The organism is Agathobaculum sp. Marseille-P7918 (genome assembly GCF_900625105.1).
Classification (GTDB): Bacteria; Bacillota; Clostridia; order Oscillospirales; family Butyricicoccaceae; genus Agathobaculum.
Genome location: NZ_UYYD01000002.1, coordinates 455,054 through 570,396, shown reverse-complemented (window position 1 = coordinate 570,396; position 115,343 = coordinate 455,054). Strand labels below are relative to the sequence as shown.

General features: G+C 53.7%; 108 protein-coding genes and 1 pseudogene (2 of these 109 running past the window's edge). 62 read left to right on the top strand and 47 right to left on the bottom strand.

The window, feature by feature from the left end:
• The 5 genes in view from EJL02_RS06225 to EJL02_RS06205 are tightly spaced (at most 33 nt apart) and all read left to right on the top strand, a layout consistent with a single transcriptional unit that may run on beyond the window.
• Positions 1 to 1,596, top strand: the 3' portion of a protein-coding gene (locus EJL02_RS06225; RefSeq protein ID WP_125115538.1) for a dynamin family protein. Its footprint begins 708 nt before the window's first position; only the last 1,596 of its 2,304 coding nucleotides appear in the window; the start codon falls outside the window, past its left edge; the stop codon is at positions 1,594 to 1,596.
• 33 nt (positions 1,597 to 1,629) lie between these two features.
• Positions 1,630 to 2,142: a hypothetical protein gene (locus EJL02_RS06220; RefSeq protein ID WP_125115537.1), complete on the top strand. Its 513-nt coding sequence runs from the start codon at positions 1,630 to 1,632 to the stop codon at positions 2,140 to 2,142.
• Positions 2,143 to 2,157: 15 nt separating this feature from the next.
• Positions 2,158 to 5,478, top strand: coding sequence for an ATP-binding protein (locus EJL02_RS14430; RefSeq protein WP_125115536.1), 3,321 nt, complete (start codon positions 2,158 to 2,160; stop codon positions 5,476 to 5,478).
• Complete coding sequence (locus EJL02_RS06210; RefSeq protein ID WP_125115535.1) at positions 5,475 to 6,194, top strand: HNH endonuclease; 720 nt, start codon at positions 5,475 to 5,477, stop codon at positions 6,192 to 6,194. Before EJL02_RS14430 ends, EJL02_RS06210 begins: the two co-directional genes overlap by 4 nt.
• Positions 6,194 to 6,598, top strand: coding sequence for an SMI1/KNR4 family protein (locus tag EJL02_RS06205; protein ID WP_125115534.1), 405 nt, complete (start codon positions 6,194 to 6,196; stop codon positions 6,596 to 6,598). Before EJL02_RS06210 ends, EJL02_RS06205 begins: the two co-directional genes overlap by 1 nt.
• Before the next feature lie 983 nt (positions 6,599 to 7,581).
• Here EJL02_RS06205 and EJL02_RS06200 read toward each other — a convergent pair.
• The 3 genes from EJL02_RS06200 to EJL02_RS06190 all read right to left on the bottom strand — a co-directional run bounded on the left by EJL02_RS06200 (position 7,582) and on the right by EJL02_RS06190 (position 9,241).
• Positions 7,582 to 8,139, bottom strand: coding sequence for an ATP-binding protein (locus EJL02_RS06200; protein ID WP_125115533.1), 558 nt, complete (start codon positions 8,137 to 8,139; stop codon positions 7,582 to 7,584).
• A gap of 189 nt (positions 8,140 to 8,328) precedes the next feature.
• Positions 8,329 to 8,763, bottom strand: coding sequence for a hypothetical protein (locus tag EJL02_RS14620; RefSeq protein WP_164510313.1), 435 nt, complete (start codon positions 8,761 to 8,763; stop codon positions 8,329 to 8,331).
• Positions 8,764 to 8,974: 211 nt separating this feature from the next.
• On the bottom strand, positions 8,975 to 9,241 hold the full coding sequence (locus tag EJL02_RS06190) for a hypothetical protein (RefSeq protein ID WP_125115532.1): 267 nt from the start codon (positions 9,239 to 9,241) through the stop codon (positions 8,975 to 8,977).
• 408 nt (positions 9,242 to 9,649) lie between these two features.
• Here EJL02_RS06190 and EJL02_RS06185 point away from each other — a divergent pair, with 408 nt between their 5' ends.
• Both EJL02_RS06185 and EJL02_RS06180 read left to right on the top strand, forming a co-directional pair.
• Positions 9,650 to 9,910, top strand: coding sequence for a hypothetical protein (locus EJL02_RS06185; protein WP_125115531.1), 261 nt, complete (start codon positions 9,650 to 9,652; stop codon positions 9,908 to 9,910).
• Positions 9,911 to 10,187: 277 nt separating this feature from the next.
• Positions 10,188 to 10,771: pseudogene (locus EJL02_RS06180) on the top strand (DNA/RNA non-specific endonuclease); the annotation flags it as partial.
• A gap of 8 nt (positions 10,772 to 10,779) precedes the next feature.
• Here EJL02_RS06180 and EJL02_RS06175 read toward each other — a convergent pair.
• Entirely contained in the window at positions 10,780 to 11,040 is a 261-nt protein-coding gene (locus EJL02_RS06175) for a type II toxin-antitoxin system RelB/DinJ family antitoxin (protein ID WP_125115530.1), read from the bottom strand.
• A gap of 168 nt (positions 11,041 to 11,208) precedes the next feature.
• On the opposite strand from EJL02_RS06175, the gene EJL02_RS06170 reads away from it, so the two are divergent.
• On the top strand, positions 11,209 to 13,383 hold the full coding sequence (locus EJL02_RS06170) for an AAA family ATPase (RefSeq protein ID WP_125115529.1): 2,175 nt from the start codon (positions 11,209 to 11,211) through the stop codon (positions 13,381 to 13,383).
• Complete coding sequence (gene mcrC, locus EJL02_RS06165; RefSeq protein ID WP_125115528.1) at positions 13,380 to 14,444, top strand: 5-methylcytosine-specific restriction endonuclease system specificity protein McrC; 1,065 nt, start codon at positions 13,380 to 13,382, stop codon at positions 14,442 to 14,444. The genes EJL02_RS06170 and mcrC overlap by 4 nt, the downstream gene beginning before the upstream one ends.
• 187 nt (positions 14,445 to 14,631) lie before the next feature.
• Here the strand turns inward: mcrC and EJL02_RS14650 are convergent, their stop codons facing one another.
• A complete protein-coding gene (locus EJL02_RS14650) occupies positions 14,632 to 14,856 on the bottom strand; it encodes a hypothetical protein (RefSeq protein WP_442858001.1) in 225 nt (74 codons plus the stop codon).
• Between EJL02_RS14650 and EJL02_RS06160 the strand changes: the two genes are divergently transcribed.
• On the top strand, positions 14,758 to 15,999 hold the full coding sequence (locus EJL02_RS06160; protein WP_442858002.1) for a type I restriction endonuclease subunit R, EcoR124 family: 1,242 nt from the start codon (positions 14,758 to 14,760) through the stop codon (positions 15,997 to 15,999). The genes EJL02_RS14650 and EJL02_RS06160 overlap by 99 nt on opposite strands.
• A 277-nt stretch (positions 16,000 to 16,276) precedes the next feature.
• On the opposite strand, the gene EJL02_RS06155 is transcribed toward EJL02_RS06160, so the two are convergent.
• From EJL02_RS06155 to EJL02_RS06140, 4 genes are all read right to left on the bottom strand, one after another.
• Entirely contained in the window at positions 16,277 to 17,131 is an 855-nt protein-coding gene (locus EJL02_RS06155) for a hypothetical protein (protein WP_125115527.1), read from the bottom strand.
• A 1-nt stretch (position 17,132) separates the two neighbouring features.
• Positions 17,133 to 18,212 (bottom strand): hypothetical protein, encoded by a 1,080-nt coding sequence (locus EJL02_RS06150; RefSeq protein WP_125115526.1) that lies wholly within the window; start codon positions 18,210 to 18,212, stop codon positions 17,133 to 17,135.
• Between the two features lie 50 nt (positions 18,213 to 18,262).
• The gene (locus EJL02_RS06145; RefSeq protein WP_125115525.1) at positions 18,263 to 19,318 is read right to left on the bottom strand and encodes a DUF4367 domain-containing protein; all 1,056 of its coding nucleotides are present in this window, start codon (positions 19,316 to 19,318) and stop codon (positions 18,263 to 18,265) included.
• Positions 19,319 to 19,391: 73 nt separating this feature from the next.
• A complete protein-coding gene (locus EJL02_RS06140; protein WP_125115524.1) occupies positions 19,392 to 19,871 on the bottom strand; it encodes an RNA polymerase sigma factor in 480 nt (159 codons plus the stop codon).
• A gap of 277 nt (positions 19,872 to 20,148) precedes the next feature.
• Between EJL02_RS06140 and EJL02_RS06135 the strand changes: the two genes are divergently transcribed.
• Positions 20,149 to 21,171 (top strand): copper amine oxidase N-terminal domain-containing protein, encoded by a 1,023-nt coding sequence (locus EJL02_RS06135; protein ID WP_125115523.1) that lies wholly within the window; start codon positions 20,149 to 20,151, stop codon positions 21,169 to 21,171.
• 179 nt (positions 21,172 to 21,350) lie between these two features.
• Here EJL02_RS06135 and EJL02_RS06130 read toward each other — a convergent pair whose 3' ends face one another.
• The 4 genes from EJL02_RS06130 to EJL02_RS06115 are packed head-to-tail and all read right to left on the bottom strand — an operon-like array spanning position 21,351 to position 26,012.
• On the bottom strand, positions 21,351 to 22,139 hold the full coding sequence (locus EJL02_RS06130; protein ID WP_125115522.1) for an HpcH/HpaI aldolase family protein: 789 nt from the start codon (positions 22,137 to 22,139) through the stop codon (positions 21,351 to 21,353).
• Between the two features lie 28 nt (positions 22,140 to 22,167).
• Complete coding sequence (locus tag EJL02_RS06125) at positions 22,168 to 23,799, bottom strand: N-acyl-D-amino-acid deacylase family protein (protein WP_125115521.1); 1,632 nt, start codon at positions 23,797 to 23,799, stop codon at positions 22,168 to 22,170.
• Positions 23,800 to 24,450 carry a helix-turn-helix transcriptional regulator gene (locus EJL02_RS06120; RefSeq protein ID WP_243114410.1) on the bottom strand — a complete coding sequence of 217 codons (651 nt, stop codon included), beginning with the start codon at positions 24,448 to 24,450 and terminating at the stop codon, positions 23,800 to 23,802.
• Between the two features lie 59 nt (positions 24,451 to 24,509).
• Positions 24,510 to 26,012 carry a sodium:solute symporter family protein gene (locus EJL02_RS06115; protein WP_125115520.1) on the bottom strand — a complete coding sequence of 501 codons (1,503 nt, stop codon included), beginning with the start codon at positions 26,010 to 26,012 and terminating at the stop codon, positions 24,510 to 24,512.
• 301 nt (positions 26,013 to 26,313) lie between these two features.
• Here EJL02_RS06115 and EJL02_RS06110 point away from each other — a divergent pair, with 301 nt between their 5' ends.
• Together EJL02_RS06110 and EJL02_RS06105 are read left to right on the top strand one after the other, a co-directional pair.
• Positions 26,314 to 27,459: a D-TA family PLP-dependent enzyme gene (locus tag EJL02_RS06110; protein WP_125115519.1), complete on the top strand. Its 1,146-nt coding sequence runs from the start codon at positions 26,314 to 26,316 to the stop codon at positions 27,457 to 27,459.
• A gap of 82 nt (positions 27,460 to 27,541) precedes the next feature.
• Positions 27,542 to 28,012 carry a RidA family protein gene (locus tag EJL02_RS06105; RefSeq protein WP_125115518.1) on the top strand — a complete coding sequence of 157 codons (471 nt, stop codon included), beginning with the start codon at positions 27,542 to 27,544 and terminating at the stop codon, positions 28,010 to 28,012.
• 346 nt (positions 28,013 to 28,358) lie between these two features.
• Here EJL02_RS06105 and EJL02_RS06100 read toward each other — a convergent pair whose 3' ends face one another.
• The gene (locus EJL02_RS06100; protein ID WP_125115517.1) at positions 28,359 to 29,042 is read right to left on the bottom strand and encodes a DUF6198 family protein; all 684 of its coding nucleotides are present in this window, start codon (positions 29,040 to 29,042) and stop codon (positions 28,359 to 28,361) included.
• Positions 29,043 to 29,250: 208 nt separating this feature from the next.
• Here EJL02_RS06100 and EJL02_RS06095 point away from each other — a divergent pair, with 208 nt between their 5' ends.
• From EJL02_RS06095 to EJL02_RS06085, 3 genes are all read left to right on the top strand, one after another.
• Entirely contained in the window at positions 29,251 to 29,691 is a 441-nt protein-coding gene (locus tag EJL02_RS06095) for a MarR family winged helix-turn-helix transcriptional regulator (RefSeq protein WP_125115516.1), read from the top strand.
• A 118-nt stretch (positions 29,692 to 29,809) separates the two neighbouring features.
• Positions 29,810 to 31,192, top strand: coding sequence for an MATE family efflux transporter (locus EJL02_RS06090; RefSeq protein ID WP_125115515.1), 1,383 nt, complete (start codon positions 29,810 to 29,812; stop codon positions 31,190 to 31,192).
• A 46-nt stretch (positions 31,193 to 31,238) separates the two neighbouring features.
• Positions 31,239 to 31,817, top strand: coding sequence for a cytidylate kinase-like family protein (locus EJL02_RS06085; RefSeq protein WP_125115514.1), 579 nt, complete (start codon positions 31,239 to 31,241; stop codon positions 31,815 to 31,817).
• Here the strand turns inward: EJL02_RS06085 and EJL02_RS06080 are convergent.
• Positions 31,811 to 32,989, bottom strand: coding sequence for an MFS transporter (locus EJL02_RS06080; RefSeq protein WP_125115513.1), 1,179 nt, complete (start codon positions 32,987 to 32,989; stop codon positions 31,811 to 31,813). The genes EJL02_RS06085 and EJL02_RS06080 overlap by 7 nt on opposite strands.
• 152 nt (positions 32,990 to 33,141) lie before the next feature.
• Here EJL02_RS06080 and EJL02_RS06075 point away from each other — a divergent pair, with 152 nt between their 5' ends.
• Positions 33,142 to 33,576, top strand: coding sequence for a MarR family winged helix-turn-helix transcriptional regulator (locus EJL02_RS06075; protein ID WP_125115512.1), 435 nt, complete (start codon positions 33,142 to 33,144; stop codon positions 33,574 to 33,576).
• Positions 33,577 to 33,636: 60 nt separating this feature from the next.
• Here EJL02_RS06075 and EJL02_RS06070 read toward each other — a convergent pair whose 3' ends face one another.
• From EJL02_RS06070 to EJL02_RS06035, 8 genes are all read right to left on the bottom strand, one after another.
• Positions 33,637 to 34,998 (bottom strand): hypothetical protein, encoded by a 1,362-nt coding sequence (locus EJL02_RS06070; protein WP_125115511.1) that lies wholly within the window; start codon positions 34,996 to 34,998, stop codon positions 33,637 to 33,639.
• 187 nt (positions 34,999 to 35,185) lie between these two features.
• Positions 35,186 to 35,599 (bottom strand): TRASH domain-containing protein, encoded by a 414-nt coding sequence (locus EJL02_RS06065; protein ID WP_125115510.1) that lies wholly within the window; start codon positions 35,597 to 35,599, stop codon positions 35,186 to 35,188.
• Between the two features lie 41 nt (positions 35,600 to 35,640).
• On the bottom strand, positions 35,641 to 36,285 hold the full coding sequence (locus EJL02_RS06060) for an L-fuculose-phosphate aldolase (protein ID WP_125115509.1): 645 nt from the start codon (positions 36,283 to 36,285) through the stop codon (positions 35,641 to 35,643).
• A gap of 30 nt (positions 36,286 to 36,315) precedes the next feature.
• On the bottom strand, positions 36,316 to 37,395 hold the full coding sequence (locus tag EJL02_RS06055) for a 2-hydroxyacid dehydrogenase (protein WP_125115508.1): 1,080 nt from the start codon (positions 37,393 to 37,395) through the stop codon (positions 36,316 to 36,318).
• 107 nt (positions 37,396 to 37,502) lie between these two features.
• The gene (locus EJL02_RS06050) at positions 37,503 to 38,915 is read right to left on the bottom strand and encodes a PTS galactitol transporter subunit IIC (protein WP_125115507.1); all 1,413 of its coding nucleotides are present in this window, start codon (positions 38,913 to 38,915) and stop codon (positions 37,503 to 37,505) included.
• 88 nt (positions 38,916 to 39,003) lie between these two features.
• The gene (locus tag EJL02_RS06045) at positions 39,004 to 39,300 is read right to left on the bottom strand and encodes a PTS fructose transporter subunit IIB (RefSeq protein WP_125115506.1); all 297 of its coding nucleotides are present in this window, start codon (positions 39,298 to 39,300) and stop codon (positions 39,004 to 39,006) included.
• A 44-nt stretch (positions 39,301 to 39,344) separates the two neighbouring features.
• Entirely contained in the window at positions 39,345 to 39,803 is a 459-nt protein-coding gene (locus tag EJL02_RS06040; RefSeq protein WP_125115505.1) for a PTS sugar transporter subunit IIA, read from the bottom strand.
• Between the two features lie 19 nt (positions 39,804 to 39,822).
• On the bottom strand, positions 39,823 to 40,083 hold the full coding sequence (locus tag EJL02_RS06035) for an HPr family phosphocarrier protein (protein ID WP_125115504.1): 261 nt from the start codon (positions 40,081 to 40,083) through the stop codon (positions 39,823 to 39,825).
• Between the two features lie 163 nt (positions 40,084 to 40,246).
• On the opposite strand from EJL02_RS06035, the gene EJL02_RS06030 reads away from it, so the two are divergent.
• Positions 40,247 to 41,203 carry a sugar-binding transcriptional regulator gene (locus tag EJL02_RS06030; protein ID WP_164510312.1) on the top strand — a complete coding sequence of 319 codons (957 nt, stop codon included), beginning with the start codon at positions 40,247 to 40,249 and terminating at the stop codon, positions 41,201 to 41,203.
• A gap of 52 nt (positions 41,204 to 41,255) precedes the next feature.
• On the opposite strand, the gene EJL02_RS06025 is transcribed toward EJL02_RS06030, so the two are convergent.
• Complete coding sequence (locus EJL02_RS06025; protein ID WP_125115502.1) at positions 41,256 to 42,302, bottom strand: zinc-binding dehydrogenase; 1,047 nt, start codon at positions 42,300 to 42,302, stop codon at positions 41,256 to 41,258.
• Positions 42,303 to 42,628: 326 nt separating this feature from the next.
• Here EJL02_RS06025 and EJL02_RS06020 point away from each other — a divergent pair, with 326 nt between their 5' ends.
• The 7 genes from EJL02_RS06020 to EJL02_RS05990 all read left to right on the top strand — a co-directional run bounded on the left by EJL02_RS06020 (position 42,629) and on the right by EJL02_RS05990 (position 49,019).
• A complete protein-coding gene (locus tag EJL02_RS06020) occupies positions 42,629 to 43,531 on the top strand; it encodes a 1-deoxy-D-xylulose-5-phosphate synthase N-terminal domain-containing protein (RefSeq protein ID WP_125115501.1) in 903 nt (300 codons plus the stop codon).
• Positions 43,532 to 43,546: 15 nt separating this feature from the next.
• Entirely contained in the window at positions 43,547 to 44,533 is a 987-nt protein-coding gene (locus EJL02_RS06015; RefSeq protein ID WP_125115500.1) for a transketolase family protein, read from the top strand.
• Between the two features lies 1 nt (position 44,534).
• Entirely contained in the window at positions 44,535 to 45,200 is a 666-nt protein-coding gene (locus EJL02_RS06010) for an HAD family hydrolase (protein WP_164510311.1), read from the top strand.
• A 5-nt stretch (positions 45,201 to 45,205) separates the two neighbouring features.
• Positions 45,206 to 45,898 carry a class II aldolase/adducin family protein gene (locus tag EJL02_RS06005; RefSeq protein WP_125115498.1) on the top strand — a complete coding sequence of 231 codons (693 nt, stop codon included), beginning with the start codon at positions 45,206 to 45,208 and terminating at the stop codon, positions 45,896 to 45,898.
• A gap of 171 nt (positions 45,899 to 46,069) precedes the next feature.
• Positions 46,070 to 46,744, top strand: a complete 675-nt coding sequence (locus EJL02_RS06000) for a response regulator transcription factor (protein WP_125115497.1) — start codon at positions 46,070 to 46,072, stop codon at positions 46,742 to 46,744.
• A complete protein-coding gene (locus tag EJL02_RS05995; protein WP_125115496.1) occupies positions 46,741 to 48,117 on the top strand; it encodes a sensor histidine kinase in 1,377 nt (458 codons plus the stop codon). The genes EJL02_RS06000 and EJL02_RS05995 overlap by 4 nt, the downstream gene beginning before the upstream one ends.
• 92 nt (positions 48,118 to 48,209) lie before the next feature.
• Positions 48,210 to 49,019, top strand: coding sequence for a PepSY domain-containing protein (locus EJL02_RS05990; RefSeq protein WP_125115495.1), 810 nt, complete (start codon positions 48,210 to 48,212; stop codon positions 49,017 to 49,019).
• Positions 49,020 to 49,070: 51 nt separating this feature from the next.
• Here EJL02_RS05990 and EJL02_RS05985 read toward each other — a convergent pair whose 3' ends face one another.
• Together EJL02_RS05985 and serC are read right to left on the bottom strand one after the other, a co-directional pair.
• The gene (locus EJL02_RS05985; protein WP_125115494.1) at positions 49,071 to 50,222 is read right to left on the bottom strand and encodes a 3-phosphoglycerate dehydrogenase family protein; all 1,152 of its coding nucleotides are present in this window, start codon (positions 50,220 to 50,222) and stop codon (positions 49,071 to 49,073) included.
• 78 nt (positions 50,223 to 50,300) lie between these two features.
• A complete protein-coding gene (gene serC / locus EJL02_RS05980; protein ID WP_125115493.1) occupies positions 50,301 to 51,392 on the bottom strand; it encodes a 3-phosphoserine/phosphohydroxythreonine transaminase in 1,092 nt (363 codons plus the stop codon).
• Positions 51,393 to 51,691: 299 nt separating this feature from the next.
• On the opposite strand from serC, the gene EJL02_RS05975 reads away from it, so the two are divergent.
• The 6 genes from EJL02_RS05975 to EJL02_RS05950 all read left to right on the top strand — a co-directional run bounded on the left by EJL02_RS05975 (position 51,692) and on the right by EJL02_RS05950 (position 60,698).
• Entirely contained in the window at positions 51,692 to 53,131 is a 1,440-nt protein-coding gene (locus tag EJL02_RS05975) for an aminotransferase class I/II-fold pyridoxal phosphate-dependent enzyme (protein ID WP_164510310.1), read from the top strand.
• Positions 53,132 to 53,157: 26 nt separating this feature from the next.
• Positions 53,158 to 53,481: a cyclic-di-AMP receptor gene (locus EJL02_RS05970; protein WP_125115491.1), complete on the top strand. Its 324-nt coding sequence runs from the start codon at positions 53,158 to 53,160 to the stop codon at positions 53,479 to 53,481.
• Positions 53,478 to 54,359, top strand: a complete 882-nt coding sequence (locus EJL02_RS05965; protein ID WP_125115490.1) for a DNA polymerase III subunit — start codon at positions 53,478 to 53,480, stop codon at positions 54,357 to 54,359. The genes EJL02_RS05970 and EJL02_RS05965 overlap by 4 nt, the downstream gene beginning before the upstream one ends.
• 17 nt (positions 54,360 to 54,376) lie before the next feature.
• Positions 54,377 to 55,468 (top strand): PSP1 domain-containing protein, encoded by a 1,092-nt coding sequence (locus EJL02_RS14565; protein ID WP_125115489.1) that lies wholly within the window; start codon positions 54,377 to 54,379, stop codon positions 55,466 to 55,468.
• A gap of 175 nt (positions 55,469 to 55,643) precedes the next feature.
• Positions 55,644 to 57,911, top strand: a complete 2,268-nt coding sequence (locus tag EJL02_RS05955; protein WP_125115488.1) for an S-layer homology domain-containing protein — start codon at positions 55,644 to 55,646, stop codon at positions 57,909 to 57,911.
• Between the two features lie 207 nt (positions 57,912 to 58,118).
• Positions 58,119 to 60,698, top strand: coding sequence for a X2-like carbohydrate binding domain-containing protein (locus EJL02_RS05950; protein WP_125115487.1), 2,580 nt, complete (start codon positions 58,119 to 58,121; stop codon positions 60,696 to 60,698).
• Positions 60,699 to 60,758: 60 nt separating this feature from the next.
• Here the strand turns inward: EJL02_RS05950 and EJL02_RS05945 are convergent, their stop codons facing one another.
• The 4 genes from EJL02_RS05945 to EJL02_RS05930 form a co-directional block, all read right to left on the bottom strand.
• Positions 60,759 to 61,160: a CBS domain-containing protein gene (locus EJL02_RS05945; protein ID WP_125115486.1), complete on the bottom strand. Its 402-nt coding sequence runs from the start codon at positions 61,158 to 61,160 to the stop codon at positions 60,759 to 60,761.
• A 177-nt stretch (positions 61,161 to 61,337) separates the two neighbouring features.
• A complete protein-coding gene (locus EJL02_RS05940) occupies positions 61,338 to 61,901 on the bottom strand; it encodes a manganese efflux pump MntP (RefSeq protein ID WP_125115485.1) in 564 nt (187 codons plus the stop codon).
• Positions 61,902 to 62,281: 380 nt separating this feature from the next.
• A complete protein-coding gene (locus EJL02_RS05935; RefSeq protein ID WP_125115484.1) occupies positions 62,282 to 63,019 on the bottom strand; it encodes a type 1 glutamine amidotransferase in 738 nt (245 codons plus the stop codon).
• Positions 63,020 to 63,034: 15 nt separating this feature from the next.
• Positions 63,035 to 64,405: a MurT ligase domain-containing protein gene (locus EJL02_RS05930; protein WP_125115483.1), complete on the bottom strand. Its 1,371-nt coding sequence runs from the start codon at positions 64,403 to 64,405 to the stop codon at positions 63,035 to 63,037.
• Between the two features lie 303 nt (positions 64,406 to 64,708).
• On the opposite strand from EJL02_RS05930, the gene EJL02_RS05925 reads away from it, so the two are divergent.
• Positions 64,709 to 66,436: a phospho-sugar mutase gene (locus EJL02_RS05925; protein ID WP_125115482.1), complete on the top strand. Its 1,728-nt coding sequence runs from the start codon at positions 64,709 to 64,711 to the stop codon at positions 66,434 to 66,436.
• Between the two features lie 89 nt (positions 66,437 to 66,525).
• The gene (locus EJL02_RS05920) at positions 66,526 to 67,419 is read left to right on the top strand and encodes a hypothetical protein (RefSeq protein ID WP_125115481.1); all 894 of its coding nucleotides are present in this window, start codon (positions 66,526 to 66,528) and stop codon (positions 67,417 to 67,419) included.
• 42 nt (positions 67,420 to 67,461) lie between these two features.
• Here the strand turns inward: EJL02_RS05920 and EJL02_RS05915 are convergent, their stop codons facing one another.
• Both EJL02_RS05915 and trkA read right to left on the bottom strand, forming a co-directional pair.
• Complete coding sequence (locus EJL02_RS05915; protein ID WP_125115480.1) at positions 67,462 to 68,907, bottom strand: TrkH family potassium uptake protein; 1,446 nt, start codon at positions 68,905 to 68,907, stop codon at positions 67,462 to 67,464.
• Positions 68,904 to 70,280, bottom strand: coding sequence for a Trk system potassium transporter TrkA (trkA, locus tag EJL02_RS05910; RefSeq protein WP_125115479.1), 1,377 nt, complete (start codon positions 70,278 to 70,280; stop codon positions 68,904 to 68,906). The genes EJL02_RS05915 and trkA overlap by 4 nt, the downstream gene beginning before the upstream one ends.
• Before the next feature lie 253 nt (positions 70,281 to 70,533).
• Here trkA and licT point away from each other — a divergent pair, with 253 nt between their 5' ends.
• The gene (gene licT, locus EJL02_RS05905) at positions 70,534 to 71,364 is read left to right on the top strand and encodes a BglG family transcription antiterminator LicT (protein ID WP_125115478.1); all 831 of its coding nucleotides are present in this window, start codon (positions 70,534 to 70,536) and stop codon (positions 71,362 to 71,364) included.
• Positions 71,365 to 71,398: 34 nt separating this feature from the next.
• Here licT and EJL02_RS05900 read toward each other — a convergent pair whose 3' ends face one another.
• Positions 71,399 to 71,761: an LPS biosynthesis protein gene (locus EJL02_RS05900; RefSeq protein ID WP_125115477.1), complete on the bottom strand. Its 363-nt coding sequence runs from the start codon at positions 71,759 to 71,761 to the stop codon at positions 71,399 to 71,401.
• Positions 71,762 to 72,245: 484 nt separating this feature from the next.
• On the opposite strand from EJL02_RS05900, the gene EJL02_RS05895 reads away from it, so the two are divergent.
• The 6 genes from EJL02_RS05895 to EJL02_RS05870 all read left to right on the top strand — a co-directional run bounded on the left by EJL02_RS05895 (position 72,246) and on the right by EJL02_RS05870 (position 76,910).
• Positions 72,246 to 72,503 carry an HPr family phosphocarrier protein gene (locus tag EJL02_RS05895; RefSeq protein ID WP_125115476.1) on the top strand — a complete coding sequence of 86 codons (258 nt, stop codon included), beginning with the start codon at positions 72,246 to 72,248 and terminating at the stop codon, positions 72,501 to 72,503.
• A 12-nt stretch (positions 72,504 to 72,515) separates the two neighbouring features.
• The gene (locus EJL02_RS05890) at positions 72,516 to 72,767 is read left to right on the top strand and encodes a PTS transporter subunit EIIB (protein ID WP_243114408.1); all 252 of its coding nucleotides are present in this window, start codon (positions 72,516 to 72,518) and stop codon (positions 72,765 to 72,767) included.
• Positions 72,768 to 72,883: 116 nt separating this feature from the next.
• A complete protein-coding gene (gene nagB, locus EJL02_RS05885) occupies positions 72,884 to 73,621 on the top strand; it encodes a glucosamine-6-phosphate deaminase (protein ID WP_125115475.1) in 738 nt (245 codons plus the stop codon).
• Between the two features lie 15 nt (positions 73,622 to 73,636).
• Entirely contained in the window at positions 73,637 to 74,749 is a 1,113-nt protein-coding gene (gene nagA / locus EJL02_RS05880; RefSeq protein WP_125115474.1) for an N-acetylglucosamine-6-phosphate deacetylase, read from the top strand.
• 111 nt (positions 74,750 to 74,860) lie between these two features.
• Entirely contained in the window at positions 74,861 to 75,712 is an 852-nt protein-coding gene (locus EJL02_RS05875) for a helix-turn-helix transcriptional regulator (RefSeq protein WP_125115473.1), read from the top strand.
• 178 nt (positions 75,713 to 75,890) lie between these two features.
• Positions 75,891 to 76,910: a Gfo/Idh/MocA family oxidoreductase gene (locus EJL02_RS05870; RefSeq protein WP_125115472.1), complete on the top strand. Its 1,020-nt coding sequence runs from the start codon at positions 75,891 to 75,893 to the stop codon at positions 76,908 to 76,910.
• Positions 76,911 to 76,967: 57 nt separating this feature from the next.
• On the opposite strand, the gene EJL02_RS05865 is transcribed toward EJL02_RS05870, so the two are convergent.
• Both EJL02_RS05865 and EJL02_RS05860 read right to left on the bottom strand, forming a co-directional pair.
• A complete protein-coding gene (locus EJL02_RS05865) occupies positions 76,968 to 78,368 on the bottom strand; it encodes a sodium-dependent transporter (protein ID WP_125115471.1) in 1,401 nt (466 codons plus the stop codon).
• 67 nt (positions 78,369 to 78,435) lie between these two features.
• Entirely contained in the window at positions 78,436 to 79,329 is an 894-nt protein-coding gene (locus EJL02_RS05860) for an FUSC family protein (RefSeq protein WP_164510309.1), read from the bottom strand.
• Between the two features lie 136 nt (positions 79,330 to 79,465).
• Between EJL02_RS05860 and proC the strand changes: the two genes are divergently transcribed.
• The 6 genes from proC to EJL02_RS05830 all read left to right on the top strand — a co-directional run bounded on the left by proC (position 79,466) and on the right by EJL02_RS05830 (position 83,590).
• On the top strand, positions 79,466 to 80,275 hold the full coding sequence (gene proC, locus EJL02_RS05855; protein ID WP_164510308.1) for a pyrroline-5-carboxylate reductase: 810 nt from the start codon (positions 79,466 to 79,468) through the stop codon (positions 80,273 to 80,275).
• A gap of 83 nt (positions 80,276 to 80,358) precedes the next feature.
• Positions 80,359 to 80,682, top strand: coding sequence for a hypothetical protein (locus EJL02_RS05850; protein WP_125115468.1), 324 nt, complete (start codon positions 80,359 to 80,361; stop codon positions 80,680 to 80,682).
• A gap of 68 nt (positions 80,683 to 80,750) precedes the next feature.
• Positions 80,751 to 81,623 carry a B12-binding domain-containing radical SAM protein gene (locus tag EJL02_RS05845; protein WP_125115467.1) on the top strand — a complete coding sequence of 291 codons (873 nt, stop codon included), beginning with the start codon at positions 80,751 to 80,753 and terminating at the stop codon, positions 81,621 to 81,623.
• A 195-nt stretch (positions 81,624 to 81,818) separates the two neighbouring features.
• Positions 81,819 to 82,418 carry a zinc dependent phospholipase C family protein gene (locus EJL02_RS05840; protein ID WP_164510307.1) on the top strand — a complete coding sequence of 200 codons (600 nt, stop codon included), beginning with the start codon at positions 81,819 to 81,821 and terminating at the stop codon, positions 82,416 to 82,418.
• 67 nt (positions 82,419 to 82,485) lie between these two features.
• Complete coding sequence (gene rnhA / locus EJL02_RS05835; RefSeq protein ID WP_125115465.1) at positions 82,486 to 82,923, top strand: ribonuclease HI; 438 nt, start codon at positions 82,486 to 82,488, stop codon at positions 82,921 to 82,923.
• Between the two features lie 10 nt (positions 82,924 to 82,933).
• Positions 82,934 to 83,590: a hypothetical protein gene (locus EJL02_RS05830; RefSeq protein WP_125115464.1), complete on the top strand. Its 657-nt coding sequence runs from the start codon at positions 82,934 to 82,936 to the stop codon at positions 83,588 to 83,590.
• A gap of 91 nt (positions 83,591 to 83,681) precedes the next feature.
• Here the strand turns inward: EJL02_RS05830 and EJL02_RS14560 are convergent, their stop codons facing one another.
• The 4 genes from EJL02_RS14560 to EJL02_RS05815 form a co-directional block, all read right to left on the bottom strand.
• Positions 83,682 to 83,810: a hypothetical protein gene (locus tag EJL02_RS14560; RefSeq protein ID WP_279221194.1), complete on the bottom strand. Its 129-nt coding sequence runs from the start codon at positions 83,808 to 83,810 to the stop codon at positions 83,682 to 83,684.
• Between the two features lie 169 nt (positions 83,811 to 83,979).
• Positions 83,980 to 84,885, bottom strand: coding sequence for an asparaginase (locus tag EJL02_RS05825; RefSeq protein ID WP_164510306.1), 906 nt, complete (start codon positions 84,883 to 84,885; stop codon positions 83,980 to 83,982).
• Positions 84,886 to 85,100: 215 nt separating this feature from the next.
• On the bottom strand, positions 85,101 to 86,258 hold the full coding sequence (locus EJL02_RS05820) for an iron-containing alcohol dehydrogenase (protein ID WP_442858000.1): 1,158 nt from the start codon (positions 86,256 to 86,258) through the stop codon (positions 85,101 to 85,103).
• 1,298 nt (positions 86,259 to 87,556) lie between these two features.
• The gene (locus EJL02_RS05815) at positions 87,557 to 88,240 is read right to left on the bottom strand and encodes a ClpP family protease (RefSeq protein ID WP_125115462.1); all 684 of its coding nucleotides are present in this window, start codon (positions 88,238 to 88,240) and stop codon (positions 87,557 to 87,559) included.
• Between the two features lie 349 nt (positions 88,241 to 88,589).
• On the opposite strand from EJL02_RS05815, the gene EJL02_RS05810 reads away from it, so the two are divergent.
• The 9 genes from EJL02_RS05810 (at position 88,590) to EJL02_RS05770 (ending at position 97,256) form a co-directional block, all read left to right on the top strand.
• Complete coding sequence (locus tag EJL02_RS05810; protein WP_125115461.1) at positions 88,590 to 89,108, top strand: peptidylprolyl isomerase; 519 nt, start codon at positions 88,590 to 88,592, stop codon at positions 89,106 to 89,108.
• Positions 89,109 to 89,129: 21 nt separating this feature from the next.
• The gene (locus tag EJL02_RS05805; RefSeq protein WP_125115460.1) at positions 89,130 to 89,867 is read left to right on the top strand and encodes a hypothetical protein; all 738 of its coding nucleotides are present in this window, start codon (positions 89,130 to 89,132) and stop codon (positions 89,865 to 89,867) included.
• A 294-nt stretch (positions 89,868 to 90,161) separates the two neighbouring features.
• Positions 90,162 to 92,090, top strand: a complete 1,929-nt coding sequence (abc-f, locus tag EJL02_RS05800) for a ribosomal protection-like ABC-F family protein (RefSeq protein ID WP_125115459.1) — start codon at positions 90,162 to 90,164, stop codon at positions 92,088 to 92,090.
• The gene (locus EJL02_RS05795; protein ID WP_125115458.1) at positions 92,087 to 92,869 is read left to right on the top strand and encodes a YdcF family protein; all 783 of its coding nucleotides are present in this window, start codon (positions 92,087 to 92,089) and stop codon (positions 92,867 to 92,869) included. Before abc-f ends, EJL02_RS05795 begins: the two co-directional genes overlap by 4 nt.
• A gap of 16 nt (positions 92,870 to 92,885) precedes the next feature.
• Positions 92,886 to 93,950, top strand: a complete 1,065-nt coding sequence (gene prfA, locus EJL02_RS05790) for a peptide chain release factor 1 (RefSeq protein ID WP_125115457.1) — start codon at positions 92,886 to 92,888, stop codon at positions 93,948 to 93,950.
• 18 nt (positions 93,951 to 93,968) lie between these two features.
• Positions 93,969 to 94,181: a hypothetical protein gene (locus EJL02_RS05785; RefSeq protein ID WP_125115456.1), complete on the top strand. Its 213-nt coding sequence runs from the start codon at positions 93,969 to 93,971 to the stop codon at positions 94,179 to 94,181.
• Positions 94,182 to 94,208: 27 nt separating this feature from the next.
• Entirely contained in the window at positions 94,209 to 95,237 is a 1,029-nt protein-coding gene (locus EJL02_RS05780) for an L-threonylcarbamoyladenylate synthase (RefSeq protein WP_125115455.1), read from the top strand.
• Positions 95,238 to 95,266: 29 nt separating this feature from the next.
• Positions 95,267 to 95,860: a dephospho-CoA kinase gene (gene coaE / locus EJL02_RS05775; protein ID WP_125115454.1), complete on the top strand. Its 594-nt coding sequence runs from the start codon at positions 95,267 to 95,269 to the stop codon at positions 95,858 to 95,860.
• A 1-nt stretch (position 95,861) separates the two neighbouring features.
• A complete protein-coding gene (locus EJL02_RS05770; protein ID WP_125115453.1) occupies positions 95,862 to 97,256 on the top strand; it encodes an aminopeptidase in 1,395 nt (464 codons plus the stop codon).
• Positions 97,257 to 97,299: 43 nt separating this feature from the next.
• On the opposite strand, the gene EJL02_RS05765 is transcribed toward EJL02_RS05770, so the two are convergent.
• The gene (locus tag EJL02_RS05765; RefSeq protein WP_164510305.1) at positions 97,300 to 98,382 is read right to left on the bottom strand and encodes a sensor histidine kinase; all 1,083 of its coding nucleotides are present in this window, start codon (positions 98,380 to 98,382) and stop codon (positions 97,300 to 97,302) included.
• Positions 98,383 to 98,632: 250 nt separating this feature from the next.
• On the opposite strand from EJL02_RS05765, the gene gap reads away from it, so the two are divergent.
• From gap to EJL02_RS05750, 3 genes are all read left to right on the top strand, one after another.
• Positions 98,633 to 99,661, top strand: a complete 1,029-nt coding sequence (gap, locus tag EJL02_RS05760) for a type I glyceraldehyde-3-phosphate dehydrogenase (RefSeq protein WP_125115451.1) — start codon at positions 98,633 to 98,635, stop codon at positions 99,659 to 99,661.
• A gap of 224 nt (positions 99,662 to 99,885) precedes the next feature.
• Positions 99,886 to 100,788, top strand: coding sequence for a tyrosine-type recombinase/integrase (locus tag EJL02_RS05755; protein WP_125115450.1), 903 nt, complete (start codon positions 99,886 to 99,888; stop codon positions 100,786 to 100,788).
• 263 nt (positions 100,789 to 101,051) lie between these two features.
• A complete protein-coding gene (locus EJL02_RS05750) occupies positions 101,052 to 101,609 on the top strand; it encodes an HNH endonuclease (protein ID WP_243114407.1) in 558 nt (185 codons plus the stop codon).
• A gap of 271 nt (positions 101,610 to 101,880) precedes the next feature.
• Here the strand turns inward: EJL02_RS05750 and EJL02_RS05745 are convergent, their stop codons facing one another.
• Complete coding sequence (locus EJL02_RS05745; RefSeq protein ID WP_125115449.1) at positions 101,881 to 104,748, bottom strand: hypothetical protein; 2,868 nt, start codon at positions 104,746 to 104,748, stop codon at positions 101,881 to 101,883.
• A gap of 495 nt (positions 104,749 to 105,243) precedes the next feature.
• The gene (locus EJL02_RS05740) at positions 105,244 to 105,441 is read right to left on the bottom strand and encodes a hypothetical protein (RefSeq protein ID WP_125115448.1); all 198 of its coding nucleotides are present in this window, start codon (positions 105,439 to 105,441) and stop codon (positions 105,244 to 105,246) included.
• A 157-nt stretch (positions 105,442 to 105,598) separates the two neighbouring features.
• Between EJL02_RS05740 and EJL02_RS05735 the strand changes: the two genes are divergently transcribed.
• Both EJL02_RS05735 and EJL02_RS05730 read left to right on the top strand, forming a co-directional pair.
• Complete coding sequence (locus EJL02_RS05735) at positions 105,599 to 105,883, top strand: hypothetical protein (protein WP_125115447.1); 285 nt, start codon at positions 105,599 to 105,601, stop codon at positions 105,881 to 105,883.
• Positions 105,884 to 105,908: 25 nt separating this feature from the next.
• Positions 105,909 to 107,174, top strand: a complete 1,266-nt coding sequence (locus EJL02_RS05730; RefSeq protein WP_125115446.1) for a hypothetical protein — start codon at positions 105,909 to 105,911, stop codon at positions 107,172 to 107,174.
• Positions 107,175 to 107,455: 281 nt separating this feature from the next.
• On the opposite strand, the gene EJL02_RS05725 is transcribed toward EJL02_RS05730, so the two are convergent.
• Positions 107,456 to 108,094, bottom strand: a complete 639-nt coding sequence (locus EJL02_RS05725) for a recombinase family protein (RefSeq protein WP_125115445.1) — start codon at positions 108,092 to 108,094, stop codon at positions 107,456 to 107,458.
• Between the two features lie 285 nt (positions 108,095 to 108,379).
• Positions 108,380 to 109,342, bottom strand: a complete 963-nt coding sequence (locus EJL02_RS05720; protein WP_125115444.1) for a hypothetical protein — start codon at positions 109,340 to 109,342, stop codon at positions 108,380 to 108,382.
• A gap of 438 nt (positions 109,343 to 109,780) precedes the next feature.
• On the opposite strand from EJL02_RS05720, the gene EJL02_RS05715 reads away from it, so the two are divergent.
• Both EJL02_RS05715 and EJL02_RS05710 read left to right on the top strand, forming a co-directional pair.
• Complete coding sequence (locus EJL02_RS05715; RefSeq protein ID WP_125115443.1) at positions 109,781 to 111,103, top strand: AAA family ATPase; 1,323 nt, start codon at positions 109,781 to 109,783, stop codon at positions 111,101 to 111,103.
• A gap of 380 nt (positions 111,104 to 111,483) precedes the next feature.
• On the top strand, positions 111,484 to 111,705 hold the full coding sequence (locus tag EJL02_RS05710) for a DUF5808 domain-containing protein (RefSeq protein ID WP_125115442.1): 222 nt from the start codon (positions 111,484 to 111,486) through the stop codon (positions 111,703 to 111,705).
• A gap of 52 nt (positions 111,706 to 111,757) precedes the next feature.
• On the opposite strand, the gene uraA is transcribed toward EJL02_RS05710, so the two are convergent.
• The 3 genes in view from uraA to rnr are tightly spaced (at most 59 nt apart) and all read right to left on the bottom strand, a layout consistent with a single transcriptional unit that may run on beyond the window.
• Positions 111,758 to 113,026, bottom strand: coding sequence for a uracil permease (gene uraA / locus EJL02_RS05705; RefSeq protein WP_125115441.1), 1,269 nt, complete (start codon positions 113,024 to 113,026; stop codon positions 111,758 to 111,760).
• Positions 113,027 to 113,085: 59 nt separating this feature from the next.
• Positions 113,086 to 113,928 (bottom strand): patatin-like phospholipase family protein, encoded by an 843-nt coding sequence (locus tag EJL02_RS05700; RefSeq protein WP_125115440.1) that lies wholly within the window; start codon positions 113,926 to 113,928, stop codon positions 113,086 to 113,088.
• Positions 113,929 to 113,961: 33 nt separating this feature from the next.
• On the bottom strand, positions 113,962 to 115,343 hold the 3' portion of the coding sequence (gene rnr / locus EJL02_RS05695) for a ribonuclease R (protein WP_125115439.1). The gene runs 871 nt beyond the window's last position; the window shows 1,382 of its 2,253 coding nt (coding positions 872-2,253); its start codon lies off the right edge, out of view; the stop codon is at positions 113,962 to 113,964.

Sequence of the window (115,343 nt, the reverse complement as noted above, 5' to 3'; positions counted from 1 at the left end):
CTAGTTTTAGTCGATACTCCCGGCCCCAACAATGCCAGAAATGATGAGCATAGAGCGGCAACCTTCCGTATGCTGTCTGAAAGTTCTAAGCCACTGGTTTTGTATGTCCTTAATGCCACCCAACTGGCCATCAATGATGATAATGCTCTCTTGACGGAGGTAGCGGAGAGCATGAAGGTAGGGGGCAAGCAGTCTAAAGATCGGTATATTTTTGTGCTGAACAAATTGGACAGCTTCAAAGCCGGAGAGGACGACATTAACAGTGTAATCCAGAATGCACGGACATACCTTGCCGATAAGGGAATTGAGAACCCTAACATCTATCCGGCCTCTGCACTGACGGCCTTGGAGATTCGTTCCGATTTCAAAGATGTTGACCTTAAAAATATTGATCCCGCCAACTATCTCAAACCGGAGTTCCTTGCTACCATGGCGAGAATCAGCAATCTCAATACGAATCTTCATTTAGACGAGTATGCGCCCCTCACCCCCAGTGTCAATTCGCAGATTGTCATGCAATTGGCCGCAGCAAGAGAGTCTGGAGACATGAAGGAAGAAGCACTGATTCACTCCGGGATTAAATCCATCGAAGCTGCTATCCGTGTGTACGTTGACAAGTATGCTAAGACGGCTAAAATCAGAGGCATTGTTGAAACCTTTGCCAAGAAGTTGGAGAGCCAAAAATCTTTTGAACGGACACGGAAGCAAATTGCGGAAAGCCAGGAGCGCAAAGCGGAAATCAGAGCCAATATTGAAGTCATAAAGGGAAAAATCGATGATGCAAAAGCGGCAAAATCGTTTAATGAGACGATCAATAAGCTCGATTTTAGCAAAGACGTAGCTGCTAAGACAGGCAAGATTATTGAGAAGGCACAGGCGTCAGTTCGTGAGCAGATAGAAGCTGTTGGTGAGCGCAAACTTTCCAAAACCGAAGCGGAGGGTATTTGTGCCGGGTTTACAAACTATGCAAAAAACTTGCAGGCCAAGGTTTGCGTTGACATCGAAAATGAAGTTAATCGGTTTATCAAAGAGCAGTGTGATCAGCTGACCGCAGCGTATGTAGAGCGACTTCAATCGTTTGCTAAAGATGTGAATTTTGGGGAACTTCAAATCGATCCTGTTAAAATTTTGAGCGGTGAAATTGAAAGCGCCAACCGGATTGCCTCTATCATTAATTCTGCCACTGAAACGGAATCGGTCAAGGTTGGTGAAGAATGGATAGAGAACACAAACAAAAAGTGGTACAAGCCATGGACGTGGTTCCAGGAAAAGGGCCATTGGCGCAGCATTTACGAGGATCGAGAATTTGTCGATGGGAAAGGGCTCGGCGACGCATTCTTTGCACCTGTCCAGGAAAATCTACGTCAAAATAGAGATGACATCAATGAGGCTACAAAAAAGCAGGTCAACAAGATTAAGAAAGAGTTCAAAGAAAGATTTGCTGAACTGGATAGGGCATTGAAGAAAAAGCTGGCTGAATTGGAGCAGTGCGCTTCAGATGAAAACGCTCAGGATGAAATTATCCGCCAGACTACGGAACGCCTGAATTGGCTTACCGATATTCAAAATCGTGTAAATGCGATTCTTGAAATCTAATTTACAAGGAAATAAGATAGGAGGTTAATCAAGATGTCGATCAGCAAAGAGTTTATGGAAGCCGTCGCTGCGGGAAATAAACTCCGCACTCGTATTATGCTCAGCAATTACATGATTACTGATCCCAGCTTTGGTGCGTTCGATGAATCCATTGCCTATGCGTTGAAGGTTATACCGGATCTGATCGTTCCGCACGATGGCGAGGAACTCAACTATGACAGAACCGCTTGGACTAAGGCGTATCTGGACAACCAGTGCAGTACGGTGGTCGATAATTTTTCTCAAGAACGTATTGAGCTGTTGAGAAATATGTGTGCCCACATTTACGGCAAGAAGATCGAAAAACCGCAGCAGAAGGAATTCGTGACTGACGCGCAGACCAGAAGGAAAAAAAGCACTCTGCCTAAAAAGCAGGTTGGTGTTGCTACTGCGGGGGCCGGTGTTGTTGTTGCCGCCGCAGGAATTGCAGTTTCCTCTACATCCCTCACTATCGCTGGTGTCATAGTGGCTGTCGCAGGTGGTGCTATCATTATGATGGACAGATAAGGGAGGCTGGATAATATGGCTGATACAGCTTTGGACAACTTTAAGCAACCTGCAACTCCTGCTCCTAGTCATGAGGAACTTCAGATCGGCCTTATTCAAGCATTGCAAGTCGTTGATGATATTGTTCTGAAGAACTATGTGACTAAGATTAAAGACCTTGATGTTATTCCGCTATCCGACGAACTCAATGTTCCCCTTGATCCGGCAGTTGGAAAAGCGAATCTGGCCAAAGATGTTCGGTTCTTCAAAATAAACCAGATGGTTTATGAGAAAGACGAGTTTTCTACATATAAATTTGCGAGTGTCTTTAATGCGCTGTCTACACTCAATTGTTCCGTTTTTATCATCATTGATAGTGATGGCCGGAAGGCTGATTTTTACATGGGTGTCCGTTCTATTGATTCTGAGCGTAGCACTCTATCTCTTCGTGATACGTTAAAAAACTCCCTAAAAGGGCAATTCCCAGGCATTAAGTTCCCAGAAAAAGACCTTATGAATGATGATATGCGAATAATTCTTCATAAAATCAAGGCGCATAGTATTTCCGCTGTTTCATGTGTCGCAAACACCAAGGATTCCAATATTCGTGATAATCAGTCGTTTGTTCAAGGGCTGGAGAAACTGCTGTTCTCGATGCAGGGCAAACCATTTACGGGGATTTTCATAGCTAACGGAACTACTCAGAAGCAGTTGACTGAGCTGCGGCAAAATTATGAGAATATCTATACGCAGCTGGCTCCCTTTGCGAAAACGCAAGTCAGCTATAATTCCAACAGCTCCATGAATATCTCACAGTCCAGCACTGTTGGCAAATCCATCAGTACAACCATTACCAATAGTTTTTCACATACAGTGTCCAAAGGCAAAACGGTTACTGCCAATGATACTGAAGGTCGCTCTAATCCGGGTGCAGCGAGTAAAGCGGTGGCGAGCCTATCTATCGCTTCCTCTGTCCTTGGCGTTGCTCTTGCCATACCAACTGGAGGGGCCAGTATCGGCATCGGTCTCTTAGCTTCTCAGGGCTTGAACCAGCTTGGACAGGTTGTTGGAAGCACTAACTCTAAGAGTCACTCCTACGGAAGAAGCTATAACAACGGCGAGAGCGATACTACGGGCGGTTCTGATTCCAGGCAAGAGGGAGAAAATGAATCCGTTACGGATTCCAAGGCAATCACTACCGGCACTGGTGAGGCGCTTCTACTGAATGCTGAGAACAAAACCATTATCGACATTCTTGAACGCATTGATCTCCAGTTAAAGCGGCTACGGGAGTTTGAAAGCCTTGGTATGTGGGAGTGTGCTGCCTATTTTATTTCTGACGCATCGAACCAGTCTGCTGCGGAGATTGCTGCTTCTACATACAAGGCGCTAATGAGAGGCGAGAATTCTGGGGTTGAAGTTTCCGCAATTAACACCTGGAACATGAATTTTGCAGAGCAGGCTCCGAAGGTAAAGGCAATCCAAGATTACGTGACACATTTCATCCATCCTGTATTTGGCTATAAAACTGGTGATAAGGTCATAGAGGTTACCCCCTGTTGCCTGGTCAGCGGGAATGAACTCGCCTTACACATGGGCTTGCCACGCAAGTCCGTCTGCGGGTTCCCGGTAATTGAACACGCTGATTTTGGAAAAGAAGTCAACTACGTGGATGGTCATACAGACGCTGCTTCTATCAAGCTTGGAAAGATTTTTAACATGGGTAGCAACGGCCCCAGCCATGTGAAACTGGACATCAACAGTTTGGCAATGCACACCTTTGTTACCGGCTCTACGGGATCAGGAAAGAGCAACACAATCTATGAGCTACTTCGTCAACTCAATACGCACGGTATCAATTTTATGGTGGTCGAACCAGCCAAAGGTGAGTACAAAAATATATTTGGGGATAAACCTGGAGTTACGGTTCTTGGAACGAATCCGGCATATATGCAGCTCCTCAGAATCAACCCGTTCAAATTTCCCAATAAGATTCATGTTTTGGAGCACATAGACCGGCTAGTAGAGATCTTCAATGTATGCTGGCCAATGTATGCCGCCATGCCTGCTGTGCTGAAAGATGCGTTGCTTCAGGCTTATCAGGTTTGCGGCTGGGATTTGGCTGCATCCAGAAATATCTATTCTCCTAACCTGTTCCCGACTTTCCTAGACCTTCAGAACGAACTGGTTGAAGTGATTCAGAATTCGGCCTATTCCGAAGAAGTCAAAAGCAATTACCTTGGTTCTTTGGCCACCCGAGTTAAGTCGCTGACCAATGGCTTAAATGGACAGATTTTTTCCGCCAATGAAATTGAAAATGCGATCCTATTTGACCACAATGTTATCATTGACCTGAGCAGAATTGGATCGTTGGAAACGAAGTCGCTTATTATGGGTATTCTGGTTATGCGGCTCAATGAACACCGTATGTCATTTTCGGAGGGGATGAATATTCCTTTGCGGCACGTTACAGTGCTGGAGGAAGCCCACAATATTCTTAAACGAACATCTTTCGAGCAGAACCCTGAAAGCCCTAGCATGAGCGGAAAGTCTGTGGAAATGCTCTCTAATTCTATTGCGGAAATGCGAACCTATGGTGAAGGATTTATTATTGCGGATCAATCTCCTGGAACCGTGGATCTTTCTGCGATTCGTAATACAAATACAAAAATTATCATGCGTTTGCCCGATGAAACTGATCGCCGTAGTGCAGGTAAATCGGCAGCACTGAGAGACGATCAGCTTGATGAGATTGCAAAACTTCCGAAAGGTGTTGCAGTGGTCTATCAGAATGACTGGCTTGAACCGGTTCTTTGCCATATCTCCAAATACGCCGGTGAGGAAACTCCATATGAGTATAACTCCGATGATGCAGATCTGAACCTGAAATGCGATGATGAATGGGTAAAGACAGAGTTACTCAAACTTTTAATGGGAGATCGGTTGCCCAATCCTCCTGAGATTGCGATTGATAGACTGCAAGTGGAACTCCCTTATGCTACGCTTTCTACCAAGAGCAAGATATGGGTCAATCAGTTGATCAGAGAGTATGAACAGGAAGGTTCCTTACGCCTATGGAAAGATGAGCATTTTTCTGACCTTTCAAAAATGACAGTTGAATTGCTGGATTGCAAATCCAAGGTAGAGAATAGTATAAAAACTGCATTAGACTTTGATGATCTTAATCGTAGCTTTATGCAACTGATTCAGGAGCACACTGTCAACGCCAGCAATGAACTCGCACTGTCCATCAGCCAATGCTTTATGAAAGCCTTTACAACAGATCATCCTGACCAAATTAACATTTATGCTGCTTGGCAAGATGCAATAAAAAAGCACAAGAAGGCCGTTGTATGATGGGCATAGCTTCCAATCCTTTTATTAGTTCAATAGAAACTAGATTTAGTGATTGCCCCTTGGCATACAGAGCCAGAGAGATCTCTCCCCAAATGATCAATGAGGCAGTCCTGGATAGACCACTAGCAAAAGATCCAGAAGCAGCCAAAAACTATTCTTCCGCTGCGGAAAATCCTACGAGAGAACTCACAGAAGATGAGAAAAAGCGGCTTCAAGAAGTCCTTGGGTGGGGCGATAAACAAATCGGGAAATGTACGATTGACGCTGAAGGCGTCATTCATTACAGGACAGATCGTTGCGATTTGGAAGGCAAGACTTCTGAAAACGGTGTTCCCTACGAACGGAAGCGAGTTGAAATCAAAGGAATTGTCATTGAGGGGGTCTTTCCTGAATTTGATAGTGCCTTTGATACATACTTAGATCCTGAAGATTATACATCCAGGAATTATGCCACAAAGTGCAACGCAAAACTGAAAGAAGCTGTCAATAGTGATCTAGAACTTAGAAGCAAATTTACCCAAAGTCAGTTGGAACAGATCGAATCTGGAAATACACCCGATGGGTATGTGTGGCATCATAATGAAGAACCTGGGAAGATGCAGTTGGTCAAAAAGATTGACCATGATCGATGTATAGGCGGTGCGGCGCATACTGGCGGTAATTCTTTGTGGGGGCCGGATAGCGTACCCAAGGAACAGAAAGGAGAGCGTTTTTAATGAAGCGGATTTCTGTTAATCCGAAAGAAAACGCTGACACAAGCATTTGGGCGGAAGTAGAGAAAAACTTCAATATTGCTGTGCGTAAGGATATAAAAGATTTTTTTGCCGTAAATGCTGGTGGGCGTCCAACTAGGAATATCATTGTGGTGCAGGGGGAAGAATATGAGGTGAGAATCTTCCTTTCTCTGGACGCACAAGATCAGTATTATTATATTAAAAAGCCTCTGCTGAATTTTTTGCAGAGAACCAAAGGTAGAATTATTCCAATTGGCATAGATTCCGGCGATAATTACTACTGCGTCAACAATGAAAACGGAAAGGTGTACTATTGGAGCGCAGAACCGGATGAGTACTACTGTATTGCGGATAATTTGGAAATGTTCATCAATCTGTTTGAATAATATCAATAGAAACTCCTTAAAAGTATAAACTGCTCCAGGTTGCACAGACAGTACAAAAAGCACCCTGGTAGAAAATATTAAGTTTTCAGTGGAGAGGCGTCGCGCCTAGAGCGCCTCTCTAGTCTTTAACTGGATGCACTTGTAGTTGTAAAAGCGGATATAGCGCTCAATCATCTTGTTGGCTTCGAGAAGCTTGCCGCTTTGTACCGGTAAATACATTCTGTTTTGATGATGGAAAAGCAATTTTCCGCCTTGGCGTTGTCATATGGGTTTCCTCATCTCGACATAGATATCATCATGCCACATATTCGAGCCAGGTTTAAGTATGATTAAAGATGTGTACTGCAAACCTTGGTCGCCGCGGAACTGCAACTCCGTGGCGACCTTCTTATTCTCCTGTTTTAGTTCAAGATGAATGGTGTCCAGAGCCAAATTCACCGTCTCTTGGGATCCAGTCTTGTAGGCGATGATGCCGTTGTCATAAAGATCTCAGATCATGGATAGGTACAGTAGCCCTGTTTGGTGTGAATGCAGGAGATATCTATTACCCATTTGCTGTGGGGATGGTCCGCATGGAACTCCCTGTTTAACAAGTTTTGTACTTGTGGACTTGCTGCCCTATTTGCTTGTAAAGGGGATGCAGACACAATCCTAGACTGATTTTAAATCAATCCAAGACTTCGCCTGAATTTCAACAGGCTCATACCGTCAGAGAGCGTTTAATCCGTGCTTCATTGTACCAACATATGTAGTTATCCAAAAATTCCATGAATCACTCAAGGCTCACACCAGCCCATTGCCATCCATAGAACATCTTGTTTTTTACCGTACAAAAAATTCTGCTTCCTTCATGCACTCCTCAAATGTTTACATTATTTCCCTCTCGTCTTATTTGAGGTCCAGAATTTCGTCCACATACACTTTACATTCCATAAAATCAAATAGCCTGTTATTTCGAAAGAAACAACAGGCTTTTTGTATTTTTAGAGTTTTTCAAATGAAAATAGTCGTTCCGCATAAGAGCATGTCTTGCCGAGCATCTTGAGGAGGACAGGCTCTCCTACACCGAACAGCATGACTGGCAGGCGAAGCTGGTTACAACGATGCAGCGCCATAGTCAGTCCTTTGAGATCCTCCGACCGCAACGCTTGCATTTCGTCAATCAGAAGGCAGATCCCTTGCTTTGTTTGCGCAGCTACCTGACCATATAGCACCATGTCCTCTGTCAAATCAGCCGTGTCTACGCCGGGAATGTGGTCTGGTTTTGTCTCGGTTTTCGCAATACCACTGTTTTGAAAGCATAGAGCAATCTGCGTTACAAGCTGTTTTGTGAAGTCTGTTGCCGTCGCAGCATCCAGATAACAATGCAAAATCCCCACTTGCTCTGCAAGCAATTCAATCTGATGTAGCAAAGCAATTTTGCCAATGCTTTTTGCGCCATAATAAAGGACAGATCGCGGTGGAAAACCGTTCTTCAGACTTGTGAGATCATTTTTGGCTTGGGATAGATACCTCATCATGCAGGTTGTCTCATCCTTCATATGCAAGACACACACCTTCTCCCTTTATTCTATGTGTCAGCAAGCATATTTCTTTTTGAGACCAATATTGGATGCGCAGAACGGTCAGTCGCCTGCTTGCATGTTTTCCAGTATATTATTTCTAAAGTAAGTATATAATAGCACATTCCTTATCACAATTGCACTCCTTATCAAAGATCATTTTATTTTTTATTTGGTGTCATAAGCGGAACAACGAAATACATATAGTGATAGACAGAGTTCAAAGCGGCTGGAACTAAAAAGTTCTTGAAGAACGCTTTCTGTGATAACGAGATCAAGGCCACTGGAACGGATATCGATAAACTGATGTCGCCGGTCTCTCGTTTCGGCGGTGGCGGTATCGGAGCGAACCAAAAGGAGTCTGTGATCGACAAGCTCAAAGGGTTCTTTGACCGTTTCTTTGGAATCAGTAATTGAGTTGCCGATCGGCCAGATGAACCATAAACGCTCTTTATTCTTGTATTCTGTCATTTTGTCATTTTGTCTAAGAGACTGAGGGAGGAAATGCGAATCACGGTTTCTAATATCAGCTTTGGCCTTTATTTGGCCTTTATTTGGATTGACTTCAAATGATGTAAAATTTATAGGCTTTGTAGAATGCATAAAATTGCGTTCTAAAATGCGTAAAATTCACAAAATAGTGTAGATTATGTCGTTTAACAGCGGTATAGGATTTTCGTAATGCGCAGGTCGCCGGTTCGAGTCCGGCCGCAAGCTCCACAAAAAACCCGTTATTTCGAAAGAAATAACGGGTTTTTTGTACTTTCAGAGGTTTTCAAATTGGCTGACCGGCAGGTTGGTGTTTGTTTGGTGTTTATCCGATACGGTGGTAGGAATTGCGCTGCGGCATGGGATGGAGCAGATCATCCAAATACGTAGAAGCCGCTTCGTTTGCAGAACGAATTTCATGTGCGTAAATACGGGTCGTTGTAGAAACATCGGCATGCTTTACTCGCGCTGCGATTGTGGTTAATGGAATACCGCCTGCGATTTGCAGCGTAACATTCTGTATTTTTTTAAGCAGTTGGATAACATGATCCGGTACTTTAATTGGCCGTGTCGAAGAAGTGTTTTTTTTCATCTGTAAATATTCTCTTTCCCGGAAGGTATAAAGAGGAACACCTCTTAGACCAAGCTATTTCATCATAGTGAATGACGCAAAGATACCCGACCTGTATCATGTAGGCACAGAACGGGCATCTTTATGTCTTCTGATGATTGGTTGCTGACAAGTTGATGTTTGTTAAAACATGAGGAGTGACTATCCATGGCTTCGGAAACATTGAGGTTGCGAAGCGGGATCATCCCCTTTATTGATTTGCACAAAGGAGATGGTTTATATAGTAATATTTGTTATTTATTTTAATACATAGTTAGGGGCTGTTAATTGTATACCAATTGTCTTAATTTTGGCGTAGAACAAAAATTCATGTATACCAGACTAAAATAAATTTTTCTTCATCAGGAGTTTCAGTTTGATACAGCTAAAATGGTTTATTTACAAACTATTGAGTGGCTTGATGAATTTGCTCCCTATTCGGTGGACGATATGCTGATTGCCCATGTCATTATGACGCCAGACTTAGTGGAGAAGTCCGGTATATCAAGTACCAGGTCTGTGGCACACGTTACTGCTTTTTCAATAGGATCCTACCTTTTGTCTGGTTACCAATGGAGTACATCATTCACGATTGCCATCAAAGCATCGCTCATGGAAGTGATCAAAACGAGCGATGGAAAAGTGGATTAATATTGCTGATTCATCAGCGAGAGTAAAATATCAAACGAACAATAATAACAAAAATCCGGCCAAAAGGCTGGATTTTTTGCTGTCATTATATCATTTTCCAGAGATTAATACTTTAACAAACCAAATGTTGTAGTTTCTTAAATGACGAAAAATTACTTTATCGTGTTTTTTCGTCATTTTCTTCTATATATTGCATGATATCTTCAACATGATAATTCAGCAGCCTGCAAAGCAGATCTCACGCAAGAGAGCAGCAGCCCCAGCACAGTCAGCGGAACAACCGAGCGGCTGGCATCTGATCAAATACGACTGCGTAGACGGCAAATATCTGTACAATCGCTGTCACCTGATCGCGGATACCAGCTGACCGCTGAAAATGCGAATGAGCGCAATCTGATCACCGGTACGCGGTATCTGAACATTGAGGGGATGCTGCCGTTTGAAAATCAAGTTGAGGACTATGTGCAGCAGACCGGCAACCATGTGCTCTATCGCGCGACGCCGATTTCCGAGGGAGAAAACCTATTGGCGAGCGGTGTTCTCATGGAGGGCTATTCGGTCGAGGACAGCGGTGCAGGGATTTGCTTTTGCGTTTATGCTTTCAATGTCCAACTAGGCGTGCAGATTGACTATGCCACCGGGGAAAGCGTATTGGCAGACGAAGCCCCTTCTGAGCCGACCGAGCAAGTACCGCCCGAGGAGGAACCAAGCTATGTGTTCAATCACAACACGCGTAAGTTCCATCGTCCAAGCTGCTCCAGCGTGGAGGATATCAAGCCGTCTAATCGTGAGGATTACTCCGGTTCGCGAGAGGCCCTGATTGAGCAGGGATATGTACCGTGCAAACGGTGTCGGCCTTGATCGTGCAATTACTCTTTCGTTGTACCAAGTGATTCGGACATTTTCTCATAGGCCTGTGCATAATCGTTCAGAATATTGTCTGTATCGGCCAGCATCTGCTCCCGTGTTATCTCAGTAGCCGGAGTTTCCAGCCGGACCGGAAACGGCATCCCGCCAGCGCGCACAAAGGCAGTGGCCGCCGTGGAAGGAGTCATGCCAAGCTGATTGCAGATCTCTGTCATCTGCACTTTGGTTTGGTTGTCCATGCGAAACGTCATGTTGGTGTCCATCTGCCGCACCTCCTTGTACTACAAATATAGTACTTACCATGTGCAATGTAAATGTTTTGCATTTGAAAACTTAAAGTGGTGCAGGCCTTGATTCTTGACATTTGTTTGACCGTTTCTGTGATCTATATTATAATTTTACCCATAAGAAAAGTGTGGAGGAGAATGCAAATGGATGATCAAAAGCAATTTGATTGGGTTGATTTTTATCAGGCGCTGGCGCGTAAGCTGCTTGCTTATCATGATGATCGGCAGACCTTGATCGGCAAAATCCAACAGGTATATCAGAACACCGGAATTGCAATGCCAACATTGGAACGAGATCAGCAGATTGTGGACATTGACCCCTTCACTGTGTTTGGCTTGTTCAATAAAAGCTCTCAGCGGGAGGATAACCGCAAAAAAATCATTGCAGCAATGGCAGAGCTTTTTGATATTTCTGCAGCGCTGCCCACCTCCTTTGTCAGCGTACCGGTGCTGAATAACCAGAATGCGACGTTTTATGATTTCACCGGTTATCGCGGGGAAAACGATATCGAAGACCTTTGGCAGCTGTTTTCCGCAGCGCTCCGGTATGCAGACAATCAGACGGAGACAAATCGGGCAGAGCTCTTCTTGTACTTTGACCGAACGATTCAAAAGAGAGGAATTGGCAACAGTAAGATCACTATGGGGTTATACTGGATTGCACCACAGGTTTTTCTCAATCTGGATCAGCGAAACACATGGTTCATCTATGAGTCCGGCAAAATCCCGGACGAGATAGTCAACACATTGTCTGCCCCTGAATCTAAAATCTCAGCCGAGAAGTATTTTGCGATCACAGAGAAGATGCGCACCTATTTGCAGAGCGGCACCTGTCCGTATCACGATTTCATGGAACTGAGTGCGGAAGCGTGGCGGTATTCCGAGGAGGTAAACCAGAAAAAACGTGCAGCTGCAGCCAATACCCATCAAGAGGCTATACCTACACCTCAGCAGGATACGTTGGACGAGGATGCAAACACAGTTCGATATTGGTTGTATGCACCGGGGGATGGCGCAAAAATTTGGGATGAATGCTATCAGCATGGTATTATGGCGATCGGTTGGGATAAAATCGGCGATTTGCGCTCGTTTAGCAACAAGGAAGAGATGAAGCAGCGCATGAAAGAGACGATGGACCCCAGTCGCTCGTACAAGATGGCTGCACATGCGACATGGCAGTTTGCCAACGAGATGAAACCCGGCGATATCGTCTTTGCCAAAAAGGGCATGCACACTGTAATCGGGCGCGGCATTGTCCGGTCGGCGTATTTCTTCGATTCTACTCGCAGCCAATACAAAAATGTGCGCAAGGTAGAGTGGACCCACAAGGGCGAATGGCAACATCCCGGACAAGCTGCCATGAAAACGCTGACCGATATCACCCCATACACAGACTATGTAAAACAGATGAGTGCGCTGTTCGAAAGCGATGAGATCAACGACCAAGAACCGCCCGAGATCCTTTATCCGCCATATAATGCGGCGCAATTCCTCGAAGAAGTGTATATGGATGCGGCGAAATACCAAAAACTCAAATCGTTGCTGCACCATAAAAAGAATATTGTTTTACAGGGTGCCCCCGGCGTCGGCAAAACCTTTATTGCCCGTCGTCTTGCCTATTCCATCATGGGCTGCAAAAATGCAGAACGTGTGGCCATGGTGCAGTTTCACCAAAGCTATGCCTATGAGGATTTCATCATGGGGTATCGTCCGGATGGGAACGGATTCAAGCCCAATCCCGGCGTATTTTACAGCTTCTGTAAGCAGGCGGAAGACGACAGCGATAACCCGTATTTCTTCATCATCGACGAAATCAACCGCGGGAATCTGAGCAAAATTTTCGGTGAGCTGTTCATGCTGGTGGAAAAGGACAAGCGTGGAAAAGTGAAAGTGACGCTGCCAAATCACGATCAATTCTCTGTGCCGGAAAACATCTATATCATCGGCACAATGAACACCGCTGACCGCAGTCTTGCCATGCTGGACTATGCGCTGCGCCGTCGCTTTGCGTTTTTCGATCTGGAACCCGGTTTCCGTACTGCGGGCTTCCAAGCCTATCAGACGGAGTTGGCAAACGAGAAATTTGACCGGCTGATTGCGCAGGTTGAAGAACTCAACAAGGCGATTGCGTCGGATGAATCACTGGGGGCGGGATTCTGCATCGGTCACAGCTTCTTCTGTGCATTGGATGGCGATATTGCGCAAAAGCTGGAGGAAATCGTTGAGTTTGAACTAATCCCGCTGCTTCGGGAATACTGGTTTGACGAACCGTCCAAAGTACAGAATTGGACAAACCGGTTAAGGGGCGCGATCGCGTGATACCGATTCAAAACATCTACTACATGCTGTCCTATGCGTTTCAAACTTTATCCGAGCAAGGCTATCGGGATCTGGCACTTGAAACTTATCATCATGTGGCAGATCTATGTGCTGCAATTTTGTCCAAAGGGGTCGCCATACAGGTCAAGCGCGGTTTGCATCGTGAATATCGGCTCAAAACCGATGCGTTGTCCTCTCCGCGTGGCCGGATCGAGCTTTCCGACTCCATTCGAACGAGAAGCAAGATGCGCGGACAGCTGGTATGTACTTATGATGAATTTTCAGCCGATAACGATCTGAACCGTGTGCTGAAAACCACCATGCTGTTTCTGCTGCGCAGCAAAATCGATACGGAACGGAAGAAAGCGCTCCGGCGTGTGCTGGTTTTCTTTGAAGGCGTGCAAACACTGCCGATCCGAAGCATCCGCTGGAATATACAGTACAATCGCAACAATCAAACTTATCGCATGCTGATCGGGATTTGCCAAATGGTGCTGCAAGGGCTGCTGCAAACGACCGAGGATGGTTCTGTCCGCCTGATGGACTTTCTGGATGAGCAGCACATGCACAAGCTGTATGAAAAGTTTATATTCCAATACTATTATCAAGAATTTTCAAATCTCACTGTCCGCGCACCTCGAATCCGGTGGGCAGCGAGTGGTGCATCTTTGGCTCGGCTACCAGCGATGCAAAGCGATGTTGTGTTGTCACATGACGGCCGGATTTTAATTATAGACGCAAAATATTATGCGCATTCCATGCAGATGCACTTTGATAAGCCGACGATACACTCACATAACCTGTATCAGATTTTCACCTATGTCAAAAACGAACAGGCCAATCAGCCAAAAAAGCAGGTTTCCGGCATGCTGCTCTATGCTCGTACCGATGAAGAGACACAGCCGGATGACGTTTATCAGATGAGTGGCAATCAGATCAGCGTGCGGACACTGGATCTGAATCAGGATTTTGCGCAGATCGCAGCGCAGCTGGATGAGATCGTGCAGACGCATTTTGGAATCGAAAAGGCAAACGAAAAGCAGACCGTTTACGCACAATGAGGTGAACGGTCTGCTTCGCTTTATTCCCAATTAAATTGCACTACTTCCGAAAAAAGCAAAGATTTTATATACTAACGTGAAAAAGCATACATGGCTCCCAAGAGGATCAAATTAGTGACCCGCAATATTCTGGACTATTTCGACCAAAAAACTTATCGCGGAGACAAAAGCTATTGGTTTCACACGCTCACAACCTTGCACAGGTTGATTCCAGCAAAAACAATAAGGTGTAAGAGATCAAGCAGAAGCAACGCCTCAGCGGTTTCAATTCGATTTTTGCGGTTTCTTCGGTTTCCATGGCGAAGCTGACGAGATTCTGGATGAGGAAAACAGCGAAGACACCAGCGCGCTGGATCAGAGCAGCCGTGACTTTCTGGATGCTGCGATTCAGGATTATAACAAGATGTTCCACACCAACTACTCCACCGACAGCGACAGCTTCCAGAACTACTATAAGGATGTTTCCTTGCGAATGAAGAACAAGGAGCTGGATCTGCTGATCGTGGTCAACATGTTCCTGACCGGCTTTGATGCAACTACGCTGAATACCCTTTGGGTGGACAAGAACCTGAAGATGCATGGTCTCATCCAAGCATTTAGTCGCACCAACCGCATTCTGAATTCGATCAAGACATTTGGCAATATCGTCTGCTTCCGAAACCTGCAAAAGCGCGTGGACGCTGCAATCGCATTGTTTGGCGACAAAGAGGCTGGCGGAATTGTTCTGCTCCACAAATTTGCCGATTACTACTATGGTTACACGACGAAGGAGGGCAAAGACAAGCCCGGCTATATAGATATGATCGAAGAGCTGACGCAAAAATTTCCGCTGTCCGCACCACAAATCGAAGGCGAACAAAATCAGAAGGATTTTATTGCTTTGTTCGGTGCCATTCTGCGGATGCGCAACTTGCTATCCTCGTTTGACGAATTCAAAGGAAAAGAACAGCTCTCTGAACGTGATTTGCAAGATTATCTTGGACGATATCAGGACCTCCGGGATGAGTGGATGCGCCGTACAAAAGGCAAAAAAGAGGATATCACAGATGATATTGTGTTTGAGATCGAGCTGATACGCCAGATCGAAATCAATATCGATTACATCCTGATGTTGGTGAAAAAATACCATGATTCCCATTGTGATGATAAAGAGATTCTTATTACCATCCAGAAAGCCGTAGACGCCAGCCCCGAACTGCGCAGCAAAAAGCAGCTCATCGAAACCTTTATTTGCGACATTAACGATGTGGAGGATGTATTGGAAGAGTGGCATGGTTTTGTGGCAGAGGAGCGAGAGAAAGAACTGACGCAAATCATCCGGGACGAAAAGCTCCGCGAACCGGAAACCCGCAAGTTTTTGGAAAACGCCTTTCGGGATGGCGAGATCAAGACCACCGGAACGGATATCGATAAACTGATGCCGCCGGTATCTCGTTTCGGCGGTGGCGGTACCAGAGCTAAGAAAAAGCAGTCTGTGATTGACAAGCTTAAAGGATTCTTTGACCGCTTCTTTGAAATCAGCGAATGGGATGCTGATCGCGCTGATGAACAATAGTCGCTTTTCATTTTAACATTCTGTCATTTTGTTTAAGAGACTGGGGGAAAAGATACACACTAAGGTTTTCTCTATGAACTTGGCCTTTATTTGAGATCACATGAAATAATGTAAAAAGTGTCGATTTTTGTCAGCATAGATTTTTCGTAATATGCAAGGTTGTTGGTTTCAGTTCAGCCTCAAGACACACAAAAAATCCCGCTATTTCTTCGGAAATAACGGGTTTTTTGTACTTTTAGAGCATTTCATGAAGATTTAGCTGAGCAAGCAAAGCTGCTTATCGAGAGCGTGACCGTTTTGCCAATTTCCAAACTGCCGCTATCAGAAATATCCCCAACAGGACGCATATGAGTAAATCAAACGGTATTGGAAAAGGGGTATCTTTTTCCATCCCAACATTGGTGCGCTGCGGAGGGTCGGCTTGTGCAATTGCCTGCTGGAGCACCGAAAGCGCAGACGCCTCGAGTCCATTCTGTGCTGCCGGCAAGGTCACATCAACCAGTTTATTCTCAACGGCATAGGCAATCTGTCTGCCGAGACGCTGAATATCGCTGTTATCCAAATCCGAGATCATTTCGCCAAACGCCGTGGGATCGGCTTCATATGCTTCCGTAATCGAGATGCAAAACGCTTCGTCTGCATACGGATCAGATTCCGACAGATTCTGGTCGATGAGGCTGCGAATGGTCTGTACATCAAAGCCGGGCAGAGTGACCGACGTATCTTCCGGGATTTCTGTTTCGGGGTTTTGCGCCTGATAGGTGGTCCAGTAGTTGGTCAATTCCTCTGCTGCATCCAACTGGTCGTCTGAAAGGTGAGAAAGTTTGCTTAAGATATCCGGCAGCGTGTTTTCATCGTAGTTGTTTTCCCAAACAATAAACTGTATGACCACCTGACGCACATCGTCCGGCTGGGAGGCCAGCTCGGAGAGGAATGCGGCCGGGTCATCAGTAAATCGCTGATACAGTTCATAACTGATGGCTTCCGAGCCTGCGCCGTCCGATGATGCTGCTTGTTCCATAAGTGCAGAAGTAGATTGTGCACTGTCTACTTCATTTGCAGCAAGAGCAGAAAAAGACATCGCAAATGCTGTCAGCAAGGCAATCGAAATCAGTTTTTTCAGCTTACGCATTTTATTCTCCTTCATATACCGAATCAATAACCTTTTTCATTTCGTCTACGGTCACTGGCCCAGATATCAGAATAAGATAGTCATCTACGATTGTAGTAGCATTGATGGTATCAAGGTTGTGCATGATATACCAGTCCACATTTCCGGCTGTATAGGTAATGACAGGGCGATCATCTTTTTCGATTATAGTACATTCCAGAGCATTATCAATTGCAAGGACACTGGAAATAATGCTTACTCCAAACAGATATTTCTCCCCACGTTTTTCATAAGAAATATCTAGATCCATGCTGCTTGATTCATGATCCTTTGTTACAAGAATTTCATCCAAAACAAAACCATCCGGAATCCAAGTGGGAAATGCAGGGATGTTAATCCCCAATGCGGTAGCTACTTCAATTGTATCAGAATTTAAAATGCGAAATGTTTCTATCATATGTGAGTGATCCCATTCGGATTTACTCTTTTCAAGCCCCAATGCGGATACATCGGTGTCTGGAATATTTGCATATTCTGGAAGAGGTTCCAGACTATCGAGTGGAATCGGATTTTCTTCAGAGCCAAGCGGAGCATTTGGATCATATTCCGGCAATTCGCCAATGTACTGTTCTCTGGGATTGTAATAGGTATCTGGATCGTACTTCTCAGGATTTGCCGTCTGCATGATATAGCCGAACGTCTCCGCGCCCCACATTGCCGCATAGTCGTATATGCTGCGGCCGAACGCAAAAATGCAGAATGTATTGAGCACAATGATTGCCGCGGCGATCACACACAAACGATACCCCCACCGCCGGACGCGGGTATGCTTATGCGTTTCAAAGGCCGCAGCGTGTTGCTCTTTGAACGCTTTCAGTGCGCTTTCTGCGTCGGGATGCGTGCTCCCAACATTTTCAGTCTTTGTATCATCTATATAGGCCTTCAGCTGGGGGAGGGCATCTTCTCCGAATGCGCAAACCTGATCCAGAAGCGCAAGCAGCTTCGGATCGATGTCGATTTCGTCCGTGACTTGATTGTTGGCATGTGAAAAGGCGGTTTCATGCTCTTGCTGCCCTTTATGCTTTTGAGGTTTCGTTTCCATGTGCTTCACCTCCTCGGTGTATCATGCCGTTCAACAGTTTGCGTGTGGTTTTATGGCTCTTCATATACCGAGTCAATCATTTTTTTCATTTCATCCACAGTCACAGTCCCGTAAAACAGGACTTCTCGGTCTCCCACTACGGTTATCGCATTAATATTATCAAGATTGTGCATAATATACCAATTTACATTATGTACTTCGTATTCGATAACAGGACGATCATCTTTTTCTATAACCGCATTTGAATCGGTGTGAATGGAAGAAATACATACAGATAGGTTTCTCTCCCCATTCAAATAATTCGCAAAAAAATCCGTAGTTTGGGACAGATGATCTTTGGTGATCTGAATATACTCCTGCGTAAACCCTTCTGGTAACCATGTCGGAATCACCTTGTCTGATACCCCAAACGCCTTTACCGTTTGAAGTAAATCAGCGTTTACGATTTCAAAGCGTTCAACGACGTGGGAGGCACCCCATTCAGAAGCAGTTTTTTCTAATCCCAACGAAGTCACATCTGTATCTGGTATATCAGAAAAATCGGGTTGCTTTGAGCCATTGGTCGGAATCGGATTTTCTTCAGAGCCAAGCGGAGCATTTGGATCATATTCCGGTAATTCGCCAACATACTGCTCTCTGGGATTGTAATAGGTATCCGGGTCATATTTCTCAGGATTCGCGGTCTGCATGAGATAGCCGAACGTCTCGGCGCCCCACATTGCCGCATAGTCATACATACTGCGGCCGAACGCAAAAATGCAGAGTGCATTGAGCACGATGATTGCCGCGGCGATCACACACAAACGATACCCCCACCGCCGGACGCGGGTGTGCTTATGCGTTTCAAAAGCCGCAGCATGTTGCTCTTTGAACGCTTTCAGCGCGCTTTCTACGTCGGGATGCGTACTCCCGGCATTTTCAGTCTGTGCCTCATCTGTGTAGGCTTTCAACTGGGGGAGGGCGTCTTCTCCGGACTGACAAACCTGATCCAGAAGTGCAAGCAGCTTCGGGTCGATGTTGGCTGCGTCTTTCATCCGGTCAGTGGAATGCAAAATGGTTTTATCCCTTTCATGCTTTTTCTCATTATCCTGACTGTTTGTACACATGCGCTTCACCTCCTCATACGGTTTCTGCTACATAAATAATGATTGACAGCAGGATTCTGTAACAGAAAACTTGCTATTTATCCCGTTCCATCAGTTCCGCACAACGCTTTTTGGCGCGGCTGAACTTCATGCGGCAGGCGCTTTCTGTTGTATGCAGGCGCTTCGCGATTTCTGCATAATCCAGATCTTCGCCAAGCCGAAGGAGCAGAATGTCGCGCTCCTCCGGTGTCAAACCCTTGGGGAGCATCTCTGAAAACGGGATCAATTCCTGCTCCTTGCCGCGAATGATCGCATCATCCAGCGATACTTCTTTGCGGACTTTTGATTTTCTGTACTCGCCGAGTGCATTGTTCTTCAGCACTGTAAACAGCCATTTGACAGGGTCTTCATGGTTCATCACAGTGGAAATTTTCAAGATAAGTATGAGAAAGGTGTCCGATACCACATCCGAAGCCTTGACCGGATTTTTTACGATTCGCAGTGCGACTTCGAACATGAGAGCATAGTGCTTTCGGTAGAGGCTTTCAAAAAATAAGATTTGCTCTTGTGTCAATCCTTAATCCCCCCCTTATAGTCAGCTGCGGCTTTATGAAGCAGCTCCGATATCGTTAATTTTAACATGCCATTAGGAAAATACAATCCATTTGCTTTTTGATCACAATTGTAAAGAGCTATTTCCTCACATTAGTACAATGCTTCAGAACGTTATTTTGTAACAGGAAAGAACACCAAAAATATTTTTTATTTACTGTTACAAAACGGAATCTTGAAGCATTGTACTTAATATGGAACGAAAAAGCCTGTCCCTAACTATTTAAGGAGGAATCATTATGAAGCGCACATTAAAACTAGTTTTATTCGCATTGGCGCTTTCTGTTGCCACAATATGCGGAGCAGCGGCGGCAGGAAATGAAATTGCAATCAGCGATCCGAACGCACAGATTTATGTGCAGGGTGTTCCGGTCATGTTCCCGAATGAACATGGAGAATACATGCCGGCAATCAGTTATCAGGGCTCTACCTATATGCCTGTTCGTTCGGCTGGCGAATGGATGGGTAAAAACGTGGGTTGGGATGGAACAACGCAGACCATTACATTGAGCGGCTCTGTGGACAGTGTAATCCATGGCGAAAATGAAGCGGTAGACGGTTCTGTTTTTCATGGAATAAAGGAAGGAGCTGCTGTTCTTTGCCCAGAACGAAAAGTTTATCTGGACGGTGAACTGGTGACTTTCAAAAATGAAAAAGGCACTGTCATCTACCCCATAGACTTTTTGAACGTGACATATTTGCCGGTTCGCAGCATCGGCGAGTTGACCGGCATGGATGTAAAATGGGTCGGCAGTCAAGACGGATATATGGGTCTCATCTTTCTGCGGATGCCGCTGAGTGAAGCAGAGCGTTCTTCTCTCCAAAGCTATGCGCAAAATCTCCAATCCGCAGCAGAAAAATTATATGATATATCCGAAACATTTCGCCAGGCAATCCCTGCGCGGGTCGTCATAACAGAAACGCAGTATACTGTTGTGGATCAGAAAAAAGCACAAGCCGCGCTGACTGAAATGCAGCAACAGATTGCAGAGATGCAGAAATTATGCCAATCGGATTCCACGCTGGTTCAGTATTACCAAAATCAGATACTTTCCAATCTCAAGACTTTACACACCGCAGCACAAACTGTAAGCAATATGCTGTCACAAAATGATTTTAGTACTGTGGTCGAAGGCACAGGTGTTATGGGCACTAACCTTCCCATTGTCCATAGCGGCAGCAATACGGTGCTGCAAATGACCGCGCATATGCGCGAAGTCATTGAGCAGACCGGATTTATCGATCCCTTTGCCAACATATAATTTATATCCTTTTTTGTCATGCATAAAAAGCCGCAGGATTCCCAATTTTGGATCCTGCGGCTTTTATGATTTCAACGCTTTTGCAATTTTTTTGACAGATTGAATTGATTCAATATATATCATAAAAAGAGTTCTGCTATGATTTCAATTTATCATAGCAGAACTCTTTTGTTGCTGATTTAAGAAACGGTTTCGCACCATCCGTGAAATTGTTCCTTTAGTGTTTTACACGCTTCATAGAAGATCCCCATATCAACTGAATAGGAAATATACTGGACGCCGGCTTTTGTCCACATCTCCATCGTCTCTTTGCTGTCTGTGAAGGTTCCGACTACTGCGCCCTTCTTTTTTGCAGCTTTGACTATTTTATTCATCGCTTCCACTACCAATGGATGGGTCACTTGTCCGGGGACACCCAGGCTCTGGGACAGGTCATACGGTCCGATAAAAAAGATATCTATTCCTTCCACAGTCAGGATATCGTCCAAGTTGTTGATGGCCTGCTGTCCTTCCAATTGCGCAATAACGATCGTTTTATTTGCGCCTTCAAAGTATGCCGCCTTATTCATGGCCGAATAGTGGGCTGCCCGCACGAAGCGACACACGCCCCTTTCTCCCATCGGAGAGAATTTAGCGAGTTTTACCGCTTCTCGTGCCTGTTCTGCCGTCGTAACCTGCGGGATCTCAACAGCTGCCGCGCCGATATCCAATGCCTTTCCAATTGCCTCCTCCGTGATAGCAGGTACTCTTACCACGGGGAGAATCCCGGATATTTGAGCCGCACGGATATTATTCTGCATATTTTGTATGCTGATAGGGCCATGTTCCATATCCAAAATGGCAAAATCCATTCCCGCATACCCTGCCGCTTCCACAAATCCTGGATCACAAGTTTTCATAAAAGGACCAAAAACTGCTTTGCCAGCTTTTAACCTTTCGTTGAATCTTTGAATTAATGCTTCATTCATTTGTCATTTCCTCCAAAGAACCTAACTGTTATACATCGGTACGACGCAGGTTCTTTCCGCAGGCATCATTGCAGAGTATTCCATCTTCCCATGCCAGTTGTCCGTTGACGAAGCATTTGGCAATACCGCTGGCAAGCTGCACCGGCTTTTCAAAGGTTGCATGATCCTTTAGTTCCGCAGGGTCAAAAACATTGATGTCTGCATAATATCCTTCTTTGATCTGACCGCGGCGTGCAATGCCCATTCTCGTTGCCGGAAGGCTTGTCATCTTCCGAATTGCTTCCTCCATCGTATACAGATGGCGTTCCTGCACATATTCCCGGATGATTTTCGGGAATGCGCCATACATGCGCGGGTGTGGTGTATCTGTAACCGCATAGATGGAATCGGAAATCACATTGGAGTATGGAAGTTTTGCAACCGTGTCAATGTCATCCTGACACATGCTCATATTGATGATCGCAACCTTGCCATCTTCATCATGCAGCAGCCATGCGACAAACGCGCCATCACTCTCAAAGCCGTACTCTCTTGCGGCATCGGATACCATCTTACCGACAAATTTCTGATTGCTTTCCTTGTTTACGCCGGAAATCAGGATTCTGTCCCAGCCAAGCGTGATTGCGAAGTTATCCCAGTCCTCATAGTTGATCTCCAAGGACTTGCAGAATTCCTCCACTCCGTCTTTTGTTCCCATTCGCTCGAGAGCGCGGTTCATATCTCCGTTTACAAATGCAGGGGGCACCATGGTTGTCAGCGAGGTGGAACCGCCTTCATATGGATAGAAGTCACAGGTTACATCCTGCCCTTCTTTTCGCGCCTGTTCAATCAGTTCGATGGCACGGTGAATCTCTTTCCTCCAGTTTGCCATGCCGCAGGATTTGAAATGGCTGATCTCAACCGGGCAGCCGACACGCTTTCCAATCTCGATGACTTCCTTGACGCTGTCCACCATACTGTCGCCCTCTCCTCTGATATGTACGCACAGAGGAGTATGATATTTTGCCATCGGAGCCAGCATTTTTGCATAATCATCGGTAGCGTTATAGCATTCCGGCAGATACATAATACCCGCCGATACACCGACCGCACCTTTTTCCAGCGCATCTTCAATATAACTTGAAGCCTGCTGCATCTCTTGTTCCGTAAAAGGGGTGTTAGAAAATCCTTTTACCGCAATCTTTACTGTGCCGGAACCAATCATGGATGCAAAGTTCAGCGGCAGTTTCAGCTGATCCATCGCTTCCATATATTCGCTGTATGTGTGGATGCCGCGGTATGCCGGCCCTACGACGGGCTCTGCAAATGCGAACATTTCTTCCGCTTTTGCCTCATCTTCCGGAACCGGTACCATGGAGAATCCGCAGTTTCCGGCAACCGTTGTGGTAATTCCCTGCGCCAGCATGACTTTTCCAAAGTCGGTGCCGTAAAACGGCTGGATGTCACAGTGTCTGTGAATGTCGATAAATCCCGGTGTTACCGCTTTTCCCTGTGCATCAATGATTTCCGTCTCCTGCAAAGACGCTTCCAATTCAGCTGTATCCGCTTCGCTGCGGATGACTTTTTTAATTACTTCATCTTCTATGTAAATATTGCCTTCAAATGGCTGATTTCCCAATCCGTCATAAATGACGCCGTTTTTGATCAGGAATTTGGACATCTATTTTGCCTCCTCTTGGGCTTCGTTGAGATAATTGTAGACAGTAAAACGGGAAATGCCCAAAAAGTCCGCCACCCTTTCCGCAGATTTTTTAATCAGGAAAACTCCTTTATTGTCCAGATAGCGTACGACTGCAACCTTATCATCTTTATCCAGCTCATCCAACGCATGGCCGGTGTTCTCCACCGCTTCTTTCATAAGGACTTCCAGAAGTTCATCAATGTTGCCGGTAAAGACTTCTCCTGTGCTGCCCTTTCCGTCAGAGTTTGTCAGTTTCATCATTGCTGTCTGTCCTGCAATGAGTGCTGTGATATTATAATTGATGCAAAGGCTACCTACTACGTTTCCCTTTTCATCCAAAAAGTATTTGCTGGAGGATCGCAAAATGCGTCCATCTTTGGTTTTGTTGATGTAACAATATTGATCTTTTGGTTGAGCGGTTCCGCGTAAAATAGCCAGCCCTGCATCCGTGCCGCCGTCTCCGACTTTTCTTCCGGTCACATGCCCGTTCCAAATTCCTACGATGGTATTATCGTAGTCCCTCGTTAAATCATGTAGAACGACTTCGCAGTCATCGCCAAATTGTTGGGCAATGCATTCGCATATCTCGCACAACATCTTAAAATTATCCACTACAAAGCTAATCGTCATCAACCCCCAACACATTTCATTATTGCAGAGCTGCGTCGTAGCGTTCTATCATGAGTTTTTTACTGAGCCACGCCGCGGCTTTCAATTACAAGTGCCATACGTTCTTCCTCGGACATCTCCACCTTCTTGGTGCAAAGAGATACGACTACTTCAGCAACCAAAGCGACGATGGTAGCCGGGATCGCCGGGCCAGTGAAAATGCCAACAATCCAGGACTGGAAAGCAGGTACAAACAGATAGAGAATACCGAACAGAGTGCCAACGCCTACGCTGGCCAGACCGCCCTGCCATGTTGCACGTTTCCACAAAGCGCCAAGCACCATTGCAATGGATACACCCGGAATGATCGAGCCGATCACGTTGCTGATGTAACTGATAACATCCTGTGCAAACAGCGTGGCGCAGAATGCCAGCAGCAGCGTAACGACCGTCATAATGCGCGACCATTTTCCGACTTTTTCCTCCGGCAAGCTCTTACCGGTGAAGATGGGATAAATATCCTGAATCGCGATCGTAACGCCCGCGATCGCATCGGAGTCACCCGAGGACATGGTTGCGGAAAGGCCGGAAATCATAAACAGCAGTCCCAGCACAGGGCCCAATGCAGTCGTCGCAATATAGGTGAATGCAAAGTCCGGATGCTCCAGAACCGATGTGGCGTTGTTGTTTGTTGCAATGGTATATGCGGCCATGCCGATGATTGCCGGAAGCAGAGAAAAGACCAGAAGCAACAGGCCGGATGTCTTGAGTGCGTTGGTCGCTGTCTTATTGCTTTTCGCCGTGTAAACTCTCATGCGATAAGTCGGTGTGCCCCAGCAGGGAATGAAGATGGACCAGATGAGTGATAACAAAGCCATTACGCCCATGGTGCCTACACCGTAAAACGTCAGGTTGCCTCCCATGCCTGCGGCAGTAATCGCTTCCGAGATACCGGTCCAGCCGCCTGCCATCGGAATACATACCGCAGTAATGGCGATAAAACCGGCAACCAGAATGGTAAGCTGAATCAGATCCGTCCAAACAACCGCCAGATAACCGCCGATGATAACATACACGCCAAATGCAAGAACTGCAATTGCCTTGGCCGTAACCAAATCCAATCCGGTAACGTAGCTCAGATAAGTTGCGCCGCCATTGACATGGTTGCCCAGCCATACCACTTCAATAATATACATCATGATACTCATGACGCTTTTCACAAGTCTATTTCCATTATAATGGAATTGCGCTTCTTCCGCCATAGTTACAAAGTTTTTTTCTCTTAATTTTGTCTTCTGCGCAATCCATGCCAGCGTCAGAACACCGAGTGCAGCGCCAAGTCCATAGGCAGCGCCGCCGAAGCCCATTTTGAAGCCGTTTGCTGTTGCACCGATGGAAGATCCTGTGCCGATCAGCGTCGCGCCCATTGTGGCAAAGATCAAGAAGAATGGTAATTGTCCGCCTCCTGTCAAATAGCCTTTTCCTTCGGATTTTCCCTTACTGCTTATATATCCGACGATAATCATCAGAACAACATAAGCCGCAAAGCCAATCAGAAAAAACGTCCCAAACTTTCCTTCCATTTCATTACCTCCTACATCCTGTATTAAACAAATTGTTTGAGTTGATTCTAATTTTGTTTCAACAGTTTGTCAATATGTTTTTTCTAACTGTGCTTCAATATCTATATTTTATATAACATATAACATAAATAATTGTCTAATTTAACGATTTTATACTTTCTTTTCGTCAGAGATTGACTATTTCAACATTTTGTGTAAAAATGTAATTGATGATTTGTAGATTCAACAATTTATCAAACTTATTGCGTTTTGGCATAGAAAAGATTATATTATTCAGAGGATAAAGGAGGAAAAGAAAAAATTGGAACAGTCTTACTCTTTCAAAGGAAGCGAAACTGTCATTACGCCCGCCCTTATTTATTACCGGGATCTTGTTCGCAATAACTTGGAAAAAGCGATCGAGACCGCTCATGGTGCGGAACACCTTTGGCCGCATGTAAAAAGCCACAAGATGGCTGATATCGTTCGCATGTCTATGAAATTTGGTATCTGTCGTTTCAAATGCGCAACGATTGCTGAGGCGGAAATGGCCGCATCCTGTGGGGCAGAGCATATTGTACTCTCTTACCCGCTGGTAGGGCCAAACATCGAACGTTTTATTAAACTGTCGGAAGCCTTCAAAGCGACGCATTTTTATGCGATTGGAGACAATCTGAACATGCTCTCGCGTCTGGGTGAGGCAGCAAAATGTTCCTCCCTCGGGAATGTGGATGTACTGGTGGATGTCAACATGGGGATGAATCGTACCGGTGTTCCGCTTTCCGAGCTGACCAGCTTCTGCGACGCATGTGCGTCCATTGACGGACTTACTTTCAAAGGGCTGCATTGCTATGACGGTCATCGTACCGAACACGATTATCATGACAGAAAGCAGCAGTCCGACCATCTTGACAGTGCGCTCAAACCGCTGTTAAAATCCATATGTAAGAATCATCAGACCTGCTCGCTGATTATTATCGGCGGTTCTCCGTCCTTTCCCTGCCATGCGGAGTCGCATCTCACAGATGGGGAAGAAACCAAGCAGGTAGAAGTCTATTACTCGCCCGGAACCATCTTTGTGCACGACTACGGATACAGTAAAAAGTTTCCTGATCTGCCTTACGTTCCCGCAGCAGCGATCCTGACTCGCGTGATCAGCAATCCCGGCAGAGGCATTTTCTCCATTGATCTCGGTTACAAGGGAATCGCAGCCGATCCGGCGGGTATTCGTGGGCAGCTGCTGGGGGTTGAGCATTGCGAAGAGATGTTCCAAAGCGAAGAACATTGGACTTTCCGCATGCAACCCGGCCATGAAGATGCATGTCCGAAGGTAGGGGAAGAGCTTTTTGTCATCCCGACCCATATCTGCCCGACCAGCGCGCTGTATCCTTCCGTAATCGTCGTAGAAAACGGAGAAGTGGTAGACGAATGGGAAGTAACCGCAAGAAACCGGAAGATCACTTATTGACCGGCATCTGGGGGATTTACCATACAGATTGGCATATCCCGATTTTATATTGTCCATTCAAACATACAAAGGAGAGATTCAAATGAATGTTTATGACGTATTAAAAGAAAAAGGAATTACATTGCCTGCCCCGCCGCCCAAAGGAGGTGTTTACACACCGGTACAGGAATTTGGCTCGAATTTTCTGTATTGCTCCGGCTGTGGCCCGGATCTTGGCAACGGCAATAACGTCATTGGACGCTTAGGCGAAAACCTCACGCTGGAACAAGGACAAAAGGCTGCTTATAACTGCATGCTCAACCTTCTTGCCAATCTGGATGCCAAGACCGGAGACCTGAATAAAATCAAAAGGTTTGTCAAGGTGCTCGCCTTTGTCAACAGCGCAGATTCTTTCGAACAGCAGCCGCAGGTAGTAAACGGCGGATCCAATTTGTTGGTTGAGTTGTTCGGCGAAGAAGTCGGCATGCCGGCAAGAACTGCCATCGGCACCAATACGCTGCCGGGCGGAATTGCTTGCGAGATTGAGGTTCTCGTAGAACTCAAGGAAGATTAATACGCGCGTTTGCGACGCACTCGAATAGAATTCAGAGATATTTGATCTTTGGTTTTGGCAAAACATCCGCAATTTTGCTTTGCAAAATTCCCCTGTTTGCTCCAGATGATCGCAATACACCAAAAACAAACAACCTCTATAAAGCAGCATTTGGCAATAAAAGACGGCACGGAGATTTCTCCGTGCCGTTTGTTTGTTGTTTCAAGCGATTTTTTTGTTTTTTGGAAAAACTTTTCTCAATTGCTGTTGGGCGGCGGTGTATTTGCTATCAATGCAATCGTATTCTGCAATCCTTTTCTATGCCGTTTTAATCATACACGTCTTTTTTCCTGTGCGCAGAAATGTTTCATACGTTTTTCGCCATACCGGTCAGTTTGGCTACTTTTTCATGTGTCAGATAGTGATACAGCGCGATCACGCGGCCCACGCCGATCACAGCCAGCACGGTGCCGATGCCTACGCCGACCAAATGTCCGGCCAGCAGCAGCCCCAGTGTGATGGTAATCGTGATGTTGAGCAGGTCGAAGCAGTTTTTGGTAAAGCCCACGTTTTTATGGATGCCGTCTGCAATCGCCTGCACGATGCCGTCGCCGGGGTTGGGCACAATCCGCATGGAAAGCGACATGGCGGCGCCGATGCCGGTGCAAACGATCGCAAGGATCAGGATAAGCAGCCGCTGCGGGAAATACTGGTCAAATCCGGTGGGATCGTCGGGAAAAGCCGGCAAAACCGATCCAAACAGGTTGAGAAACCGGGTAAAAATCAGGCTGAGCGGAATTTGCAGCAGATCCATCACAAAAATCAGTTTGCGGTTTTTGTTTTCCGGATGGTTGCGCCCCTGTACGCTGTGCAGGATGAGCTCGACCACCACAAAAACACAATACAGGAACAGCGTCGTGTTGCCGAAGTTGAGTGAAAAGATCTGAGAAACGCTGTATGAAACCGAAATGATCGGGGAGACCCCAAGTCCCGCCTTGGTGTTGAGCGTCAGACCCAATGCCAGAACCAGCAGCCCTACAATATAAAACATGATACGATTTGCTTTTTGGTTTTTCACACGATTTGTCTTCTTTCTGATATAAAATGTAGATTTCTATATACTTCTATTATAGTATGATTTTGTATAATTGCAAGAAAACCGCCGGTGAACAAGAAGCATTTGTCCTGTCCGAGGGGTTGACAAAACAGAGAAACCGCACTATTATGTAATTAGTTACTTATTATGTTGAGGTGGCATCATGGCAGGAAACATGCCGTTCGGGCTAAAAATTGCGATCATCAACCGGACTTTTCGCAAAAAAATGGATGAAAAGGCCAGCACGATGGGGCTGACGTCGGTGCAGCTGCGCGTACTGGGCTCGGTCAGCCGTCTGGAAGCGGCAGGGGAGGCCGAGATTCATCAGAACGATCTGGAGCGAATCGAGCATGTGACCCATCCGGCCATGACCAAGCTGCTGCAACGGCTGGAAAGCAAAGGGTTCATCCGCTGTGTCCCCAGCGCCAAAGACCGGAGATACAAAAAAATCACCTGTACGGAGCAGTCACGCGGCATCCATCAGGTGATTCTGGCACAGGATGAAGAGGTTTTGTCCGAGCTGTGCCGGAATTTCACGCAGGAGCAAAAACAAGCCCTGCTGCAAATCGCGGATATGCTTTTGAAAAATATCGATTCGGAATGATCCTTTCCCTGAGGAAAACGGAATTCCCCAGGCAGTGCGCCGGGCCACATCCCCGCGTTCACTGCCTGCTTTTCTGCCCTAATAGGTAACCAGTTACTTAATAAGGAGAGAACGTCATATGGAAAAAGTGGTATCAGAAAACAAAAGTCCTTTTGCAACCGAGCCGATCGGCCGGTTGATTTTGAAATTTGCGATCCCCTGCGTCATTTCGCTGCTGGTCAACTCGCTGTATAACATCGTGGACCAGATCTTCATCGGCTGGGGCGTCGGCTATCTGGGCAACGGCGCGACCAATGTCGTGTTCCCGATCACGATCATCGCACTGGCGCTTTCGCTGATGATCGGCGACGGCGGCGCGGCGTACCTGAGCCTCAAGCTGGGCGAGGGCGACATCCAGAGCGCGAAAAAGGGCGTGGGCAACGCCATTGTCATGGTCACGGTGGTCAGCATCGTCCTGCTGGCGGTTTTCCTGATTTTTCTCAACCCGATTCTCAACCTGTTCGGCGCGACCGATGCGCTGCGCACCTACGCGCTGCAATATGGCTCCATCATCGGCATCGGCCTGCCGTTTATGATGATCCCGGCCGCGATTAACTCCATGATCCGCGCGGACGGCAGCCCGAAATACGCCATGTTTTCCATGATCCTCGGCGCCGTCATCAACACGGTTTTCGACCCGATCTTCATTTTTATCTTCGGTATGGGCGTACGCGGCGCCGCGATCGCCACGGTCATGGGACAGGTTGCCACCTTCCTGATGTCCGTTATTTACGTTTTCCGCTTCAAAACCTTCCGCTTTGATGCTTCCGCCTTCCGGATCCGGCTCAAAACCTGCGGCAAGGTGCTCAGCCTTGGCATCAGCAGCTTCATCACCCAGATCGCCATCACGATCGTCATGGCGTTGTCCAACAACCTGCTGGTGGCATACGGCGCACAGTCGGTTTACGGTTCGGAAATCCCGCTGACCGCTATGGGCATCGTTATGAAGGTCAACCAGATCCTGATTTCCATTCTGGTCGGTATTTCCACCGGCGCGCAGCCGATCATCGGCTACAATTACGGCTCGAAGAATTTCCTGCGCGTGCGCAAGGCGTTTGATATTGCGGTGGTCGCCTCCGAAATCGTGGCCATCATCGCCTTTTTGATCTTCCAGTTCGCGCCGATGAGCGTGGTTTCGCTGTTCGGTTCGGAGGAAGGCCTGTATAACGAATTTGCCGTGCTGTCCTTCCGCATTTTCCTGCTGCTCTGCCCGCTGACCGGTTTCCAGACCGTCATGGCGATTTACTTGCAGGCGATCGGCAAGCCGGTCAAATCCGCACTGCTTTCGCTGTCCCGACAGATCATCTTCTTTGTCCCGACCGTCATCATCCTGCCGATGTTCCTCGGCGTAACGGGCGTTCTGTGGACGGGTCCGGTGGCGGACGGTCTGGCATTCCTGTTCTCGCTTATCTTGCTCATCTATGAGAGACGGCAGTTAAAAGAAGAGCCGGCTGCGGCATAACAATGAAAGTGCAGTTTATTTTTCCAGTGGAAGGAGATAAAACACGATGAAAAACCGAGTCATCACCATCAGCCGTGAATTTGGCAGCGGCGGCCGCACGATCGGCAAAAAAGTGGCGGAGGAGCTGGGCATCCCCTGCTATGACAGCGAACTGCTCCAGAAAATTGCGGAAAAGAGCGGTTTCAGCGAAAATTACATTAAGGACGCGGGCGAATATTCGCCCGGCGGCTATCTGTCCTCCGCGTTTTCGCACCGGGCTTACGGCCAGAACAACGCAGACTATTTGTGGAAGATCCAGTATAACATCATCACCGAGCTGGCGGAAAAGGGGCCGTGCGTCATTGTCGGCCGCTGCGCCGACTATATCCTGCAAGACAAGGCGGACTGTCTGCGGGTGTTCATCCATGCGGATATGAAATTCCGCGCCGAGCGCATCGTCAAGGTGTACGGCGAGCGCGAAGTCTCTCCGGAGCAGCGCCTCAAGGACAAGGATAAGCGCCGCGCCATTTACCACCGGTTTTATACCAATATGAAATGGGGCCACGCACAGAATTACGATATCACCCTCAACAGCGGAACGCTGGGGATTGATCGGTGCGTGGCCATCCTCAAAGAGCTTTATTGATTTTGGGCTGCGTGCCGCAGCTTGTGATAATACCGATCCACATGGATGGAATAGACGATACCGCCGACGATATAGGCAATGGCGGTCAGGGCGAAGCCGGTCGGCAGACCGATGGTCTCCTGCAGGCAGCCCATCAGAAGCGAACCGATGCCGATTCCGACATCATACGACAACATATAGGTGGCGTTCGCAACACCGCGTTTTGGGGCCGGCGTTGTCCCCGTGACGAAGGATTGGAACAGCGGCTGCAAAATGCCGTAGCCGATCCCGAAGAAATAGCCGGCGATCAACATATGCACCCCGGTTGATAAATAAAGGTAGCTGGCCATGGTGAAAACCAGCAAGACCAGACTGACATAAACCAGAACGCGGTGTTTGCCGGCGTCGATCATCCGCTGCGTGGACAGCTTGGAGGTCAGCATGCCGGCAACAAGGCAGATATAGAAGTAAGGGAGAAAGGGCGTTAAGCCCTTTTCCTGTGCCAGAATGGAGGAATACGCGATGACCGCGCCGTACGGGATCATCAGGAACATCATGTTGAACATGAAGGGCAGCGCGGAAGCGTGGATGGTGTCTTTGAGCACGAACTTTTTCCGCTCGACCTTGGGATAGCGGATGCGGCAGCAGGCCACGCAGATAAATGCGATTATGGTGATTGCAAAAATCGTCAGGAAGGAGGCCTTGCTGCTCATGTGGTTCTGCACCTGAATGCCCACATACGGGCCGACCGCCATGCCGATCGACACGGTGAAGGCAAAGCGGCTGATGCCCTCGGTGATCTTGGTGACCGGCAGCACGTCGCTGGCGAGCGTCATGGTGGCCGAGCCGCAGACCGAATACACCGCGCCCATGTACAGACGGATGACGATCAGCGCGCCGAACAGCGGAAAAATAATGAAGCTCGGGAAGGACAGGCAGAACAGCGCCAGAAACAGCAGATAGACGTGATAGCGGTTGAAGTTATCCAGCAGATAGCCCGCAACCGGACGGAACAGGATGGTCGCCACCGACATGGCGGTCAGCACAATGCCGATCTTGGAGCCGGTGATGCCGATTTCCTGACAATAGATGGGAATAATGGGGATGGATGCATAAAATGCCGCCAAAACCAGCAGGTTGGTGAGGAACAGGAGGATAAATTTCCGGTTCCATATCTTTTCTGTTTTTTCCATGGAGAGAAAACCCTTTCTGTGTGTAAATTGTCAGATGGTGGCATATGCCACTATATGAGCATACCATGGAAAACCCACTGCGTCAATATCCGGTTGCAAATGCAACCAAAATACACTATAATAACAAAAACGGCACAAGGGAGGCATGCGGCATGTCGGACCTGATGGACAGCGCATTCAAATCCATTTCGATTTTGTACCGCAAATCGCATATGTGGCTCAATAACAGCTGCGCGCCGCACCATCTGACGGCGGCGCAGGCCGTGGTGATCCTGATCGTCTGCGATTTTGACGGTTTGACGCAGGATGAGATCACAAAACGGCTTTCGCTGGACAAAAGCGTGATCGCAAAGACGGTCACCAAGCTGGAGGAGACCGGGTTCCTCGTCCGTTCCACCAACGCAAAGGACAAGCGGACCTACGATATCCGGCCGACCGAGCGATCCTGGGCGGTGTATCCGTTCATCAAGGAGCAGGTTTCCGGGTGTTTTGCGCATATGACGCAGCAAATGACCCAAGACGAGCGCAAGGAATTTCAGCGTCTGCTGCGCAAGGCGGCGGAGGCCGCCATCGCGCAGGAGGACTGAACCGCAGCAAAAATGAGAAAACCCCCGCCTTGAAAAAGGCGGGGGTTTTTGTTGCGGTTGTTATTCCGCTGCGCCGGTGTCGGGCGTTTGGTCGGTCAATCCGGCCAGCTGCTCGGTGCGGGCCAGTTTTTCCTGTTCGGCGGCCTCTTCCGCCGCCTCATCGACAGGCTGGCTGAGCTTGCCGCCGTGTGTTGCGGCATACTCCTGCCGCACCTGTTCGAAGCTGTCCTCAAAATCACCGGGGATTTCCACCTGGCCGATATCTCCCAGATCCAGACAGATCGACCGCGGCGAAATAAAGACAAAGCCCCATTCCTGACCCGGAATGACAAAGGCATATTGATATTTTTCGCCGTTATCCATATTTATAATGGCAAAATTATCGATCGATTCGCCGCAGAAGTATCGGTATGTTGTGGTGTGTGTGGAATTGCCGCTGCGGATCTCGGCCCGCTGGCCGGGCGACAGCGCGGACCACAGGCCGGGGGTAAACGCGCTGGTGTCATAGCGGTTGCCGCCGGAGGTTTTGGTACGGTAATAGAAGTCGCCGTAATGATAGCTGCTTTCTGCCGGGTCCTGCGTGTCGTAGTAGCCGCCGATGCCGTTGACCGTCGTTGCAAGGTCGGTTGCATCCGCGGTGAAAAAGTCGAGGATCTCCTTGCTGTCCAGATAGGTTTGGTCGCCGGCGTAGTCGGATTCCATCGCGGCCGAGAGCGCCTTTGCCAGCTGCTTTTCATCCTTCTGGTCATAGGCCAGGTCGATCGCCTGCGTATAGTGGTCCTTCAGTTCGGATACCGGATAGATGGATTCCCGGTCGATCTGATAAAAGTCGCCGGCGGCCTGATTGAACTCGTCGATCGCCTCCATACCGTCGTCCATGGCGGCCGCCAGACGGTATTCGCGCAGGATCGGGTCGGTTTCCTCAGATTCGTGGTCGATTTCATACTGCCGGTCCTGCACATAGAACTGATACAGGTTGTCCCGCAGGGACTCGTCCTCATAGCCCAGCTCGGTGAGCGCGCCGATGACCTCCGGCAGGCTGGAACGCAGGCTGGACAGCGTCGGTTCCTCGCCGAACTGGTCCTCAGTCGTGCTCATCCCCTGTCGGTCCTCTTTGCTGGTGTCGTAATAGGTCGTGTTGAGCAGCGCGACCTCGGTCTGCTTGCTGACCGTTTGTGCCAGCGCCTTGCGGATCGAACTTTTGCGGATGCCCTCGTTGAAAAATTTGACATAATCGTCGCGGGAATCCTCGTCGTACGGGGAATAGAACGCATAATCGTCAAACAGGCCGTTTATAATTTTGCTCTTGAGATATTCCGTGTGCTGATGCGTCTTGTAAGCGAAAAACGCGGTGGCAATTACCACGACCACCAGAATCAGGATTCCAAGCGCTTTCTGTTTTTTGGACAGTTTGTTCAGCATAGGGGTGATCCTCCGTTTCGTGAAAGAATAGAAATCATCTCTATATTAACTGTAAACCCGGTTGGGAAAAAGTGCAAGGCTGGCCCAATCCAAATTTTCACATAATTTTTTGGGTCTTTTGCGGAAAACCGGGCTGGCAGGACAAAAAAGCACCCGCCCTTTTGCAGGGCGGGTGCTTTTGGGAAGGTCATACGGCGGCGCGCACGGTCAGGATCATCAGGACAACGGCGGACAGGCTGAGCGCCAGCCCGACCAGCCGGGTGATTCCGGTCACACGGCGGATGCTCATGGCGTGGAAGGTTTCAAAGGAGCTGATGGGATAGGGAAACGCAACAAACGCCAGCCCCGCGATCAGCTGCCCGATGTAGGCGCCGATCATGTGCAGCGGTCCGTCGCCGCCGAAGAACGCGCTGATCAAAAAGCCCAGCCCGCCGGCAAACACCAGCAGGTAGAGCGCGGTCTTGAATCGCTTGTCCATCCGGACATAGCGTTCGGTCTGCTCGCGGCAGGTTTCGCAGCACACGCCGAACGAGCGTGTGTGCACCTTGGCCATGAGCTTGTTTTCCGGCAGGGCTTTGCCGCAGTAAACACATTTCTCCATGTGAGTTTCCTCCTGATCTTGCGCGGCAAAGCCGCACGGCTTTATTTTTTCCGGTAGGTCTGGAACGCGTTGAGCACAACACCGATTTCGTCGTCGGTCAGCAGGTTGGGCTGCTGTCCGGCCGCGCGGACTCGGTAATACAGCTCGGCGCAGAACTCGATCTGCTCGGCCACATCCATGGCGTAGCTGATGTTGCTGCCGCAGCAGAGCAGGCCGTGGTTGCCTAGGATGCAGGCGTAATTGTCGCCCATGGTCTCATAGGCGCACTTCGCCAGATCATAGGTGCCGAACTGGACATAGGGCGTGCACGGCACTTCGCGGCCGGAATAGGCGACCAGATAGTGCAGCGGCGGGATGGACCAGCCCATGCAGGACAGCGTGGTGGAAAAGGTCGAATGGGTGTGCACCACGGCATGGACGTCCGGGCGCTTCTGATAGAAAATACGGTGCATGTCCACTTCGCTCGAGGGTTTGCGGTCGCCGTCCACCTTTTCGCCGTCCGGCGTCAGCACGACAACGTCCTCCGGCGTGGTTTTGAAGTAATCCATACCGCTCGGGCTGATGGCAAACAGGTTTTCCTTTTCATTATATACGCTCAGATTGCCGAAGGTGCCGACGGTCAGCCCGCGGTCGATCATTTGCTTGCCGTATTCCACGACCAGTTCTCTTTCTTCCTGCAGCAGCATGCTGTAATCCTTCCTTTCTTTCCGTGAGTTTTAATGAATGGACGCGGCGTTGACCACGCGGTCGGTGACGCCGTCCTGCAAATACCGGTCCACTTCGCGCATCAGCAGGAACGGTGCGCGCGGGATGGCGTCCACCGTTGTGCCCGCGATGTGCGGGGTCAGCAGCACGTTGTCCATTTGCAGCAGCGGGGAGTCCGCGCCGAGCGGCTCGCTGTCGTACACATCGAGCGCCGCGCCCGCCATGCAGCCCTGCTGCAAAGCCTCGACCAGTGCGGGCTGATCGACCAGACCGCCGCGCGCGGTGTTGATGAAGTACGCGGTCTTTTTCATGCGCGAGAAATACGGCATGCCGATCATGCGCTCGGTTTCGGGCGTCAGGCGCAGGTGCAGCGAGACGATATCGCCCTGTTCGAACAGCGTTTCGAGCGAATCGACCAGTTTGACCGCGCCCAGACCCGCCTGCGCGAGCTTTTCCGGGTTGGTGTAGGCGTCGTAGGCGATGACCGGCACGCCGAGCGCGAGCAGACGGCGCGCCAGCGCCGCGCCCACATTGCCGATGCCGGCCAGCGCGACCGTGTGGCTGGACAGGGTCATGAGAAAATCCGAGTTATAGTAGTTTTTGCACCATTCGCCGCCGCGCATTTTCAGGTGGGACAGCGCGATGTCGCGCGTCAGGCACAGCATCATGCCCAGCGCGAAATCCGCCACGGGTTCGGCGTTGCGGATGACGTTGAGCACCGGGATGCCGCGTTCGCTGGCGGCCGCCACGTCGATGTGCTCCAGCCCGCCGCGGCAGGTCAGGATCAGCTTGAGGTTTTTGGCCTTTTCCAGCAGTGCGCGCGGCACCGGGTTGAAGTGCACCAGCAGGACGTCCGCATCCGCGATCGCCTCGTCCAGTCCGTCCGCATAGGGCACGGCTTCCGGGCCGCCGCGCTCGACTTTGAGCTGCCGCGCGGTGAATGCCTGCTTGTCGGACGGGCCCCAGAACAGCTTTTGGATATTTTCGCAGCACAGCGCGCTCTCGCGCACGGCCTGCTCCATGGTGTCAGGCGAAACGAATGCGTCGCCCACGACGATGACGTTTTGCGGCTGCGTGGTAAATTGGTTCATATGTGATGCTCCGTTCATAATGCAAACCGGCCGCCGCTGCATCAAAGCAGCAGCGGCCGGGTCTTGGTGGATGGTGGATGCAAACCTGATACCGAAGGCAATTTCAATCAATAAGCCGAGTATTCGGCAGCGGAGCGCTCGAGGTAATCGACGAAACGCGCCTTGTTCTTGCGGAACAGGAAGTACAGCACAAAGTACAGGATGACGACCGCGCCGATGATGATCGGGTTCTTGCTCAGGAAGCAATAGAACAGGCCGGCAATGAGCGGATGGCACAGGATGCCGAAGCTGGTGATGTAAACGCCCGCCTGCGGCAGCTGGAAGCCCGCTTCGACGGCGACCTCGGTGAAGGTCGGCGCGAGCTGGGAGGCGATGATCAGGCCCAGGGAGAACCAGATCGCGCCGCTGACCACGCTCTTGGCGATGTTGCCGTTGGAAACGCAGATGAACACCTCAACCATGTACGGCAGCGCGCACAGGTCGGCCATCGGCAGGATGGTGTTGCCCGGCAGGACGAAGGAGAGCAGCAGGATGATCGGGATCAGGATGATACCGGTGACCAGCGTGTTCGGCTCGCCGTAACCGCAGGCGTCGTTGACCGACAGGTACCACTCGCGGCCCTTGCCGGCTTCCACCGCCTTGGCCTTGTAGGCGTCGGACATGGTGGTGAACGCGTTGGCGAAGATACCGGCCACCTTGGGGAATACCGCCATGATGGCAGCGGTCGAAACCGCAGCGGAGGTGACCGTGCCCCATGCCGTCAGCGCGCCTTCGCCGAACAGCATGTTGTAGTTGCCGATGACGCCGATGATCGCGCCGACGATCAGGCCGATGAACATGGGCTCGCCCAGCAGGCCCAGCTTTTTCTGCAGGGTTTCCGCGTTGAGCTTGATCTTGTTGAAGCCGATCTTGCCGAGCAGCCAGTTCATGATGACGGCAAACGGCAGGCTTTCCAGATGGTGCGGTGCGGTCATGCAGCAGTTGTCATATTCATAATAGGTAGACCAGCGCTTGGCGCAGGCTTCGGAGAACAGCAGGATGTAAAGCAGCTGTACGACCATGCAGGCCATGGCAAGCAGCATGTTCTCGGTCAGGGCGTAGATCAGCGAGCCCCAAACCATGAACGAATAGTTGTTCCACAGGTCGGACGCCATGAATACATCCGTCCACTTGGCCAAAAAGAGGACGATTTGCAGCACGATGGCGACACCGATGAACAAAACGCCGACTTTGGTGGAATACGCGATAACCGAAACCGACTGCCAGCCGGTATCCAGGCCGGGCAGGTTGACGCCGGCGTTGGTGACCATCTGGTTGACAACGGGCGCGATGATCGCGGAATAGCTGTTGACGACAAAGTTGAAGCCGGTCAGGCCGACTGCGCAGAGCAGCGCGGACTGGAAGGCCTTTTTCGCGGGCGCACCCATGCACATGCCGATGATAAACAGGATGATCGGTACAAAAACGGTGGCGCCGAAGGTTGAGAATACATCGCTCAATGTCTGCAAAAATTCTGTCATTTTCTTTTTTTCCCCCTTTTGTTTCTAAACGGGACAGAGCGTTGGATGGCATCCGGTTTGCATTTTTTGAGAAAGAGGATGGGCGAAATCAGCCCTTGGCTTCCAGAATGGCCAGGCAGTCCTCGACGACCTTCTCTTCCGCCATGCCGGTCAGCATGCCGACCGCCTTGACCTTGGGGATGCCGAAATCCTGCCGCACGGGGCTGACGCAGGCGATCAGATCAAAATGCTTGCCGGAGATCTCAGACGCGATGCTGTTCGGGCTGGCTTCCGTCATCGCGGCGTCCCAGCCTTTTTCCGCCAGTTTTTCCTTCAGCTTGCCGGCGACCATGGCCGAGCTGACCGTACCGGAACCGCAAACACAGAGAATGGAACAGCTTTTCATAATGATTTTCCTCCTATTTCATAATTGGTTGTATGGTTTGGATGTTAGCCAATGTATTTCTGCGCGGCCGCAAACAGTTCGTCGTCCGTTGTGGCAGCGCGGAATTCCGCGACAACTTCGGGCTGCTGGAACACGCTGAGTACCTTTTGCAGCAGTTCCACCTGCTCGTCCGGATTTTTGATCGCCATCATGAACAGCATTTCCGCTTCCACCAGCGTATCCGGGTCGCCCATATGCGCGAACGTGACCGGATGGGCCAGCTGCGCGATGCACACGCCGGGGCGGTTGACATGCTGCGGATCGGTATGCGGCATTGCCACGGCAATATCCGCGAGTTGCAGTCCGGTGGGGTAGGTGACCTCTCGCGCCACGACGGCGTCGATGTAGGTGTCCTTGACGAATCCCGCGTTCAGGAACTTCTGTCCCACCTGCCGGATTGCGTCTTCTGCGTTCTTTGCGTCTACGTCGCGTGCAATGAGTTCGCGAAATGTAGCCTGCTCCATATGATGCGCCTCCTTTTGATCATTCGTTCAGGCCGTCGAGAAAAGCAACAATCTTTTCGCCGACTTCCTGCTCGTGTTCGCCTTCCACCTCGATCTTGATCGGGGTGCCGTTTTTCAGCCCGGCGCCCAAAATACCGAGGATATTTTTGGGATTTACCGGTCCTTTTGCCGTCACCAGACGGATTTCTTCCGAAAATCCCTTGCAGAGCGCGGTTAGCTGTGCCGCCGGGCGCGCATGCAGTCCAGTGGGGTTTTTAATTGTAAAATCTTGGCTAAACATAGGTTTTTTCCTCCCTAAAAGTATCGCTGCGTTTAATTATTGTATTTTATTCCTCTGTTCCCTGTCAACATGGTTTCATTTGACATTTCCCCGGAAAACGGATATAATATGTTCATCAGATGAACAAAGTTTCATATCACATGCCGGTGAGAGGAGTCTTTTCTTGGATAATCGTGTCGATTTGCTGGTACATGTTTCCGAACTGTACTATCAGCAGAAGCTGAGTCAGCAGGAAATCAGCCAGATCATGGGCATTTCCCGCCCGACCGTTTCCCGCCTTCTGGATGAAGCGAAGGAAACCGGCGTGGTGGAAGTGATCGTTCACAGCCCGGTGGTCAAGCATCCCAAGCTTTCCTATACGCTGCGCACGGAATTTGGCCTGCGGGATGCGATCGTGGTCTCGGGCGAATACGCGTTTGACAAAGCGATGGCGCGCTGTGCACAATGCGCTGCACATTTTCTCAACACTGTGCTGGAAAACAATATGTCGATCGGCATTTCCTGGGGCCGCGCGCTCGAGGCGCTGTGCGATGCGGTCCAGCCGAGCGAATATTACAACGTCAACGTGGTGCAGATGGTCGGCTGTCTGGGCACGGGCAATCCCCGCGTGGACGGTTTGGAACTGGCGCTGCGCCTGTCCAAAAAGTTCGGCGGCACCTATTCCAACATCTATGCACCGGTATATGTGGACAGTGAATTGGTGTATTCCTATCTGGTAGCCGAGCCGCAGATCGAAACCACGCTGAAAAAGGCGCTTTCGGTGGATATCGTCCTGACCGGCATCGGTTCGCTGGACGATCCGAACGCGTCGCTGTATCAGTCCGGCTGTTATAGTCAGGAGGACCGAAACGAGCTGATGCGGCGCGGGGCGGTTTCCAGTCTGCTGGGCAGAATGTTTGATATCGACGGCAACGAGGTCACGCTGGACGGGCGGTATGTGATCTCCGCACCGCTGGAGGCCATGCGTTATCCGACCTGGTCGATCGGCATCAATGCCAGTGCGGAAAAGGCGGAATGTACCTTGGCCGCCATCCATGGAAAATATCTCAACACCCTGATTGTCGACGAACCGCTTGCCCGCCGCATGTTGGAGCTGGAGGGCAAGCCGTTCGAAGAATAAGGGGTGGAAAGCTGCGAAGGCAGGGATGCAGGCATCCCTGCTTTTTTTCTGTTTATTTGAGCGTGTCGTCCAGTACGATGACGCCCTTGGCGCCTTCGCCGCGGATCATCTTTTCAAAGCCGTCACGCCAGTTTTCCAGCGGGTCGATCGAGGTGACGATCTTCTCCGGGACGACCGTACCGGCTGCGAGCAGCTCGAGCGACTTGACCCAGGAAGAGGGCTTCTGGCTGCGCGAGCCGACATAGACGATTTCCTTGTGCAGGATCAGGTCGGTCCAGATGCTTTCGTGCGATTCCGGGAACACGCCCATCTGCACGACCGTGCCCTTGCGGCGCACGATCTCGAGCGCCTTGTTGGCCGCGGGCACCGCGCCCGAGCACTCAAAGCACTTGTCCGCGCCGACGCCGTTCGTCATTTCCATGACGATTTCCTTCAGGTCCTCGGTCATCTGATCGACGCAGCGGTCCGCGCCCGCGCTTTTGGCGATCTCGAAGCGCTCCGCGTCGTGCGTCAGGCCGGCGACGATCACGGTTGCGCCCTGGCTCTTGGCGACCTGCATGACCATCTGGCCGATGGCGCCCGCGCCGAATACGACGCAGATGTCGCCCGGCTGCACGTTGCCCTTTTCAATCGTCGCATGTACGCCGCAGGCGAGCGGTTCGGTCAGCGCGGCCGACAGCAGGCTGACGTTATCCGGCAGCACATGCACGCTTTCTTCGCGGCTGACCAGATATTCCGCCATCGAACCGTTGATCTGGGTGCCGATGCCCTGCCGGTTGCCGCACAGGTTGTAATCCTTGCTCTTGCACATCGGGCAGGTGCCGCAGGTCTTATAGGTGGTTTCGCTGGTGACGCGGTCGCCGACCTTTACCTTTTTGACGTCCGGTCCGACCGCCGTCACGATGCCGGAAAATTCATGTCCGAGCACAACTGGCGGCTTGGTGCTGGCGTAAGTGCCTTTGAACGCGTGCAGGTCGGTCCCGCAGATGCCGGAATAGGCCAGCTTGATTTTGACCAGGTCTCCGGTCGCTTCCGGTTCGGGAATTTCCATATATTGCATATGGTCATAGCCGGTTTCTGTCTTTACGACAGCTTTCATAATTGCAACCCCTCCCGTTATACAAATGTTCATTATTTGAAATTAATTTCTAAGCGATAATCAAATTTTCTCACTTATTTACGTCTCATTATATGGCATTACGACATGATGTCAAGGATAAAGAATGAAAAAATTGTGAATTTTGCGCATTTGAACAAATGAGTTTTTCGATTTTTGGCTATTTCATATATTTTATTGGCGTTGACATTTGTTCGTAATTATGAAATAATGAATCATACCAAGAAAATGGTGTGATATGACACCAAGATATGGGTTGGTGAATCCGACATTTGTTCACACGCGCTCATGAGAAAGGAGTCAATATTATGGCGGAAAAAATCTATTCCACCGAAGAAATCCAGAAAGTAGCCAACAGTATCCGCAAACAGATCCTCGGCGTAGCTCTGCAGACGGGTGGCTGCTATCTGGCGCAGGCCTGCTCCTCGGCGGAGATCATCGCTTCGCTTTATACCAAAGTGATGAACCTCGGCCCCTCTGTGGGTAATTGGGAGCCAATCCCCTTCCCGGGCGTTCCGGGACCGGACAATATGGATTATCAGCGCGGTTCCGCGTACAACGGTGCGCCCGCACCCGATAAGGACCGCTTCTTTGTTTCCTGCTGCCACTATGCATCGGTCATTTACAGCGCGCTGGCAGCGACCGGCCGCATCAGCCCCAACTGCATGGAAAAGTTCAATGTAGACGGCTGGAACATGGAAATGATCGGCGCAGAGCACTCCCCCGGTTTTGAAAACACCGCGGGTTCGCTCGGCCAGACCATCTCGATCGCAGGCGGCACCGCCCATGCGCGCAAGCGCCGCGGCGACACCGGCAAGTGCTTCGTGCTGCTGGGCGACGGCGAGCTGCAGGAAGGACAGACCTGGGAGTGCATCCAGGCAGCCGGCCATTACAAGCTGGATAACTTCATCGTGGTGATCGACGCCAACAACCAGCAGGTCGAAGGCAAGATCGCCGACCAGATGACCGAGGAACCGCTCATCGACCGCTTTGAGTCTTTCGGCGCGACCTGCGTGGAATGCAACGGCCATGATATCGAGGCGTTCTGCAAGGCGTTTGAAACCCCGCACAAGGATCGTCCGCTCGTCGTGATCGCACGCACCAGCGGCGCAACCGGCATCAAACCGCTCGAAAAGCCCCGTTCGATGCACTTTATCCGCATCGGTCAGGACGAGCGTGAGGAATTCCAGAAGATCTACGACGCGATGTAAGAGAGGGGTTTAAAAATGAAAATTGAAGTCAATACCCACGAGAAAAACATGATCCGCTTCGCGGCGGAGCATCCGGAAGTCGTGGTTATGTCCGCGGACCTCGGTTCGTCCTGCGAAGTCAAGAAGTTCCGTCAGGTTTATCCCGACCGTTATCTGACCATGGGCATTGCCGAGCAGAACATGTGCTCCTGGGCGGCCGGTATGGCGCGCGAGGGCTATCGCCCGTTCCTGCACACCTTTGCCGTGTTCCTCTATCGCCGCATCCTCGACCAGCTCGAGATGAGTGTAGCCTATCCCAACCTGCCGGTTGTGTTCGTCGGCTTCGTGCCCGGCATCACCACCCCGGGCGGCGTCACCCACCAGTCGATCAACGACGTCGGTGTGCTGCGCACCGTGCCGAACATGACCATTTTCGACATCGGCGACGCGACCGAGATCGAAGGCGTGCTCGATCTGGCATATGCGTGCAACGGCCCGGTTTACATCCGCATGCTCCGCAAGGAAGTGCCGCGCCTGTTCCCGGCCAACGAGCCCATGCAGTTCAACCGCGCCCGCGTGCTGTCCGAAGGCGACGACATTGTGCTGCTGTCCTCCTCCATCTGCACCGAGGAAGCCATGCGCGCCACGGCAGTGCTCAAGGAAAAGGGCGTTTCCGTGCAGCATATGCACGTTTCCACCCTCAAGCCGTTCACCGACCCGACCATCGTCGAGGCGATCAACAAGAGCAAGTACGGCGTCATCACGATCGAGAACCACCTGAACATCGGCGGCCTCGGCACAGCGGTGGCCGACGTGATCGCGGAAAACGGTCTGGGCAAGCGTCTGATCAAGATCGGCCTGCCGGGTTACCCGCACGGCGCCTCCAAGATGTACCTGATGAAGAAGTACGGCATCGACGCCATGCATCTGGTCAGCGCCGTGGAGGAACTGACCGGCAAACAGCTCGGCATCCAGGAGGATGACCTCGAGAAGGTTCGTTTCGTCGATTTCCTGGAGGTATAACGTGCCCTTTCGTGCCTGTGTGTGGGATCTGGACGGCACGCTGCTCAACACGCTGCCGACCATCCTGCACTACTGTAACCAGTCGCTGGCGCATTTCGGCCTGCACAGCATCGCCATGGAGGATTGCCGCGACCTGTGCCGCCTGCCGATCGCGCATTTTTACCATCGCCTGCTCGAGTTGGGCGGCTGCCCGCCGCAGGACGTCGAGCGGCTGCAGCCGGCCATCCGCGACTACGACTGTAAAAGCTATCTGAAAAACTTTTCGCATCTGACCGAACCGTATGCGGGCGTGCGGGAAACGCTCGAAGCGCTGAAAGAGATGGGGGTCCGGAACGCGGTGCTGACCAACAAGCCGGATGCACTGGCCCATTCGCTGATCGGGCAGTTTTTCGGCGATCTGATGGAGGCATGCATCGGGCAGACGCCGGAGACCATTTCCAAGCCCGATCCGCGCTCGATGGATCGCGTGCTGGAGGTGCTGGCGGTGGAGCGCAGCGAGATTTTGTATGTCGGGGACACGGACGTCGATATGCTGACCGCGCGCAACACCGGCACCGCCGCCGCGGCCGCCTGCTGGGGCTATCAGTCGATCGAGCAGCTCCTGCCGTATGCGCCTGCGTATGTCGTGCACGCGCCGCGTGATCTGATCGCAATTTTTAGGAGGTAAACCGCATGTTTTCCGAAGTGAAAAAAGAAATCATTGAAGCAGGCATCATGCTCGACCGCTATGAGCTGGTTTCGCTGACCTGCGGCAATCTGAGCGTCCGCATGCCGTCGGGTGAGATTCTGGTCACCCCCTCCGGTATGATGTACGAAAAAATGGTCGAGGATGATATGATCGTCATGGATATCGACGGCAACATCATCGAGGGGACGCGCAAGCCCTCGTCGGATACGCCGGCCATCCTGCATATCTTCCGCGAGCGTCCGGATATCAACGCCGTCATCCACACCCACCAGCCGTACGCCACCGCGGTTTCGCTCATCCCCGGTTTGACCGAGTTCCGCGTGTGCATCACCGCGCTGGCCAACGCCGCGGGCGGCAATGTGCCGATCACCCCGTATTCCGCGGCCGGCTCGGTCGATATGGGCATTGATACGGTCAAGTATGTCGGCGACGGACATGCCGTCATCCTGTCCCAGCACGGCGTCATGACGGTCGGCAAGGACCTCAATCAGGCGCTGTACGCGGCCGTGTATCTGGAAGAGGCGGCCAAGTGCTATCTGGCGGCGCGCGCGGCCTGCGTCAACGGCGAGACCAAGCAGATGAGCGACGCGCAGATCCAGCAGATGGTGGACGTGTTCAAGTATTACGGACAGGGCACCGCGACCATTCCGGAAGATCTGGTCAAGCGTCTGGACTGATGTCCATCGCGCAATCGTTGAGAAGAGGCAAAACCCGGCTGTACCCAAGAGGTACGGCCGGGTTTTTTGCGTTTTGCGGTCGAATGCGGTGCGCGCCCTTGCCGAAGGACGTGGCGCTGCCTATAATATATATATATAAGGAAGAGGATGACAAAAAAGGAGGGCTTTGTCATGCGGATTTTGGTGGCGGAGGACGAGCGCGATCTCAACCGGCTGATTTGCCGCACGCTGACGCGCGCGGGATACAGCGTGGACGCCTGTCTGGACGGCGAGGCCGCGCTGGACTGCCTGCTCGGCGCGGAATACGACTGCCTGCTGCTGGATATCATGATGCCGAAAAAGGACGGGCGCGAGGTGCTGCGCGCGGTGCGCGCACAGGGCAGCGCCGTGCCGGTGATCTTTCTGACCGCGCGCGACAGCGTGCACGACCGCATCGAGGGCCTTGATCTCGGCGCGGACGATTATCTGGTCAAGCCCTTTGACTTTGACGAGCTGCTCGCCCGCATCCGCGCGGCGACGCGCAAATACGGCACGCAGAAAACCAGCGTGCTGACGCTGGCCGACCTGACGGTTGACACCGGCAGCCACACGGTCACGCGCGGCGGCAAGGAAATCCGCCTGTCTGCCAAGGAATACGCGATCCTGCAATATATGATGCAGCATCAGGGCACGGTCATCTCCCGCGCGCGGCTGGAGGACCACATCTGGAATTACGACTACACGGGCGGCTCGAACGTGGTTGACGTGTATATCACCTATCTGCGCCGCAAGATCGACAGCGGTTTCGACAAAAAACTGCTGCACACGGTGCGCGGCGCGGGCTGGATCCTGAAGGAGGAGCCGTGAAACGATTTTCTGTCAAACAAAAGCTGACCGTGTGGATCACGCTGCTCATGCTGCTGCTGACCACGCTGGTTTTGGGCTTTATGGTCGCGGTGAGCAGCTCGGTCGTCACGGACAACGCCTATGACCAGCTGACGAACACCGTGCGGGAAAACTTAACCGGTATTGCCCGGGAAAACGGCAATCTGACGTTCAGCGAGGACTTTTCCTTCACCAAAAACGGGGTGTACACCGTGGTGTATAGCAGCAGCGGCGCGCTGCTCGCCGGACAGCTGCCGCTGTCCTTTCCGGATGCGACGGCGTTTGAAAACGGCGCGATCCGTCTGGCCGAAGGGGACAGCGGGAATTTTTATGTGCTGGATTTCTGGCTGCCGTTCGGCTGGGAGGACGGCGTGTGGGTGCGCGGCATCATTTCTGCGCCCGACGTGGCCGATGTGCTGGACGATATGATGGGGCTTGCGCTGCTGATTTTGCCGCTGATGGTGATCGTCAGCGGATTGGGCGCGTATCTGCTCGCGCGTTCGACCTTCCGCCCGATCGACCGCATCATACGCGCGGCCGAAACCATCGGCGAGGGGCGCGACCTGTCGCGCCGCATCGGCCTGCCCGCAGGGCGGGATGAGATCAGCCGGCTGGGACAGGCGTTCGACAGCATGTTCGCGCGGCTGGAAGCGTCCTTCGAGTCGGAAAAGCAGTTCACCTCGGATGCGTCGCACGAGCTGCGCACGCCGACCGCGGTCATCCTCGCCCAGTGCGAGGACGCGCGGCGGCACGCCCAAACGCCCGCGCAGTATGCGCAGGCGATCGAGGTCATCGAGCGGCAGGCGGGCAAGATGAACGGCTTGATCGCGCAGCTGCTGCAAATGACCCGTCTGGAACAGGGCACGCAGCGCGCCGCCTTCGAGTGGGCGGATTTGAGCGGCCTGGTCGAGGTCATCTGCACCGAGCAGCCTGCGTTCCCCCAAAACATCACCCTGCAAACCGATATCCAGCCCGATGTGGAGGCGTATTTTGACGTGACGCTAGTCAGCCGCCTGCTGCAAAACCTGATCGGCAACGCCGCGCGGTACGGCCGGCAGGACGGCCACATCTGGGTGTCCCTGCGGCGCGAGCAGGCGGATGCCGTGCTTGCCGTGCGCGACGACGGCATCGGCATCGCCGCGGACCAGCAGGACAGGATCTGGCAGCGGTTTTATCAGGTGGACCCGTCGCGCAGCGGACAGGGCGGCACCGGCTTGGGCCTGACCATGGTGCGCCAGATCGCCGCGCTGCACGGCGGCACGGTGTCGCTTACCAGCGCGCCCGGCGTGGGCAGCTGCTTTTCCTTCCGGTTCCCGATCGGCCGGCAGCCCGGGGACGGCGAAACGCCTGCCTGAAAAAAATATTTTTCGAAAATTTACGATTTTAATATTTTTTTAATGTTGGGTTGGTATCCTGTATATGAACTCAAACGAAAGGTGTGAGCAGGATGAAAAAACGGTTTTTGATGTTTACCGCCGCGGCAATGCTGGCCGCCGCGTTGACGGGCTGTGGCCAGTCCACGCACAAGAGCGATACGCAGATGGGCTATATCGGTGAGGATGCGGCGAGGAGCATGGCGGCCACGGCAGCGCAGGTGAATCTGGACGACGCCACATTCGCGCAGACCGAGCTGGACGAGAAAAACGGCACGGTGTACTATGACGTTGAATTTGCGGTGGACGGTATGTGTTACACCTATGCGATCGACGCCATGACCGGCACGGTGATCGAGTCGAGCAGCCAGCAGGCGCAGTACGGCAGCGAATCGACCGGAAACACGGCGCAGACCAGCGGGGCGGTCGACGAGGCGAAGGCCAAGCAGATCGCGCTCGAGCACGCGGGCGTGAGCGAGGACGATACCTCGTTTATGCAGGTACAGGCCGACCGCGATGACGGTGTTTCGGTGTTTGACGTGGAGTTCTATGTTGCCTCCACCGGCACGGAATACGATTACGAGATCGACGCCTCCACCGGCGAGATCCGCAGCTTTGACCACGACGCGGAGCACTACACCGCGGGGCAGCAGAGCGCGAATACCTCTTCCGGTCAGGCCAAGAGCGAGGACGAGATCCGCGCGATTGCGCTGGCCAAGGTGCCGGGCGCGACCGAAAAGGACATCCGGCTCGAGCTGGACCGCGACGACGGCAAGCTGAGGTACGAGGGCAAGATCATTTACGAAGGCATGGAGTACGACTTCGAGATCGACGCATACAGCGGCGCCATTCTGGAATGGGAAGCCGAATCCGTATTTGACTGAGCAAAAAAAGAAAAGCCTCCCGCGATGCGGGAGGCTTTTTGCTGCCGTTTTTTACAGGGCACGCACCGAGATCATGCCGTCGATCGCGCGCAGCGCGTCGAGGTTTGCTTCGGTGGGCTGCTCGGCGAGGTCTACGATAGTGTAAGCGTAGTCGCCCTTGGAGCGGTTGCCCATGTTTTCGATGTTGCACTTGACCGCGGCGGTGATGGACGCGATCATGTTCGGGATGTTCTTGTGAATCATGCAGACGCGGTAGCCGCCCTCATAGGGAACCTTGAGGTTCGGGAAGTTGACCGAGTTGCGGATCGTGCCGGTTTCGAGGTAATCCGAGATCTCCTTGACCGCCATCTTGGCGCAGTTGTCCTCGCTTTCGGGCGTGGACGCGCCGAGGTGCGGCAGCGTGATCGCGTTTTCCTGCGCGAGGATCTCGTCGGAGGCAAAGTCGGACACATAAGCCGCAACCTTGCCGCTCTCGAGCGCCTTGGCCATGGCCTGCGTATCGACCAGCTCGCCGCGGGCGAGGTTGATGATGCGCACGCCGTCCTTCATCTTGGCGATGGACTCTTCGCAGATGGTGTTCTTGGTCTCTGCGTTGAGCGGCACATGGATGGTGATGTAATCGCAGTTGGCGAAGATCTGGTCGAGCTCGGTGACGTGCTTGACCGAACGGGACAGCGCCAGTGCGCCGTCAACCGACAGATACGGGTCGTAGCCCCAGACTTCCATGTCCAGACCGACGGCAGCGTTCGCGACCTTGACGCCGATTGCGCCCAGACCGATGACGCCCAGCTTCTTGCCGGCGATCTCCGGGCCGGCGTAAGTGGACTTGCCCTTTTCGGCGGCCGGGCCGATGTCCGGCGTGCCCTTGAGCGACTTTACCCAGTTTGCGCCCTGCACGATCTTGCGGGAAGCCAACATCAGCGCGCAGACAACCAGTTCCTTGACGGCGTTGGAGTTTGCGCCCGGGGTGTTGAAGACAACGATGCCTTCCTGTGCGCAGCGGTCGAGCGGGATGTTGTTGACGCCCGCGCCCGCACGCGCGATGCACTTGAGGTTCTTCGGGAACTGGACGTCGTGCAGCTTGGCCGAACGGACAAGGACAGCGTCGTAGTCCTCGAAATCTTCCGAGCAGGTGTATTTCGCGGGATCGAGGTCGTTCAGACCGACCTTGGAAATCTTGTTATACAGCTTCACCTGATACATGGGAATACTCTCCTTTGATAACAATATGGTGAGGGCGCGAGTGGAGTTCGCGCCCTGAAAATATTTTGGATGATGTTTTTACTTGTTTTCGTCTGCGAACTTCTTCATGAAGTCGATCAGGTACTCAACGCCCTCGATCGGCATTGCGTTATAGATGGAAGCGCGCATGCCGCCGACCGAACGGTGGCCCTTGAGGTTAGACATGCCGGCCGCCATGGATTCCTTGGCGAACTTCGCGTCCAACTCGTCGTTGCCGGTGCGGAAGGTGACGTTCATGTGGCTGCGGGACGCCTTTTCGGCAACCGGCTTGTAGAAGTCCTGGCTGTCGAGGTAGTCATACAGCATGCTGGAACGCTTCTCGGCGCGCTCCTGCATGACCTTGACGCCACCCATCTGCTCGACCCATTCAGCGACCAGACCGAGCACATAGATGCCGTACGTGGGGGGCGTGTTGTACATGGAGTCCTTGTCGGCCATGGTCTTCCAGTCGAGCATGACCGGGTACTTTTCGAGCGGGTAGTTGCCCAGCAGATCCTCGCGCACGATGACAACGGTTACGCCCGCGGGGCCCATGTTCTTCTGCGCGCCGGCGTAGATGACGCCGTACTTGGAAACGTCCACGGGCTTGGACAGGATGTTGGAGGACATATCGGCCACCAGCTCTACGCCCGCCGGGGTCTCGGGGTCGTACTGCCACTCGGTGCCGTAGATGGTGTTGTTCGCGCAGATGTAGAAGTAATCCGCATCCGGACGGATGTCCAGCTCAGCCTGGGTCGGCACGCGGTTAAAGCCGGTCTCCTTGGAGGTGAATGCGACATGGATGTCGCCGAACTTGACAGCTTCCTTGTACGCGTTGTTGGCAAAGTTGCCGGTGATCGCGTAATCCGCCTTACCGGTCTTCAGCAGGTTCATCGGGATCGCGGCGAACTGGGTCGTCGCGCCGCCCTGCAGGAACAGGACCTTGTAATTATCCGGAATGGAGAGCACGCGGCGCAGGGTCGCTTCGGTCTCCTTGATGATGCCGTCGTATACTTTAGATCGGTGACTCATCTCCATGACGGACATGCCGGAGCCCTTGTAGTTCAGCATTTCGGACGCACAGCGCTCAAGCACGGGTACCGGAAGCATAGAGGGGCCTGCGGAAAAATTGTAGATACGATTGTCAGCCATAGTGATAGTTACCTGCCTTTCAATAATCAAACGTGCTGTTCCGTATAGGAATGCAATATTCATTATAATATAAGGTAAAACGATTTACTACAGGAAATTAAACCAAAAATCCGCCGCAAAAAGACGAATGTCTGCACATTATGGACAGATTGCGCAGTATTGCCTCTGCGCGCGCATTGCAAGCGCTTTGCCCGGTGTGGTATACTGAATCCGTCAAGAAAATGAGAAAATCCGCGCGGTTTGTGCACAGGCTTGTGGACAAAACGAGGGCCGCGCGCGAAGGAAAGGAGAGGACGGCCATGTTCCGGCGCAAACAGCCGCATTCCCATACGCAGCTTTCCCACCGGCAGATCAACCGTCTGCTGCCGTTCACCAATGCCCCGCTGTTTCACGCGCTGCAATTGCTCGCCACGGGCGATTCCGCGCGTTTCCACATGCCCGGCCACAAGGGCGAGCCGCTGTTCAACAGCTATGCCGAGGTGTTCGCGATCGACTTCACCGAAACTTATGGCACGGGCAACCTGTATCTGGGCGACGGCCCGATCCGCGACGCGGAGGTCGCGGCGGCGCGGTATTTCGGCGCGTCCGACTGCTTTTTCCTGACCGGCGGCTCGACGCAGGGCATTTTGTCCGTGCTCGCGACCGCGGTCGGCCGCGGCGGCGCGGTGCTGCTCGACCGCGAGTGCCACAAATCGGTCTGCCACGCCTGCGCGCTGCTCGATATCACGCCGTATTTCTTCTCCGCGCCGGTTCTCGAGCCGTTCGGGATTTCGGGCGCGCTCGCGCCCGCGGACGCCGAGCGGCAGCTGATCGACCATCCTGAGATCCGCGCGGTTCTGCTCACCAGCCCCACCTATTACGGCGTGCGCCGCGCGATCCCGGCCTTTGCCGACCTGTGCCGCGCCTACGGCAAGCAGCTGCTGGTGGATGCGGCGCACGGCGCGCACTTTCCTGCCGTCGGCCTGCCCACGCCGGTCGCCGAGGGCGCGGATATGGCCGTGCTGTCCATCCATAAAACGCTGCCCTGTCTGGGACAGGGCGCGGTGGTGCTGAGCGCCAAGGGTGTGGACAAACACGCGCTGCGCGAAAACACCGCCCTGTTCGGCACGTCCAGCCCGTCCTACCCCATCATGGCGTCCATCGATCTGGCCCGAGCCTACACCGAAGGGCCGGGCCGCGCCGCCTACCGCCGCGCGGCCGAGACCTGCGGCGAGCTGCGCGAGTATGTGCTGCGGCGCACGGGCTTTACGCCGCTGACCATGGAGGATTTCCCCGCGCTCGACCCCTGCCGCCTGACCGTGTGCACCGCGGGCACGGACGTGACCGGCCATCAGCTGGCGGATATGCTGTGGAGCGAGTGCGGCGTCGCCTGCGAGATGGCGGACGACCGCAACGTGGTGTTCATTTTGACCTGTGCGGACCCCGCCACGGCGGTGCACCGGCTGCGGCGCGGCCTGCGCCGCATTTCGCGCCGCCGCAGCGAAGAGGTTCTGCCGCCCGCCGCCGAGCCGTTCCCGCCCGCCGAGCGGGTCCTGTCCGTGCGCGACGCATGGTTTTCCAAAACCGGCCGCGTGCAGCCCGCCGCCGCCGAGGGTCTGGTGTGCGCCCGCCCGGTCACGCCCTATCCGCCGGGCGTTCCGCTGCTGTGGCCGGGTGAGAAAATTACCCGCGCGCACATTGAACTTATTCGCAAAAGATGGTACAATGAAATCGGTGAGATCACGGTTGTGATCGGCTGATTTACCTCAAAGGAGGAGTTTTTTCTATGAAAATGGTACTTGCGATCATCAATTATGATGATGCTCAGGACGTGATCAATAACCTGATGAAGGCCGGCTTCCAGATCACCAAGCTGGCGACGACCGGCGGTTTTCTCAAGGCCGGCAACGTCACCATCCTGATCGGTTTGGACGAGTCCAAGCTGGATGAGTGCTTCGACATCATCCGCGAACATTCTTCCTCGCGCAAGCAGATCATCCCGACCACCGCAGAGCTGGGCATGGGCTTTTTCCCGTCCACGCCGGTGCAGGTCGAGGTCGGCGGCGCGACCGTATTCGTGCTCAATGTTGAGCGCTTTGAAAAGCTTTGATCTCTTTTGACGCGCTGCCGGGCAACGCTGCGCTCAAAACCGCGCTGCAAAAGGCGCTGGCAGACCGGTTCCCGCAGGCGGTGCTGCTTTCGGGGGACGACTCCGCGGCGCTGGCCGCGTGGTCGGACGTGCTGGCCGCGGGCATCCTGTGCGAAAGCGCGTCTTCGCGCCCGTGTGGGACGTGCCTATCCTGCCGCAAGGTCAGCGAGGGCGTCCATCCCGACCTGACCGTCATCGACGAGGGCGAAAGCGAGCTCAAAGTCGATCTCGCGCGCCGCATCAAGGCGGAAAACGCCATCATCCCGAACGACGGCGCGCGCCGCGTGACCGTCATCCGGCACGCGCACAACCTAAACCCCATGGCGCAGAACGCGCTGCTCAAGGAACTCGAGGAGCCGCCGGCATACGCCTTTTTTGTGCTCACGGCAGAGCAGCCGGATACGCTGCTGCAAACCGTGCGATCGCGCTGCACCAAATTCGCGCTCGCCCCGCAGGGCGGGGACGCGCCGGACGACGGCGAAGCCGTGCCGCTGCTTGCGCCCTATCTGGAAGCGCTGGCTGCCAGACGCGAGGACCGCATGATGCTGGCCGCGCTCGCGCTGGAGAAAACGCCGCGCCGGGCGCTTCTGGGCGTGATTTCCGTGCTGCAAAGCGCGCTGCGCGACGCGATTTTTGCCGCCAAAGGCCTGCCGCAGCCGCCGGTCGAGGGCGCGCTGCGCGCGCAGACGCAGGCGCTGGCCCGCGCGGTAAGCGCCGCACGGCTGCTTAAGCTGTATGATTTTCTGAGCGTACTGACCGACCGCGTCTCGCGCAATGCCGCGGCGGCCGCGGTCACCTGTGCGCTGACAAGCGATGCCTACCGCATCTGCTTTTTATAATATAGGAGGATCAGTTTTTGACGACGATTATAGGAGTCCGCTTCAAAACGGGCGGAAAAATGTATTATTTCGATCCGCAGGGCGTGCCGGTGTCGGCGGGCGAGGACGTGATCGTGGAGACCGCGCGCGGGCTGGAGTACGGCCAGTGCGTGCAGGGCAACACGGACGTGCCCGACCAGACGGTCGTCCAGCCGCTCAAGCGCATGGTGCGCGTGGCGACCGAGGCGGATAAAAAGACGCTTGCGCGCAACAAAAAGCGCGCGGACGAGGCGTTTGTCATCTGCAAGCGCAAGATCGAGGAACGCGGGCTGGAAATGAACCTGGTCACCGCGGAATGCACGTTCGATATGAACAAAATGCTGTTTTACTTCACGGCGGACGGCCGCGTGGACTTCCGCGAGCTGGTCAAGGATCTGGCCAGCGTGTTCCGCACGCGCATCGAGCTGCGCCAGATCGGCGTGCGCGATGAAGCGAAGATGATCGGCGGACTGGGCACCTGCGGGCGCGAGCTGTGCTGCTGCTCGTATCTGGAGGATTTCCATCCGGTGTCGATCAACATGGCGAAGGATCAGAATCTGTCGCTCAACCCGGCCAAGATCTCGGGCGTGTGCGGCAGACTGATGTGCTGCCTGAAATACGAGCATGAGGCCTATGCCGAGCTGCAGAAGGTCACCCCCAAGCAGGGCAGCGTGGTCGATACGCCCGAAGGGCGCGGCAAGGTCATCACGACCCAGATGCTGCGCGGCACCTGCAAGGTGCAGCTGGATGAAAGCCCGGACCATACGCTGACCGAGTTCCAGTGCGTGGACTGCTGCGTGGTCAAGGGCGCATGCCGCAACCGGCAGAACGCCGCGGCCATGGCCGAGGAGCGTCGCCGCATGGAGCAGGAAGCCGCCAAGCAGCAGAAAAAGCAGCAGGCTGAGGCCGGAGAGGCGTCGGAAGAGGCGCAGGGAGAGCAGCCCGCCGAGGGCGCTGCTCCCGCGGAAGGCGCACCGCGCCGCCGCCGTCGCCGCGGAGGACGCCGCCGCCGCAAGCCGCAGAACGCGGAAGGCGCACCCGCGCAGGAGAGCGGCGCGCAGGCAGCCGCCGCCCCGGCACAGGAATCATAAAGCGCAGCAGCGCCCCCCTTTGCAAGGGGGCGCTTTTTTGTGCCCGCGGGATGCAATCATCCTGTAATATTTCGCGCGCTTGTGTCACAATTGTTACACTTTTCCCCCTGCTATTGAGCGGATTGGAAGAAAAGGATATAATTTATTCATCATACAATCCAAGGATGGAAAAACCATGTTCAAGAAAACCATATCCGCCCTGTTTGCGGCGTGTATCATGATAATAGGAGCCGCGGCCGCGGGGTCGGTCTATCCGGTGCAGCGCACGGATATCGACGGCGTGACCCGGTACGGCTATCTGGATGAAGATGGCCAGACGGCGCTGCCGTTTTCGTATATCCAGGCCGGGGAATTTGCCGCATGCGGGCTGGCCGCGGTCGAAAACGACCAGTGGCAGACCGCGGTGATCGACCGCACCGGCCACATCGTCGTCGATTACACCGAAGCGCCGGTTTCGGTCGAGTTTTCGGATGACGCGATCGCCTATCGCTATGCCGACCACAGCGTGTATTACACGCTGTCCGGCAACAAGATCGGCTCTTACGCGGGCGCGGAGGGCTTTTTCGAGGACGGGCTGCTGCTGTGCAAAAGCCCGGCGTCCGGCCTGTATTCCTATGTCACCAAGGACGGCGCGACCGCTTTCGCGGGCGAATTTGAAGAGGCGGGCGCATTCTCCAATGGCCGCGCGCTCGTGTGCACGACGGACGGGCAGTATCTCGCCATCGACACCGAGGGCAAAACGATCTATACGCTCGACAGCAATATCCAGCCGTCTTATATGACGATCTTCGGTGAGGACACCGTGGTTCTGTCCAACGGGACCAATCAGGCGCTGTATTCGCTGTCCAAGGGCGAATATCTGACCGATTTCCTCTATAAGACCATTTCCGAGTTCCACGACGGCGCCGCGATGGTGTGTCAGGTCAACCGCTGGGGCCTGATGGACACGACCGGCAAACTGCTGACCGAACCGACTTATTACTACCTGTCCTATATGGGCGAAGGGCTGTATGCTGCGCGCAGCGAGGACGGCTCGGCATCCGCGGTCGATGTGTACGGCAACATCGCCTACCGCGTCAACAGCTATGTGGGCGGCTTCAATGAGCTGCGCTACGGCCTTTCCTGGCACGGCACGGCGGACGGCAGCCTGATTTTCTTCAAAAAGAACGGCGGCTACTTTGCCAGCCTGAAAAATGCCGAAAATCCGACGCTACTCAGCGAAAACGTCGTGCGCGTGACGCAGGACGGCACGCTCAAGTATATCAACCTGTCCACCGGCAAAACGCTGTTCGAGCAGCCCAAGTCCTTTGACCTCGGCAGCGGCATCACGGCCAAGACCGTGCATTATGAGAAGTTTTTGGGCTATCAGGCGGACGGCACCGAGCACGGCTGGGACGTGGATTTCCCCGAGATCAGCGGCCTGGCGGACGCCAAGGTGCAGAAGAGCATCAACGACGCCATCCGCGCGTTCTTCCTCAAGGGGCCGTCGGTCACCGCCGAATATGAAGCGCTCGAAGGCAGCTACGGCGCGTCGATCGAGGGGTCGGTGCTGGTCGTCTGGGCCAACTGCATCAGCGGCAAGGGCGCGGGCTCGTCGGTCTGGAACAACAGTCTGGCCTTCGACCTGCGCACGGGCGAGCAGTATCAGATCAGCGACCTGCTGGTCAGCGGCTATATGGACACCGTCAAGCAGCTGCTGCCGGCGGAGCACGCGATCTACCTGTATTCCTTCCCGCGCATGAGCGAGCAGGGCGTGACGTACTATTATAATGAATACGAGAGCGAAACGCGCCGCGCGTATACCGAAAGCTATCTGCTCACCTTTGAGCAGCTGGGCGACGCGGTGGACCGCGACAGCGCGTGCTATCTGGCGCTGCACACGGCGTATACCAAGCCGTCGGCGACGGTGGCGGGCTTTTCCGATGTGCCGGTGAGCCACTGGGCGGCCTCTTACATCCAGACCGTGTCCGAGCGCGGGCTGATGCAGGGCGCGGACGGTAAGTTCCGCCCGGATGACGCCATCACCACGGCCGAGGTCTGCGCCACGGTCGCGCGCAGCCAGCAGCTGCCCGACGCGGAGGCCACCATGGAGGGCATCAATCCCAACGCCTGGTACGCGCCCGAGGTCAGCGCGGTCGAGGCCGCGGGCCTGCTGGACGGCCTGACCGAGGGCTTCCAGCCCGAGACGGTCATGACCCGCGCGGACGCGATGCAGCTGTTTGCCAACGTGCTGGTGTCGCAGGGCGAGACGCTGCCCGACGAGCAGACCATTACCCAGACGCTGGCGGCGTATTCGGACGCCGCGTCCATCCCGGCCGACCGCCGCGCCGCGGTCGTGCTGTGCATGCGCAAGGGCCTGGTCAAGGGCTATGAGGACGGCACGCTGCGCCCGCAGGGCAGTTTCACGCGCGCGGAATTTGCCAAGCTCCTCACCCTGATTTGAGCGATCGTTTTGGGCTGCAAACCCCTGTTTTCAGGCGTTTGCAGCCCTTTTTCGTTCCGCGGCAAAGCGCCGCGGGCATCGGAAAACCGTTTTGGGGAAAGGGGTGTCGAAGCATGGGAAAACCCAGTCGGTTCCCGTAAAATAACAGTACACAAATGACGAAAACAATGGTAAAATAGGAATAACGAATCCAAAGAGGTGATAGCTGTGAAAAGATTTTTGTCCGCCGTGCTGGCGGCTGCGCTGCTTTTATGCATGCTGCCGGCGGCGTTCGCTGCTTCCGACATCGATAACCACTGGGCGAAAAAATACCTGCTGGAGATGGACGAGCTGGGAATCATCAACCCCTCTTCCTCCACCGGCCAGTATACGCCCGATCAGGCGATCATGCGCTGGGAGTTCATGCGCTATGTCAACCGCGCATTCGGCTTCACGGAAAAAGCTTCGATCAGCTTTTCCGACGTCAGCAGCAGCGCGGTTTATTATGAGACCGTGCAGATCGCGGTCAAATACGGTTACATCAACGGCGTGGGCAACAACAAGATGGACCCTGAAGGCACGCTGACGCGTGAGCAGGCCGCGACCATCCTCGGCCGCCTGCACAAATATACCCCGTCGGCCGACCTGTCCGAGCTGAACGATTTCTCCGACCGAGGCAAGATCAGCGACTACGCGCAGAGCTATGTGGCCGAAGCGGTCGCGCAGGGCTACATCAACGGGTATACCGACGGCACCTTCCAGCCGCAGGGCAACATCAAGCGCGGCGAAATCGCCAAGATCCTGTATTATTTCCTGGGTGGTTCGCTCAATACCGCGAATAAGGCCTATACCGGCAGCGACCTGAACAGCGATACCGCCAATGTGACGATCTCCGCTGCCTGCTCGCTGTCCGACACCGTCATCGACGGCAACCTGTTCATCACTGAGGGCGTGCACTCGGGCAACGTCAGCCTGACCAACGTCACGGTCAACGGCGATATCATCGTCAGCGGCGGCAACGTCACACTTGACGGCGTTTCCGCGCTCCACATGACGGTTTCCAATCCGCTTGGCCTGACCCCGCAGGTGACCTGCACGGGCAACACCAACATCGCTTCGACCGAAGTGCAGACTTCGGCCGCACTGACCGAGCTCAACCTCGCGGCGACGGCCGGCGGCTTTTCCGACCTTGCGCTGACCGGCGACAACCTTTCGCTGACGCTGGACGCCGCGGTGTGGGATCTGACCACGTCCGGCAAGTGCTCGATCCTGACCACGGGCAGCACCTCGATCAGCGAGCTGACCGCGAACGGTCAGACGACGGTCACCGGCGGCGGCTCGATCCAGTCCGCGGTGCTCAATGTGTCCGGCTGTGAGCTGATCATGCAGCCCGGCTCGTATACGCTGGGCGGCGGCGTAACCGCGGTCATCGGCGGCCAGTCAGTCACCTCGTCGAGCAGTGTGTCGGTCTCCCCGTCCACCCTGTCGATCGACATCAGCAATCCGGATGCGATCGCACATTCCTATGACTTCACCTTCAATGCGGACAAGAACGATCTCATCCGCATCACGGCAAACGGAAAAACGCTCCGTCTGGGCACAGACTACAACCTGCTGACCGATAAAAACGGCATCCGCATTTACAAGACCTTCCTGAGCACGCTCAAGGCGGGCAGCTACCCGATGGAGCTGCTGTTCGAGGACGGCACCAAGGCGCTGGTCGGTCTGGCGGTGGGCGATTCCGCGCAGAGCGCGGTCAGCCCCTCGCAGGTGGTGTTTGACAAGTACGAAGGCTCGGCAAACTACGCCGATGTGAACATCACGCTTGCGCTTGCGGCGGGCACGTCGCTCGAGTCGGTCAAGATCGGCAGCACGGTGCTCGAGCGCAGCACGGATTACACCTATAACGCTGCGACCGGTGTGGTCACGCTGCTGCGGGACGCGCTGGCAAAGCGCAGCCGCGGCTCGTACGGCATCACCTTTGTCGTCAGCAAGGGCAATTCCCTGACCTGTTCGCTGACGATCGAGGACACCGCCCCGGTCAACGAGGTCAGCCCGTCCGAGATCGACTTTGATTCCAACCCCAATTCCAGCGGCTTTACCGACCTGACCGTGACGCTCAGTCCGGTGGAAGGCGCAACGCTCAAGTATATCCGCGCAAACAACAAAACGCTGGAAGAGAACTGGCAGTACCGCGTGAGCGGCAACCAGGTGACGATCAACAAGTCCGCGCTTTCCGAGCTTGGCTCGAACGGCGCGACCTTTGTGGACTTTACTTTCGTCATGTCCACCGGCCAAAACCCGGTTCTGACGGTCAACTACGTCACGACCTATGCGCTGACCACGACCGTGGTGGATGACCTCGGCATGCCGGTCAGCGGTGCGGCGGTCACGGTGACGCCCTCGGATGCGGCGGACGGCAGCGCGACCCAGACCGCATATACCGATTCCAACGGTCAGGCGACCGTTTACGTCAAGCGCGGCTCTTATCAGATCACCGCGTCCCACGCGCGGTTCACCGCGCCGGTTTCCATGACGGCGAGCGTTTCCGCGGCCCGTTCGGTCAAGCTGACGGGCGAGATCCTCGAAACCGTGCAGATCGTGGTCACCAATGTGTACGGCGCGCCGCTGTCCGGTGCGATCGTCAGCATCGGCGGCAAGAGCATCACGACCGGCACTGACGGCACGGCGTCCTTCAACCTGCGGCGCGGCAGCTATGTGGCGCAGGTCGCCTGCACGGGCTACAAGACCCAGTCGGTCACGCTGGCGGTCAACGGCACGGTCCGCGAACGCGTGCAGATGAGCTGATTTTTTCGATAGGCACATAAAAAAACCGTCCGGCTTTTGCCGGACGGTTTTTCGTTTGCTCTATTCCGGTTTTTGGCAGGAATCGCGCAAAAACCGGATCACATCGCGCCGCGTGATGATGCCGCAGAACATGCCGCGCCCGTCGGTCACGGGCACAAAGTTCTGCGCGGAAACCAGCTCGATCATGTCCTCCATACGCGCGTCCATGCCAACCGAACGGTGCCGGATGCGCCGCGGCACTTCGCCGACGTTCATGTGATCCAGCTGTTCTGGGCTGTGGCTGAGCACGAGACGCAAAAAATCACCCTCGGTGATCGTGCCGGTGTAGCGGCCCTTGGGATCGATCACGGGGATGGCGGTAAAGCCGCTTTTCATCATATCGTCGAGCGCCTGCCGCACCGGGCAGTCCTCGAATAAGTACGAAACTTGCGCCTTGGGCGTAAGGAAAAAAGAAATATTCATGCCGTGTCCTCCTTGTGGGGTTCTGTCTCTATTGTACGATGCCGCCGCGAGAAGGTCAACCGATTCTGGTCAATGCTTACAGTTTATTAACAATTTGGACAGAGCCTATTGTGGAAAATGACGGCAGAGGCCGCAAGCCCGGGAGAAAAAAAGGACGCCGGAAGGCGTCCTTTTTGTTTATCCGATCACGCCGAGGTGCTCGAGCAGGATCTTGAGTCCCATCAGGATGAGAACCACGCCGCCGAACAGCTCGGCGCGTGATTTGTACTTCGCGCCGAACACATGCCCGACCTTGACGCCGATGCAGGACAGCACGAAGGTCGTCACGCCGATGAAGCACACCGCGGGCACGATATCCACCTGCAAAAACGCAAACGTGACGCCGACGGCGAGCGCGTCGATGCTGGTCGCGACCGCGAGCGGCAGCATCGTGGCAAAGGAAAACGAATCACTGAGGTTTTCCTCGTCGGTATCGCGCGACTCGCGCACCATGTTGCCGCCGATGAGCGCGAGCAGCACGAACGCGATCCAGTGATCGACGCTCGTAATCAGCGTCTGGAAGCGCACGCCCAGAAAAAAGCCGATCAGCGGCATGAGCGCCTGAAACCCGCCGAAATACGCGCCTGTGATCAGCGCGTGGCGCGGCCGCAGCGTGCGCACCGAAAGCCCCTTACAGATCGACACCGCGAACGCGTCCATCGACAGACCGACCGCGATGATAAACAATTCCAGCAAACCCATTTTCTTGTCCTCCTTGTTCTTAAGGCAACACCGCATCATCTGGTCTTCGGCGCTTTGCGGAAATTTTTTGCCTGCATTTTGTTGCGTTTTTTTGCAATACAGTAAGTATTGCTGCAAAAACGCGCCGCATTCAGCCGGAAAATTTGCGCGCAAATCGCTCTCGGCAAATTATGCGGTATTGCCTTAGCAGCGCCGGACAGGCACAAAAAAAGAGACCTATCCGCCGTAAAAACAGATAAGTCTCGTCATTTCATGCAGAACCAGGGAAGCGTCCTCCCCAGTATGTTGGCCCTGCCGCGCGGTGGAACAGTTCCGCGCCGACTACTCCCTTATTACCGCTTATGATACCATATGCGGCGGGCGAAGTCAATATCCGCGCGTCAGCCGTGGCGCAGGCGCTCTTCCATATAGTCGTGCGCGCGGTTTTCCAGCGTGTCGTCGAGCGGGGTGAGCGGCTCGGCGCCGTCGTACTTGTGCGCGAGCGCGGTGTGCAGGATAAAGTCGGCAAGCGCCGGGTTTTTGGGCAGCAGCGAGCCGTGCGAGTAGGTCGCAAACACGTTTTTGTAGCGCGCGCCCTCGGTCTGATCCTCGCCGTTGTTGCCGTAGCCCTTGAGCACCATGCCGAGCGGGGCGACGTCCTCGCCGAGGTAGGTCTTGCCCGAGTGGTTCTCAAAGCCGACCACGATCGTGCCGCCGCTTTCGGGTGTCGTGCGGTACATATAGTTGCCGATCATGCGCTCTTTCGCGCCGATCGTGTGAATGTTGATCGCGCCGATGAAGTCGAGCTGGTTGCCGTCCCACGTTTTGTAGTACTGGCCGAGCATCTGATAGCCGCCGCAGATGGCGAGGAACACCTTTTCGTCCTCGACCGCGGTGCAGATATCGCGCCCCTTGCCGGAGGCAAGGTCGCGCAGCAGCACTTCCTGCTCGAAGTCCTGTCCGCCGCCGATGAAAAAGATGTCGTATTTGTCCACGTCCAGCGGCTGGCCGATCGAACATTCCTCGATGTTGACTTTGATACCGCGCGCTTCCAGCCGGCGCTTCATGGTGATGATATTGCCCCGGTCGCCGTACAGGTTGAGGATATCGGGGTACAGATGACAAATATTCAGTTGCATGTCCTTCCCCTCCCCTTATTCGTAAAATGCCTTGACGTCGGTGTGCTTGGCGATCTCGCCGCGCAGGTCGAACATCGCCGTGTAAGTCGGCATGAGGAACGCAGGCGTCTCGTCCGCGCCGACTTCACCGAGCAGTGCTTCATAGTCCCGGATGACCTCGATGCGGTCGGCGGTGAAGCCCGCGTATTTCAGGCGCAGCGCCATGTCGTCCGCGCGCACGCCCGAAACCAGAATGCGCGTGAAGCGCGCTTCCTGTTCGGCCAGCGCTTCAAAGTCCACATCCCAGATCCAGCTGATGTCCGTGCCGTCCGCGAAGCGGTCGTTGAGCAGGAAGGCCAGCTTGCAGGTGCCCTTGTCGTGCGCGATCAGGTTGATGACCTGATTGAAGCCCGCCGGGTTCTTGACCAGCATCATGCGCGCCTGCGCCTTGCCGAGCGTGAACTGCTCGGCGCGGCCAAAGCCGCATTCAAACTGGCCGAGCGCGCTGACCGCGGTCTCCTCGTCGATGCCGACGACGTGCGACACGGCCGCGGCGGCCGCCGCGTTATAGATGTTGTAGCCGCCCGGCAGGTTGACGTGTACTTCGTGCGCGTGGCCGCAGATGGACAGCTCGATATCGGATGAATCCGCGCCCGCAGCCAGGATCTTGGTCACGGCGACGTCCGGCTCGTGCCGGTGGTAGCCGCACTTCGGGCACCGGAAGCCGCCCAGATGGCCGTAGGTGACGTAATCATATTCGTATTCGGTCTTGCAGTGGATGCAGTAGGGCGCGTCTGACAGCTCGTGCGCCGCGTTTTCGTAGATCGGGACGTTGACGCCGAACCACAGGATCTTGTTCGGGATCTTGTCCGCGAGCGAGGCGGTCAGCGAGCAGTCGGCGTTCAGGCACAGGGTCGCGTCCGGCACATGGGTGATGCCCTCGCGGATGGCGTTCAAGGTGTGCGTGATCTCGCCGTAGCGGTCGAGCTGGTCGCGGAAGATGTTGTTGACCACCAGACACTCGACCGGCAGAAATTCGCTCGTTTTACGGAAGGCGGCTTCGTCGCACTCGATCAGCGCGTGCGTGTACGGGCACTTGCCGGACAGCGTGCAGTGCTGCGCAAACACGGCGATGATGCCGGTCAGCAGGTTGGCGCCCGATTTGTTGGAAAAGTATTTGAGCCCCGCGTCGGCAAACGCCTGCTCGATCATGCGCGAGGTGGTGGTTTTGCCGTTGGTGCCGGTCACGACCGTGACCTTGACGCCGCGCGACAGTTCCCCGAGGATGTTCTTGTCGATTTTGAGCGCGAGCTTGCCGGGCAGGTTGGTGCCGCCGCGGCCGAGACGGCGCAGCACGGCGCCCGAGGCCTTACAAACCGCAACGGCCAGCCGGGTTTTCAGCTTCATATCATGACCCCTCAATCTGTCAATTTCATATAAATGAAGTATACCGCATTTTTCCGCGCAGTACAAGCATGGAAATGGGTCTCCTGCGGCATTTTGCACAAAATAACGATGGAAAATTTGGCAGCATGTCAAATTTCCAAAAGACAGAATAAAATGCACAAAAAAAGCAGGTTTGATTTGTGAAAAGATACCGGAGTGCATCGTAAAATGTACGAATTCGCGCAAAACCCCTTGCATTGACAGACAGATATTGTATAATTTAGATAGTGGCTTTAGCCAAATAACAGGATGAGGTGAATTCCAATGGATTATATGTCGGAATACAAGCGCTGGCTGGAAAGCGACGCGCTTTCGGAGGAAGAGCGCGCCGAGCTGCGCGCGGTAGAGGGAAATAACGAGGAGATCGAAAGCCGCTTTTTCGCGCCGCTGTCGTTCGGTACGGCGGGCCTGCGCGGCGTGCTGGGCGTCGGCCTCAACCGCATGAATCGCTTCACGGTCGGTCAGGCGGCGCAGGGCCTTGCCAAGCTGATCGTCTCCAATGGTCAGGCCGCAATGGACCGCGGCGTTGCCATCGCGTATGACAGCCGTCATTTCTCGCCCGAGTTTGCCCGGCAGTCCGCCTGCATCCTCGCGGCAAACGGCATCAAGGCGCTGCTGTTTGATGAGCTGCGCCCGACGCCCGAGCTGTCTTTCGCGATCCGCCACTATGGCTGCATCGCGGGCATCAACATCACCGCGTCCCACAACCCGAAGGAATACAACGGCTATAAGGTCTACTGGGAGGACGGCGCGCAGCTGCCGCCGGCCGAGGCAGACGTGGTCGCCAAGGAGATGGCGGCAACCGACATCTTCACCGGCGTCAAGACCGCGGATTACGACAAGGCGGTCGCAGATGGCATGATCCGCATCCTGAGTAAGGAAACCGACGAGGCATACCTCGGCGAGGTCATCAAGGTAGCGGTCAATCCGGATTGCGTTAAGCAGGTCGCGGACGACTTCAAGCTGGTTTACACGCCCTTCCATGGCGCGGGCTACCGTCTGGTGCCCGAGATTCTGCGCCGTCTGGGCTACAAGCACATCATCTGCGAACCCGAGCAGATGAAGATCGACGGCGACTTCCCGACCGTCAAGAACCCGAACCCGGAATATAAGGAAGGCTTCAAGCTTGCCATCGAGCTGGCCAAGCAGAACGACGTCGATCTGATCATCGGCACCGACCCGGACGCCGACCGCACGGGCATCGTCCTCAAGGACAAGACCGGCGATTATGTCACCCTGTCGGGCAACCAGGTGGGCGTGCTGCTGATCGACTATATCATCACCGCCCGCAAGCTGACGAACACCATGCCGGAGCATCCGGCGGTGCTGAAGAGCATCGTCACCACCGAGATGGCGCGCGCCGCGGCGAACAAGAACGGCGTGGAGTGCTTCGATACCTTCACCGGCTTTAAGTTCCTCGCCGAGAAGATCAAGCAGTTCGAGCAGACCGGTTCGCACCAGTACCTGTTCGCATTTGAGGAGTCCTACGGTTACCTCGCGGGCGACTACGCGCGCGACAAGGACGCGGTCACCGCTTCTATGCTGATCGCTGAGATGGCGGCCTATTACCGCACGCAGGGCAAGACCCTGTACGACGCGATGGAAGAGATGTACGAGAAGTACGGCTACTATTGCGAGCAGACCATCTCGATCACCATGCCCGGCGTGTCCGGCCTTACCCGCATGAAGGAACTCATGGGCGAGCTGCGCGACAAGCCGCTGACCCAGATCGGCCCGCACAAGGTCGAGTACACCCGCGATTACATGCCCGGCACCCGCACCTGCATGGCGGACGGCAAGGTCGAGCAGATCGAGCTCAAGGGCCAGAACGTGATGTACTATGAGCTGGAGGGCGGCACGATGTTCATCATCCGTCCGTCCGGCACCGAGCCCAAGGTCAAGGTATATATCATGGCCAAGGGCGACAGCAAGGCAGACGCCGCCGCCAAGGTGGACGCGCTGGCCGCCGCTGCCAAGGAGATCGTCAAGTAAAGATTGCTTTTCAGCCAAACAAAGGGCGTGCGCCGGTTTCCGACGCACGCCTTTGCGGTTTTTGGAGGACAGAGAACGGGGGAATTGCGATGAAACAGATCGTCATGCGCCTTGTAGCGGGCGTTCTGCTGGCCGCGGCGGTCACCGGCGTGACCGTGGCGTATCAGGCATCCGTGCAGCCGATCGACGGCACGCAGATCGCAACGCTGGACGACCTGCGCGCCGCGCTGCCGCGGGATACGCGGTATTACACCCAGACCTTGCGGTTCGATCAGGCTTCGCTGCGCGAGATGACCGGCGGCGCGCTGCCGGAGGACGGCGGCGGGGAGTGGTCGGAGTCGGTCTCGTACCAAGCCTATGACGCAGAGGGACGCCTGATCGCGTCGTTTTCCGATGGGGATGGCAAGCCCATGCTCAGCCTGAGAGAATATGACCGCGTGGGCAACTGCGTGCGCGGCGTGATGTATCTGGACAGCGCGCTGCTGACCGAGACGACCACAGCTTTCGACGAAGAGGGACGCGAAATCAGCGCAGAGACCCGCAGCGAGGGCGAAATCAGCACCAGAAGCGAACGAATCTACGAGCCGCAGCCGGACGGCACGACGCTTGCAGCCGTGACCGTATACGATGCGGACGGCGCGGTGATCGAGCAGGACGCCCACATTCTGGATGACAAAAATCGTATCGTCCACAGCGAAATCCAGCTGGGCGGCTATACGGCCGTCGCGGACTATGCTTACGACGACAAAGATCGGCTCATCCACAGCCTTGTGGATAACGGTGACGGCAATAAACGCGAAACCACCTTCCGCTACACCGACAGCGCGGACGGTTCGACCGGCAGCAGTGCCCAGTACGAAAACGGCGTGCTGCAAGGGCGCACGGAGCAGCGGTTCGACGCGCTCGGTGTGTGCATCTATCAGGCGGAATACAATGCCGAGGGCGTTCTGGTTTCGGAAACCATTTGCGAAGCGCTTTCATAAGTAAAAAAACGCCCGCTTTGCGGGCGTTTTTGCTTGTTTGGGTCACTTTTCTCTGCGCCAGGTCGCCGGGGCGAACAGCAGCAGCATCGGGAACACTTCCAGACGGCCGGCGAGCATGTCGAACATCAGAACGATCTTGCTCAGGGGCGAGAAAAAGCCGAAGTTTGCCGCGGGGCCGACCAGTTCGAGGCCGGGGCCGACGTTGTTGAGCGTCGCCGCAACCGCGGTGAAGTTGGTGATGAGCTCCTCGTTGGTGATCGACAGCAGCAGCACCGACACGATGAACAGCAAAAGATACGCGATCATGAACACGTTGACCGAGCGCACGACTTCATGCTGGACACGGCGGCCATCCATCTTGTTAACGCGCACCGCGCGCGGATGGATGAGGAACTGCATTTCCTTGCGGATGCTCTTGCACATGAGCAGCACGCGCGAGCATTTCATGCCGCCGCCGGTCGAACCGGCGCACGCGCCGATGAACATCAAAAGTACGAGCAGCGCCTTGCTGAACGCGGGCCACTGGTTGAAGTCCACGGTGGAAAAGCCGGTGGTGGTGATGATGGATGCCACCTGGAACGCGGCGTGGTGGAAGCTCTGGAAAAAGCTTGAGAACAGCGGCCGCACATTGATGGCGATTAGTACAGACGAGGCGAGAATGACGCCCAGATACAGGCGCACCTCTTCGATGCGGAAGGCGTTTTTCCAGCGCTTGGTCAGCAGCAGGAAATACACGCTGAAGTTGACGCCGAACAGGATCATGAAGATGGTCACGACCCCTTGCAGGTAATAGCTGTCATAATAGGCGATCGAGCTGTTCCAGATGCCGAAGCCGCCCGTGCCTGCGGTCGCCATCGAGGTGCAGGCCGCGTCGAACAGCGGCATGCCGCCGAGCATCAGCAGCACGATCTCCAGCACGGTCATGCCGAAATAGATGCCGTACAGGATCATGGCGGTGTCGCGCAGATGGGGCGACAGCTTGCTCACCGACGGGCCGGGGCTTTCCGCGCGCATCAGGTGGATGGTCTGGCCGCCGGCCAGCGGCAGCACGATCAGCATGAACACCAGAACGCCCATGCCGCCGACCCAGTGGGTCAGGCTGCGCCACAGGAGCGAGGCGTGCGAGAGCGCTTCGACGTCGCTCAGGATGGTCGCGCCCGTGGTGGTAAAGCCCGAGATGGTTTCGAACAATGCGTCCACCACCGACGGGATCTCGCCGCTGAACAAAAACGGCAGCGCGCCGGTCAGCGCCAGCACGATCCAGCACAGCGCGACCGTGACAAAGCCTTCGCGGGCGTAAAAGCGGGTGTTTTCCGGTTTTTTGTGACACAAAACGGCGGCAATCGCCAGACAGATCGCGGCGGTCGCCAGATAGGCCAGCACAACGGGTTCGCGGTACAGGATGGCGGTCAGCATGGGCAAAAGCAGGAACACCGATTCCACGCCCAGCATCCAGCCGATCAGGTAGCGTACCATGGCATGATTCATGATTCGATATCCTCCGCTTCTTCCGGCTGGAGAATATCCTGCAGGTCATTCATGCCGCGCCGGTTGGAAACCACGATCACGGTATCGCCTTCGCGCAGCACGTCGCGGCCGCGCGGGATGATGCGGCGGCCCTTGCGGTTAATGCAGCACAGCAGCACATCCGGGCGGATGGGCATATCCTGCAGCGGCACGCCGATCAGGTCGTGCGCCGCCACGCGGAATTCGAGCGCTTCCGCGCCGCCGTCCAGCTGGTGCAGCGTTTCCACGTTGGAACCCATCGAGTTCTGCATCGCGCGGGTGTATTGGCCGATCAGCTCGGCGGTCGTCTGCTTGGGACGGATGACCGTGCCGATGGGCAGGCTGGAGATGACTTCCTCAAAGTTGACGCGGTTGACCTTGGTGAACAGTTTGGCCTTGGAATGGCGCCCCGCGTGCAGCGCCAGCAGGATGTTTTCCTCGTCCATGCCGGTCAGCGCGCAGAACGCTTCACAGGTAGACAGACCCTCTTCGTCGAGCAGGTCGCGGTCGGTGCCGTCGCCGTGGATGATGGTCGCGCCCGGCAGCATTTCGGACAGCGCCTCGCACCGCTCGAGCTGGTTTTCGATGATCTTGACCGAAATGCCGGTTTCCAGCAGCATTTTGGCCAAAAAGTAGGAAATTTTGCCGCCGCCGATCAGCATGGCCGAGCGGATATGGTCGTTCGGCACGCCGATCTGGCGGAAAAACTCGGTCTGTTCCCGCGGCGGGACGATGACGGTCACGTCGTCGCCCTCATGCAGGATGAAATCGCCCTTGGGGATAAAGGTCTGCCCCTCGCGCCGCACCATGCACAGCAGTGCGTTCGTGCGCAGCAGCGGGTTGACTTCGCACACCGCCATGCCGTTGAGGCGGGAAGTGGACGGGACGCGGATATCGAGCAGTTCGATGCGGCCCTTGGCGAAGGTGCTCACGCCGATGGCGGACGGGAAACGGATCAGGCGCGAAACCACGCGCGCTGTGGACAATTCCGGGTTGATGACCATGGACAGACCCAGTTCGTCGCGGATGAAGCCGATCTCGGATACATATTCCGGGTCGCGCACACGCGCGATCGTGTGACAGCCGGCCGCTTTGCTGGCGATCAGGCAGGAAAGCAGGTTGATCTCGTCATGGGTGGTGACGGCGATCAGCAGGTCGGTCTCCCGCACGCCCGCCTCTTCGAGCACATGGTAACTCGTGCCGCTGCCGGTTACCGAAGTCAGGTCGAGCGTGTTGGTCAGCTCGGTGAGCCGCCGCTCGGACAGGTCGATCAGGGTCAGGTCATGCCCTTCTGCGGAAAGCTGTTCTGCCAGTGCGGAACCGACTTTGCCGCAGCCTACAATAATGATGCGCATGGTGCGCCTCCGATCTCTCTTTTTACAGGGTACATAAAATGGTAATACATAGCGATTATAGCGGTTTGGTAGCGAAAAAGCAATATCTTTGACCGACAGAAACGCAATCTTCGCGGTTTTTTAGCGTGTTTTTCGCCCCATCGTTGACCGGAAAAGGCGCTTCATGGTATACTTGTTTCAGCATACGGAAAGCAGACGGGGTTGTTCCGACAGACGGAACGCTCCGTGGCAGGCCGAAAAGGGGGGCGAAGGCATGCAGATCCAAAAAGTGCTCAATAATAATGTGGTGATCGCGCTGGACGAAAACGGCGAAGAGACCGTGCTGATGGGGCGCGGGCTGGCCTTCGGCCGCCGCGCCGGTCAGGACGCGCCCGCGGACCGGGTCGAAAAGCGCTTTACGCTGCATGCCGGGCAGCTGTCCGACCGCTTCCAGCAGCTGCTGACCAGCATCCCGCTGGCGCATTTCCTGCTTGCCGAGCGCATCATCGACCGCGCCAAGCGCACGCTGGGCGCGGCGCTGTCGGACAGCATTTATGTTACCCTGCCCGACCACATTTCAGCCGCGATCGAGCGGGAAAAGCAGGGCATCAAGCTGTCCAACCCGCTTTTATGGGATATCCGCCAGTTTTATCCGGAGGAATACAAGGCGGGCTGCGACGCGGTCGAGCAGATCCGCGCCGAGACCGGCATCGCCTTTGCCGAGGACGAGGCGGGCTTTATCGCGATGCATTTTGTCAATGCCGCGTGCGGCGGCGAGCTGCCCGAGGTGTACGACATGACCCGGCTGATGCAGCGGGTGTTCGGGCTGGTGCGCGAGCGCTGCGGCGTCGAGCCCGACCGGGATTCGCTCGATTTTTACCGGTTTGTGGCGCATCTGAAGTTTTTCGCGCGCCGCATTGCCGCGGGGCAGGGCTACGGCGACCGGGACGCCGACCTGCTGCCCGCCGTGCAGGGCAAATACCCCGCCGCGTTCGCCTGCGCGCAGGCGGTGTGCGACGCGGTGCGGGAGGAGTACGGCTTTGACGCCGGCAAAAGCGAGCTTTTGTGCCTGACGCTGCACATCGCCCGCGTCACCGGTGCGTAAACGCAAAAAAAGCAGCCCGTCGGGCTGCTTTTTGTCATTCGCCGCAGTCGGTACAGCCGCTGCACGCCGCGCAGTCGGCACAGCCGGACGCCGCTTCGGCTGCCTTGCGGTCCTCATAGTCCCGCAGGGTGCCTTCGGTGATGTGGCTGAGCGCGGCGATGCGCTCGTTGACCATATCCCACAGGCACATGGGCAGGTGGTCGCGGTGGCCGCGGTGGATGGTCACGCACTCAAAGCAGTTGCCGTGGTGCGGACAGGGCTGGCGGCACGGGCAGTGGTCGCCCGCCTCGCGCACCTGCCGCAGGAACTCCTGCTTGATGCGCCATGCCTCCTCTTTTTTGCCCTCGCGGTCGAGTTTGTCCTGCAAAATCGCCAGTTCGTTGCCGTCAATCTGCATGTTGTCTTGCGCCTCGCTTTCCTCTGTTCCCGCTTAGCATAGCAAAAACCGCGCGCCGCGTCAAAACCTTTGCCGCCAAAAACCAGTGATTTGTATGAGGTGCACAAAAAGTAGACCGATTTTCTGGCAGTTTGCGCGGGCGGTAGTGGCTTGAAAAAATCCTCTCGGTTTGTTACAATATTCACAACAAGCGAACATCGTCCTCGTTGTGATTGGATTGTTACCGTGTTGGCGGGCAAAACCAAATTTCTCGCGGCCGGCCCATAAGTTTGCCCGGCGGTGCAGGAGTTTGGTTCTTTTCGTTTTTTTGGGGCAAATTTTCCGTGCTTTGTGCAGTTTCGGCGGCGCAATGCCGCATGATTTGACGGCGGAAAGGACATACTTTGCCGGAACAGACGGTGGCATCGGACGATGGTTTGCCTACCCGGCAAAAGCCCAGTCAGTCATCCGCAACCATGCACAAGATAGAAAGGAAAATGCAGTTATGAAAACCGTAGAGTACACCATCAAGGACGAACTCGGCATCCACGCGCGCCCGGCAGGCATGCTGGTCAAGGAGGCTGCGCAGTTCAAGTCCTCCATCAAGATCGCCGGCCCGAAGAAGGAAGTTGACGCAAAGCGCATCATGGGCGTGATGAGCATGGGCGTCAAGCAGGGCGACACGGTCAAGTTGACCATCGAGGGCGAGGACGAGGAAGCGGCAGCAGCTGCGCTCGAGAAGTTCCTGCAGGACAATCTGTAAGAGAGAAAACCGGTGTTGTTATCCGATGCAGGCGCCGCCGCGGCCATGTTAAAGGCGCTCGGCGGCCGGGATAACGTGCGTTCCATTGGACACTGCATCACGCGTCTGCGTCTGCGCCTGCGGGACCCCGCGGCGGTGGACGAAGCGGGGCTGCGCGCGGCGGGCGCCGCGGGCGTGCTGCGCCGGGCGGACGGCGAGGTGCATGTCGTGATCGGCCCGGGCGTACATGCGCTCGCGCGCGAGATGGAAAAGCTGGTACAGTAAAAAAACCTGCGCCCGTTTGGATGGGGCCGCAGGCGTTCCTCAAGCGGCTGAGGCGGGCAAACGCCCGCCTTTGTTTTTTGGCGTCTGAAGTTTGGACAAAAAGAGAGGTAAATTACATGAAGATCATTCGTGCAAAGGATTACAACGACATGAGCCGCAAGGCGGCCAACATCATTTCGGCGCAGGTCATCCTCAAGCCGGATTCCGTGCTGGGCCTGGCCACCGGTTCGTCCCCGATCGGCATTTATGAGCAGCTGATCAAGTGGTACAATAAGGGTGACGTGGATTTCGGTGAGTGCACCACCTTCAATCTGGACGAGTACCGCGGCCTGACCGCGTACCACGATCAGAGCTACCATTATTTCATGCACAAGAACTTTTTCGACGCGATCAACGTGCCGGAAAGCCGCATCAACCTGCCGGACGGCGCGCAGATGGACGCGGAGCGTGAGTGCGCGCGTTATGACGCGGCGATCAAGGCGGCCGGCGGCATCGACCTGCAGCTGCTCGGCATGGGCCTGAACGGCCACATCGGCTTCAACGAGCCGGACGAGTATTTCTCCAAGGGCACGCACTGCGTCGATTTGACCGAATCCACCATCGAGGCCAACAAGCGCTTTTTCGAGTCCGCGGACGACGTACCGCGCCAGGCGTACACCATGGGCGTGCAGACCATCATGCTCGCGCGCCGCATCGTGATCGTCGTTTCGGGCGAAAACAAGGCGGATATCGTGCGTCAGGCGTTCTTCGGCCCGGTGACCCCGCGTGTGCCGGCTTCCATCCTGCAGCTGCACACCGACGTGTCCGTGGTCGCGGACGAGGCCGCCCTGTCCAAGAGCATGGATCTGCTGTAAGCGGCGCGCGGACAGATGGAGTTTAAAAATCTCAGGATCTACCAGCCGGACGGCTCGTTCCGCACGGGTGGGCTGGTGCTTTCGGGCGACCGGATCGCGAATGCCCCGGCGTCGGCGGACGCCTGCGATATGGATGGGCTGTATGCCATTCCGGGCCTGATCGACATCCACTTCCACGGCTGCGCGGGCTATGATTTCTGCGATGCGACCGAGCAGGCGATCTCCGCGATCGCACGCTATCAGGCCGAAAACGGCGTGTGCGCGATCTGCCCGGCCACCATGACCTATCCGGAGGAAAAGCTGTCCGATGTGATGCGGGCCGCTGCGGCGTACCGCACCGAGCGCTGCGGCGCGGCGCTGGTGGGCGTCAATCTGGAAGGGCCGTTCCTGTCCCCCGCGCGGCGGGGTGCACAGAACGGCGCATGGCTGCAAAATCCGGACGCCGGTCTGTTCCGCCGTTTGCAGGAACAGGCGCAGGGGCTGATCCGCCTGTGCGAGATCGCGCCCGAACTGCCCGGCGGGCTGGATATGATCGAGGAACTGGCGGGCGAGGTGCGCCTGTCGCTGGCGCACACCGAGGCGGACTACGACACCGCCTGCGAGGCGTTCCGGCGCGGCGCGCGCGAGGTCACCCACCTGTTCAACGCCATGCCGCCCATGACCCACCGGGAACCGGGCGTGATCGGCGCGGCGCTGGACAATGACGAAGTTGGCGTGGAGCTGATTTCGGACGGCTGCCATGTGCATCCGTCGGCGGTGCGCATCGCGTTCCGCCTGTTTGAAAACCGGATGATCCTGATTTCGGACAGCATGTCCGCGGCCGGGCTGGACGACGGGGACTATACCCTCGGCGGACAGGCGGTGCGCGTGCAGGAGGGCCGCGCGACCCTGCGCGACAAGGGCACGCTGGCCGGTTCGGTCGTCAACCTGTTCGAGTGCATGCGGCGCGCGGTGCAGATGGGGATCCCGCTGGGGCAGGCGGTGCGCGCGGCGTCCACCAATCCGGCGCGCGCCATCGGCATCCAGCATGACTACGGCTCGCTCGAGCCGGGCAAGCTGGCCAACATCCTCCTGCTCGACGAGGATTTGAACATCAACACGCTCATCCTGCGCGGACAGATCCTGTGAAGGTAAACATAAGGGCTTGGGACATGCGTCCCGGGCCCTTTTTCGCGCGCCTTGACCGCGGCGGGCGTTTATGCTACGATAATTTTATCCAAACAAGGGGGGAAAGGCCGCGTGATCCAGTGTTTTGTCAAAAAGGAATATGCCGCGCCCTTCGGCCTTTTGTGCATGCCGCGCCTGTTTTCGGTCAGCCGCACGGACGAAAAGGCCTCCGCCCATCCGCGCGTGATGCACGCGCATGACGATCTGGTCGAGGTGGTGCTCGTGCGCGGCGGCGAAAGCCGGTATTTTGTCGGCGGCACGCCCTATGACGCGCGCCGCGGTGACCTGTTCATCTTCAACAGCCGCGTCGTGCACGACGAGCCTTCTGGCCCCGACCGGCCGGTCGCGACGGTCAGTCTGGCACTGGGCGGCCTTGCCGTGCCCGGCCTGCGGGTCAACGCCCTGATCGCGGAGGACGCATCGCCCGTCTGCCACCTGAACGAAACGCAGACCGCGCGGCTCGAGCGGCTGTACGACGTGTTATACGACGAGCTGACCGCGGGCAACGACGACGGCGCGCACCATCTGCTCATGGCGGTGCTGTCGCTCGTGCAGCAGTTCCGCGCCGCGGCGGCGGACGGCCGTGCCGCGGGCGAAAACGTGTTTGCCCAGCGCATCAAGGACTATATCGACGCGCATTTCGCCGAGGAATTTTCGCTCCAGCAGATGGCGGGCGCGCTGCATGTCAGCCCGTCCTATCTGTCGCACGCCTGCAAGGAAGCGACCGGGTATTCGCCTCTGCAATATGTGCTGCGCCGCCGCATCGGCGAGGCGCAGACCCTGCTGATCACGACCGACCTGCCCATCACGCGCATCGCCGCGCAGGTGGGATACGACAACCCCAGCCACTTCAACGCGCAGTTTTCCAAGGCGGTCGGCATGGCGCCGCGCACCTTCCGGCGCGAGTATGTCTATCACGCCTGACGCCCCGCGCAAGAATTTGAAAGTTTGTTTTGTGCCGCCGTGGATTCACGGCGGTTTTTGCATGCAGAAAATGCAAGAATCCGATGGTAATTTTCCCGGTGCGGCGGTAGAATAAAGACAACAAAACGACAGAGGGCGCAGCCGGCGCCCGCACAAACGATGCAAAGGAGAATGCGGTATGAAAACGGTCAAAGTAGGTTCGGTCGGTCTGGGTCGTCTGGGTTACGAGCATGCGTGCAATCTGGCCACGCAGGTGCCGGGCTGCGAGCTGACGGCGGTCTGCGATGTGGACGAAGCGCGCGTCAAGGAGGTCGCCGAGGAACTGGGCGTCCCCTATACTTATACGGATTTTGAAGAGATGTGCAAAAACCCCGAGCTGGACGCGATCGTGATCGTATCCCCCTCCTTCCTGCACTGCCAGCAGATCGAGATCGCGATGAACAACGGCAAGCATGTGTTTTGCGAAAAGCCGCTCGGCACGGACGTGCCCCAGTGCAAGGACGCGGAAAAGGTCGTCGAAGCGCACCCCGACCTGATCTTCCAGCTGGGCTTCATGCGCCGCTTTGACAAATCCTATGCCGAGGCCAAGCGCAGAATCGACAACGGCGACATCGGCAAGGTCGTGCTCGTGCGCTCGTACACGCAGGACCCGCGCTCGACCATCGAGTCCACCCTCAAGTTTGCGCCGCACTCGGGCGGCCAGTTCCTCGATATGTGTGTACATGATATCGACCTCATCCGCTGGTTCACCGGCTCGAACGTCAAAAACGTGTGGGCGATCGGCGGCGTGTTCGAGTTCGACCTGTACAAGGAGCTGAACGACGCGGACAACGCGGCCGCGACCATCCAGATGGACAACGGCGCGATGGGCTTCATGTTCACCAACCGCACGCACGCGGCGGGCTGCAACGTCGAAACCGAGATCATCGGCACGCACGGCACGCTGCGCATCGCGAACGTCGGCGCGAAGAACATGCTCAACATCGTGGACGAGCACGGCTCGCGCGAGGAGTACTATCCGGACTTCATGAGCCGCTGGCACGAGGCGTTTGTCGCCGAGATGATCGCCTTCACCGGCCATGTGCGCGATAACACCAAGCCGTCCGACCTGACGGTGTACGACGGCACGGCGGTGTCCGAGGCGGCATACCGCTGCAAGGAGTCGTTTGAGACCGGCAAAATGCTGCCGATCCGATAAGACACATAAAAAAAGAGGCTTTCCGATTCGGAAAGCCTCTTTTTGTCTGCCGTTTTATCAGATTGTGAAGATGTGGAACACCTTGGTGGCAAGTTCGGTGCCGAGGATGACCAGTAGCAGGATCGGCGCGATCCAGCGCACCATGACGCGGTGCAGCGCTTCGCGGTGGAACGAGCCCGCGCCTTCCTTGACCTCGTCCGCGATGACCTTGGTGCCGACCACATGGCCGACCAGGATGCAGGTCAGGAACGCGACGATCGGCATGAGCACCGAGTTGGAGATAAAGTCGAAGAAATCGAGGAACTGCATGCCGATGATCGTGATGCCTGCCCACGGGCCATAGCCCAGACAGGACGGCACGCCGAACAGCAGCACGACCACGGTGACCAGAATGGTGGCGGGTTTGCGCTTGAGCGGGGTCTTGTCCATCAGCACCGAGACCAGTGTCTCCATCAGCGAGATCGAGGAGGTCAGCGCCGCGAACAGCACCAGTAGGAAGAACACCGTGCCGATGATCGTGCCGAAGTGCATGGAGTCGAACACCATCGGCAGCGTGATGAACATCAGGCCCGGGCCGTTGTTGATCTGGGACGGGTCGCCGTTATTGAAGGCCACAACTGCCGGAATGATCATCAGGCCGGCGATGAAGGCGAACAGGGTATCGAACACCTCGATCTGCGTGACCGAGTGCTCGAGCAGGTTTTCCTTCTGCATATACGAGCCGTAAGTGATCATAATGCCCATTGCCAGCGACATCGAGTAGAACAGCTGGCCGAGCGCGCCGAGCACGGTCGAAGCCGAGAACTGCGACAGGTCGGGCAGCAGGTAATACTTGAGGCCGGCCATCGCGCCGTCGATCGTCAGCGAGTAGACCGCCACGATCACGCTCAGCACGGCGAGCACGGGCATCATAAACCGGCTTGCCTTTTCGATGCCCTTTTCCACGCCGAAGATGACGACCAGCGCGGTCAGCAGCACATAGATCAGGAACCACGGGGTCGGGCCGCTGAAATCCAGCATGGTAGCCGGGATCGAGCCCGCGTCAAACCCGATGAAATCGTTGAAAAAGCCGCCGTTATCGGCCGCGGCCAGAGCGTTGCCGGTCAGGAACGTGACCAGATACTTCATCACCCAGCCGCCGATGACGCAGTAATACGGGGTGATGATGACCGGTACGAATGCCGCGATCCAGCCGAGGAAGCCGAACCGCCGGTCGAGCGCCTTATACGCCCCGATGCAGGACAGGCGGGTCTTGCGGCCGATCGCGATCTCGGTGATCATCAGCGCAAAGCCGAAGGTGATCGCCAGAATGATATACACGAGCAGGAAAATACCGCCGCCGTACTGTGCGGCCAGATACGGGAAGCGCCAAAGGTTTCCCAGACCTACCGCAGAACCGGCCGCTGCCAGCACAAAGCCGATGCGGCTGGAAAAGCTGCTTCTTGATTTCTGTTCCATTTTTCGCAAACTACTCCCTTACATGTTTCTTTCTCTTTCTGCATTGCCGCAAAAGCGGCGGGAAACGCTATTCCGTGGGGCTGAATTCGCCGAGGAACTGCCACGCGCGCAGCAGGTTGTCCAGATGGTAGTTGCCGACCACGTCCGCCGTGCTCTGCGGCATGGCGCAGATGCCGTTCGGCACCTGCAGCCCGAGGTCCGCCAGCCGTCCGGCGTTTTCCACCGACAGATGTCCCCTTTCATCCATCGCGCACAGGGCGGAAAGCTCCTGCCAGATGCTCTGCGCCAGCTTTTCGCAGCCGCGCAGATAGACGGCCTGCTCGTCGTGGTCCTGCTGGCGGAACAGCCGCTGCTTTTCGAAGATGGCAAGCTCGGCCGAGATGCGGTCGAGCTGGGCCTTGAGCGGCGACAGGTCGGGATAGTGCCCGTGCAGCACGCGCTCGCTGACATAATCGGGCACGGCCTGCCGGAACTGCCGCAGCAGCCCCGCGATGCGGCGGCTGTTGTTGTAGGGTTTGATTGTGACGTTGATGACGAGCGCCGTGGCAAGGCCGATGGCGGTGTCGAGCAGGCGGTTGCAGCCGTACTGGAACGCGTCGCCGGCCGGGGCCAGACAGACCGATACGAACACGATGCAGGACAGCGGCACGGCAAATTGCAGCCGCAGCCGGACGCACAGCAGGATGAGCGCGATCAGGCCGAGCCCGATGCCCACATAGCGGGTATCGGCAAACACGCTGATGAACAGCGCGCCGAAGCCGGCGCCGAGCAGGATGCCGGTCAGCTGCGTGCGGCAGGTTTCAAAGGCATCGCCCACCGTGCGGCTCATCGCGCTGATGGCGCCGATGGCGGCAAAGATCAGCGAGTTCGAACCGCGCAGATCGGCAAAAAGCAGCGCCAGCGCCACCGCAAGACCGGTCTTGACCGTCCGCAGTCCGAGGTGCGGGACTAACCGTGCCAACGTTTCTTTCCCCTCCGGAATAAAATAATGAAGTTATTGTATCATAAAAGCGGCTTTTTCACAAGATATTTGCAGGGAAAAGGCGGGTATGCTATAATAAATTTAACAGCCTATCAGAATGGAGAGGGGAACCTGCATGAAAACATACCGGTTTGGCGTGCTGGGCGCGGGCAATATGGGCATGGCGATCGCGGAAGGCGCGGTGCGCGCGGGCCTGCTGACGCGCGATCAGGCGCTGCTGTTCAACCGCAGCGAGGACAAGCGTGCCGCAAACGCCGCCCGCGGCTACGCCGTCACGGGAAATTATACCGAAGTCTATACCGCGTGCGAAACCGTGCTGCTCGCGGTCAAGCCGCAGAATTTTGACGAGATTTTGCCGGTTTTGGGCAAGTGCGAAGGCGAAAAACCACTGGTCGTGTCGATCGCGGCGGGCGTGACCTTTGAAAAGATCGAGCGGGCGCTCGGCGCGGACACCGCAGTGATCCGCGTGATGCCCAACACGCCGCTCATGCTGGGCGAGGGCGCGACCGAGCTGGTCAAAAACGCGGCGGCAACCGACGCGCAGCTCGCGCAGATCCGCGCGCTGTTCGACACCATGGGCGTGACGGTCGTGTTCGACCGCGAGGATATGCTCAACGAGGTCATCCCGTATGCGGGCTCGGCCCCGGCGTATATCTACGCATTCGCGGACGCGATGGTCAAAAGCGCTGCGGCGCACGGCATTGGGCAGGAGGATGCGCTCAAGCTGTTCTGCCAGACCATGATCGGCTCGGCGAAAATGCTGCTCGAGGGCGGCAAAACCCCTGCGGAGCTGATCCGCGCGGTCTGCTCGCCGGGCGGCACGACGATCGAGGCCATGAAGGTGCTCGAGGCGTGCGGCCTTGCCGATATGCTGGCGCAGGCGAACGACAAATGCATCGCGCGCGCCTATGAACTGGGCAAATAACCGGCTGCTGCCATTGACTTTGCCCCAAGGGTATGATAAAGTTAAGTAAATATTCCGCATCACTTTGAGAGGAAGTGGATTCTTTGAAAAATTCGACGAAAATCAAAGCGACCCTGCTGCTGACCAGCCTCGCCTGTGCGGCCGGCGCAACGGCGGCGCTTGTGCTGCTTCAGAAAAAGCGCGAAGAGGAAGTTTACCACGAGGCGGAGCTCAAGGCCATGGATGAGCTGGAAGAAATGATGCGCGAGGATTCGGATTGCGCGTCCTGCGCCTGCGCGGAAGAGTGTGCGTCCGTGGACGACGCCTATCAGGATACGTTCGACGAGGAAGTTCCCGAACAGGACGAGCCGGCCGAGGCCGAAGCGGCGGAGGAGCAGGCTCCCGCAGAAGAGAAAACCGAAGAATAAGCGGCAGCGGGCGGAGGATTTCCCCTTCGCCCGCTGTTTTTATCCACACACAAGGAGGAAAATACCCCATGATCGAATATGAAGGCCGCGTATTCCGTCCGCCCTCTGAGGCGTACAGCCTGATCGTACAGGTGACGATCGGATGCAGCCACAACAAATGCACGTTCTGCGATATGTATAAGGAAAAGCGCTTTCGCGTGCGCAAGTTAGAGGACGTCAAGCGCGACTTTGACGAGGCGCGCCGCATGTACCCGAACGTCCGGCGCATCTTTCTCGCGGACGGCGACGCGCTCATGTGCCGCGCCGAGCATATGGCCGAGATCCTGCGCTATATCCGTCAGCTGTTCCCCGAGTGCGAGCGCGTGACCAGCTACGGCTCGCCCGCGTCCATTCTGGTCAAAAAGCAGGAGGAGCTCAACCTTTTGCATGAACTTGGGTTGGATATGATCTATCTTGGGCTGGAATCCGGCTCGGATGAGGTGCTCCGCCGCGTCAACAAGGGCGAAACCGCCGATGAGATCGTGCACGCGGGCCTGATGGTCAAGGAAGCCGGCATGAAGCTGTCGGTCACCTGCATCGCGGGCCTCGGCTCGCTCGAACTGAGCGAGGAGCACGCCATCAAGACCGCCGAGGCGCTCTCGCGCATGAAGCCCGAGTATATCGGCCTGCTGACCCTGCTTTTCGAACTGCCCACGCCCCTGATGCGCGACTGGCAGGAAGGCCGCTTCTACCTGATGAACCCGATCGAGATCGCCCACGAAACGCTCATCCTGCTCGAGCATATCGACTCTGAGGGCAGCGTATTCCGCGCCAACCATGCGTCCAATTATGTCAATCTGGCCGGCACGCTCAACCGCGACCGCGAGGCTATGTGCCAGCGTCTGCGGCAGGCGCTCGAGGGAAAAATCAAATTCCGCAGCGAAGCGTTTCGGGCAAGATAACCAAAAATGTCATAAATTTGTTAGAGAATACGGCGAAAAATGAAAGAGTTTGTGTTGTTTTCGTTACAATTTCAAAAAACGCAAGACAAGACGGGAAAACTGTGTTATACTGAGTTCGATTCCGGGGTTTTGACTGGATCGTCCCGGATGTTAAGAAGTTGTTAAGAAATGCGCGTTCCGTCTGGAGGATTGCTGATGGATTCCGTATCCCATATTCGCGTTGCACACCTGTTGCTGGACTACGTTGAGCAGACCTGCGGCGTCACCTTTGACCAAAGCGGCTTTGTATACGGCAACTTAAAGCCCGACCTGACCGGCACGTATCTGACCAAGCGTCATAACCCGTCGATCATGATGGATGAGGTGATGGACAAGATCCGCACCTTTACCGAAAAATACACCATCGGCCCGGTCAACGGCCGCGAGCTCTCGGTGGATCTGGGTGAGATCTGCCACTACATGACCGATTTCTTCACCTATCCGCACAACGATGATATTTACGAGCACAACCTGCTGGCGCATTATCTGTATGAAAAGCGCGTGGCGCTGGTGATCCGCCGCCGCATGACCGAGGATCGGTTTGAGCAGTGGGCCAGCCCGATTATCCCGCCGGTTTCGGTGGACGCGCTCATCACGCGCATCGGCGCGATGCATGACGCATACCGCGCTGCCGACCGCCGGCACGGCATCAACGACGACCTGGTACATATCTGCCGCGCGACGGCGATGGTGGTGCTTTCCATCATCAGCATCGTCTACGAGCAGGTGGAAGTACCGGCAGGCGTGATCGCATAACCAAAACACAAGCAAAAGCCACGGGAACTCGTGGCTTTTGTTATTTTCGGACCAAACAGGAGGAAGCATGAAAAACGTAACCATCTATACCGACGGCGCGTGCTCGGGCAATCCGGGTCCGGGCGGCTGGGGCGCGATCCTCAAATACGGCGAGAAGGAAAAGGAGCTTTCCGGCTCCGAGCCGTCCACGACCAACAACCGCATGGAACTGCTGGGCGTGATCACCGCGCTCGAAGCGCTCAAGGAGCCGTGCAAGGTCGATCTGTATTCGGACAGCAAGTATGTGGTGGACGGCATCACCAAAGGCTGGGCGAAAAGCTGGCGCGCCAAGGGGTGGGTCAAGAGTGACAAAAAACCAGCCAAAAACCCGGAATTGTGGGGACGGCTGCTCGATTTGCTGGACAAACACGCGGTTCAGTTCCATTGGGTGAAGGGACACGCGGATAATCCGTACAACAACCGCTGCGACCAGCTCGCGGTGGCGGCCTACCAGCAGTATAAGTGAGGCGTGCGGGATGGAACGGATGCGCCGCGTGCGGAACGGCACGCTGATCTTCTATTATCTGTTCACGGCCTGCGCGGCCGTGCTGTGCCTGCGGCGGGAGGCGACCGTGTACAACGGCCTGCTGGTGCTGGCGGCGTTTTTGCTGCCCGCCGTGCCGCAGGTGCTGTACCGCCTGTGTCACCTGCGCCCGGTTTACCTGCTCGAGATCGTGTTCGACGGGTTTGTGCTGGCGGCGGTGTCGTTTGCCAGTCTGTTCGGCGGCTACGAGCTCATCCCCTGCTGGGACAAGATCCTGCACTTTTTGTCCGGTTTTCTGTTCGCGGTATTGGGAACGGCGGTGTATTTCGCCAAAAAGCCGGGACATGCCCTCGATCCCGCGGACGCGTTCAACGCATCGCTGTACACCTGGATGTTTGCAATGATGAGCGCGGTGCTGTGGGAGATCTGGGAATACATCGTGTCGTTTTCCGGCGCGGACCCGCAGCAGGTCGTGCGGACCGGCGTGGGCGACACGATGGGCGACATCATCGTGTGTACGGTGGGCGGCCTGATCACGGCCATTTCCTGCTGGAAATACCTGCGGCATATCGGACAAAACCGCCGCAAGGGTCTGATGATGCAGCTTTTTGAGGCGTATTACCGGGAAAATATCCAAAACCGGCCCTGAGACGGAAAAAGACCCGGCCGAAAGCGTTGGCTTTCGGCCGGGTCTTCTTTTCTATGTCCTTGCGGTATTTTTCAATTCAATGCCCGGAAAATCAATCCTTCGGGGCGTTGTCTTTGTGCGAAACCGGAATACCATAAGTGCGGAACAGACCGCGGACATAGCTGCTGTTCTGCATCGTAGCCTCGCTCATGTTGATAATCGCCTTTGCAAACTTGTTCATGTTGCGGCCTTCTTTCTTTTATGATTTGTCTATATAATACCATCATTTTTTGTACAAAACAATAGGTTGATTAAACAAATAGCACAAAAGAGAATTGCGTTATTTATGCAATATAAACATAAAAAAGCACATTTTGGAATGGACAAGCACAATTGAACAGGCAAAGCCGTCAGATCTCGCCGCACTGGACCGCAGCCAGTGCGTCCTCGGTCGTGCGGTCGCCGAGCGAGATCGCACCCAGCGCCTCGGCGCGGCGGCCGACCGCATAGTGGTGCAGCTGCACCCCGCCCGCAACGCATTGGGTGGTGATATACACGCGCGTGCCGCTCTCGATCAGGGCGCGCACCGCGCTTTCCAGCCGCGCGGGGATGCCGCCCGCGCCGAAGGTTTCCAGAATCACCTTGGGGTAGCCGTGCAGCGCGGCGAAAAAGGTCGGGTCGAGGTCGGGCGTCAGCTTGATCAGCAGCACATGCGGGTCGAGCGAATCCGGCGCGGTCTGCGCCGGCGGCGCGGCGGGCACATCCCAGCGCACTTTGCCGTCCGTGCCGATCACGCCGAGCGGCGGCACGCCCGCCGAGACAAAGGCGTCGATCCGGGTCGAGTGGTATTTGACCACCCGGTTGCCGGCGAGGATCTTACCGCACAGCACCGCGACCACACCCGCGCGGCTGTCCGCCGCAACGCGGCAGGCGTCCAGCAGGTTGCGCGGCGCATCCGAGTCGGGCGCGCCCATGGGCAGCATCGCACCGGTCAGCACGACCGGCTTTGTGAGATCCGCCAGCAGATGGTGCAGCAGCGCGGCGGTGTAGGCCAGCGTGTCCGTGCCGTGAGCGATGACAAAGCCGTCATACCGGTCGGCGTGCTGGCGCACCGCCTGGGCCATGGCCAACCGGTCGTCCGCGGTCAGGTCGGTCGAGTCCAGCTGCATCAGGTCACGCACGTCCACCGTGCAGAATGTGTGCAGCTGCGGCACAAAGTCCAGCAGCGCTGCGCCGTCCAGTGCGGGCGACAGGCCGTTTTCGGTTTCGCGGCAGGCGATCGTCCCGCCGGTGGCAAGCAAAAGCAGGTTTTTCATCGTGGGTCCTCCCCTTTCCCGCGCCGAAAGGCGCGCAATCGGATAGAAAAAGCCTGCAATCGCAGGCTTTTTCATCAAACGCCCCGCTTTGCCGGGCGTTTGATACAAGGGCGGAGCAAAGTTTCGTTTATCGGAACTTTGCGCAGCTTCGGGCGCATCCGCGGCTATGCCGCGGTGCGTCCTGCTCGATCGAACCTGCACGGTTCGATCGAAGTTTACTTATAGCTTTCCGCCAAAATCGCGATGATATCCTCGCGCGTGAGCGGCCGCGGATCGACGCGGAACAGGCCGCCCATCGTGTCGATGGCGTTGTCCGCAATCTTGCCGAAGTCCTCCTGCTGCACGCCGTAACCCGACAGGCGCAGGTCGCTGACATTGCAGCGCTTTTGCATCTCGCCCAGGACGGTGATGAAATCCTCGGGCTTTGCCGCGTCGGTCTTGCCGAGTGCGCGGGCGATATTCACCAGTTTGTCGCCCGAGGACTCGAAAAAGCGGCTCCAGTACGCCTTGGAAATCATGATCAGGCCCGCGCCGTGCGGCAGCGCCGGGTGGAACGCGCTCAGCGCGTGCTCGATGGCGTGCTCGCCCGTGCAGCTGGACAGCGTTTCGACAAAACCCGCCAGCGTGTTCGCCAGCGCGACGTCCGCGCGCGCTTCCGCGTTGCCGCCTTCGTGCACGGCGGTTGCGAGCGAGCGGCCGATCAGCTCGATGGCCTTGAGCGAGAACATCTCGCTGATGGGCGAGGCAGTCGTGGCGATATAGCCTTCCGCCGCGTGGAAGAATGCGTCAAAGCCCTGATACGCGGTCAGGTGCGGCGGGACGGTCATCATAAAGTCGGGATCGACGATCGAAATGGTCGGGAAGCACTTTTCCCCGCCGCCGCCGATCTTCTCTTCGCCGTTGGTGATGACCGTGAACGGGTCGGCTTCGGTGCCCGTGCCCGCGGTGGTCGGGATGGCGACGATCGGCAGGCCGGCCTTGGCGATGCGCTTGCCGCCGCCCGTGCCGCCGTGGATGTAGTCCCACCAGTCGCCGTCGTTGGTCGCCATGATCGCGACCGCCTTGGCCGTGTCGATCGACGAGCCGCCGCCGAGGCCGACAACAAACGCAATGTTTTCTGCGCGACACAGCGCGGCGCACTCGCGCACGCCCTCGATGGTCGGGTTGGGCTGCACCTTATTATATACAAGGGTTTCGTGTCCGGCTTCGGCCAGCGCGTCGGCCACCTTGGCGACATAGCCCAGGCGGGTGGTCGAGGTGCCGCCGGTGATGATCAGGCCGCGGCCTTCCGGCAGGCGGGCGCGCGCGAGCTTTTTCACCGCGCCGTGGCCGAAGAACAGGCGGGTCGGCATGTAAAAGCTGAAGATATCCACTATTATTGTACCTCCTTTGAAAAAAAGGGGGTCGAACCGACCCCCGAGACAGCGTTATTTGTTTCTTACCGATCAGCTGGGCGGATAACACACCCAACATAACCATTATAGCAAAATCCGCCATTCTTGAAAAGAGGGAAAACGCTGAAAGAAGCGCTTTTCTTTCGTGCAAATTAACCATGAAAAAACAGAAAATAACACTTGACGTTGTGCAATGTTGATGATATTATAATGTCACAGAAAAGATAAGGGCAAACACCAAGAGGGAAGTAAAGCAGGGGCTTTACAAAAAGGCGATAACCCATTCTTATTCTGAAAGGACTGGCGTGTAGCCAAATACGACCGGAGAAAGAGGTGAGTCCAATGGTAACAGAAGAAGCATCCTACCAGTTCGCGGGACTCGCCGCGACGCTGTAACCGAAACGATCAAGGTGATAGCTATAAAAATGAGCGAGTTCCAGACCAGTAAAACGAACCGCCTGAAAAGCGCGATCGACTTCTGAATGAAGTAAGGAACGGCACCTTTGAGGAAGCTATCCTCGTGATATCCATCCGTGAAACATACTGACGATGCAAGTGGATCGAGGCAGCAGGAAAGTAAGGTTCGAGCATGAAAGAACCCTGAAAAACGATGCGTTGGCGAATGAAAAGAATCCGTAACGATGCCTGCAAAAGCCAAAAATAGTGCGCATCCAAATGGCCGATGGGCATACTGATGAGTATGATGCCGCAAAAGCGAGTCAGAGCACAAGATTGAGATGATATCAAAACTTGCTGAAAGTGACTCGGGCAAACAGGAACAGAATCGAACGATCACCCGCCGAGTAAGAGACGCATCCAAATATTCATATAGAGTTCCCGAATGTATCAAAAAAGGTAAAAAACCAAAATGTTCATTACCAAACGAACCGCAGTCGGGCGACTCCCGTGAACGATAGGATAAAAAATCCTGTGAAAACAGGAAAGCAAGATAAGCAGTCAACCGAAGATATCAAATTTATATCGCGCAAACCGGGCTTTTGATTTCCGGAATACCGGAACAGAAAAAGTATCGCCGGAGCAAAAAGCATCGCCGGTAAAAATGGATAGCTTCATAAAACTGCAAAAACGGATCGGATCCAGGTTTCATTCCGATGTACATGGCGGACGCCGTGACAGGGTAACGGAAGGGGAACAAAAGAGAAATCCATCCGCGCAGAAAAAATAAATACAGCGGGAAAAATCCTGCTGGGAAAAGAGAATCTATGGAAATCTGGAAGTAAAAGGCCTCGTCGGGTGACGGGGCCTTTGTTGTTGTGTCAGGATGTGGGCGATTTGCCGATCATGTCGTACAGCGCGTCGAGCGCGTCGGACAGCGTGCCGACCGCGTCAATCAGACCGAGTTCGACCGCCTGCTTGCCCGAGATCACCGTGCCGACATCCGCGGTCAGCTGGCCGGTCTCGCGCATGAGCCGCTGCAGGCGCTCTGCGGTGATGTGCGAGTGACTGGTGATGAAATCGACGATCCGCTCCTGAATTTTGGCGAGATATTCGAATGCCTGCGGCACGGCGATGATCGTGCCGTTCATGCGCACGGGATGAATGGTCATGGCGGCCGACGCCGCGATAAAGCTTTTTTTCGCCGCGACGGCCAGCGGCACGCCGATCGAGTGTCCGCCGCCCAGCACGAGCGAAACCGTCGGCTTGGTCATGCCTGCGATCAGCTCGGCGATGGCAAGACCGGCTTCCACATCGCCGCCGACCGTGTTGAGCAGGATCAGCATGCCGTCGATCTCCTCGGCCTGCTCGACCGCGGTGATCTGCGGGATCAAATGCTCGTATTTGGTCGTCTTGTTCTGCGCGGGCAGCTCCATGTGCCCTTCGATCTGGCCGACGATCGTGATGCAGTGTACCGTGCCGCGCGCGGTCTTTGCGGTGATCGAACCGGTTTCCGCAATGTTGTTTTCCTCCGGTGCCTGGATGGTTGGATTGTCCTCTGCCATGGTGACTCCTCCTTTTATGCACAAGTGTTCACACAATCAGTGTGCCGCAGGGTGTGCACAATTATCCCCTGCTCCGGCTTTCCACAGGCAATATTACAATATGTAAACGCGATTCCCGCTGGATTGGGATGCTTGCGGGGTCAATTACTGAAAGTTATCCACTTTGTACACAGGGTTATCCCCAGATGGGCTGTGGAAAGATCTGTGCATAAAGTGGATTTTTTGACCCGGACGCTGTGGATGACCGCACAGAGTTTCATTATGGAAACAGGACTTGCTGTTTATAGGGAAATTTGTTACAATACATATATATACGTTTGTAAACCGCAATGATGGAGTGAGAATAACGATGAATAATCCGATTGTTACGATCGAAATGGAACAGGGCGGCGTCATCCGCGCGGAACTGTATCCCGAGGTCGCACCCAATACTGTGCGCAATTTCATTTCCCTGATTCAGAAGGGCTTTTATAACGGCACGATTTTCCACCGCGTCATCCCGGGCTTTATGATCCAGGGCGGCGACCCGGACGGCACCGGTATGGGCGGCCCGGGCTATGAGATCCGCGGCGAGTTCACCGCCAACGGCTTCCAGAACGACCTGAACCACACCCGCGGCGTGCTTTCCATGGCGCGCACGATGGCGCCGGATTCCGCGGGCAGCCAGTTCTTCATCATGACTGAGGATGCGCCCCACCTCGACGGCCAGTATGCCTCCTTCGGCATGGTCATCGAAGGCATGGATGTGGTGGACGGCATCGTCAACACCCCGCGCGACTGGCATGATCGCCCCCGTCAGGAGCAGAAAATGAAGTCCGTCACCGTTGATACGATGGGCGTGGAGTACGAGGAGCCAGAAACCCTGTAAGCAGAAAGAAGGGGAACGGTATTGTATTATACCAATAAGGAGATTTTTGTCCTGTCCTCGGTCGGCTGCATGGACACCGAGCGGGATGGGCTGGAATCCATCCTTGCCGGCAACGAAGAGGGCGCCAAGGGCTGCTGCCTGTCGGTCGATATGACCGCGGACGGCATCGCCGTACTCTCGTCGGACGGCTACTGCGTGGCGACCGACGGCACGCACATGAACATCGCCGATTACAGCTATGCCGAACTGCATCAGGCGGCGCCGCAGCTCATCCCGGCCGGACAGGCCATCGAGCTGGCGCGCACCTGTCAGGCAAAGCTTGCCATCACGGTACATAACCAGACGCTGCTGCCGCAGCTGCGCATGACGCTGCGCCATGCGAATTATCTGGACGATACGATTTTCGTCGGACTGGGTTTGGTGGAAGCCGCGCGCATCGCGGTGGCCAATCCTGACCTGCACATCATGGGCGAACTGCCCGCGCTGCCGGATAACATCGACGCGCTGGTGCAGGCCGCGCAGACAACAGGGCTGTTCGGCCTGCGCGCCGCGGCCGGCGACCTGACGCCGCAGCTGATTCTGGCCTGCCGGCAGGCAGGGCTGTTCACGATGAGCCTGCCGACGAGCAACGAGCGCACGCTGGCGGGACTGATCCACAGCGGCGTCAATTTCATCGAAACCGCGCGGCCGGATATCACCGCCATGCTGCTGCCGGCGGGCGAGTCCGAACCGCACCAGATTCCGCTGATGAGATACTGATGCTTTGCGGAAAGCGTGCAGCTTTCCGCGAGAGGGGCTGTGCCGCGAAACGCGCGGACACAGCCCTTGCGCGATTTTGCGCGCCAATGCGGCACACAAAATCGCTTCCTTGTATCAAAGCCGAGGCGCATGTCCTCGGCTTTTATGAAAAGAACCGCCTTTTGGCGGTTCTTTTCTGTTTTATGCGCGCCTTGTGGCGCGATATGGGACGTTTACGGTGTTTTGGGGTTTTCGGCGGCAGGGAAACGTGCTATAATAATACCGATTATCGAAATATCGAAAGGAGCCGCGAACGTGGCTGACATTTCCGTACAAAATTTGACGAAATATTACGGCGATAAGCTGATTTTACAGGATATTTCCTTTGATATCCAGCCCGGGGAAAAGGTGGCGATCCTGGGCGCGAACGGCGCGGGCAAGACCACGCTCCTGAACGTGCTGACCGGCCGCCTGCCCTATGACAGCGGGCATGTGTCCTTCGGACAGGGCAAAACCGCGGGCGTGATCGACCAGATGCCGGATTTCCCGCCGGAATCCACGGTCGAGGACGTGCTGCGCCTTGCCTTCCGCGAGTCGGACGAGGTCGCGGCCGCGATGGACGAGCTGACCGACGAGATGACCCGCCGGCCGGACGACGCTTCCCTACTCAAACGCTATGCGCAGCTTGAGACCCGGCTCGAGATCCTCGGCGGCTACAACCGCGATTACGAGATCGACCGCGTGTGCAACGGTCTGGACATTCCCGAGGCAATGCGCGCGCAGCAGTTTGCGCTGCTTTCGGGCGGCGAAAAAACGCGCATCAACCTCGCCCGCATCATTTTGGAGCAGACCGATATCCTGCTGCTCGACGAGCCGACCAACCATCTGGACATGCAGGCGGTGGACTGGCTGGGTGAATATCTGGAAAACTACCGCGGCACCGTGATGATCATTTCGCATGACCGTTGGTTCATCGACCAGTGCTGCGACCGCGTCATTGAGATCCACGACGGTACCTGCGATTTCTATAACGGCAACTATTCGTATTACGCGGTCGAGCGGGAGCGCCGCCGCGAGGAGCAGCTCAAGCATCACGAGCACGAGCTGGCCGAGAAAAAGCGTCTGGAAGCGACCGCGCGTGCGATGCACGAGCACGGCACCGAGCATCTGGCCAAGCGCGCGGCCTCGATCGAGAAGCGTATCGCGCGCATGAAGGTCACCGACCGCCCCAAGACCGAAAAGAAGATGACCGTCACCTTCGGCGACCCGAACTACGAGACCGAGGAAGTATTAAAGGTCAAGGATATTACAAAGAGTTATGACGGGCGGGAAATATTACACGACATCAGCTTCAACATCCGCAACCGCGAGAAGGTCGCGCTGCTGGGCACGAACGGCGCGGGCAAAACCACGCTGCTCAAGATCCTGCTCGGCGAGGAAACGCCGGACAATGGCGTCATCCGCAAGGGCGTGGGACTCAAACCCGCCTACCTGCCGCAGCAGGTGTACTTCGCCAACCCGCACCGCAACCTGATCGACACGCTGATCTACGACAAAAACGTGTCCATGCAGGTCGCGCGCAACCGGCTGGGCTCGTTCCAGTTCACGGGCGAACAGCAGATGAAAACCGTGGACATGCTGTCCGGCGGCGAAAAGAGCCGCCTGCGGCTGTGCGAGCTGATGTATGATCCGCTGAACTTCCTCATCCTCGACGAGCCGACCAACCACCTCGACCTCGCCAGCCGCGAATGGATCGAGGAAGCGGTCGAAGCGTTTGACGGCACGCTGTTGTTCGTCTCGCACGACCGTTACTTTGTCGAGCGGTTCGCGACCCGCGTGCTGTTTTTGGAAAACGGGCAGCTGATCGACTTCATCGGTTCTTATTCCGACTTTTTAAAATTCTGTGAAAAAGGGCAGCTGCCGGAAAATCCCGCCCCTGCCCCGGCGCCGAAGCGCAAAAAGCCCGATGTCCCGACACTCGACGACGTTCCCCGCCCGCCGGAAAAGCCGAAACGCACGGGCGGCACGAAGAATTTGCAGAAACAGCTCAACACACTCGAGCGGGAGATCTCCCAGCTTGAGCAGCAGTCGGCCGACCTGGAACAGCAGATGATCGACGCTTCGTCCGACTCGGCGCGCCTGCTCGAACTGATGACCGAAAAGGAAGCGTGCGACGAGTCGCTCGCCGCCAAGATGGACGAGTGGGAGGCCGTTGCGGCCGAATTGGAGGAATTGCAGCAATGATCGAACGCAAATTCTGGCTTGCGCTCGCGGCGCTGTGCGCCGTGGGCGGCGTGATCCAGCTGCCGTGGGCGCCGTCGCGCTTCGGCGCGGCGTTCTTCCTTGCGCTTGCCGTCGGCTGCGCGGGGATGTGGCTGGTGCTGCGGCTGCGGGAGAGATTCCGCGTCTGCCGCGTGCTGGCGGTGGTCGGGCGCGTGCTGTTTGCGCTGTTTGTCCTGTCGTTTGCCGCGATTCAGATTTTTGTCATCCAGGCGGGCATGCGCACGGAGACAGCCGACACGCAGGCGGATTATTATATCGTGCTCGGCGCGCTGGTCAACCCGGACGGGCAGCCGTCCGCGGCGCTGGCCGCGCGGTGCGACACCGCGGCCGACCTGCTGGTCGCGAACCCGGACAGCAAAGCCGTGCTGTGCGGCGGACAGGGCGGCAATGAGCCGTGCACCGAAGCGGACTCCATGTTCGCTTACCTGACCGAGCAAAAGGGCGTCGATCCCGCGCGCCTGCTGCGCGAGGACAAGTCCGCCAACACGATCGAAAACCTGGAAAACGCGCGCACGCTGATCGAAACGGCTGAAGCGCGCGACCATGAGAGCTATACCGCGGCGGTCGTCACGAGCGACTACCACCTCGCGCGCGCCAAAGTGCTGCTGCGCCGCGCGGGCTATGAGCAAGGGCTGGGTGTGCCCGCCCCCACGCCGTATCCTGCCCAGTGGGTGGCCGTGCGCTGCCGCGAATACTGCTCGATCCTCGGGCTGATGCTGACCGGTCGTTGGACGGTCTGAGGGGAAGGAGAAACGCATGTTTGAAAAAGTGAAAGGGCTGTGCCAGCGCATGGATGAGCTGGAAGCCCGTCTGTCCGAGCCGGGGCTGTACGACGACCCCGACCGCGCGGCGAAACTGCTCAAAGAGCGCAACGAGCTCGAGCCGATCGTCGCGGCCTACCGCGCCTATGAGCAGGCGCAGCAGACCATCGCGGACGCGACCGAAATGCTGTCCGACCCGGACATGAAGGAGCTGGCGCAGGAGGAGCTGCATCAGGCCAAGGACGATGTGGCACGGCTCGAGGACGAGCTCAAGATCCTGCTGCTGCCCAAGGACCCGAACGACGATAAAAATATTTTCGTGGAAATCCGCGGCGGCGCGGGCGGCGAGGAAAGCGCGCTGTTCGCAGCCGACCTGTACCGGATGTACACGATGTATGCCGACAAGCGCGGTTGGCAGACCGAGGTGATGAGTTCGTCCGAGACCGAGCTGGGCGGCTACAAGGAGATCGTGTTCCGCGTGGCGGGCGACAAGGTGTATTCGCGGCTCAAGTTCGAGTCGGGCGTCCACCGCGTGCAGCGCGTGCCCGAAACCGAGAGCCAGGGCCGCGTGCACACCTCGACGACGACCGTCGCCGTGCTGCCCGAAGCGGAAGAAGTGGACTTTTACCTTGACCCGAACGATCTGCGCATCGACACCTTCCGTTCATCGGGCGCGGGCGGCCAGCATATCAATAAAACATCCTCGGCCATCCGCGTCACCCATATCCCGACCGGCACGGTTGTGGAATGTCAGGACGAGCGCAGCCAGCACAAGAACAAGGACAAAGCGCTGCGCGTGCTGCGCAGCCGGCTGTATGAGGCCGAGGTCGAAAAGCAGCAGGCCGCTATCGCGGCCGACCGCAAAAGTCAGGTCGGCACGGGCGACCGCTCGGAGCGCATCCGCACCTATAACTTTCCGGAAAACCGCGTGTCCGACCACCGCATCAAGCTGACGCTCTACAAGCTCGACCAGTTCCTGAACGGCGACATGGACGAGATTCTGGACGCGCTGATCGCGGCGGACACCGCCGAAAAGCTGAAGGCGCAGAGCGAGGCCTGACCCGAAAGGAGAATCCCCATGAACGAACTGATGAACCTTGCGCAGGCCGCGCCGTGGCTGGCGATCGGCGGCGCGCTGGTCGTACTCAATCTGGTGCTGCTCGTGCTCAAGATCACGAAAAAGCTGCTGCTGCTCGCAGTCGGCGTGGTGCTGGTCGCGATCGGCATTTACACCGGCGTGATCGACGCACCGAGTGGATTGGTCACGGTTTCGAGTGTCTTTATTGGATGATAAACCCCACATGGAAGTGAAATAGATATGGAAACAATAATGCTTTCCCCACAAACAGATGAAAACGCGGTAAAAACCGCCGCAGACCTGATTTTGCAGGGCGAAGTGGTCGGCATGCCCACGGAAACGGTCTATGGACTCGCTGCCAACGCCCTAAATGGGGATGCGGTGGCGAAAATCTTCCGCGCAAAGGGCCGCCCGCAGGATAACCCGCTGATCGTGCACATCGCGGCGTTTGATCAGATCTACGACCTGTGCCCGGCGGTGCCGCCGCAGGCCAAACTGCTGGCCGAGGCGTTCTGGCCCGGCCCGCTGACCATGATCGTGCCCAAGGGCGACTGCATCCCGGACGAGGTCTCGTGCGGGCTGGAAACGGTCGGCATCCGCCTGCCGTCGCACCCGCTGGCGCGCGATTTGATCCGCACGGCGGGCGTGCCGCTGGCGGCGCCCTCGGCCAACACCTCGGGACGGCCGTCCACTACGACGGCCGAGCACGTCCTGCGTGACATGAACGGCAAGATCGCCGCCATTCTGGACGGCGGGCCGTGCGGCGTGGGCGTGGAGTCCACGGTCGTGACGCTCGCGCTTGACAAGCCGCGTCTGCTGCGGCCGGGCGGCGTAACGCTCGAGCAGCTCGAAACCGTGCTGGGCGAGGTCGAGGTCGATCGCGCGCTGTACGAGAAGATCGGCGACGATGTGCGCGTGTCTGCGCCCGGCATGAAATACCGCCACTACGCGCCCAAAGCGCCTGTGACGGTGGTGCGCGGCGACCCACAGCGCACAGCAGAATACATCGCAGCGCATATCTCCGGCCCCACCGGCGTGCTGTGCTTTGACGAATATGGGGACCTGTTCCCCACCTGCGTGGTCGAGCGCTTCGGCTCGCAGAACGACCTCGCCGCGCAGGCACGCGAGGTGTTTGACCGCCTGCGCGCGTTCGACGACACGGACGTGCAGCAGATCTGGGCACAGTGCCCGTCGGACGAGGGCTTAGGCCTTGCGGTCGCCAACCGCATCAAAAAAGCCGCGGGTTTTCATGTGATCGAGCTTTCCTGACCGCATAACCCGCAGGAGAAGGTGGAAAAATGAGAATCATCGGCCTGACCGGCGGCAGCGGCACGGGCAAGGGCACGTTTGCCGCCCTGCTGCGCGACAAGGGCGCGGGCTGGGTGGACGCGGACGCGGTCTACCGCACGCTGTGCGCCCAAAACCGCGATATGCTGCACGCACTTGACACCACGTTCGGCGGCGTGCTGGATGAGGACGGCGCGCTCGACCGGCCGAAACTCGCGGCAATCGTGTTTTCCGACCCGGAAAAACTCGCAAAACTGAATGAAATCACCCTGCCCTATATCCGCGCGGCGTCCATGGACGCGATGCGCGCGCAGGGCGACTGTCCGTTCGTGCTGTACGACGCGCCGACGCTGTTTGAGGTGGGCGCGGACGACCTGTGCGAGCGTGTCATCGGCGTGCTGGCGGATACCGAGGTGCGCGTGCAGCGCATTATGGCGCGCGACGGGCTGGACGAAGCTGCGGCGCGTGCCCGCGTGGCCGCGCAGCCGGATGCGGATTTTTACCGCGCGCGGTGCCAGTACATTGTGGAAAACAACGGCGGCCTTGCCGATTTACAGCGGCAGGCCGACGCGATTTTTGAAGTTTTACGCAAAGGAGACGGATAAAATGACTTCTGAACAGCTTTTTTATGACAAAAAACCCGGATTTGACCGCCTGACCGGCAGCGACAAGCGCGCGATGCAGGCGTATGCCGAGGCATACAAGGCGTTCCTCAACGAGGGCAAGACCGAGCGCGACGCCGTGAAGGAAATGGTGCGTCTGGCCGAGGCCAAGGGCTTCCGCGCGTGGACGCGCGACGATACGGTCAAACCCGGCGACAAGATCTATCAGGTCAACCGCGACAAGGGCATCATGCTCGCCGTCATCGGCAAAAAGGGCATGCAGGAGGGCGTGCGCCTGACCGCGGCGCATCTGGACGCGCCGCGCGTGGACATCCGCACCATCCCGCTGTATGAGGACAACGGCATGGCGTTCTTCAAGACGCACTACTATGGCGGCATCAAGAAGTACCAGTGGACGGCGATTCCGCTCGAGCTGCGCGGCGTGGTGTGCGTGTGCCACAACGGGCAGATGAAAAAGGTGGAAGTGCGCGTGGGCGATAAGCCGGAAGATCCGAAGTTCGTCATCACCGACCTGCTCCCCCACCTCGCGACCGAGCAGATGACCAAAAAGGCGACCGAGGTCATCAAGGGCGAGGGCATGAACGTGCTGATCGGCTCGGTGCCGAGCGAAACCGTGGACGAAGCGTGCAGCGAGAAGATCAAGCTCGCGATCATGGAATACCTCAACCGTCAGTACGGCATGGTCGAGGCGGACTTCCTGTCGGCCGAGCTGTGCTGCGTGCCGGCGTTCCAGGCGTGCGACATCGGGTTTGACCGCTCGTTCGTCGGCTCGTACGGCCATGACGACCGCGTTTGCTCGTACACCGCGGCGACCGCGCTGCTCGACCTCAAGGCGACGCCCACCCACACTTGTGTGTGCCTGCTGGTGGACAAGGAGGAAACCGGCTCGGACGGCGTGACCGGCATGCAGTCGCGCGCGTTCGACACCTTCATGGCCGATTTGTGCCGTGCGCAGGACGCGCTGGTTGAGGAGTGCTATGAAAACTCGGTCTGCCTGTCGGCCGACGTGTGCAACGCCTTTGACCCCAACTATCCGGAGGTGTCCGAGAAGCGCAACGACGCCAAGGCCAACTGCGGCTTTGCGCTGGTCAAGTATACGGGCGCGCGCGGCAAGTCGGGCACGTCGGACGCGACCGCGGAGCTGATGGCGCGCATCCGCTGCATCTTCGACAAGGCGGACGTCGTCTGGCAGACCGGCCAGCTGGGACGCGTCGATCAGGGCGGCGGCGGCACGGTCGCGATGTATCTGGCCAACCGCAACATCGACACGGTGGACGCGGGTGTGCCGGTGCTCTCCATGCACGCGCCGTTCGAGGTGATCGCAAAGCTCGACCTGTATATGGCTTACAAGGGCTTCGGGGCTTTCTATAAGGACTAAAACGAAAAAAGGACGCTCAAAAGCGTCCTTTTTTGTTGCCATATCAGTCCAAAATGGAGAATTCCACTTCCTCGAGCGGGTAACCGTCCTCGAGGATCATGGGCGCGCGCAGGTTGTGGTCGGCGAGCGACTCGGGCAGGTGCGCGAGCGTGAAATGCAGCTGGCTGCCGCCGCCTTCGCGCGGGGACAGAAGCAGGCTGCCGCCGTGCAGCAGCGCGATGCGCTGGACGAGCGGCAAACCCAGGCCGGGCGGTGTGCCCTGCCGCGCGAGCGCAAGATATTCGTCCAGCGGCGCGGGCATCTGCCAGCCGGACAGCAGCGCTTCGAAGCGCGCAGCGTCCAGTCCCGGCCCGCGGTCGGCGACCGTGATGGTGTAAAACGCGCCGTCATCATACAGGCTGAGTGCGATGTCGCCATCCGGCGGCGTGACGTGCAGGGCGTTGGTCAGCAGGTTATACAGCGCGGTGCGGATCAGCTGCGGTTCGATCAGCGCAAGGCAGGTGTCCTCCGCCTGCACGGTGATGGGCGCGGCGCCGCGGCTGCGCGCGTGGGCGGCGGCCTGATCGGCCGCGTCGCGGCACAGTTCGGCCAGATCGCAGTGATGCAGCCGCAGCTGCTCGGTCAGCGGCGGGTCGTGCAGGAAATCCGAATGGGTCAGCAGGCGGTGCAGCCGCAGGCACGCACGGCGCAGGTGCGCGGCCAGCTGCGGATCGTCCACTTGTGCCGCGTCCGCCAGCAGCGACCCCAGATATTGTGTGCCTTTGGCGTGCAGCACGCGCAGCGTGCCGTCATAACACGCGCGGTCTTCGCGCAAAAAGGCCAAAAGCGCCCCTTCGCGGTGCGGGATGATCTCCACGCGGTAGTCGGTGCCGTCCAGCTCCTCGTACACCGTGCGCGGCGTGCGCGCGGCAATGCAGTCGCGCAGGGCCGCGGCTGTCGGCTCGCTGAGCAGCTGGTCGATGCGCTCGAGCGGGTGCAGCCCGGTCAGCCGCGCGGCGGCTTCGCTGGCGTTTTCGATATGCAATGTGGGGGAAACCGCAACAACTGCGGCGTCGCGCAGGCCGGTGCGGGCAAGCAGTTCGCGCAGGGCTTTCTCATCGATCTGAGAGAAGAAAGTATCCGCCATCTCCATCCTCCAAAATATTTTGTTTCTCTTTTTCGTGGTATAAGGCAGCGCAGCGGCTGAAATACTATATTTTGTGGGATGTGCTTATTATACCACCAGACGGGAATGCATTGCAAAGAAAAATGTACAAAAAGCCCGGCTATAATGACAAAAAATTCACAAATATTACACCTTGCGGCAGCGGACCCGTTTAGTGTATAATAAAACCATCAACAGAGACTCATTAAAAATTATTAGGAGGATACTGTAAATGGCTATCAAAGTTGGTATCAATGGCTTTGGCCGTATCGGCCGTATGGTTTTCCGCGCTGGTCTGAAGAACCCGAACATCGAGTTCGTTGCGGTAAACGATCCGTTCATGACTCCGGACTACATGGCATACATGCTCAAGTATGACACCATGCACGGCCGTTATGATGGCACCATCGAGTATGACGACAACTCCATCACCGTGGACGGCAAGAAGGTTCTGTTCCACGCTGAGATGGATCCGAAGAACATCCCGTGGGGCAAGGACGGCGTTGATTACGTTGTCGAGTCCACCGGCGTGTTCCTGACCAAGGAGAAGGCACAGGCTCACATCGACGGCGGCGCCAAGAAGGTCATCATGTCCGCTCCGTCCAAGGACGACACCCCGATGTTCGTTATGGGCGTTAACCAGGACACCTACACCAAGGACATGACCTTTGTTTCCAACGCTTCCTGCACCACCAACTGCCTGGCTCCGATCGCTAAGGTTCTGGACGAAGCATTCGGCATCACCGAAGGCCTGATGACCACCGTTCACTCCACCACCGGCACCCAGAAGACCGTTGACGGCCCGTCCAAGAAGGACTGGCGCGGCGGCCGTGCGGCTTCCGGCAACATCATCCCGTCCTCCACTGGCGCTGCAAAGGCTGTTGGCAAGGTTTACCCGAAGCTGAACGGCAAGCTGACCGGTATGTCCATGCGTGTTCCGACCCTGGACGTTTCCGTTGTTGACCTGACCTGCAACCTGGCTAAGCCGGCAACCTACGACGAGATCTGCGCTGCGATGAAGAAGGCTTCCGAGACTCCGCTGTCTGAGGGCGGCCTGCAGGGCGTTCTGGGTTACACCGACGAGGACGTTGTTTCCTCCGACTTCCTGGGCGACGCTCGTACCTCCATCTTCGACGCCAAGGCTGGCATCCAGCTGACCGACACCTTCGTAAAGGTTGTTTCCTGGTACGACAACGAGTGGGGCTACTCCAACAAGCTGCTGATGCTCATCGAGCACATGGCTGAGGTTGACAACAAGTAATTGTTGCAAGTATTCTCTGATTTTTAATAAAATTACGGATAGAATGTGTTAAAAGTTCTAATGTGATTTTATGAAGGTCTACGTTCTGTTAGATAATATGTGAATTTGTTACGGTAGCGAAAGCGAAACGGTTCGTGGAAACTACAGTAGCGGATGGACTACCATAACAGAAGCAAATCGCACCTCTTTCTAAGGCATAACGCCGCAGAAAGAGGTGCTTTTTTATGTTATTAAAAGATGCAGCAAAAGAGTTTGAGTTTAATTGTAAATGCAGAAAGTTATCCGATAAAACCATTCGGAATTATAGTAAGTTAATATCGTATTTGCTGGAATACCTAAAGAACAAACATATGGTTTTAACTTTGGAGGATGTGCGTCCTGCCTATATTAAAGCCTATATTATGGAGTTGCAGGAGCAAGGGAAGAAACCACAATATATCAACGATCAGATTAAGGCATTTAAGGTTTTGTTCCGATATCTATATGAGGAAGGGTATACAGATTCAATCTTGACAGAGCGCATAAAGAATGTCAAAATGCCAAAAACCATTATTCAAACATTTACAGAAAAAGAAGTAAGAGCTATGGTTGATTTCTATCATGGGCAAAGCTATATGCAGCTTCGAGATAAATTGATGATCATGACATTTTTCGATACAGGAATCCGTGTGAGCGAGTTGATCGGCATGAAGCTTTCGCAAATCAAGGAAGAGTACATTATTATTTACGGTAAAGGCAACAAAGAACGGGTTGTTCCAAAGAGTCCTATGTTAAGTAAATGGCTTTTTAAGTATATCAATACAAGAGAGCATTTCTTTGAATATCGTCATGTGCCGGAAAATGTCTTTTTAAGTAGAAATGGAAGACCAATGACTACAGAAGCAATCCACCGAGTTTTGAAAATTGCTGGAAAAGCTTCGGGCGTCAATCAAGATATTCGTGTGAGTCCCCATACCTGTCGACATACATTTGCACAAATGCAGTTAAAGAATGGCTTGGATTTATACAGTTTATCCCGCTTAATGGGACATTCCAATATTAGCATTACACAACGTTATCTGGAAGGGCTAAAGGATGATGAGGTGTTGAGAGCTTGCAAAGCTACAGGCATTTTAATGAATATCTGATGCTGTATTTTGACCGGTAAGAGCATTGTTCAAAAATTATTCATATATTTTTTTGGATTTTTAATGTGGATTGGTTGATAAAACGAGAATAAAAAAATATGATATATAACAGGATAAAGGTGGCGATATGCTTTCGTGTGTTTAGAATAAATAGTGATGCTCTATTCTTTGGACTTGAGATTCTACAAAAGAATGCACTGATATTAAACAGCTGCCTATTTATTATAGGCGGCTGTTTGTTATTGCGCTAGGAGGTGATAATAATGTTAGAGGAACTTGCCAAGAAATTCCCTGAAGGATTCTTTGAAAATCAGGGGAAAATATATTTTCGTATGCTAACAAAGATCGATGAACAAGGAGAGTATTTTATTACAAATGCAGGGGATGCAGTAGAACACTATCATCGTGATGCAGATTATATAACCTATTTAAGACCTTGGAAAGATACAAAAGGATACGATACGGTTAAAATTCATGGGAAAAATGTCCGTGTCCATCAATTGGTTGCACAACAGTTTGTACCAAATCCGCAAAATTTGCCAGAGGTTCATCATATAGACGGGGATAAAAGCAATAATTGTTTTTGTAATTTAGAATGGTGTACACGTGCCGAGCATAATGCGAAGCATGGTAAACCTGTTGTTGCGCTGGACAAGGAAACAAAGGAATTAGTCTTCACGTTCCAAACTGCGGCTGAAGCAGAAAGGGAAACTGGAATACCTGCAACTGGCATCAGGGATTGCTGTAAAAAGCGTTATCGTACATACCGTGGTTACATTTGGATGTATGTGTCCGAATATGAAGCAATGCAAAATGAGTAATAGAGAACAAATGCCCTTTGCTTTGATTGTAAATGGTCTAGATTGAATCTATATTCTTCTTACACAAATAATTGCATTGAAAAGCGAAATGCAATATAGCGCATTGTGGCGCGAATATGAAGAATGAGAAAAAGAAAGATTTTTAAACCATTTTGTGAAATAATGATGAGTAGAGGGTATATAAATTTGTCTCATAGAAAAAATATTCGTATTATTTGGAGAATGTAGGTTGAAAGAACACCGAGCGGGTGAGAGTGCACCCGCTCGGTGTTTAGCTTGCAAGAAAATACTGTTTAATCTGTTTGTTGCTATCTTGTTGAATAATAGGGATATTCATGTAACGTACTTCGTCAGCAATAGGAGTTGGTACGTCAGAAAAAATCCATACTTTTGCATTGGTTCGCGCTGTACGTGCCCGGCCTGCAGCCTGTACAATGGAGGAGTGTATTGTGTTTATTTGTAATGTACGCAAGTTCTCATCTGAAAAGGAGAAAAAGGATGTGGTATAGTCTTCAATTTCCTGATAGTGTCTGTGCTGTATATTGCTGGAGAAAGGTAAACCTAATGCTTTTGCCATCAATTTATAAATGGGTTCAGGAAACGAGAGTTTGCCAATGACAAGAAGATTTTTCCCATTTAATGTATCTACGCCATCTAAATTGCCGAAGGCATAATAATTGCCTTCACTATTCTGTTCTGCATGAAAGCCTGCGGCAATAAAGCGTTCTACATATTTTTTGAATGTAAGGACTGTATAGGTTGCATAATCAGGGACAGTGGATTTAATATAATCCACTAAATCATCAAAATGTTCATCTAGAAACGTTGCGCTACATGAATATGTAATGTCTTGAATGATATTCTGTTGGTTGCAAATTTCAGGAACCGCAAACCAATGACAAGGACGTGGTTCGAATATTTTTTTTGTGATAAGCTTATCCATAGTGGCAGATAAGATGATCGTTTTGCAGATTGGTTTATAAGGTAACTTGTTGACAAATGAAACTAGCTTATCTGCATCTGAGCTAATCGTGAATGCACTACTCTGTGAAAAATAAGCCGCATTTTCATACTTGGTTTCGTTCGTGGCAGAACTATTAAATAATGTTATGTCAAAATCATCTTCGGAGAGTTCAGATAGTGTTTCTACTGTAGAAACTGGTTCTGAATAAACATAGGAACAATTTGAGCCGTTAGAAATCTCATCGTATGCATGTCTGAGTTGCGTTAGTAGTGGTTGATATTTGTTTTGTTTTTCGGGCAAAACAAGACTGCTATAGAATTTCATCAAAACATTATATGGACACGTCTTTATACCTAAATACGTGCTTTTAATATCTTCGTCAATCACTACTAAATCATAATTAGTTGGTTCGGCCGCAATAGAAAGAAACGCATGGGTACAAATCACAATATGAGCATGTGAAGAATCGTATAAAGAACGTTGGTATTCATCAAGACCTATAGGTTGATCTGTATGCGAAGCACAACACTGTGCATAGAAATTATGCGCTTGCTTCGTTAATCCTGCCTTTAAATATTTTTGATATTGTGCTTCTTCTTCTGGATTGGATAATGATGGGCGTCTTTTTATGCGAATAACATCGCTTTGCCCTGCATTGCGTAAGCGGAGTTCTATTTCGCAAGCTAAATCATGCGTGGGGACACATAGAAGGACTTTGCGATAGCGGCTATAATCAGCACAAGTATATACCTCAGTTTTACCAACACCCACACCTGCGTGGATGGCATAAACATCTTTGCTGGGAGATGACAAGGCCTTTTGAAAGTATGTAGTCAATTTGTTGAAAGCCTTTGCAAGTGGAATTTTGTCCGTTTCAGTAATTCTTGCGGGAAATACTACTCTCTGCTGTAAAGCATCAAATATATTTGTATATCCACAAAAGGCCAGATAGTCATTATAGGGATAAAGATTTTCATTTTGTAAATATGAAACTGAACATTTATAATGTGCGTATCGCATCATATTGTGTGTTTGATTTTTATAATAATCATAGTCATGCCCATAAAGCACAATATTTTCTTTAATATGGTGAAGAAAATATGAAATTCCGCCCTCTATAAATCGTAAGTTGGTAACAAAAAAGAAACGTTCCTGATAATTTAAAACTTTTGTTCCTTCTACAAAAGCATTGAATAGTTTAGACATCCAGAATAATTTTTTTTCCCAATTTCGAATGCGTTTGGGGTGTGGAACTTCGCTATTCGAGCGGGGGATATTGTTTATGCGTGTGCTTCTATTACTTACTACACTTATCTCGTTGCTTACGTTATCAATTGCGTTTAATAAAGTCAACATTTCTGTATCATTATTCTGTGTCTGCCTGCGATATGATTTAGCTATTGCAAATGATTTTTCGGCATAACCGTCAATAAACTCAAAATCAATTACAGGGCAAAACTCTTTTGTAATTACATTTGGCATTTGTGGTGTACCAATAATTTTTACAGCCCATTTTTTTGCAATGCTTTTCCATTTTTTTGTCTGATCTGTTGAGGTAAGACGAGAATTAGTGACTAGACATACATAATGCTGCCATAGTGTTTGCTCGTCTAGTGTTGCGTTTTCGTCAATATAGAAAGTGTCAATTGGTTGGTTTGTACCGAAAAACATACGGGCAAAGTCTTTGCACTGCTTATCACATGTCGGGAATAAAGTCATTAGCATATCGATCAAAATACATAGTTTACGCTGACGATCTTTTGGGATTGTTTCATTTAGGTGAAAAAGGACACGGAACTTATGGTGCTCTTGAGTAAAGGAGAAAGTGGGGTAAACAATTGTAGGATATAGCCCTGCTTTTTTCATTTTCTCGATACAGTCTTGCATCGTAAGATAGTTTTGGGCTTGAATGGATTCATTCTGCGAGAAAGCGTTATCAAAATCCAGCCCAATCCACTCGGATTCTTGAAATTTGCTGGAGTTTACGGTTTGGCTATCGGTAGCATTCAAATTCAAAACATTTGTATAAATAGTATATCCTTGGCTTATTTTTGTGGCTATTTCCTGAATGTTTCCGTGATATAGCTGAAGATTTTCACACATACGATGCATTCTACGTTCATTGTTAGAACTAGGTTTTTGAGAAAAGCCATTTTTTGATATAATAATACTCATTTTTTGCACTTCTTTCAAAAAAATGTGATAAATACCCCGTTTACCGTATTTTTACCAATATATATTATTTGGGTCATTGGACGGGAAAAAGGGGATTTTTTAAAAGAAGTTCGCGCGCTAACTTTTTTGTGTTTAATACGATATCATAATTTATCCTGTTTGTCAACTTATAAATGTGAAAAAAGTTTTAATAAATGCATAATTATCTAAATAATTGGAGATTATAAGATGAAAAAAGTTATAATTTTTAAGAAATGCGGAAAAAGTAAACAACGCTAAAAATGAGATAAAAATTACAAAAAACTGCCTAAAAAATAAAAAAGCCGATAGATCCCTATAAAAATAGAGCTAACGGCTTTTTGTGCTTTTACAATAAAAAATGGTTATTGAATAAGAGGAGTAAAAAAATTTTCGTTATACCATTTAACTTTTCTTTTTCATGCAAAAAACATAATGTTTGCGGTAGAATACGATTGTTGTACGATAAAAAGCTTTTTAAGGCTCATCGATGATTTGTAGTTTATCTAAAGCAAATTCCACGCATTTTAATATCAATTCATTTCTTGTTCTACCGGTACGAGAAGATACTTTATCGAGCTGTTTAAGTACTTCATTGGGCATTCTACAAGATACAACTGTAGTTTCTCCATAATTTTTTTTTGCACGAACAATGAATTTATCTTCAGAATTCATATTATCACACCTTTGTAATATTCTACATAATTATTTGTAGTTTTCATATATTACATACGTTTACAACAGTATACAGATGTGATAATATTAGTTTGAAATAACTAGAATGGTTTTTATATTTGTGTCGAAGATGTAAGAATACGAGGAGGTAATACAAATGCAAAAAAAGAATGTTGTTGCCACAGTGTTAAAAATATATGCAATAATAAATGCAGTAGCAGGCCTAGTTATATTTTTTTCTATGCAAGAGTCTTATGTGGATTTAATTGAATCGTTAAGTTTCGCCTTTTTGGGCTTATGCCTTGTATTCAGTTTTGGTAGTTATGCCTTCGGTGAAGTAATTCAGCTTCTGCAAGATATTAAAGACAACACACGAGGAGCAATGAATTTTATTTCAAACAATATCAATGACAATGACTCGGATGATTTACCTAACATTTGAGATTGGTATAAGGAGATAAAAAAGAATGGCTGATAGATATACAATTTTACAGCACTGTACAAACACCTTTTATCTTGTAGATTGTCCTATTCTCTTAGTTTCACATGCTTTAACCAAGGATAAACAGAATAATAATTTATTCGTTCAGTGTAAGTTTGAAAATACACTTCCGAAAGCAATTAAGGCACTATATGTTCATATAAATTGCTTTGATGTAACAAATAATACATTAACTGATGTAGATAGCTTTTCTTATCTGGATATAGAAGTAAGGCAATATCAAACTTTTGGAGATAAAACGCCTATTGTCTTACCGGACAAAGAAACAAGAAAGATTTCCATCACACCTACTAAAATTGTGTTTGTAGATAATTCTATTTGGGAAAATGATTTATCTAAACCCTTTGAGTTGTTTTATTTTAATCATATGCCTATTTCAGAATTAGGAGAATTGGCAGAAGAATATAGGCGGGAATTAGCCGCTATCTGTTTACAAAGTAACCGACATGAATTTCTGCCAACCCATAAAGATGGATATACCATATGTGGATGCGGCAAAATTCTTGTAGATGCAGAAAAAGCATGTCCCGCTTGCGGTGTGAATTTGAAAAAACTGTTTTTGCTTTATGATGTAGATAAGCTGCGAGCGGGATTAGAAAAATATAAGAAAGAAAAAGCTGAGCGCGAGGAACAGGAACGACAAGCGGCTATTGATAAAGAGGTTTTACATTATCAAAAGTGCAAAAGAAGAAAAAATATTATAAAAAAGGTGATTAGAGCAGGAGGAATTATTTTATTGGTTGTCCTTGTATGCTTATCTGTGATTTCATACCAAAACTATAGTCGTAGGCAGGAAGAACAAAAACAATTAAATGGTATTTTGGAGCAAATAGAAGAGTCCTGTATAGAGAATGGGAATACATGTTCCTATTCTGTTGATGAAAATATTATCAGAATAATTATTTCCGATTTAGGGCTGGATTTAAGCATCATTCCAGAAGATCTAACTCAAACCAGTTTTACTTTCTGGACTGATTTTGAGTCAGCAACAGATTCATGGGATACATTTGTTGATAAATGCGAACTATTAAAAAATCAAATTTTGACGCTCTTGGAACAAGATGAGATAGGAGCGAGTTACTCGACTAATATTGTGATGAATTCAGATGATGGACAAAAAATGTTAGAATTCGATAATGGCGAACTAACTTTTAATTATTGGGATAGACTTACTAGTTATTATAATCAGAATATTAAAATATGGATGGATGCATTGGAGAATTTAAATTAATAAAGATTTGCGAACAGAGGGGAAATATTATGTTTGAAAAAATATAGGATTTTTATGACGGAAAAAGCTATAAAAAAATATATGTATATGAGCTTTCATAGGGATAACGAAGAGCTATACATTTAAAAGTAACACTTAAATTCAAAAAGGGATAGTCTTGTGCTATCCCTTTTGTGCTATTAATGTTTGAAAACATACACTTTTGAATATTGCGAAGCAGCCATAGCTCATTCGTAAGTATTCATAATAATTCGAAAATAGAAAAAGGAATAGGAAAAATCCTACTCCTTCGCAAGTTGCTCATATTGTTTTTTATAACGATAGAAAGTCGGCTTTGTCATACCGAGTTGACGCATACATTCAAAAGGACGAAGTTCACCAGAAAGCACACGCTGATATTGAGCGCAAAAAGCATCAAAATCTATAACACGGGGGCGTCCATATTTTTCCCAATCGCCGCGCTCTTTCATAGCTTGGATTCCTTCGCGTTGGCGCTTCTCGCGCTTTTGCATCTCTGCTTGAGCAAAAACAGCATACATTTCAATGAGCATATTATTGATGGTTTGCATGATCATACTTGCCATATCATTTTGCAAACCAGAATAATCTGTTAGCGTAGTGGGGATTTCCAATATTCTGACGATAACACCTTTATCTTGGAAGAACCGAAGCTCTTTTAAAGTATCTTCTTTATTACGTCCCAAGCGATCAAGCTCGGATATAATAAGAGTATCGCCTTTAAGTAGTCTATTACGCATGAATCTATATTCTGGGCGATCAAAGTTTTTGCCTGTTTGTTGGTCTGTATACAGGTCTGCTAACTCTAAGTGATTTGATTCACAATATGCGCGAATTGCGGATATTCCTCTGTCCAAGTGCTGCTCAGTTGTACTTGTACGATGATAACCGTAAACAGCCATTCTCAAAAACTCCTTTTGATTTTTGATATCTCTATTATACATAAGGAGTCTTAAAAAGTAAAGAAAGCATATGAGAATTATTAAAAATAAATATGCATAGATTTTGAAACCATTTTCTGTATATATTTTGATAGTATCAAATTGTATACATTTTGGATATTTACAAATTTCGGAAGTTAGAAGCTGTGTTAAAAGCATATAGCTATAGAATATTTCGTTTAGGAAAAAGATGCACGATATCAAAATAAAAGCAGCACGAGAATTTAATCTCGTGCTGCTGTAAATTTAAATCACTTTGTCTACTTGTCCGTAAATTATTTGATCAAATTCATCTGGTGTGAGCAAAAATTCCCCTTTCATCAAATCAAACTTATGTTCTTTGTGATATGCTGACAATAAATGAGGATGCTGTTCAAGCATATTATAGGCATATGCTTTGTGGCTTTGTCCCTTAACTTCAAATTGGCAAATATCCGTTTTGGTCGGTTTCTGAATTTTTTCGAACCCATGCTTGTCAGTGGAAAAGCGACAAAGAGGCGAACGTTCTGCAAGTAGATCTTCTTGTCTTTGCGTAAGAACAAACTTGCGAAAGAAATTTTCTGCGGAGGTTAAAAGACGAGTTCCAACAAATGTTTGTGGACATAGAAGAATTGGAGTATTTTCAGCAATGATCTGAGGAACTTTGAAATTCTCCCAATTATGTGTTGTCACATTCCAATAAGTACCGGAATATACCTTAGTACTATATTTGAGGCATCCCCATTTGCGACATTCCTCAATCGTATATTTATAAAGCGGCATCCGAATTAATCGTCCGATTAAATCAGAACAGCGATCTTCTCCAAAATTATTAGTCCAAAGTGGAAGATCGGAAAGCTTTTCTACACGATCGAAATAACCTTGCTCAATCATCTGTGAGATGATAGGAAAAAGAATGTTTTCAGATGAACCGCGCCCTCGAGATTTCTTGGTAGAGTATCCTAAATGCAATTCATTGCATTCGCCGCCACCACTCAGAAGTTGATGCACACGAAACATATTATTGCATTGAACAGCAATACACAGTTCATTAAAAAAATCTCGAATTGCTGCTAAAGACTCTTTGGCGCATTGACCTGAAGAGAATTCGATGCGCTCCGCGTCCAAAAATAATGCAACATCGGTGTTGATAAAAATGTCAACAAAACTGATATCGGCATGTCCGGCAATTCTCAGAGCGTTTACAGTGGAAAAATTCAATTTATTCATGATGATATCTCCTTTATTTTATTTGTTTATTTTTACAATTGATTTTTAAAGAGATACCAACTATAATAAATATGCTAACTGTTATGATAGTGGTATCTCTTTACTATTATTGAGTTCTCAACTCAACAAATGTTTTATACCAATATCATGAGAAAAAAGGTTTTTCTGAACTTTCGTCTTTGGCTCAGAAAAGCCTTTTTCTTTTGCTTATTCGGCGCCCTACATTGATTCATTTCGTCCCTCCTTTCAGAAACATGAAAATGTACTTGTGTACCGCTTGGTCGCTTGGCATCTACCAAGGCCATCTACACTATACCACATTTTCTTCTACGACGCAATAGTTTTCCGTTATTTTGATAGATAACCTCTCGGAATCAAATAAAAGTTTGACTTATAGATGCTATTTTGCTATTATAATATCATCAGGGAGGAGTATATATGTTTACTCGAATTAAACTGCATAATTTTAAATCATTTGAAGATATTGAATTTGATTTAACTACTCGCAAAAACACCCCGAAGCATTTAGCTATTATCTTTGGGGAAAACGGTATGGGGAAGTCGAATCTTGCCGAAAGTATTGCTTTTTTCATTGATCTATTACGCACTATGGATGTGCGAGATATGTGGGCAAAAATGCTTGAGGATAAACAATTTAACTCCATGGGAGATGACTTTTTAGTATTCCTACGTCGTCAATTGCGTGAAATGAAAAATCTTATTACTGATAATTATATGATTGGTGCACTTGGAGACATGGAGCTTAGATATGAGTTTTCAATTTCTGGTCGAAAAGGACTATATGAAGTCGCATTTAACCCTGAAAATGGAGAACTCTCTCATGAAAGATTAGAATACACTCTGGAAAAAAATAAAGGTGTATATTTTGATATAATACCAGATAATGTAAGATTAAATAAAAAAGCATTTATCGATAATCAATTTCTCGCGGATTTGCATGAATTAGTCAGAAAATTTTGGGGAAAACATTCTCTGCTTGCCATTTTACTTCATGAAGAACATGATAAAACCTCAAAATATATTCATGAATCTATTTCAAATAATTTTGCTTTAGTTCTAAATGAATTCTCATATTTATCATGTTTTTTAAAAACTGGACATGAAGAACGTGGTTATCTGCAATCGTCAGTAAATTTACCAAGAAATTTGGAAAGTGGAGAAGTATCAGTAAATGCAGTTCCGAAGTTGGAAAAAGTTTCGAAAATGCTTTCTCTATTATTTAATGCGATCAACTCGGATAATAAAAAAGTATACTTCGATTTTTCCAACAAAGATGAAAAACATGTGGCTTATCAATTATATGTCACAAAACTGATTTGTGGAAAAGAGCGTAATATACCATTTTCGTTGGAATCTACAGGAAACCATCGCATATTGGATATTATATCTTTTCTTTTTGAAGCAATGAATGGACATATCGTTGTAATAGATGAAATTGATATGGGTATTCATGATGTCTTGATGAAAAAACTTATTGAAGAGGTTGCTCCTCATATTTCTGGCCAACTTATTGTTACATCACATAATACTTTATTGATGGAGATCGATTCGATTAGAGAAGCTATTTACATAATCAGTGAAGATAATAATGCATATAAGCAAATTAAATGTATTAGCGATTATACGGAAAGAACATATCTGCAAAACAATATTAGAAATAAGTATATGAATGAAGATTATGATGGAATACCTCATGTGAAGCAAATTAATTTTACACAACTCTTTCATTCCATTCAATAATGTGGTATTCTACAAGTGTTATCATTAGACTGATAATTATTGATAAGTGATAGCGAGTAAGTCAAATAACCCAGTTATGCTTTAAAAGAGTCAAGCGGGTATAGTTTCTTTTGACATATTAAGAAGACAGAACGAAAACATTATATCGAGCTTTAGGTTGATAAACAGTGATATTTTCGGCAAAAAAACTTTATTATATGAGACAAAAAGTTTGAAAAATGTTGAGTGGGGCTACTCCAACAAGCTGCTGATGCTCATCGAGCACATGGCTGAGGTTGACAACAAGTAAGTTATCCTCTTAACAATCACAAAGCACCTCTTCCAAATGGAAGAGGTGCTTTTTTGTTTGGTGTATGCTATACTGACAGCAGGAAACGGGGGTGGATACCATCAGGCGGAAGTACAGCCAAAGAGAAGTCGAAGCGCATATGCACGGCCGCTTTTACTGCAACCCGGATGACAAAAACCTGTTTGTGCGGCGCCGTGTCTGGGGCGCGTGGACGATGAACTTGGGCAACCCGTGGGCATGGTGCGCCGTGGGCGCGATCGCGCTGGTCGTCTGTGCGGCCGTTTATCTGCTGTTGAGGGCTTTCGGCGTGTGATACAAATAAAAACACTCTTTCCGTCGGAAAGAGTGTTTTTGTTTGCACAAAATCAGTCGGTCAAGTCGTTGGAGAGCTTGAGCTTGTCGAACACATAGAACAGTAGGCTCATCAGCATGCCGACGATAGCGGCCAGCGTCATGCCGGAGAGCGACACGTTGCCGAGCGACAGCGTCACGCCCGAAAGACCGGTGACGAAAATGACCGAGGTCAGCGCCATATTGCGGTTTTTGCCGTAATCGACCTGATTATCCACCAGAATACGCAGGCCGGAGGTGCCGATCATGCCGTACAGCAGGAAGGAGATGCCGCCGATGACCGGGCCGGGAATGGTCTGGATGAGGGCGGCCAGCGGGCCGACGAACGAGCAGATGATCGAGAGCACGGCCGCGCCGCCGATGACGCGCACTGAGTAAACCTTGGTGATCGCCATGACGCCGATGTTCTCGCCATAGGTGGTGGTCGGCACCGAGCCGATCAGGCCCGAGATCATGGTCGAGAAGTTGTCCGCGAACAGCGAGCGATGCAGACCGGGGTCTTTCAAAAGGTCGCGGCCGACGACCTTGCTGGTGACCAGCTGATGGCCGATGTGCTCGTTGGCGATGACCAGAATGACCGGCAGGATGATCAGGATGGCTTCCAGATCAAACTTCGGGGTCTGGAAATTCGGGATCGAGATGAAGCTGGTGTGCAGCGCAGCCGAGATATCGGCCAGCGAAATAACGCCCGTGATCACCGCACACACATAGCCGCAGATGATCGCGATCAGGATCGGGATGACCGACAGGAACTTGCGGAACAGCACGCTGCCCAGCACGGCCACGCCGAGCGTCATGCAGAAGGTGATGACGGTTGCGGTGGTCACGCCGTCGCCGATGATCTGGCCGGTGGACGCCGCCGAACCGGCAAGCTCGAGGCCGATCAGCGCCACGACCGGGCCCATGGCCGCGGGCGGCAGCACCACGTCGATCCACTTGGTGCCGCACTTATAGATGATGGCCGCGAGGATGCAGCCACACAGGCCGACGGCCACAAAGCCGCCCAGCGCATACTGGTAGCCCCAGTTCTGGATGACGATGGTGGCCGGCGCAATGAACGCGAACGACGAGCCGAGGTAGGCGGGTGACTTGCCCTTGGTGATGAAGATGAACAGCAGCGTGCCGATGCCGTTCATAAACAGCACGATCGCCGGGTTGATGCCGAACATGAACGGCACGAGTACGGACGCGCCGAACATGGCGAACATGTGCTGGATGGAAAGCGGTACCAGCAGCCGCGGCGGCACCTTTTCCTCCACCTGGATGATTCGATTGGTTTGCATGTTTCTCTTTTATCCCCTTTTTTGAATTTCTATGAAAAAGCGCGATTTGCGCGTTTTTCTCAGGTAAACAGGCGCCGGATGTCGTCCATGCGCGCACAGGCCATATTATACCCCATTTCGTAGCCCCATTCCAGCTTTTTCACATCTTTTTCAAAACTCTCCAGATGGTCGGTGGGCTGCAGCAGCACGGTGTTCTGCGGCTGCTTTTTGGCCAGCTGATGGCAGAAGCACACGGTTTCGTTGTAGCGCTTGGGGCGCGTGAGCATGGTCTTGGTCAGCGCGGGATACTTGCGGCGCAGGGCGCGCGCGGCAAACTGGGTGCCGTGCGTCATTTCCTTGCGGTAGTCGAGCGGCTGGGTCAGCACGATCAGGTTCTTCTGGTTGCCGTCGTGCAGGCTTTTGACAATCGGGATGGGATCGGCCAGACCGCCGTCGTAATAGGTTTCGCCGTCAATTGTGACCGGCGGGAAATAGATCGGGATCGCGCAGGTCGCGCGCAGCATGGTGCTCGCGCGGTCGAGCTGCATCCCATCGAGGTATTCGGCCTCGCCCGTGCGCGCGTTGGTCACGCCCACGCGGATGCGGCCGGCATAGCGGAAATAGGTGTCCCAGTCGAACGGGATCAGCTGGTTCGGGATGGTGGAGAACACAAACTCCACGCCGAAGATCGAGTGGTCGCGCCGCAGGTTGCGCGCGCCCAGATAGCGCTTGTCGTTGCGGTACTGCCGCAGCACTTCGATGTTGCGCCCGCGCTGGCGGGACAGATAGGACACCGCATAGGTGATACCGGCGGAAACGCCGATGACGTAGTCAAATAGAATATCGTTGTCGAGCAGCGCGTCCATCACGCCGCACGAAAAGACCGGGCGGAACGTGCCGCCCTCCAGAACGAGTCCGGGCATGGTTGGTCACAGCCTTTCTGCATAGGGATGAGGTTACCGGCGCTTGCGCGTGGGCGGCTTTTTGCCCTTGCGGCCGCCGCGTCCTTTGCCGCGGCCCTGACGGCGGCGCTGCGCGCGGTTTCCGGGCGCGGGGGCGAAGGCCGGAGGCGGTGCGTCCTCGGTCGGGTCGGCCACCGGCAGCGCGCCGTCCGCGGGCGCAAAGTCGATCTGGCCGGTCACCTCGCTCGCGGCGAGCAGCTTGACCCGGATGGGCGTGCCGATCGTGAAGCGTTTGCCCGTGCGGCGGCCGGTCATGGTCATGCGCTGCTCGTCGTACTGATAGAAGTCGCCCGCGAGCAGCTCGACGCGGATCAGGCCCTCGCAGCCGTTTGCGAGCGCCACAAAGATGCCGAACGACTGCACGCCGGACACTTCGGCGTCGAATTCCTCGCCGATAAAGCGTTTCATATAGGCCGCGATGAACAGCTTGTCGATGCCGCGCTCGCACTCGTCCGCCGCCTGCTCGCGCGTGGACGACTGGGACGCCGCTTCCTCGCACATGGTGTGGTCGGCGGTCGTGAATTCCTCGCCGGAAAGCGCCTTTTGCAGCATGCGGTGCGCGACAAGATCGGGATAGCGCCGGATGGGCGAGGTAAAGTGCAGGTAGAACTTGGCCTTCAGACCGTAGTGACCGATGCACTCGTCCGCGTAGCGCGCGCGGGCCAGGCTGCGCAGTAGCAGCGTCGGCAAAATGCGCTGCTTGGGGTCGTTTTTCGCGCCGCGCAGCACGGTCTGGAACTGGAAGGTGTCCTCCGGCTTGGACGGGTCGATGCGGTAGCCGAACGGCCGCGCAAACGAGGCGAACACGCGCAGCTTGTCTGGATCGGGGTTCTCGTGCACGCGGTACACGGTCGGAAGGTCGCGTTTGCACATATATTCCGCGACCGCTTCGTTGGCCGCAAGCATGAATTCCTCGATGAGCTTTTCACTTTCGCCGCGGTCGCGGTACTGGATGTCCACGGGCTTGCCGTCCGCGTCCACGATGATCTGCGCTTCCGGGATGTCGAGTTCGAGCGCGCCGCGCTCGATGCGCCGCTTGTACAACGCGTGCGCGAGATCGTTCATGCGCTCGGCAGTTTCGACGAGAAAGCCGTATTCCTCGCGCAGGGCTTTGTCGCCCGCGAGGATTTTGTTGACCTTGTTGTACGTCATGCGCGCGCCCGACCGGATGACCGATTTGGCAAAGCGCGCCTTGTAGCGCCGGCCGTCCTTGTCCACCTCCATCAGCGCGGAGAAGGCCAGGCGGTCAACGTTCGGGTTCAGCGAGCAGATGCCGTGGCTGAGCGCAAACGGCAGCATGGGCACGACATGGCCGGGGTAATACACCGACGTGCCGCGGCGGAACGCCTCCATGTCGAGCGGCGAGCCGGGCGTGA

Bases quoted from the DNA above. Each gene is read 5' to 3' on its own strand.
- EJL02_RS06220 (WP_125115537.1), top strand. From the start codon at position 1,630: ATGTCGATCAGCAAAGAGTTTATGGAAGCCGTCGCTGCGGGAAATAAA.
- EJL02_RS14430 (WP_125115536.1), top strand. From the start codon at position 2,158: ATGGCTGATACAGCTTTGGACAACTTTAAGCAACCTGCAACTCCTGCT.
- EJL02_RS06210 (WP_125115535.1), top strand. From the start codon at position 5,475: ATGATGGGCATAGCTTCCAATCCTTTTATTAGTTCAATAGAAACTAGA.
- EJL02_RS06205 (WP_125115534.1), top strand. From the start codon at position 6,194: ATGAAGCGGATTTCTGTTAATCCGAAAGAAAACGCTGACACAAGCATT.
- EJL02_RS06200 (WP_125115533.1), bottom strand. From the start codon at position 8,139: ATGAAGGATGAGACAACCTGCATGATGAGGTATCTATCCCAAGCCAAA.
- EJL02_RS14620 (WP_164510313.1), bottom strand. From the start codon at position 8,763: ATGCATTCTACAAAGCCTATAAATTTTACATCATTTGAAGTCAATCCA.
- EJL02_RS06190 (WP_125115532.1), bottom strand. From the start codon at position 9,241: ATGAAAAAAAACACTTCTTCGACACGGCCAATTAAAGTACCGGATCAT.
- EJL02_RS06185 (WP_125115531.1), top strand. From the start codon at position 9,650: ATGGTTTATTTACAAACTATTGAGTGGCTTGATGAATTTGCTCCCTAT.
- EJL02_RS06175 (WP_125115530.1), bottom strand. From the start codon at position 11,040: ATGGACACCAACATGACGTTTCGCATGGACAACCAAACCAAAGTGCAG.
- EJL02_RS06170 (WP_125115529.1), top strand. From the start codon at position 11,209: ATGGATGATCAAAAGCAATTTGATTGGGTTGATTTTTATCAGGCGCTG.
- EJL02_RS06155 (WP_125115527.1), bottom strand. From the start codon at position 17,131: ATGCGTAAGCTGAAAAAACTGATTTCGATTGCCTTGCTGACAGCATTT.
- EJL02_RS06150 (WP_125115526.1), bottom strand. From the start codon at position 18,212: ATGGAAACGAAACCTCAAAAGCATAAAGGGCAGCAAGAGCATGAAACC.
- EJL02_RS06145 (WP_125115525.1), bottom strand. From the start codon at position 19,318: ATGTGTACAAACAGTCAGGATAATGAGAAAAAGCATGAAAGGGATAAA.
- EJL02_RS06135 (WP_125115523.1), top strand. From the start codon at position 20,149: ATGAAGCGCACATTAAAACTAGTTTTATTCGCATTGGCGCTTTCTGTT.
- EJL02_RS06130 (WP_125115522.1), bottom strand. From the start codon at position 22,139: ATGAATGAAGCATTAATTCAAAGATTCAACGAAAGGTTAAAAGCTGGC.
- EJL02_RS06125 (WP_125115521.1), bottom strand. From the start codon at position 23,799: ATGTCCAAATTCCTGATCAAAAACGGCGTCATTTATGACGGATTGGGA.
- EJL02_RS06120 (WP_243114410.1), bottom strand. From the start codon at position 24,450: ATGACGATTAGCTTTGTAGTGGATAATTTTAAGATGTTGTGCGAGATA.
- EJL02_RS06115 (WP_125115520.1), bottom strand. From the start codon at position 26,012: ATGGAAGGAAAGTTTGGGACGTTTTTTCTGATTGGCTTTGCGGCTTAT.
- EJL02_RS06105 (WP_125115518.1), top strand. From the start codon at position 27,542: ATGAATGTTTATGACGTATTAAAAGAAAAAGGAATTACATTGCCTGCC.
- EJL02_RS06100 (WP_125115517.1), bottom strand. From the start codon at position 29,042: ATGTTTTATATTGTAGGGCTGCTGGTTCTGGCATTGGGTCTGACGCTC.
- EJL02_RS06095 (WP_125115516.1), top strand. From the start codon at position 29,251: ATGGCAGGAAACATGCCGTTCGGGCTAAAAATTGCGATCATCAACCGG.
- EJL02_RS06090 (WP_125115515.1), top strand. From the start codon at position 29,810: ATGGAAAAAGTGGTATCAGAAAACAAAAGTCCTTTTGCAACCGAGCCG.
- EJL02_RS06085 (WP_125115514.1), top strand. From the start codon at position 31,239: ATGAAAAACCGAGTCATCACCATCAGCCGTGAATTTGGCAGCGGCGGC.
- EJL02_RS06080 (WP_125115513.1), bottom strand. From the start codon at position 32,989: ATGGAAAAAACAGAAAAGATATGGAACCGGAAATTTATCCTCCTGTTC.
- EJL02_RS06075 (WP_125115512.1), top strand. From the start codon at position 33,142: ATGTCGGACCTGATGGACAGCGCATTCAAATCCATTTCGATTTTGTAC.
- EJL02_RS06070 (WP_125115511.1), bottom strand. From the start codon at position 34,998: ATGCTGAACAAACTGTCCAAAAAACAGAAAGCGCTTGGAATCCTGATT.
- EJL02_RS06065 (WP_125115510.1), bottom strand. From the start codon at position 35,599: ATGGAGAAATGTGTTTACTGCGGCAAAGCCCTGCCGGAAAACAAGCTC.
- EJL02_RS06060 (WP_125115509.1), bottom strand. From the start codon at position 36,285: ATGCTGCTGCAGGAAGAAAGAGAACTGGTCGTGGAATACGGCAAGCAA.
- EJL02_RS06055 (WP_125115508.1), bottom strand. From the start codon at position 37,395: ATGAACCAATTTACCACGCAGCCGCAAAACGTCATCGTCGTGGGCGAC.
- EJL02_RS06050 (WP_125115507.1), bottom strand. From the start codon at position 38,915: ATGACAGAATTTTTGCAGACATTGAGCGATGTATTCTCAACCTTCGGC.
- EJL02_RS06045 (WP_125115506.1), bottom strand. From the start codon at position 39,300: ATGAAAAGCTGTTCCATTCTCTGTGTTTGCGGTTCCGGTACGGTCAGC.
- EJL02_RS06040 (WP_125115505.1), bottom strand. From the start codon at position 39,803: ATGGAGCAGGCTACATTTCGCGAACTCATTGCACGCGACGTAGACGCA.
- EJL02_RS06035 (WP_125115504.1), bottom strand. From the start codon at position 40,083: ATGTTTAGCCAAGATTTTACAATTAAAAACCCCACTGGACTGCATGCG.
- EJL02_RS06025 (WP_125115502.1), bottom strand. From the start codon at position 42,302: ATGAAAGCTGTCGTAAAGACAGAAACCGGCTATGACCATATGCAATAT.
- EJL02_RS06020 (WP_125115501.1), top strand. From the start codon at position 42,629: ATGGCGGAAAAAATCTATTCCACCGAAGAAATCCAGAAAGTAGCCAAC.
- EJL02_RS06015 (WP_125115500.1), top strand. From the start codon at position 43,547: ATGAAAATTGAAGTCAATACCCACGAGAAAAACATGATCCGCTTCGCG.
- EJL02_RS06005 (WP_125115498.1), top strand. From the start codon at position 45,206: ATGTTTTCCGAAGTGAAAAAAGAAATCATTGAAGCAGGCATCATGCTC.
- EJL02_RS06000 (WP_125115497.1), top strand. From the start codon at position 46,070: ATGCGGATTTTGGTGGCGGAGGACGAGCGCGATCTCAACCGGCTGATT.
- EJL02_RS05990 (WP_125115495.1), top strand. From the start codon at position 48,210: ATGAAAAAACGGTTTTTGATGTTTACCGCCGCGGCAATGCTGGCCGCC.
- EJL02_RS05985 (WP_125115494.1), bottom strand. From the start codon at position 50,222: ATGTATCAGGTGAAGCTGTATAACAAGATTTCCAAGGTCGGTCTGAAC.
- serC (WP_125115493.1), bottom strand. From the start codon at position 51,392: ATGGCTGACAATCGTATCTACAATTTTTCCGCAGGCCCCTCTATGCTT.
- EJL02_RS05975 (WP_164510310.1), top strand. From the start codon at position 51,692: ATGTTCCGGCGCAAACAGCCGCATTCCCATACGCAGCTTTCCCACCGG.
- EJL02_RS05970 (WP_125115491.1), top strand. From the start codon at position 53,158: ATGAAAATGGTACTTGCGATCATCAATTATGATGATGCTCAGGACGTG.
- EJL02_RS05955 (WP_125115488.1), top strand. From the start codon at position 55,644: ATGTTCAAGAAAACCATATCCGCCCTGTTTGCGGCGTGTATCATGATA.
- EJL02_RS05945 (WP_125115486.1), bottom strand. From the start codon at position 61,160: ATGAATATTTCTTTTTTCCTTACGCCCAAGGCGCAAGTTTCGTACTTA.
- EJL02_RS05940 (WP_125115485.1), bottom strand. From the start codon at position 61,901: ATGGGTTTGCTGGAATTGTTTATCATCGCGGTCGGTCTGTCGATGGAC.
- EJL02_RS05935 (WP_125115484.1), bottom strand. From the start codon at position 63,019: ATGCAACTGAATATTTGTCATCTGTACCCCGATATCCTCAACCTGTAC.
- EJL02_RS05930 (WP_125115483.1), bottom strand. From the start codon at position 64,405: ATGAAGCTGAAAACCCGGCTGGCCGTTGCGGTTTGTAAGGCCTCGGGC.
- EJL02_RS05925 (WP_125115482.1), top strand. From the start codon at position 64,709: ATGGATTATATGTCGGAATACAAGCGCTGGCTGGAAAGCGACGCGCTT.
- EJL02_RS05920 (WP_125115481.1), top strand. From the start codon at position 66,526: ATGAAACAGATCGTCATGCGCCTTGTAGCGGGCGTTCTGCTGGCCGCG.
- EJL02_RS05915 (WP_125115480.1), bottom strand. From the start codon at position 68,907: ATGAATCATGCCATGGTACGCTACCTGATCGGCTGGATGCTGGGCGTG.
- trkA (WP_125115479.1), bottom strand. From the start codon at position 70,280: ATGCGCATCATTATTGTAGGCTGCGGCAAAGTCGGTTCCGCACTGGCA.
- licT (WP_125115478.1), top strand. From the start codon at position 70,534: ATGCAGATCCAAAAAGTGCTCAATAATAATGTGGTGATCGCGCTGGAC.
- EJL02_RS05900 (WP_125115477.1), bottom strand. From the start codon at position 71,761: ATGCAGATTGACGGCAACGAACTGGCGATTTTGCAGGACAAACTCGAC.
- EJL02_RS05895 (WP_125115476.1), top strand. From the start codon at position 72,246: ATGAAAACCGTAGAGTACACCATCAAGGACGAACTCGGCATCCACGCG.
- nagB (WP_125115475.1), top strand. From the start codon at position 72,884: ATGAAGATCATTCGTGCAAAGGATTACAACGACATGAGCCGCAAGGCG.
- nagA (WP_125115474.1), top strand. From the start codon at position 73,637: ATGGAGTTTAAAAATCTCAGGATCTACCAGCCGGACGGCTCGTTCCGC.
- EJL02_RS05870 (WP_125115472.1), top strand. From the start codon at position 75,891: ATGAAAACGGTCAAAGTAGGTTCGGTCGGTCTGGGTCGTCTGGGTTAC.
- EJL02_RS05865 (WP_125115471.1), bottom strand. From the start codon at position 78,368: ATGGAACAGAAATCAAGAAGCAGCTTTTCCAGCCGCATCGGCTTTGTG.
- proC (WP_164510308.1), top strand. From the start codon at position 79,466: ATGAAAACATACCGGTTTGGCGTGCTGGGCGCGGGCAATATGGGCATG.
- EJL02_RS05845 (WP_125115467.1), top strand. From the start codon at position 80,751: ATGATCGAATATGAAGGCCGCGTATTCCGTCCGCCCTCTGAGGCGTAC.
- EJL02_RS05840 (WP_164510307.1), top strand. From the start codon at position 81,819: ATGGATTCCGTATCCCATATTCGCGTTGCACACCTGTTGCTGGACTAC.
- rnhA (WP_125115465.1), top strand. From the start codon at position 82,486: ATGAAAAACGTAACCATCTATACCGACGGCGCGTGCTCGGGCAATCCG.
- EJL02_RS05830 (WP_125115464.1), top strand. From the start codon at position 82,934: ATGGAACGGATGCGCCGCGTGCGGAACGGCACGCTGATCTTCTATTAT.
- EJL02_RS14560 (WP_279221194.1), bottom strand. From the start codon at position 83,810: ATGAACAAGTTTGCAAAGGCGATTATCAACATGAGCGAGGCTACGATG.
- EJL02_RS05825 (WP_164510306.1), bottom strand. From the start codon at position 84,885: ATGAAAAACCTGCTTTTGCTTGCCACCGGCGGGACGATCGCCTGCCGC.
- EJL02_RS05815 (WP_125115462.1), bottom strand. From the start codon at position 88,240: ATGGCAGAGGACAATCCAACCATCCAGGCACCGGAGGAAAACAACATT.
- EJL02_RS05810 (WP_125115461.1), top strand. From the start codon at position 88,590: ATGAATAATCCGATTGTTACGATCGAAATGGAACAGGGCGGCGTCATC.
- EJL02_RS05795 (WP_125115458.1), top strand. From the start codon at position 92,087: ATGATCGAACGCAAATTCTGGCTTGCGCTCGCGGCGCTGTGCGCCGTG.
- prfA (WP_125115457.1), top strand. From the start codon at position 92,886: ATGTTTGAAAAAGTGAAAGGGCTGTGCCAGCGCATGGATGAGCTGGAA.
- EJL02_RS05785 (WP_125115456.1), top strand. From the start codon at position 93,969: ATGAACGAACTGATGAACCTTGCGCAGGCCGCGCCGTGGCTGGCGATC.
- EJL02_RS05780 (WP_125115455.1), top strand. From the start codon at position 94,209: ATGGAAACAATAATGCTTTCCCCACAAACAGATGAAAACGCGGTAAAA.
- coaE (WP_125115454.1), top strand. From the start codon at position 95,267: ATGAGAATCATCGGCCTGACCGGCGGCAGCGGCACGGGCAAGGGCACG.
- EJL02_RS05770 (WP_125115453.1), top strand. From the start codon at position 95,862: ATGACTTCTGAACAGCTTTTTTATGACAAAAAACCCGGATTTGACCGC.
- EJL02_RS05765 (WP_164510305.1), bottom strand. From the start codon at position 98,382: ATGGCGGATACTTTCTTCTCTCAGATCGATGAGAAAGCCCTGCGCGAA.
- gap (WP_125115451.1), top strand. From the start codon at position 98,633: ATGGCTATCAAAGTTGGTATCAATGGCTTTGGCCGTATCGGCCGTATG.
- EJL02_RS05755 (WP_125115450.1), top strand. From the start codon at position 99,886: ATGTTATTAAAAGATGCAGCAAAAGAGTTTGAGTTTAATTGTAAATGC.
- EJL02_RS05750 (WP_243114407.1), top strand. From the start codon at position 101,052: ATGTTAGAGGAACTTGCCAAGAAATTCCCTGAAGGATTCTTTGAAAAT.
- EJL02_RS05745 (WP_125115449.1), bottom strand. From the start codon at position 104,748: ATGAGTATTATTATATCAAAAAATGGCTTTTCTCAAAAACCTAGTTCT.
- EJL02_RS05740 (WP_125115448.1), bottom strand. From the start codon at position 105,441: ATGAATTCTGAAGATAAATTCATTGTTCGTGCAAAAAAAAATTATGGA.
- EJL02_RS05735 (WP_125115447.1), top strand. From the start codon at position 105,599: ATGCAAAAAAAGAATGTTGTTGCCACAGTGTTAAAAATATATGCAATA.
- EJL02_RS05730 (WP_125115446.1), top strand. From the start codon at position 105,909: ATGGCTGATAGATATACAATTTTACAGCACTGTACAAACACCTTTTAT.
- EJL02_RS05725 (WP_125115445.1), bottom strand. From the start codon at position 108,094: ATGGCTGTTTACGGTTATCATCGTACAAGTACAACTGAGCAGCACTTG.
- EJL02_RS05720 (WP_125115444.1), bottom strand. From the start codon at position 109,342: ATGAATAAATTGAATTTTTCCACTGTAAACGCTCTGAGAATTGCCGGA.
- EJL02_RS05715 (WP_125115443.1), top strand. From the start codon at position 109,781: ATGTTTACTCGAATTAAACTGCATAATTTTAAATCATTTGAAGATATT.
- uraA (WP_125115441.1), bottom strand. From the start codon at position 113,026: ATGCAAACCAATCGAATCATCCAGGTGGAGGAAAAGGTGCCGCCGCGG.
- EJL02_RS05700 (WP_125115440.1), bottom strand. From the start codon at position 113,928: ATGCCCGGACTCGTTCTGGAGGGCGGCACGTTCCGCCCGGTCTTTTCG.